Annotated in this window: 92 protein-coding genes and 1 riboswitch (1 of these 93 running past the window's edge); of the genes, 74 read left to right on the top strand and 18 right to left on the bottom strand. The window is 47.1% G+C overall.

The genetic code is table 11. The features are described 5' to 3' along the window. The 17 genes from AC0MA3_RS22115 to AC0MA3_RS22035 form a co-directional block, all read left to right on the top strand. Window positions 1–1,226, top strand: part of the annotated coding region (locus AC0MA3_RS22115; protein WP_474657805.1) for a helicase-related protein (this coding region is incomplete at its 5' end). 67 nt of the annotated region lie to the left of the window's left edge; 1,226 of its 1,293 annotated nt are in view. 215 nt (window positions 1,227–1,441) lie between these two features. Further along, window positions 1,442–2,101 carry a ComF family protein gene (locus AC0MA3_RS22110; protein WP_474657804.1) on the top strand — a complete coding sequence of 220 codons (660 nt, stop codon included), beginning with the start codon at window positions 1,442–1,444 and terminating at the stop codon, window positions 2,099–2,101. A 109-nt stretch (window positions 2,102–2,210) separates the two neighbouring features. Further along, window positions 2,211–2,618, top strand: coding sequence for a flagellar protein (locus AC0MA3_RS22105; RefSeq protein WP_379157225.1), 408 nt, complete (start codon window positions 2,211–2,213; stop codon window positions 2,616–2,618). A 122-nt stretch (window positions 2,619–2,740) separates the two neighbouring features. Then, a complete protein-coding gene (gene flgM / locus AC0MA3_RS22100; RefSeq protein ID WP_474657803.1) occupies window positions 2,741–3,037 on the top strand; it encodes a flagellar biosynthesis anti-sigma factor FlgM in 297 nt (98 codons plus the stop codon). Continuing rightward, window positions 3,034–3,531 (top strand): flagellar protein FlgN, encoded by a 498-nt coding sequence (locus AC0MA3_RS22095; RefSeq protein ID WP_474657802.1) that lies wholly within the window; start codon window positions 3,034–3,036, stop codon window positions 3,529–3,531. Before flgM ends, AC0MA3_RS22095 begins: the two co-directional genes overlap by 4 nt. Window positions 3,532–3,567: 36 nt before the next feature. Next, a complete protein-coding gene (gene flgK, locus AC0MA3_RS22090) occupies window positions 3,568–5,130 on the top strand; it encodes a flagellar hook-associated protein FlgK (RefSeq protein ID WP_474657801.1) in 1,563 nt (520 codons plus the stop codon). Between the two features lie 14 nt (window positions 5,131–5,144). Beyond that, complete coding sequence (gene flgL, locus AC0MA3_RS22085) at window positions 5,145–6,041, top strand: flagellar hook-associated protein FlgL (protein WP_474657800.1); 897 nt, start codon at window positions 5,145–5,147, stop codon at window positions 6,039–6,041. A gap of 21 nt (window positions 6,042–6,062) precedes the next feature. Next, window positions 6,063–6,629, top strand: coding sequence for a DUF6470 family protein (locus AC0MA3_RS22080; RefSeq protein WP_474657799.1), 567 nt, complete (start codon window positions 6,063–6,065; stop codon window positions 6,627–6,629). Between the two features lie 50 nt (window positions 6,630–6,679). Further along, window positions 6,680–7,102: a flagellar assembly protein FliW gene (locus tag AC0MA3_RS22075; protein WP_474657798.1), complete on the top strand. Its 423-nt coding sequence runs from the start codon at window positions 6,680–6,682 to the stop codon at window positions 7,100–7,102. After that, on the top strand, window positions 7,103–7,324 hold the full coding sequence (csrA, locus tag AC0MA3_RS22070; protein ID WP_474657797.1) for a carbon storage regulator CsrA: 222 nt from the start codon (window positions 7,103–7,105) through the stop codon (window positions 7,322–7,324). A 113-nt stretch (window positions 7,325–7,437) separates the two neighbouring features. Next, the gene (locus tag AC0MA3_RS22065) at window positions 7,438–8,244 is read left to right on the top strand and encodes a flagellin N-terminal helical domain-containing protein (RefSeq protein WP_474657796.1); all 807 of its coding nucleotides are present in this window, start codon (window positions 7,438–7,440) and stop codon (window positions 8,242–8,244) included. Window positions 8,245–8,307: 63 nt separating this feature from the next. Continuing rightward, window positions 8,308–9,378 (top strand): tetratricopeptide repeat-containing glycosyltransferase family 2 protein, encoded by a 1,071-nt coding sequence (locus AC0MA3_RS22060; protein WP_474657795.1) that lies wholly within the window; start codon window positions 8,308–8,310, stop codon window positions 9,376–9,378. A 48-nt stretch (window positions 9,379–9,426) separates the two neighbouring features. Continuing rightward, window positions 9,427–11,223 carry a flagellar filament capping protein FliD gene (gene fliD / locus AC0MA3_RS22055; RefSeq protein ID WP_474657794.1) on the top strand — a complete coding sequence of 599 codons (1,797 nt, stop codon included), beginning with the start codon at window positions 9,427–9,429 and terminating at the stop codon, window positions 11,221–11,223. 17 nt (window positions 11,224–11,240) lie between these two features. Then, window positions 11,241–11,591, top strand: a complete 351-nt coding sequence (locus AC0MA3_RS22050) for a flagellar protein FlaG (protein ID WP_474657793.1) — start codon at window positions 11,241–11,243, stop codon at window positions 11,589–11,591. Between the two features lie 8 nt (window positions 11,592–11,599). Next, window positions 11,600–11,980 (top strand): flagellar export chaperone FliS, encoded by a 381-nt coding sequence (gene fliS, locus AC0MA3_RS22045; protein WP_474657792.1) that lies wholly within the window; start codon window positions 11,600–11,602, stop codon window positions 11,978–11,980. Beyond that, window positions 11,977–12,342: a hypothetical protein gene (locus tag AC0MA3_RS22040; RefSeq protein ID WP_474657791.1), complete on the top strand. Its 366-nt coding sequence runs from the start codon at window positions 11,977–11,979 to the stop codon at window positions 12,340–12,342. Before fliS ends, AC0MA3_RS22040 begins: the two co-directional genes overlap by 4 nt. Window positions 12,343–12,384: 42 nt before the next feature. Next, the gene (locus AC0MA3_RS22035; protein WP_474657790.1) at window positions 12,385–15,285 is read left to right on the top strand and encodes an IPT/TIG domain-containing protein; all 2,901 of its coding nucleotides are present in this window, start codon (window positions 12,385–12,387) and stop codon (window positions 15,283–15,285) included. 182 nt (window positions 15,286–15,467) lie between these two features. Here the strand turns inward: AC0MA3_RS22035 and AC0MA3_RS22030 are convergent, their stop codons facing one another. After that, the gene (locus AC0MA3_RS22030; protein ID WP_474657789.1) at window positions 15,468–17,369 is read right to left on the bottom strand and encodes a glycosyltransferase; all 1,902 of its coding nucleotides are present in this window, start codon (window positions 17,367–17,369) and stop codon (window positions 15,468–15,470) included. Window positions 17,370–17,495: 126 nt separating this feature from the next. Between AC0MA3_RS22030 and AC0MA3_RS22025 the strand changes: the two genes are divergently transcribed. The 14 genes from AC0MA3_RS22025 (at window position 17,496) to argH (ending at window position 35,900) form a co-directional block, all read left to right on the top strand. Next, complete coding sequence (locus tag AC0MA3_RS22025; RefSeq protein ID WP_474657788.1) at window positions 17,496–18,533, top strand: class I SAM-dependent methyltransferase; 1,038 nt, start codon at window positions 17,496–17,498, stop codon at window positions 18,531–18,533. 451 nt (window positions 18,534–18,984) lie between these two features. Next, window positions 18,985–19,182 carry a cold shock domain-containing protein gene (locus tag AC0MA3_RS22020; protein ID WP_019915069.1) on the top strand — a complete coding sequence of 66 codons (198 nt, stop codon included), beginning with the start codon at window positions 18,985–18,987 and terminating at the stop codon, window positions 19,180–19,182. Window positions 19,183–19,519: 337 nt separating this feature from the next. Next, window positions 19,520–20,905: an S-layer homology domain-containing protein gene (locus tag AC0MA3_RS22015; RefSeq protein WP_474657787.1), complete on the top strand. Its 1,386-nt coding sequence runs from the start codon at window positions 19,520–19,522 to the stop codon at window positions 20,903–20,905. Window positions 20,906–21,135: 230 nt separating this feature from the next. Further along, entirely contained in the window at window positions 21,136–21,687 is a 552-nt protein-coding gene (gene hpf / locus AC0MA3_RS22010) for a ribosome hibernation-promoting factor, HPF/YfiA family (protein WP_074087283.1), read from the top strand. Window positions 21,688–22,005: 318 nt separating this feature from the next. Continuing rightward, window positions 22,006–24,513: a preprotein translocase subunit SecA gene (gene secA / locus AC0MA3_RS22005; RefSeq protein WP_474657786.1), complete on the top strand. Its 2,508-nt coding sequence runs from the start codon at window positions 22,006–22,008 to the stop codon at window positions 24,511–24,513. A gap of 510 nt (window positions 24,514–25,023) precedes the next feature. Then, window positions 25,024–26,137 (top strand): peptide chain release factor 2 gene (gene prfB, locus AC0MA3_RS22000; protein ID WP_474657785.1). Its coding sequence is split into 2 segments (ribosomal slippage): window positions 25,024–25,095 and window positions 25,097–26,137, totalling 1,113 coding nucleotides; the frame shifts between segments, so codons are not numbered across the junction. A gap of 105 nt (window positions 26,138–26,242) precedes the next feature. Further along, entirely contained in the window at window positions 26,243–27,136 is an 894-nt protein-coding gene (locus tag AC0MA3_RS21995) for a YitT family protein (RefSeq protein WP_474657784.1), read from the top strand. 151 nt (window positions 27,137–27,287) lie between these two features. After that, entirely contained in the window at window positions 27,288–28,343 is a 1,056-nt protein-coding gene (gene argC, locus AC0MA3_RS21990; protein ID WP_474657783.1) for an N-acetyl-gamma-glutamyl-phosphate reductase, read from the top strand. A gap of 21 nt (window positions 28,344–28,364) precedes the next feature. After that, entirely contained in the window at window positions 28,365–29,597 is a 1,233-nt protein-coding gene (argJ, locus tag AC0MA3_RS21985; RefSeq protein ID WP_474657782.1) for a bifunctional ornithine acetyltransferase/N-acetylglutamate synthase, read from the top strand. A 40-nt stretch (window positions 29,598–29,637) separates the two neighbouring features. After that, window positions 29,638–30,456, top strand: a complete 819-nt coding sequence (gene argB, locus AC0MA3_RS21980) for an acetylglutamate kinase (protein ID WP_474657781.1) — start codon at window positions 29,638–29,640, stop codon at window positions 30,454–30,456. 57 nt (window positions 30,457–30,513) lie between these two features. Beyond that, window positions 30,514–31,800 (top strand): aspartate aminotransferase family protein, encoded by a 1,287-nt coding sequence (locus AC0MA3_RS21975; RefSeq protein ID WP_474657780.1) that lies wholly within the window; start codon window positions 30,514–30,516, stop codon window positions 31,798–31,800. Then, a complete protein-coding gene (gene argF / locus AC0MA3_RS21970; RefSeq protein ID WP_474657779.1) occupies window positions 31,797–32,765 on the top strand; it encodes an ornithine carbamoyltransferase in 969 nt (322 codons plus the stop codon). The genes AC0MA3_RS21975 and argF overlap by 4 nt, the downstream gene beginning before the upstream one ends. 374 nt (window positions 32,766–33,139) lie before the next feature. Further along, entirely contained in the window at window positions 33,140–34,375 is a 1,236-nt protein-coding gene (locus AC0MA3_RS21965) for an argininosuccinate synthase (RefSeq protein ID WP_379157328.1), read from the top strand. A 109-nt stretch (window positions 34,376–34,484) separates the two neighbouring features. Continuing rightward, window positions 34,485–35,900: an argininosuccinate lyase gene (gene argH, locus AC0MA3_RS21960; RefSeq protein WP_379157331.1), complete on the top strand. Its 1,416-nt coding sequence runs from the start codon at window positions 34,485–34,487 to the stop codon at window positions 35,898–35,900. A 189-nt stretch (window positions 35,901–36,089) separates the two neighbouring features. Here the strand turns inward: argH and AC0MA3_RS21955 are convergent, their stop codons facing one another. Next, window positions 36,090–36,875 carry an alpha/beta hydrolase gene (locus AC0MA3_RS21955; RefSeq protein ID WP_474657778.1) on the bottom strand — a complete coding sequence of 262 codons (786 nt, stop codon included), beginning with the start codon at window positions 36,873–36,875 and terminating at the stop codon, window positions 36,090–36,092. Window positions 36,876–37,103: 228 nt separating this feature from the next. On the opposite strand from AC0MA3_RS21955, the gene AC0MA3_RS21950 reads away from it, so the two are divergent. Beyond that, window positions 37,104–37,706, top strand: coding sequence for a DL-endopeptidase inhibitor IseA family protein (locus AC0MA3_RS21950; protein WP_474657777.1), 603 nt, complete (start codon window positions 37,104–37,106; stop codon window positions 37,704–37,706). 157 nt (window positions 37,707–37,863) lie between these two features. Here AC0MA3_RS21950 and AC0MA3_RS21945 read toward each other — a convergent pair whose 3' ends face one another. Beyond that, entirely contained in the window at window positions 37,864–39,288 is a 1,425-nt protein-coding gene (locus AC0MA3_RS21945) for a VanW family protein (protein WP_474657776.1), read from the bottom strand. A gap of 288 nt (window positions 39,289–39,576) precedes the next feature. On the opposite strand from AC0MA3_RS21945, the gene ftsE reads away from it, so the two are divergent. The 5 genes from ftsE to AC0MA3_RS21920 all read left to right on the top strand — a co-directional run bounded on the left by ftsE (window position 39,577) and on the right by AC0MA3_RS21920 (window position 45,668). Beyond that, window positions 39,577–40,263, top strand: a complete 687-nt coding sequence (gene ftsE, locus AC0MA3_RS21940) for a cell division ATP-binding protein FtsE (protein WP_474657809.1) — start codon at window positions 39,577–39,579, stop codon at window positions 40,261–40,263. Further along, entirely contained in the window at window positions 40,253–41,167 is a 915-nt protein-coding gene (gene ftsX / locus AC0MA3_RS21935; protein ID WP_379157343.1) for a permease-like cell division protein FtsX, read from the top strand. Before ftsE ends, ftsX begins: the two co-directional genes overlap by 11 nt. A gap of 63 nt (window positions 41,168–41,230) precedes the next feature. Further along, window positions 41,231–42,544, top strand: a complete 1,314-nt coding sequence (locus AC0MA3_RS21930) for a murein hydrolase activator EnvC family protein (protein ID WP_379157346.1) — start codon at window positions 41,231–41,233, stop codon at window positions 42,542–42,544. Between the two features lie 233 nt (window positions 42,545–42,777). After that, the gene (locus AC0MA3_RS21925) at window positions 42,778–44,247 is read left to right on the top strand and encodes a S41 family peptidase (protein WP_474657808.1); all 1,470 of its coding nucleotides are present in this window, start codon (window positions 42,778–42,780) and stop codon (window positions 44,245–44,247) included. 101 nt (window positions 44,248–44,348) lie between these two features. Continuing rightward, window positions 44,349–45,668: a PDZ domain-containing protein gene (locus AC0MA3_RS21920; protein WP_474657775.1), complete on the top strand. Its 1,320-nt coding sequence runs from the start codon at window positions 44,349–44,351 to the stop codon at window positions 45,666–45,668. Between the two features lie 113 nt (window positions 45,669–45,781). On the opposite strand, the gene AC0MA3_RS21915 is transcribed toward AC0MA3_RS21920, so the two are convergent. Both AC0MA3_RS21915 and AC0MA3_RS21910 read right to left on the bottom strand, forming a co-directional pair. Beyond that, entirely contained in the window at window positions 45,782–46,438 is a 657-nt protein-coding gene (locus AC0MA3_RS21915) for a response regulator transcription factor (protein WP_474657774.1), read from the bottom strand. Between the two features lie 72 nt (window positions 46,439–46,510). Further along, a complete protein-coding gene (locus AC0MA3_RS21910; protein ID WP_474657773.1) occupies window positions 46,511–47,671 on the bottom strand; it encodes a sensor histidine kinase in 1,161 nt (386 codons plus the stop codon). Window positions 47,672–47,940: 269 nt separating this feature from the next. Here AC0MA3_RS21910 and AC0MA3_RS21905 point away from each other — a divergent pair, with 269 nt between their 5' ends. The 5 genes from AC0MA3_RS21905 (at window position 47,941) to AC0MA3_RS21885 (ending at window position 55,103) form a co-directional block, all read left to right on the top strand. Continuing rightward, window positions 47,941–48,876, top strand: a complete 936-nt coding sequence (locus AC0MA3_RS21905) for an ABC transporter ATP-binding protein (protein ID WP_474657772.1) — start codon at window positions 47,941–47,943, stop codon at window positions 48,874–48,876. Window positions 48,877–48,895: 19 nt separating this feature from the next. Then, a complete protein-coding gene (locus AC0MA3_RS21900; protein WP_474657771.1) occupies window positions 48,896–50,071 on the top strand; it encodes an ABC transporter permease in 1,176 nt (391 codons plus the stop codon). After that, entirely contained in the window at window positions 50,064–51,224 is a 1,161-nt protein-coding gene (locus AC0MA3_RS21895; RefSeq protein WP_474657770.1) for an ABC transporter permease, read from the top strand. The genes AC0MA3_RS21900 and AC0MA3_RS21895 overlap by 8 nt, the downstream gene beginning before the upstream one ends. Window positions 51,225–51,542: 318 nt before the next feature. Next, window positions 51,543–51,866 carry an L-rhamnose mutarotase gene (locus tag AC0MA3_RS21890; RefSeq protein WP_474657769.1) on the top strand — a complete coding sequence of 108 codons (324 nt, stop codon included), beginning with the start codon at window positions 51,543–51,545 and terminating at the stop codon, window positions 51,864–51,866. A 234-nt stretch (window positions 51,867–52,100) separates the two neighbouring features. Then, complete coding sequence (locus AC0MA3_RS21885; protein WP_474657768.1) at window positions 52,101–55,103, top strand: efflux RND transporter permease subunit; 3,003 nt, start codon at window positions 52,101–52,103, stop codon at window positions 55,101–55,103. A 172-nt stretch (window positions 55,104–55,275) separates the two neighbouring features. Here the strand turns inward: AC0MA3_RS21885 and AC0MA3_RS21880 are convergent, their stop codons facing one another. Genes AC0MA3_RS21880 through AC0MA3_RS21870 form a run of 3 tightly spaced genes read right to left on the bottom strand, consistent with a single transcriptional unit; the run spans window position 55,276 to window position 57,933 of the window. Next, window positions 55,276–56,073 (bottom strand): ABC transporter permease, encoded by a 798-nt coding sequence (locus AC0MA3_RS21880; RefSeq protein WP_474657767.1) that lies wholly within the window; start codon window positions 56,071–56,073, stop codon window positions 55,276–55,278. Between the two features lie 18 nt (window positions 56,074–56,091). After that, window positions 56,092–56,898: an ABC transporter permease gene (locus AC0MA3_RS21875; RefSeq protein ID WP_474657766.1), complete on the bottom strand. Its 807-nt coding sequence runs from the start codon at window positions 56,896–56,898 to the stop codon at window positions 56,092–56,094. 18 nt (window positions 56,899–56,916) lie between these two features. Beyond that, the gene (locus AC0MA3_RS21870; protein ID WP_474657765.1) at window positions 56,917–57,933 is read right to left on the bottom strand and encodes an ABC transporter ATP-binding protein; all 1,017 of its coding nucleotides are present in this window, start codon (window positions 57,931–57,933) and stop codon (window positions 56,917–56,919) included. A 433-nt stretch (window positions 57,934–58,366) separates the two neighbouring features. Here AC0MA3_RS21870 and AC0MA3_RS21865 point away from each other — a divergent pair, with 433 nt between their 5' ends. Then, window positions 58,367–59,170, top strand: a complete 804-nt coding sequence (locus tag AC0MA3_RS21865; RefSeq protein ID WP_474657764.1) for a helix-turn-helix transcriptional regulator — start codon at window positions 58,367–58,369, stop codon at window positions 59,168–59,170. A 90-nt stretch (window positions 59,171–59,260) separates the two neighbouring features. Here the strand turns inward: AC0MA3_RS21865 and gcvPB are convergent, their stop codons facing one another. From gcvPB to gcvT, 3 genes are read right to left on the bottom strand one after another with little or no spacing between them, the layout of a single operon-like run. Then, window positions 59,261–60,721 (bottom strand): aminomethyl-transferring glycine dehydrogenase subunit GcvPB, encoded by a 1,461-nt coding sequence (gcvPB, locus tag AC0MA3_RS21860; protein ID WP_474657763.1) that lies wholly within the window; start codon window positions 60,719–60,721, stop codon window positions 59,261–59,263. Beyond that, window positions 60,718–62,070 (bottom strand): aminomethyl-transferring glycine dehydrogenase subunit GcvPA, encoded by a 1,353-nt coding sequence (gene gcvPA, locus AC0MA3_RS21855; protein ID WP_474657762.1) that lies wholly within the window; start codon window positions 62,068–62,070, stop codon window positions 60,718–60,720. The genes gcvPB and gcvPA overlap by 4 nt, the downstream gene beginning before the upstream one ends. Further along, complete coding sequence (gene gcvT, locus AC0MA3_RS21850; protein ID WP_474657761.1) at window positions 62,067–63,191, bottom strand: glycine cleavage system aminomethyltransferase GcvT; 1,125 nt, start codon at window positions 63,189–63,191, stop codon at window positions 62,067–62,069. Before gcvT ends, gcvPA begins: the two co-directional genes overlap by 4 nt. Before the next feature lie 184 nt (window positions 63,192–63,375). Beyond that, window positions 63,376–63,471: riboswitch (glycine riboswitch) on the bottom strand. Window positions 63,472–63,655: 184 nt separating this feature from the next. On the opposite strand from gcvT, the gene gcvH reads away from it, so the two are divergent. Further along, on the top strand, window positions 63,656–64,048 hold the full coding sequence (gcvH, locus tag AC0MA3_RS21845; protein ID WP_379157393.1) for a glycine cleavage system protein GcvH: 393 nt from the start codon (window positions 63,656–63,658) through the stop codon (window positions 64,046–64,048). Window positions 64,049–64,155: 107 nt separating this feature from the next. Here the strand turns inward: gcvH and AC0MA3_RS21840 are convergent, their stop codons facing one another. Then, a complete protein-coding gene (locus AC0MA3_RS21840) occupies window positions 64,156–65,004 on the bottom strand; it encodes a flagellar motor protein MotB (protein WP_379157396.1) in 849 nt (282 codons plus the stop codon). Continuing rightward, window positions 65,001–65,786 carry a flagellar motor protein gene (locus AC0MA3_RS21835; RefSeq protein WP_379157399.1) on the bottom strand — a complete coding sequence of 262 codons (786 nt, stop codon included), beginning with the start codon at window positions 65,784–65,786 and terminating at the stop codon, window positions 65,001–65,003. Before AC0MA3_RS21835 ends, AC0MA3_RS21840 begins: the two co-directional genes overlap by 4 nt. A 180-nt stretch (window positions 65,787–65,966) precedes the next feature. Here AC0MA3_RS21835 and uvrB point away from each other — a divergent pair, with 180 nt between their 5' ends. Both uvrB and uvrA read left to right on the top strand, forming a co-directional pair. Further along, window positions 65,967–67,958: an excinuclease ABC subunit UvrB gene (gene uvrB, locus AC0MA3_RS21830; RefSeq protein ID WP_474657760.1), complete on the top strand. Its 1,992-nt coding sequence runs from the start codon at window positions 65,967–65,969 to the stop codon at window positions 67,956–67,958. A gap of 371 nt (window positions 67,959–68,329) precedes the next feature. Further along, window positions 68,330–71,203: an excinuclease ABC subunit UvrA gene (gene uvrA, locus AC0MA3_RS21825; RefSeq protein WP_474657759.1), complete on the top strand. Its 2,874-nt coding sequence runs from the start codon at window positions 68,330–68,332 to the stop codon at window positions 71,201–71,203. Between the two features lie 166 nt (window positions 71,204–71,369). Here the strand turns inward: uvrA and AC0MA3_RS21820 are convergent, their stop codons facing one another. After that, the gene (locus AC0MA3_RS21820; protein WP_474657758.1) at window positions 71,370–73,019 is read right to left on the bottom strand and encodes a nitrite/sulfite reductase; all 1,650 of its coding nucleotides are present in this window, start codon (window positions 73,017–73,019) and stop codon (window positions 71,370–71,372) included. A gap of 436 nt (window positions 73,020–73,455) precedes the next feature. On the opposite strand from AC0MA3_RS21820, the gene AC0MA3_RS21815 reads away from it, so the two are divergent. The 6 genes from AC0MA3_RS21815 to galU all read left to right on the top strand — a co-directional run bounded on the left by AC0MA3_RS21815 (window position 73,456) and on the right by galU (window position 81,972). Further along, window positions 73,456–73,665: a hypothetical protein gene (locus tag AC0MA3_RS21815; RefSeq protein WP_379157412.1), complete on the top strand. Its 210-nt coding sequence runs from the start codon at window positions 73,456–73,458 to the stop codon at window positions 73,663–73,665. Window positions 73,666–73,812: 147 nt separating this feature from the next. Continuing rightward, entirely contained in the window at window positions 73,813–74,973 is a 1,161-nt protein-coding gene (locus AC0MA3_RS21810) for a S1C family serine protease (RefSeq protein ID WP_474657757.1), read from the top strand. Next, window positions 74,951–76,873, top strand: coding sequence for a stalk domain-containing protein (locus AC0MA3_RS21805; RefSeq protein ID WP_474657756.1), 1,923 nt, complete (start codon window positions 74,951–74,953; stop codon window positions 76,871–76,873). Before AC0MA3_RS21810 ends, AC0MA3_RS21805 begins: the two co-directional genes overlap by 23 nt. A gap of 358 nt (window positions 76,874–77,231) precedes the next feature. Further along, the gene (locus AC0MA3_RS21800) at window positions 77,232–77,903 is read left to right on the top strand and encodes a PDDEXK family nuclease (RefSeq protein ID WP_474657755.1); all 672 of its coding nucleotides are present in this window, start codon (window positions 77,232–77,234) and stop codon (window positions 77,901–77,903) included. 486 nt (window positions 77,904–78,389) lie between these two features. Beyond that, window positions 78,390–80,909 carry a U32 family peptidase gene (locus tag AC0MA3_RS21795; RefSeq protein WP_474657754.1) on the top strand — a complete coding sequence of 840 codons (2,520 nt, stop codon included), beginning with the start codon at window positions 78,390–78,392 and terminating at the stop codon, window positions 80,907–80,909. Between the two features lie 175 nt (window positions 80,910–81,084). Then, the gene (gene galU / locus AC0MA3_RS21790; RefSeq protein WP_474657753.1) at window positions 81,085–81,972 is read left to right on the top strand and encodes a UTP--glucose-1-phosphate uridylyltransferase GalU; all 888 of its coding nucleotides are present in this window, start codon (window positions 81,085–81,087) and stop codon (window positions 81,970–81,972) included. A 272-nt stretch (window positions 81,973–82,244) separates the two neighbouring features. On the opposite strand, the gene AC0MA3_RS21785 is transcribed toward galU, so the two are convergent. Together AC0MA3_RS21785 and AC0MA3_RS21780 are read right to left on the bottom strand one after the other, a co-directional pair. After that, a complete protein-coding gene (locus tag AC0MA3_RS21785; RefSeq protein WP_474657752.1) occupies window positions 82,245–83,345 on the bottom strand; it encodes an acyltransferase family protein in 1,101 nt (366 codons plus the stop codon). Between the two features lie 506 nt (window positions 83,346–83,851). After that, the gene (locus AC0MA3_RS21780; protein ID WP_474657751.1) at window positions 83,852–86,599 is read right to left on the bottom strand and encodes an O-antigen ligase family protein; all 2,748 of its coding nucleotides are present in this window, start codon (window positions 86,597–86,599) and stop codon (window positions 83,852–83,854) included. Window positions 86,600–86,771: 172 nt separating this feature from the next. Here AC0MA3_RS21780 and AC0MA3_RS21775 point away from each other — a divergent pair, with 172 nt between their 5' ends. The 22 genes from AC0MA3_RS21775 (at window position 86,772) to ligA (ending at window position 111,989) form a co-directional block, all read left to right on the top strand. After that, window positions 86,772–87,569 (top strand): ABC transporter permease, encoded by a 798-nt coding sequence (locus AC0MA3_RS21775; RefSeq protein WP_474657750.1) that lies wholly within the window; start codon window positions 86,772–86,774, stop codon window positions 87,567–87,569. Beyond that, window positions 87,559–88,827, top strand: a complete 1,269-nt coding sequence (locus AC0MA3_RS21770) for an ArnT family glycosyltransferase (RefSeq protein ID WP_474657749.1) — start codon at window positions 87,559–87,561, stop codon at window positions 88,825–88,827. The genes AC0MA3_RS21775 and AC0MA3_RS21770 overlap by 11 nt, the downstream gene beginning before the upstream one ends. Then, window positions 88,824–89,321, top strand: a complete 498-nt coding sequence (locus AC0MA3_RS21765; RefSeq protein ID WP_474657748.1) for a hypothetical protein — start codon at window positions 88,824–88,826, stop codon at window positions 89,319–89,321. The genes AC0MA3_RS21770 and AC0MA3_RS21765 overlap by 4 nt, the downstream gene beginning before the upstream one ends. A gap of 23 nt (window positions 89,322–89,344) precedes the next feature. Further along, a complete protein-coding gene (locus tag AC0MA3_RS21760) occupies window positions 89,345–90,985 on the top strand; it encodes a glycosyltransferase family 2 protein (RefSeq protein ID WP_474657747.1) in 1,641 nt (546 codons plus the stop codon). Window positions 90,986–91,009: 24 nt separating this feature from the next. Then, a complete protein-coding gene (locus tag AC0MA3_RS21755) occupies window positions 91,010–93,340 on the top strand; it encodes a glycosyltransferase (protein WP_474657746.1) in 2,331 nt (776 codons plus the stop codon). Window positions 93,341–93,349: 9 nt separating this feature from the next. Next, window positions 93,350–94,552: an ABC transporter ATP-binding protein gene (locus AC0MA3_RS21750; protein WP_474657745.1), complete on the top strand. Its 1,203-nt coding sequence runs from the start codon at window positions 93,350–93,352 to the stop codon at window positions 94,550–94,552. A gap of 1 nt (window position 94,553) precedes the next feature. Then, window positions 94,554–95,672, top strand: a complete 1,119-nt coding sequence (locus AC0MA3_RS21745; protein ID WP_474657744.1) for a class I SAM-dependent methyltransferase — start codon at window positions 94,554–94,556, stop codon at window positions 95,670–95,672. After that, window positions 95,672–96,934: a glycosyltransferase family 4 protein gene (locus AC0MA3_RS21740; protein ID WP_474657743.1), complete on the top strand. Its 1,263-nt coding sequence runs from the start codon at window positions 95,672–95,674 to the stop codon at window positions 96,932–96,934. Before AC0MA3_RS21745 ends, AC0MA3_RS21740 begins: the two co-directional genes overlap by 1 nt. Before the next feature lie 15 nt (window positions 96,935–96,949). Then, window positions 96,950–97,651, top strand: coding sequence for a glycosyltransferase family 2 protein (locus AC0MA3_RS21735; protein ID WP_474657742.1), 702 nt, complete (start codon window positions 96,950–96,952; stop codon window positions 97,649–97,651). 2 nt (window positions 97,652–97,653) lie between these two features. After that, window positions 97,654–98,031 carry a DUF2304 domain-containing protein gene (locus AC0MA3_RS21730; protein ID WP_474657741.1) on the top strand — a complete coding sequence of 126 codons (378 nt, stop codon included), beginning with the start codon at window positions 97,654–97,656 and terminating at the stop codon, window positions 98,029–98,031. Window positions 98,032–98,127: 96 nt separating this feature from the next. After that, window positions 98,128–98,559, top strand: a complete 432-nt coding sequence (locus AC0MA3_RS21725) for a GtrA family protein (RefSeq protein ID WP_474657740.1) — start codon at window positions 98,128–98,130, stop codon at window positions 98,557–98,559. After that, entirely contained in the window at window positions 98,556–99,299 is a 744-nt protein-coding gene (locus AC0MA3_RS21720; RefSeq protein WP_474657739.1) for a sugar phosphate nucleotidyltransferase, read from the top strand. Before AC0MA3_RS21725 ends, AC0MA3_RS21720 begins: the two co-directional genes overlap by 4 nt. Before the next feature lie 20 nt (window positions 99,300–99,319). Next, entirely contained in the window at window positions 99,320–99,868 is a 549-nt protein-coding gene (gene rfbC / locus AC0MA3_RS21715; RefSeq protein WP_474657738.1) for a dTDP-4-dehydrorhamnose 3,5-epimerase, read from the top strand. A gap of 76 nt (window positions 99,869–99,944) precedes the next feature. Continuing rightward, window positions 99,945–100,967 (top strand): dTDP-glucose 4,6-dehydratase, encoded by a 1,023-nt coding sequence (rfbB, locus tag AC0MA3_RS21710; protein ID WP_474657737.1) that lies wholly within the window; start codon window positions 99,945–99,947, stop codon window positions 100,965–100,967. An 8-nt stretch (window positions 100,968–100,975) separates the two neighbouring features. Beyond that, complete coding sequence (gene rfbD / locus AC0MA3_RS21705) at window positions 100,976–101,836, top strand: dTDP-4-dehydrorhamnose reductase (RefSeq protein WP_474657807.1); 861 nt, start codon at window positions 100,976–100,978, stop codon at window positions 101,834–101,836. Window positions 101,837–102,036: 200 nt separating this feature from the next. After that, on the top strand, window positions 102,037–103,089 hold the full coding sequence (locus tag AC0MA3_RS21700) for a glycosyltransferase family 2 protein (protein ID WP_474657736.1): 1,053 nt from the start codon (window positions 102,037–102,039) through the stop codon (window positions 103,087–103,089). Between the two features lie 232 nt (window positions 103,090–103,321). Next, window positions 103,322–104,221: a glycosyltransferase family 2 protein gene (locus AC0MA3_RS21695; protein ID WP_474657806.1), complete on the top strand. Its 900-nt coding sequence runs from the start codon at window positions 103,322–103,324 to the stop codon at window positions 104,219–104,221. Beyond that, window positions 104,218–105,618: an undecaprenyl-phosphate glucose phosphotransferase gene (locus AC0MA3_RS21690; protein ID WP_474657735.1), complete on the top strand. Its 1,401-nt coding sequence runs from the start codon at window positions 104,218–104,220 to the stop codon at window positions 105,616–105,618. Before AC0MA3_RS21695 ends, AC0MA3_RS21690 begins: the two co-directional genes overlap by 4 nt. 114 nt (window positions 105,619–105,732) lie before the next feature. Beyond that, on the top strand, window positions 105,733–106,599 hold the full coding sequence (locus tag AC0MA3_RS21685; protein ID WP_474657734.1) for a phosphatidylinositol-specific phospholipase C/glycerophosphodiester phosphodiesterase family protein: 867 nt from the start codon (window positions 105,733–105,735) through the stop codon (window positions 106,597–106,599). 177 nt (window positions 106,600–106,776) lie between these two features. Beyond that, window positions 106,777–107,499, top strand: a complete 723-nt coding sequence (gene pcrB, locus AC0MA3_RS21680) for a heptaprenylglyceryl phosphate synthase (protein ID WP_474657733.1) — start codon at window positions 106,777–106,779, stop codon at window positions 107,497–107,499. Between the two features lie 56 nt (window positions 107,500–107,555). After that, the gene (gene pcrA / locus AC0MA3_RS21675; RefSeq protein WP_474657732.1) at window positions 107,556–109,901 is read left to right on the top strand and encodes a DNA helicase PcrA; all 2,346 of its coding nucleotides are present in this window, start codon (window positions 107,556–107,558) and stop codon (window positions 109,899–109,901) included. Between the two features lie 75 nt (window positions 109,902–109,976). Continuing rightward, window positions 109,977–111,989: an NAD-dependent DNA ligase LigA gene (gene ligA / locus AC0MA3_RS21670; RefSeq protein WP_474657731.1), complete on the top strand. Its 2,013-nt coding sequence runs from the start codon at window positions 109,977–109,979 to the stop codon at window positions 111,987–111,989. A 231-nt stretch (window positions 111,990–112,220) separates the two neighbouring features. Here the strand turns inward: ligA and AC0MA3_RS21665 are convergent, their stop codons facing one another. Then, entirely contained in the window at window positions 112,221–113,495 is a 1,275-nt protein-coding gene (locus AC0MA3_RS21665) for a molybdopterin-dependent oxidoreductase (RefSeq protein ID WP_474657730.1), read from the bottom strand. 149 nt (window positions 113,496–113,644) lie between these two features. After that, window positions 113,645–114,898, bottom strand: coding sequence for an MFS transporter (locus tag AC0MA3_RS21660; protein ID WP_474657729.1), 1,254 nt, complete (start codon window positions 114,896–114,898; stop codon window positions 113,645–113,647). Between the last annotated feature and the right edge of the window lie 445 nt (window positions 114,899–115,343).

Raw genomic sequence — 115,343 nt, 5'->3', positions numbered from 1 at the left:
TTGCGGGCTGCGCCTATTGCGAGGCCTGCCTCGCACTCGGGCGCAGCCGGGCTTGCGCGCTGCTGCTGCGCAGCGCAGCGCTTCCGGCCGTGCGGGGCACGGCCGGTTTTGACCCCACCGTGGCGGCACGCCGGTGGGAGCTTAGCGCAGCGCAGGCGGGAGCTGCCGGCGCTGCGCTGGAGTTCCTGGCGGAGCCGCGCAAGCGCTCCGCCGGGAGAGGCCCAGAGCGGTTCCTGCTCTGGGCCGTCACGGGAGCGGGGAAAACGGAGATCACGTTCCCGCTCCTGGAGGCGGTGCTCGCCGCCGGCGGCTGCGCGCTCGTCGCGACGCCGCGGCGCGACGTCGTACTCGAGCTGGCACCGCGGCTTGCCAAGGCTTTCCCGGCGGAGACACTCGCCGTGCTGTACGGCGGCAGCGCAGACCGCTGGATCCGTGGCCGGCTGACTCTGGCCACTACCCATCAGCTGCTGCGCTTTAACCAGAGCTTTGATCTCGTCATCATCGACGAGCTCGATGCCTATCCCTATCATAATAATGCTATGCTGTCCTTTGGAGCAGAATCCGCATGCAGGCCGGGAGGACGCTTTATCTTTTTGTCAGCTACGCCCCCAGTGGCAATGCAGCGGGAGATTCGTGCCGGCCGTTTGTCGCATGCCAAAGTGCCGGCACGCTATCATGGCCATCCGCTCCCGGTTCCCCATCGGATAGAGATCAGACAGGTGGAGGTTTATCTTCGTCGGCAATCCCTGCCGGCATCCTTTGTCCGTTCTCTGGAGGAATCCGCTCAGCGAGGCGCACAAATATTTGTGTTTGTCTCACGGATTCGTTATATTGAACCCCTTGTAGCTTTGCTGCGGTTGCGGTTCCCTGCACTGCCGATTCAAGGGACTTCTTCTCAAGATAAAGACCGTGCTGACAAAGTGCTTGCTTTTCGATCAGGGGATGTAAGGCTGCTGGTTACGACAACCATTCTTGAGCGCGGGGTTACGGTACCCAAAAGCGATGTGTATATATTGGACGCAGACTGCAGTTTATTTGATGAGACTTCTCTGGTACAGATGGCGGGACGTGCTGGCCGATCCGTTGAAGATCCCTCCGGCAAGGTTTTATTTGCCTCTCCCTACTGGACCCGGTCTCAACGCTCGGCAATCCGGCAAATTCAGCGGATGAATAAGCTCGCTTATAAAAAGGGATATCTGCACAGCATACAAGGAGTAAAGCTATGACATCATCCTGGGGAAAATTGTTACACCCGCTGGGACAATTGTTGTCTCCTTTGTCCAAGGTATGTCTGACGTGCGGAAGAACGATCCAAGCGCATAACCCCAGTTATCCGGAATTGTGTGTTGTTTGCTGTGCATCGATTCCCTGGATAACACACCTGCGGTGCAGGATATGCGGCCGTTATGTAGGATGTCCAGATTGCACTAGAGACCAAGGGATGACCCGGAATTATGTTATGAATCGAAGTGCTGTTGCGTACAATGGGCAAATGCGCGAATGGCTAGCCCAGTATAAATTCCGGGGGAATGAAGCCTATAGGCAGCTGCTGGCTCGTATGGCAGGTTGGGCCGCAAAAGCTATGGAGAGCGAACTGAGCAGTCAGAGGATCGATGCCCCTGCACGGAACTTTCACTTTGACGCAGTGACTTATGTACCGGCAAGTTCGGACAGAATGATGGAACGCGGTTTTAATCAGGCGGAGCAGCTTGCCTTAGGGGTGGGGGCGGCTTGCGGGATCCCGGTAATTTCATTACTGGAACGTATTTGTCATACCGAGAAACAAAGTCTGAAGTCCCGCCGGGAGCGCATCCGGGATTTGCAGGGTGTATACGGGACATTGCCGGATTCTTCTGAGAGACTTATAACAGCTATCGGGAATGTGGAGAAGAAGCATGTATTCAAGCCGCCATATTTTAAGATGAACCTGCGAAGAGAAACTTCCGGCATGGATCTTCTATCCCCACTGAGAATTATTATAGTGGACGATGTCTATACCACAGGAAGTACAGTAAATGCTTGCTCCAAGTTGATTCATGACATTTGCACAAGGATAGGGCGGCCGGTTGAGGTTTATATTATAACTTGGGCGAGATCCTGATTAATTTCTTTTGCAAGGTGTATATAAAAGATATGGACGAGCCCCCTTGAATGATGTAATCTAACTATAAAATGATGTTAGTTGAAGGGACGAGTTAAAGAGTATGGGTATGAATCTTGGAAATTGCTCGCTCTGTGGAAAGCTATTTACCAATAATTTTAGAGATATTTGTCCTTCCTGCGCTAAACTTATTGATCTCGACTATGATAAATGCGTTAAATATTTACGCGAGATGAGAACAGCTTCCATTCAGGACGTACACGAGGCCACTGAGGTGTCTATCAGCCGGATTACTAAATTCATTAAAGAAGGGCGCATTTCGGTTGCCAACAATCCTAATATCATGTATCCATGCGAGGTTTGCGGGATACTCATCCGGGAAAATAATATGTGCGACTCCTGCCGCAGCCGCCTTACCCGTGAGATATCTGAAGCTGGTAAAGATAAGTCGCAATACAATCAGAATAATAAAAAAAATGGGGGCGCCTACAGCGCTGTTGACAAATTCCGCGATTAATTCCCCGCTTAAGTGACATAATATTCTTTATAAACCTATAGTATGCTATTCATAATATTTTATTTTACGCCGATAAACTTAGTAAAGATTATCGGCTTTTTTATTCTAGTGAGGTGATTAATTTGAAAATTAATGAGACTGGACGAATAGGCGGAGTGAATCCGTACCAACGAAACATGGACACACGGGATAACCAGGTGGATAAAAAGAAGTCTCAAAAAGATCAAGTGTCTATTTCAAATGAGGCACTGGAGATGTTGGAAGCACAGGTACGCAGCGTTACTCCTGAACGTGCTCAGAAGATCGAAGACCTTAAGCAACGAGTGGCCTCTGGTACTTATCATATTGAAGCAGGGAAAATTGCTGAGAAACTCCTTCCTTATTTTAAAGGAAATGAGAAACAAGGTGATACTAAGTGAACATATGTTCGGTTATCACAACAATGGAACGGTTAATCGAACTTCATGAGTCCTTAATTAACACTGCAAATGAAAAAAAAAGAGCCATTGTAGATAATAACATTCAACTGCTAACAAATTTAATGACACAAGAAAATCGCTTGCTAAAGCAAATTGCAACAACCGAAGAAAAAAGGCTGGAAAACGTGGATGCTTTTTTGAAAGAAAAGGGCATACGTTCACAATTAAATCTAACGATCACTGAATTGAGCCGGCTTGTATTTGACACGGAGAATAAGCAAAAGCTACTGGATACAAAAGATCGTTTAATTCATAACATTAACTCTCTAAAAAAAGAAAATCAAACAGTAGAACAGCTACTTGAGCAATCATTAGAGTTTATTGATTTTTCATTAAATATTATTGTGGGTGTTGATGATGATTTGATTTATCAGAATCCACTACAACCGGCAGTGGGGTATAAGAAAAATAATTTTTTTGATTCCAAAATATAGATGGATTTATTGATAGAGAGTTAAGGAGGGACATTAATGACGTCTACGTTCCATGGCATAGAAACAGCCAAGCGAAGTTTGTTTACACAAATGGCAGCGATGAACACTACAGGACATAATATAGCAAATGCAAGTACTGAGGGGTATTCACGCCAGACAGTAGGTATGGCGGCTACAAGACCACTAGAGGCGCCGGGATTATATAAGTCTACCAACCCTGGTCAATTAGGGACTGGAGTTGAAGTTACATATATTAAAAGGGTTCGGGACGCCTTCCTGGATGATCAGTACTGGGATGTGAATCGTTCGCTTGGTGAGTGGGAGACGCAAGCCAATACATTGTCAAAGATTGAGAAAATCTTTAATGAACCTTCCGATTCAGGGTTAACTACGGTAATCGATAATTTCTGGAAATCCTGGTCTGAAATGAGTAAAGATCCTGAGAATGTGACTTCAAGAAAGATTGTTAAAGAAAATGCTTTAGCTTTAGTGGATGCATTTAATGAGACAAGCAAGAAATTAACCGATATGCAAGATGATTTAACTTCAAGTCTGTCTGTTAATGCACAGAATATTAATACATTAACAAGTCAGGTTGCTGATCTTAACGCACAGATTTCTAAGATCGAGGTTTTTAAAGACAATGCAAATGACTTGCGGGATCAACGCGACCTAATAATCGATCAGTTATCCAAACTTGGGAACGTCACCGTAGCAGAAGAGGCTACAGGATATCGGGTGACTGTTGGTGGTGTGGAATTGGTGAATGGAGATGCTTCAGTAGTTACAACTGCAGCCACTTGGGAAACGGCATACTCATCTAACACTTTGACGAGTGGCGAGATGTTTGGTATAGCCAAATCAAGAGACGTCATTGTAAGTGACTACATTGATCAGCTCAATCAACTTGCTAATACAATGGCTAATGGTGAAGTACAAGTAACGATTCCGGCAGGTTCTGTACTACCCGAGGGGACTGTCTTGGATGGTGTTACGTATACCGGGGCAAGTAGAACTTTGACTTCGGATTTGACAGCAACGGTTAAAGGGATCAATGGGCTGCATAAATTAGGTTATGTGCTAACCACACCATTGACTAATGGTGTAGAAATTTTCAATTCAAGTGGAGGACCATTAACTGCAAGTTCTTTTCAGTTAAATCCAATTATTGAAAATAATCCGAATCAGATCGCTTCTTCCATTCGTGTGACAACAAACGCATCGAATGTTGAGGAAGTTGTAAAAGGGAATAATACACTTGCCTTGCTTATGTCACAATTAAGAGAGGGTTCCTTTAAATTCAACCCAATTGCAAGTAATAATGGAATCACCAACGGAACAATAAATGACTATTATCGTTCTATGATGGGGCAATTAGGGGTAGAGAGTAGAGAAGCAATGCGTCAGCAAGAGAACAACCAATTGCTTGTTGATCAAGTAGAATCCAGAAGGCAGTCCGTAAGCGGGGTGTCGTTAGATGAGGAAATGGCGAATTTAATCAAGTTTCAGCATGCCTATTCTGCTGCTTCGCGTGTAATGACGACAATGGATCAGAATTTGGACAAAATTATTAATAGTATGGGTGTTGTAGGTAGATAGAGGAGGTATAGGTAATGGCGTTACGTGTTACACCTGGAATGATGAATTTACAGATGATGAGAAATATTAATAATAACCTTGTCAGTATGGATTCGAAACAGAATATGCTTTCTACAGGGATGAAGCTCAATAAACCATCTGATGATCCGGTAGGCATTACCTACTCACTAAGATATCGTAGTGAATTATCCATAAATGACCAATATCAAAAGAATGCAGATGCAGCAACATCCTGGCTGGATTATAGTGATACAGTTTTGGGACAGGTCAATGATCTTGCTCAACGGGCAAATGAATTGACCGTTCAAGGGGTTAATGGTTCTAATCCTCAAGAAGCCATGGATGCAGTCAGTATTGAAATAAAGCAAATTTATGAGCAGCTTGTTACATTGGGAAACAGCAAGTTTAATGATAAATATATATTTAACGGTCAATTAACAGACAAAGTTCCATATGATGCTTCAATAGCTGGAACACAAGGGACAGATACTCTCGGTATAACGTATAAATTTACCGAAGGAGCATCTTTGTCAATAAATGTTACTGGACAAGATGTATTTGGTAAACCTACAGATTCAGATAATATGTTTGCAATCTTAAATAGAGTTCAAGCAGCATTAAGTACAGGGAACAAAGCAGCAGCTCAAGGAGAACTTGAACTCCTCAAGAATCGTGTTTCCAAAATAAATGAGGCCCGCTCTGAGATAGGGGCGAAGACGAACAGAGTAGAACTTATAACTACTCGCTTGGGTGATCTGGAAATGAATTTAACGGGCATGCAGTCTAAGACAGAAGATGCTGATATGGCCGATACCATTATGAAGTTAAAACAAGATGAAAGTGTGTACCAAGCTTCTTTGGCAACAAGTGCAAAAATTATGCAAGTAAGTCTTTTAGATTATTTGCGTTAATTTAGTAAAAGGGGGAGGCAGATGAATCTACAACGACTTTCTATTCGTCAAACCTATGCTTCCACAGCCATTGAGACCAAGCAAGCTCAACTAAGTATAGAATCTCCTCAGGGGGAACTTGAAATTGAGAGTACCCCTGCTACGATGGAGGTCAACACCAATCCTTCAGAGCTAGCAGTGGATAGTTCAAGAGCGTGGATGGCGCTTGGCAAGGGGAGTAATCTGGAGTGGAACCGTATGGTTTTCAGTCAGATGGAACAAACTTTTCTTCTTAATGTCTCCCGAATTGTTGATGAAGGTAATCAATTGGCTAAGTTCACCAGACAAGGGAGTTCTATTGCTGACATGGTGGTACAACGTATTCAAGAAAAATCAAATATTGAGTATGTTGGAGAATCATCCTTCATGAATGTAGATCTTAACTATGCTCCTGCTGATATGACTGTGGACTGGAACAAGCATGAGACTAGAATACAATATACTCCACATCGCCCGGAAATCTCGTACCAAAAGGGCGAAATAGACATTTACCTTAAAAATAAAAATTCTATACAAATGTGGGTTAGTAATTATGATGTATACGGTTAGAATAAGACTATAGCTGAAAAGCTGTAGTCTTTTTAATAGGAGGCTGGCAAATGTTTAATAATTTTAATAATATGGTAGTATCTTTCCGGGGAAGCATATTGGGTTTTGAAGAACTAGACAGGTTTGTAGTAGAAACAATTGAGGGGACTCCATTTGCGTATTTAAAGAGCTTGGAGGATCCCAAAATATCATTTTTAACAACTTCACCATTTCAATGGCGTCAGGACTATACACTTCAGTTAGAGGAACCCACTAAAAAGAAGTTACTCTTAGAGAATCCGGAAGATGTATTAGTGCTGTGTATAGTCACAATAAATAAATCTCTCGAGTCGTCCACTATTAATCTAATTGGTCCATTAATAGTCAATGTAAAAGAATTTGTTGGAATGCAGCATGTGTTTCACGAAAAAGGGCAATATACAACCAAAAGCCCATTAATAATAACTGCATCTAAGGAAGAGGGGGTGGAGTGAATGCTTGTGCTTTCTAGGAAGAGAGGGCAGTCAATTCTACTCAATAATGACATAGAAATATATATTTCTTTAATTGAAGGAGATAGTGTCAAAATAGGTATTAGAGCTCCTGAAGATGTTATTATCCTGAGAAAAGAGCTTGTAGAAGAGATCCAAGCGAACAATCGGGAAGCTGCAGTCGTCCCTCTTGATGCAAACACAATAAAAAAATTAAAAATATAATTTTTTTTTGGATAAGTATAAACTTCGCTCTTAAACATCCGATATATATATTGTAAGGCCAAAGGCCTACTTCACAAGGATGTGAAATTTAAAAACTCAAGGAGGAACAAACAATGATTATTAATCACAATCTCAACGCAATGAACTCTCACCGGAACTTGACATTCAACAACATTCAACAAGGTAAATCCAGTGAGAAACTATCTTCCGGTTACCGTATCAACCGTGCCGCTGATGATGCAGCCGGTCTTTCAATCTCTGAGAAAATGCGTTCCCAAATCAAAGGTATGAACCAAGGTATGCGCAACACACAAGACGGTATCTCCATGGTGCAAGCGGCTGAAGGCGCAATGAACGAAGTTTCTGACATGCTAACTCGCATGAAAGAATTGACAGTTCAAGGTTCCAATGCTACGTACAATGCTACTGACCTGACAGCAATGGATAATGAATTCCAAAAGCTTGCTACAGCCATTAGCGACATCGCAACAAACTTTGATTTCAATGGCGTTAAGGTTCTGGATGGTACTGCTACTGCTGTATCGATTCAAACTTCAGGCGGACAAGCTGACCAAGTTGTTGTTGATTTCACTGATGCGAACCTTAGCACGCTGACGTTTGTTGGTATTACTTCTACTGCTGGAGCCTTAACGGAAAGTAAGACAGTAGATGACGCAATCGAAACAGTTAACAAAGGCCGTTCGACACTTGGTGCATATCAAAACCAACTCGAGCATGTGTTCAACAATGTTGGCGTTAATGCAGAGAACCTTCAAGCTGCAGAATCACGTATCCGTGATACGGATATGGCAAAAGAGATGATGAGTTACACTAAATCTAACATTCTGCAACAAGCTGCTACAGCTATGTTGGCTCAAGCTAACCAAGCTCCACAAGGCGTACTACAACTGTTGCGTTAATTTTACCGGAAGTAGAGGCCCACTATTATGGTGGGTCTCTTTTCTATAAGGAGAGTCTTTGCCATGAAGATTTCTGTATGTATGATAGTCAAGAATGAAGAAGATCAATTAGCTAAATCTTTATCCAGTATTCCTTCTGCGTACGAGATTATCATGGTTGATACAGGGTCAACAGATAAAACGATAGATATAGCTAATCGATTTAATGTGAAAATATACCACTATAAATGGGCCGATAGTTTCGCAGATGCACGGAATGAAGCTATCAGTAGAGCAACAGGAGACTATATCCTAATATTAGATGCTGATGAAGAACTAACTTCAACGATAGAGGGATCTGTTAATGATTTCATTAATGACTACCCAGATCAAGCGGGAGCAGTGAAAATTGAAAATATTATGGATGAGGAGATTTCCATAAGCAGAATGATTCGTTTCTTCCCTAACCAACGAGGATATCATTTCGTAGGGAATGTGCATGAACGATTGTGCAGGGATAACGAAGAGCTTGGCGTGCTGAAATGCCCAATTACGATACGACATTATGGATATCAGGAAGAGCTTTATCAGAGAAAAGAAAAATATGAACGTTACGTTCATTTATATACACAAATGTTGAGAAATAACCCTCAAGATGGATACATGCTCTATCAACTAGGTAAACTCTACTACTCACAAAAGAAATATATCGATGCTTTTAATGCCTTTGAAAAGTGCCTCTCTCTTCAACAGTTTGAGTGGTTGTATTTCCCACCTATGATCATTCAGTTAGGGTATACACTTAAAGAATTAGGACAGTTCAATGTGGCTTTGGAATTATTAGAACAATTCCTACCGTTATACCCGAAATTTCCGGATTTACCATTTGTACTTGGGTTGATCTCCATAGAGTGTGGGAATTTTTTTAACATAGAGAAATATTTTAAATTGGCATTGGAAATCGGTGAAACAGATCATTATTCAACTATAGTAGGGAATGGAAGTTTTCGGGTTGCACATAATTTAGCTGTTTTTTACGAAGTAACAGGGCAGTTAGAACTAGCAAAAGCAAACTATGAGATCGCAGCGCAATATGGATTTCAGCCTTCCATAGCACGCTTGAAAGTAATTTTGCGGAATGCTAAACAAATGTAGGCTTTTGTTCGATATATAATGTAAATAGTAGTCTAGGGGGATGAATGCATGCCGATGAGAATAACGGGAATGTCATCTGGAATGGATATTGATTCAATCATAAAGGACTTAATGAAAGCTGAGAGAGTCCCTCAAACAAAATTGAAACAGAAGAAAGACTTATTGAATTTTCAAACTGATTTATTGCGTGAAGTAAACACCAAGTTGTCAGCATTACGTGAATCATTGAATGCGATTAAGTATAGTTCAAGTCTTACTGGTACCAAAGCAACATCATCTTCAAGTGAGATTACGGCAACGGTAAATTCAACTACTTCAAAAAGTTCGTATTCGCTTGAAGTAATGCAGCTTGCTACTAGTGCATCCAATTCAGGAACCGGCGGGGTTACAAACTTAGGTCTAGTTGGAGGAAATGACTATACGACTTCTACTATTACACAAGGTGTGAATGATAGCCTGATTGTTACAGTAGATAAACAAGCTAAAATGATAACACTAAAGCCAGGTACTTACACGATTGATGAAATGAAGAGCCAATTTCAAACTTCTCTTGACACAGCATTTGGTACAAATAAAGTTACAGTGAGTGTTAATGGAGGAAGTAAAATTCAACTTGATCCTGTGGCTGCTCTCAAACCACAAGTAATAGTCAATGAAGGAAATGGAGCAATGGCCGCATTAGGATTTACAGAAGGACAATCATATCGGTTGAATACAAATATGAAACTTAGTGATCTTGTTGCTTCTAACAAGCTTAATAGTGGTACTACTATGGCTATCCCTGGAGAATTCAAGGTTAACGGTGTATCAATAACTTACGATGCAAATTCGACATTACAGTCTATCATGAATAAAGTTAATAGTTCGTCAGCTAATGTGAATATGAGTTATGACACTATTAATGATAGCTTTGTATTTAAGAGTCGAGCCCTTGGAGCAACTTCTGAAGTGAAACTTGAAAATGTTACGGGCAATTTTATTGATGCTATAGGTTTGTCTCCATCCACAGTTAATGGACTTGATGCGGAAATTACAATTGATGGATTGGCTCAAACTAAATCATCTAATAATTTCACTTATGATGGAGTGGCTTATCAACTAAATAAAACTACTACAGCTCCAGTTACAGTTGCAATAGCCGCAGATGCTAGCGCGGTAGTTGATAAAGTGAAAAAGTTTATTACTGCATATAACGACATGATAGAATTAGTCAATGTTCGTCTTGGGGAAACGAAAGAACGAGGATATAGCCCGCTTACTGAGGATGAAAAAAGTGCCATGAGCGAAGCTGATGTGAAAACATGGGAATCCAAAGTGAAATTAGGCTTACTTCATAATTCTTCAATATTAAAGGAAGCGAAGGGTTCTTTAAGGGAGCTTTTAAGCAAGACAGTCGATGGAATAGCAGATGAATTCAACACGTTATCTGAGGTTGGCATTACGACTGTTCCTTATATTAAGGGAGATATCAAGAATGCAGGTAAAATAATCCTTGATGAAACCAAATTGCAAAATGCAATTGCTAAAGATCCAAATGCGGTTAGCGCACTATTCACAAATAATCCTGGGTTTGAGAGCCAAGAGGGTATTGCAGTAACAATGTATAATAGAGTTGATAGTATCCTGAGTACTTTAATTAAAGAGGCTGGCCGTTCAGGAAGCTCAACAAGTGACATAACTACAAAACTTGGAAAACAGATTTATCAGCTTGACGATAAAATTGTAGCGATGAATTCCTTATTGAATAAGAAGGAAGATAATTATTACAAACGCTTTTCAGCAATGGAAAAAGCGATTTCAAATGCTAATTCGCAATCTGCATGGTTATCGTCACAAATGGGTTAAATTTAGGAGGAGCGACAATGGAAATTCAACCAAAGTTGCAGATGGTTCAGTCACAAGTTAGAGCGGAAAAACCCGTTGTTTTGGTAAGTGGTGAATATGAGGCATTGGTAGAGAAGAGCAAAGGTGGAATATTGACAGTAAGTGAAAAAGCAATAGTGAACTCAGTGGAAAAGGCTAATAAGGCAGTAGAGGGATCTGCACATGAGTTTAGATACAAACTGCATGAAGCAACTAATACCTTCATTGTTCAAATACTAACACGCGATACACACGAGGTTATCCATGAAATTCCTTCCGAGAAATTTATTGATTTGGTAGAAAAGTTAAAAGAATTAACCATCGGAGCTATAATCGATGAGAAGAGGTGACAAGTAGTATGGTACTACAAGCGCAAGACCATTATATGAATGCTCAAATTAAGACGGCATCACCAGGAGAGCTAACCTTAATGCTATATAATGGCTGCCTACGGTTTATGAAGCAGGCTATAGGATGTATTGAGAAACGCGACATTGAAGGCAAACATATTTCTTTACTTAAAGCCCAGAATATCATTGAAGAACTTCGTGTCACATTGGATATGAAGTATGAAATATCTCATAATTTGAATAATTTGTACACATATATTTACTCTATGCTGACAGAGGCGAATATTAAGCAAAACAAAGACAAGATTATGGAATGCATTAATCTCATAGCTGAATTACGTGATACTTGGGGTGAAGCACTAAAGACTGTTAAGAGAAGTACAGTATGAGTCACACTATTATTGAATACCTGAATGAATTGGTGGAGGTTTCCGAGCGGATAGTGAACCTTGATTTAGTAGTTGATGTGAACGATACAATACTTTTGGATTTGCAATCACAACAACAAACTATCCGAAATTCAATAGATGCAGTTCGTAAAGAGAAGTTAAGCATTGTTTATAGTGATCAAGAGATACAGTGCTTAAAAAAATGTGAAGAGTTAGAGGTCCTTATCTCTCAAAAACTAACTAATACTCGAAATGCGATAAATACTCAATTATATGAGATTTCAGCAGGAAGACGTTCACAAAGCATCTATAATTCTGATATAGTCCATCGAACGGGATATTTCATTGATAGCCAAAGATAATTTACAAACGTGAGTTCGATTCTATTTATGGAGGAATACAAGATGAAGATAACAAAAAAATGGATTGCCTTATTACTGTCGTCTATCCTTGCACTTAGTGGACTTTTGACGTCTGCACCAGCAGCTAATGCTGCCGTAAATGATTATGTTACCGTATCCAAAACTGTAAATCCAAGTACAATTACCACAATAGATGAAGCAGAGGTTGCTTTGAATATTACAGGAACGCCACCAGTAAACGTCATAGTACCTAATGATGTTGTACTAATTATCGATAAGTCAGGCAGTATGCTTCCTTCCTATAACAATGGGGAAGACAAAATGACTAATGCAAAAGATGCAGCAAAGGGTTTTATCGATTTAATGGACATGACTAAGCACAGAGTAGCAGTAGTTGATTTCTCCTCGACTACTTCGATCGGGACTTTTCCGTTTTCAACAGATAAGGAAGCAACGAAGAACTACATAAGTGGGATTACAGCCAATGGTTCGACCGCAACGGGTGATGCTGTTGAAACAGCAATGAATCTTTTGGCTGATCACCGCCCTGAAGCTCAGCCAGTTATTATTCTTATGACAGATGGAGCGGCAACACAACCTACCAATGATCCCTTTGGTTACGCTAAGGCGAAAGCTCAGTTAGCAAAAGATGCAGGTATTATCTTTTATACCATTGCTCTACTGCAAACAACAGAGAATCCAGATACAAGCGCACCTAACATTTTGATGAAAGAAATGGCAACCACTGCCAATCACCATCATTTTGTACTTGGGTCTATTGGATTAAGCGAAATCTATGCTGCAATTGTTAAAGAAATTGGTATGGCAAGCGCCTATAATGTGACGGTAACAGATGTTGTGGATCCTAACTTTGAAATAGTACCAGGTTCATATGACAGCAACATTCCAAAACCAACTGTTACTGGCAATACACTAACGTGGACTTTCAATGAGTTGAAAAATAGTATATTAACATTTACTTATAAAATTCGTCCTATAAGTAAGACTAAGACAGGTCTATTACCGATCTCGACAGCATCTTCCCTAATTACCTATAGCGACTACGCTGGAGCAGCTCGAAGCAAAGCAATCCCAAGTGCTAATCTTACGGTTAAGCTTCCCGCACCGCAGATCACTTCAATTGTGCAACCTGTGGGACATCCCAATGGGGGAGAAACAGTTACAATTGAAGGAAAATATTTTGTTCCCGGTGCTTCTGTGTTATTCGGAACTACACTTGCAACAAACGTTGTAGTTGTGAGCGACACTCAAATTACAGTTACTGCCCCAAAAGGAGCGCAAGGTGTAGTAGACGTAACGGTGAAGAATCCTGATACTCAAAAAGCAGTGGATCAGTACCAATACAAGACAGATCCGATCGTAACGTCAATTACACCTAGCAATGGACCGCTTGAAGGAGGAGGCACTGTTACTATTCTAGGGAACTATTTAATGAAAGGCCTGGGCGTTAAGTTTGCTGATCAACCTTCAGTGGTCTCAACGTACACTAATGTAAGTTATATTAAAGTAACCGTACCTAAAGGATTGTTACCGGGCCCTGTGGATGTTACCTTAACAAATCCGGATGGAACAAGCGTTGTTATCCCAGCTGGATATACTTATGATAAGCCAATTTCAACAGACCCCGAAATTACAGCGATAACCCCTAACACGAGTCTAGTAACGGGTGGTATCATCTCTTATGTAGACGGTAAAAACTTTAAAACAGGTATGAAAGTGCTAATTGGTGGTAAAGATGCGGCAACCACATTTGTATCTTCTACTCGGTTTAAAATAACTATCCCTGTTGGCGACACAGCGGGTCAAGTGGATGTATCAGTCGTAGCTCTCGATGGTAAAATTTATACTCTGACAAATGGATATACATATACAGCAATAGTATATCCTACACCTTCAATTACTTCGATAACACCAAACACAGGGTTGATTGCTGGTGGAGACATTGTATATATTGATGGAAGCAATTTTGTAAATGGCACATCTAAAGTATTTATTGGCACCAAAGAAGCTCCGACTACTTTTGTTAGTAGCACCAGACTTAAAGTAACAATTCCGTCAGGAGATGCCACAGGCAAAGTGGATGTCAAAGTTGTGAACAGTACCAATGAAGCACTCTTGGCACAAGGATATGAGTATACCCTACCAGTTATAATGCCTATTACAATTACGACTATTACTCCAAATATGGGGTTAATGTCGGGTGGATCGATTATCTATATTGATGGTACGAATATGAAGTCTGGTGCAATGGTGTCATTCGGGTCAACAACTGTGTCCAGCACATATGTAAGCTCGACTCGTATTAAGGTGACAGTTCCTGCCGCAGTGGTAGCAGGCAAGGTGGACGTTACGGTGACTAATCCGGATGGTGGGTCGGGAACTCTTGCTCAAGGATTTGAATATACAATTGTTACACCAACAATTACAAGCGTATCCCCGAACCATGCTAACAAATTGGGTGGAGATATCGTCTATGTCGACGGCACGTACTTTGACAACACAGCTACAGTCACTGTGAATAACGTGAGCGCTGGAGTAATCTTTGTAAGCAACACTCGCCTTAAAGTTACGATTCCTGCAAGTCCTACTATTGGTATTGTATCGCTTGTCCTTACGTTAGCCAATGGACAATCAGCATCCATTCCTTTTACTTATGATAATGGTATCTTGTTGCCAGCGCCAACACTAACTGGCATGACATCAACCATTGGCTCGGCAGGGAACATTATCTACATTGATGGCACGAATTTTAAAAATAAGCCTACTGTATTCTTTGGAAGTACCCAAGTTGTTACAGTGACTTACGTTAGTGCGACTCGTGTGAAAGTAACTGTACCTACCGGAACGTCTGGTCCTGTTAACGTAAAAGTTATTAATCCGGACGGTCAAGAAAGTAATACACTCGTATATACTTATAATTAAAAGGTTTTATCAAGCTAAGATAAAGATAAAAGTAGTAAAGAGATGGTTCCAGTTAGTGGGACCATCTCTTTTATGACTCCTGGTATTACTCTGGTTATAGTAATGAAGTAGTTCTCCTGCAAAAAAACGGCTGATCAGAGGCTTTCACCCCTTGACCAACCGATGTAAATATATTTTTGGATTTAGTTTATTGTGAGAAACTCAAGATTAGGGTATTGGGTATAATAATCTTTGAGCAGATCCGTGTAATCATCTGAGGAGAAATATTCTTTTATTCTTCCCAACAGATCTATTGAAATTTTTTTCTGAAGTGATGCTGTAAAGAACTTAAAGCCGTCTCTTAATTCACCCATGTTTATATACCACTGTCCAATGATCTTAAGTCCTTCAGCCTCAAGTAAATGATTTTCTAGAAGAAAGCTGAATAATTCAAGGGCTTCGTCCATTCGTCCTATTTGATAAAACATTTCGGCAAGCAGGTTGAGAGTTCGAACGTTCGCCATACGTTGTAATAGAGTAAGATAAAGATCTTTATAATTATATTTCCACATGAGTAATAAAGTCTGTGCGAGCATTTGTTCATGACCTTCCAGCACTTCATAGTCCAAACTCTGATCTTGGAGTGCAATTAATGCCTGCTGGGCAAGTTTTTGACAAGGAACTAGATCGCTCTCTGCTAAGGTAGTTAAGCTCGTATTATTGAAAATAATCGCTGCCATAAGCGCGATGTAAGAAGGGAGGGTTTCACCCATTCCTTCTATTGAAACCACAAGCTTCTTGTATAATAAATCCATTAAAAGGATATCCTGATCCCCTAATTTAATGCCGATTTTATCAATAGAATCTTGGTAGTGAGAGATTAAATTCATATTCCCCGTATATAGTGCAAACTTAAACAACAAGACAGGATTCATAGAAACGTTCAACGGGTATATCATTTCTAAAATTTGTTTTACCTGATCGACAGATTCAACGATCAGCAAATGCTCGATCAATTGCTGAAGAACTTGATAATTTTTAGGCTGCAAATGCAACGTTTTTACCCAACATTGAACAGCGCTTGTTAAATCCCCTTTTTTTCTATATATGGCACCAAGTATTTGATAAGGGATGATTTTTCCGTACGCAGGTTGGACAATCCAATATGGAACATTTTTCTGTTCAGCTTCATCTGCGACTTGAATACACTTCTCAAATTCGTGAATAGCTGCATTCCAAAACCCTAGAGAATCCAATAGAATTCCATTTAAACAGTAGTAATCTGTATGATGAGGCATTAAATTTATACCGTTGTGGATATGCTTGTAAGCTAAATGATGCAGATCTTGCTGTATTTCTACAGTAATGAGTCTATCCAGTAAATTGTGGTACCAAGAATCCTTTGGCATAACTGTTTCATAGGATATTTGATAAGAGTCAAGTGCTAAGCTCGCCTCTCCTGTATTTGAGTATTCATTGCCAAGAATAAAATGGTAATAAGATTTGTTATGGTTATTGGCGTTCATTTTTTCCAATATAGACATATTTCGCTGTGACTTATTCTTTTGTTGAACGATTTCTTGTATATAACCGGAATGGAATAATGTGAATGAAAGAGATGTATAAAGAATATCTCCTTTGGTAGACAATAACTGCTCATGGAGCGGTTGTGAATAATGAATATTAGAATGGTTTTTGAAAAGTCGGGCTCCAGTTGACTCTATCATCTTTGTTTCGTCATAACCGTTCCCCGTAAAATTCATTATTTTAACAATAAAAGCATTTGGCTTTTTAATACTGTAACTTTCAAGATATTTCCGCAGTTGTTTGTGTCCTGTATTTTGTACATATTCATCTGCGTCTAATACAAGAATCCATTCCCCTGTTGCATAACGTAACGATTCATTACGGGCTGCAGAGAAATCATTATTCCATTCGAAATCATAAACATGATCTGTATATTGACGAGCAATTAGTTTGGTACTGTCTTCCGAACCTGTATCGACAATTATAATCTCATCAACTAAATTCTTCACACTTTCTAGGCAACGAGAGAGCAACTTTTCTTCATTTTTTACGATCATGCATAATGAAATTAGTTTCATGAATCCTCCAAGGTAGTCTATATATTAGTACTTTCACTTTATTATATCGGTTTGTTCGTAAATATCCGATATAATAAATGAATTAACTAAAATTATTGAAAGAATATAGGGGGGATTTACTCTAAAATGCGACAACCAAAAGATCAAACAAATTTGTTATTTAAAGAAGCTGAGAACTTACTGAACACAGAAGATGAGAAGGCTCTTTTATTATACAAGAGAATGCTAAGTGAGAATTCCGGCTATTCTGCACTTGCTGCTTTCAGAATTGGTGAAATTAGTAATCGTTTAGGTGATCCAATAAGCTCGTTTGAATATCATGAACTTGCCTATAAGTTAACCCCAGAATTTTCAAGGTTTCTTGTGAAAGAAGATCACCCTTCTTTTTATTACAAATATGTAAAACCTAGCGAGATAATTATAGATCATTGCCCCCTATGTGGTATGAAGGGTTCACCGTATTCTTGCTATAACACAACGACATCACTGGACTTTATTCATGGGTTTAATCCTGTTCGGTTATGGATGTGTTGTGACGAATGTCACCATTTGTTTGCTAATAATTACTCCGATAGGCTTGGTGAACTGCTAACCAATTCCGCTTTCGATTTTAATTTGGATCCCAAAACTCATCTTTTTTCAAAACTCAGTCCTATATTAATGCAAATTAGTCAAATAGCTTCAGGGTCCAGGCTGCTGGAGGTGGGAGTAGGGGCAGGGGAATTCTCTGCGGTTGCCAAGGAGTTTCAGTTTGATGTGACAGGATTAGATATCCGACCTAAATATGCAGAAGCTGTCTCCAGAATGTTAGATATTCCAGTTCATGTAGAGGATTTTCAAAAATTTAATTCAAATGAGAAATTTAATGTGGTTATCATGGGGGATGTTATTGAACATATGAATGATCCAATCAGTGCATTGCGTAAAGCTTACTCTCTTCTTCAAGACCATGGTGTACTCTGGATATCTACTCCTAACTTTGAGAGTGCCTTTTCAATGGTAACGAAAGATAAGGATCCTATGTGGCGCATCGTAGAACACTTGAATTATTTCTCCTATCGCTCCCTTAGCAAATGGTTGGATATTATAGGATTTGAGGTTGTTAATTATAGTGTATCAGGACATTACAATGGATCTATGGAAATAATATCCGTTAAAAAATAACAATACACCTGGTTTAAGAAGACTTTGATAATTGAGGGAATCATATCCATTGAAATCCAGTCGCTAATTTTCTGAACTGAAAAGTGAATAGCTTTTCTAGAATAACGATAGAATCTTGCCGATTTCATTGAGATCTAGTCACATCCTGTCGAATGCCTCCTGCGCAAAAGCTAGCAATGAGTCGAATGATGGGACAGTATACTTTTAATCGATTTACTATAAATTAATACTAGCGTTTCAACGATAGTGGCAGATGGGTATTAATACTCGTCTGCCGCTTTTCTGATTTTTATTACTGTAAATCTGCTTGTGAATGGGTCAATTAATGTATGGTAAAATATTGAAAGAAAACATTTACTATTCCAATTGACAATGAAGAAGCAGCGGTGGTATAGTCGATTTGTGGGCATGACTCACACATTCATTTGATGACGAAGGGAATGTTTAGTCAATGGAAGGTAAAGTAAAATGGTTTAACGCAGAAAAAGGTTATGGCTTTATCGAAACTGCCGATGGTGGCGATGTATTCGTACACTTCTCCGCAATTCAAACGGACGGTTTTAAGACTTTGGATGAAGGTCAATCCGTAGAATTCGATATCGTTGAAGGCGCACGCGGACCACAAGCGGCTAACGTCATCAAATTATAATCATCCGGCGCAGCCGACCTACATATATGGTAGATGGTTAGCAATTGAGATAACGCTAGCATGGACTCTGGGATTTTTCCCAGGGTCTTTTTTATTGCCTTTTATGTAAATATTTTAGAAAACGTTAACATTATACAATTTCTGGGTAATGGGAGATGTTGGGCTTTCTATCTTGCCTCGACGTATATTTTTTAGGCTTAGGTTTATGGACCTCTTGGACAAGACGGGGGTTCAGGAGGAATGACGTAAGCCTTTGCCCATCAAACACTCAGGAGGATGAAAAGTAGAATTAAAAAAGACGTGGCGAGGATTAATAACAGGAATACTGGGTGCGAGCATGCTGTTTGGATCTCTTGGCAGTGTCTCAGCTGCTCCAGCACCTAAGGACATTCAAGGGCACTGGGCGCAGGCACAACTGCAGGATTGGTTGAATAAAGGATATTTGGGTGGTTATCCAGATGGTACGGTGAAGCCTAACAAGGCGATAACGCGCGGTGAATATGTAGCACTGATTAATCGCCTGTTCGGGTTCAAGGATACGGGATCGATCAGCTTCACCGATGTGAAAAGCACAAACTGGGTATACTCTGAAGTGGCAAAAGCCGTGAAGGCTGGATATATCGGCGGTTATGAGAATAATACTTTCCGCGCAACCCATGCATTGACCAGACAAGAGGCAGCTGTCATTGCCGCTAAAGTGCTTAGTCTGAATACTAATTCAACTTCCACAACATTTAAAGACAATGCTCAAATTGCCGCGTGGGCAAAAGGCGCAGTGGCAGCAGCAGCAGGTAAAAAGATTATCAACGGATACCCGGATGGAACTTTTGGCCCTAGGAGATCGCTGACCCGGGCGGAGGCTGTAGGAATTATCAGTAATTCGGTTGTATATAAACCGTCGAATTCTGGCGCTACAGTGCCCCCAACCCCGACCCCGACGACAACTCATACCGGTAGTGCATCTCCAATGCCTACACCAACACCAACCCCTATTATAAGTGGAGGTAGCGGTGGTGGAGGCGGAGGCATTATTACGACTCCGACGGTGAGTGGTTTGACCTATGGACATGTAGGTTCAGTCACAGCGGATGTGTATCTCACCCCTTCGGTAACCGGCGCTGTGTATTATGTAGTTGCCCCTTATAGCAGCAGTGCAGTGTTGCCAAGTGCAGCACAAGTAAAGGCAGGGTTGACTAGTACTGGCGCCGCGGGTGTGAACTATGGAGTGAAAGCCACTTCAGCCAGAACCACTACTGCATTCTCCCTTTATGACCTGTCTGCTAATACGGAGTACGCAGCCTATATTGCAGTTACGGATACTGCGGGGAATTGGTCAGCGGTATCGACACTTCGCTTGACCACTTCTTCAAGCAGTACTACCTCGGTTACACGGGTTGAACCAGGGCACATGGGAACAGTAACAGCGGATGTTTATGTAACTTACGGGCAGACAGGCGGTCCTTCGGCTCCGGTAAGATATGTTGTATTGCCGCCTTCCGCCGCTGATCCCACTGCTGTACAAATCGCTGCCGGAAAGGATAGCTCGGGTGCGCAGCTTAGTGCTCCTTGGACGGGCTGGATCACTCCAGCACCAGCACCAGGGGTAAGACAGACGCTAAGCTTGACCGGACTGTCAGCAGGTACTAGTTATAAGGTTTACTTCATTACAGGTTCCGGCAGTACCTGGTCACCGGTTGAAATACTGCGTATCCAGACGAAGTAACGGAAGAAAATCTTCGGTTGGTTAGGTTAATTATCACCGAAACAGTAAGACTAACAGTGGTTATGCGTGGTCCAGCCGGGGCGGCTTGAGTTGCTCAGGCTGGGCTTTTCTTTGTCTATCCGAAACCTGTAACATCTTTTGTTAGCAGGATGTAAACACTGTAATGATTTGTTTTTTACTTAGCTCTGACAATTTGGTATAATGGCAATGTAAACAAAGGAGGAGTGCCCATGCAATTCAGCATTCGAGGTCAACAAATTGAAGTGACCGACGCTTTGAGAGACTATGTTGATAAGAAGCTCAGCAGACTTGAGAAGTACTTCGATGCACCCCCTACCTCAGAAGGATATGTGACGCTAGGCGTTGTTCGCGGCCTTCATACGGTGGAAGTAACGATCCCGCTGGCAGGTGTAACGCTCCGTGCGGAAGACCGCAGCGATGATATGTACGCATCCATCGATGCTGTAGTGGACAAGCTGGAACGCCAGATCCGCAAACACAAGACCAAGCTCAATCGTAAGTTCCGCCAGGAAGGAAGCCTGAAAACGCTCTTTGTGGAAGGAGCACCAAGCAGCATCGCTGTAGAGGAACAGGATTACGATGATTTGGAGGTTGTGCGGAACAAGCGCTTCACCTTGAAGCCTATGGATGTGGAAGAAGCGATCCTGCAAATGAACATGGTTGGACACAATTTCTTCGTGTTCTCCAATATCGACACTTCTGAAGTTAGCGTTGTTTACAAACGCAATGACGGCAAATATGGTCTGATCGAACAAGACTAGGTTTGGGTGTGCGACGAGCCGGACCTCGACTTCTCGGGAAGAGATTTGCTTCAGACTGACAAAAAAATTAACCGAGCCCCTATTCGCCCGTGGCGAATAGGGCTCTTGTGCGTATATACATGTGTTTATGACAAAATCTCGGCATTTTAAAGGTAATGAGATAACTTGCAAAATAAGGTTGCGGCAGCTTGTATTGCGGCTTCTCTTACAAACTGTTACAATTTATGAAGCAGCGGAATCGAAATCATATATGGCCCTTTCATTATTATTGAGGATGGGCTCGGTTCCACCATCTGTGTTGCATGAAAGGGGTTAACCATGCTAGGACTTGTAAAAAAAATATTCGGTGACACCAATGAACGTGACGTCAAACGTCTCATGAAGACGGTCGATGTAATTAATGGATTGGAGCCCGATTTCGTATCACTTTCGGATGAAGAACTGAAAGCCAAAACCAATGAATTCCGTGCCCGGATTGAGAAGGGCGAAACTTTGGAAGAAATTCTTCCCGAGGCATTTGCAACCGTACGCGAAGCTTCCAAACGGACGCTGGGCATGCGGCATTTTGACGTTCAATTGGTTGGAGGCATGGCGCTGCATGAAGGCCGTATCTCTGAGATGAAGACGGGTGAAGGCAAGACGCTGGTAGGTACACTGCCGGTCTACCTGAACGCTTTGCTTGGCAAAGGCGTACATGTGGTAACAGTCAATGACTATCTGGCTCAGCGTGACAGTGCACAGATGGGACAAATTTATAACTTCCTGGGCATGACGGTTGGGGTGAACCTGAACGGCATGGACCATGCTGATAAGCAAGAAGCATATGCCTGCGATATTACGTATGGCACGAACAATGAGTTCGGTTTTGACTACCTGCGCGATAACATGGTGCTCTATAAGGAGCAAATGGTTCAGCGCCCGCTCTATTTCTGTATTATTGATGAAGTGGATTCCATTCTGATTGATGAAGCGCGGACACCGCTTATTATCTCTGGACAAGCTGAGAAGTCCACAGAGCTGTATTATGCGGCAGACCGTTTCGTAAAGAGACTCACTGCAGAAGAGGATTATACAGTTGATATTAAAGTGAAATCCGTTGCTTTGACTGAAAAAGGTGTAGCTACGGCAGAACGTGCCTTTGGAGTGGAAAATCTGTATGACCATGCCAATGTCACTCTGAATCATCATATTGTACAAGCGCTCAAGGCGAATGTAATTATGCGCCGTGACGTTGACTATGTTGTGAATGAAGACGAGGTTGTAATTGTCGATGAATTCACCGGCCGGTTGATGGCGGGACGCCGTTACAGTGACGGATTGCATCAGGCTATCGAAGCCAAAGAAGAAATTCAGGTGCAGAATGAGAGCATGACCCTGGCCACGATTACCTTCCAGAACTATTTCCGGATGTACCGTAAGCTGGGCGGCATGACGGGTACCGCAAAGACCGAAGAAGAAGAGTTCAAGAAGATCTATGGTCTGGAAGTTCTGCAGGTACCAACGAATAAACCGAACCAGCGTGTGGATATGCCGGACGTTGTATACAAAAGCGAAAACGGCAAGTTTAACGCAGTGGTCGCAGAAATTGTGGAGCGGCACAAAAAGAATCAACCCGTGCTGGTAGGTACGGTATCTATTGAAAACTCAGAACGTGTATCTGAAATGCTGAAACGTAAAGGTGTCAGACACCAGGTGCTGAATGCCAAGCATCATGCGGCGGAAGCAGAAATCATCTCTCATGCTGGTCAGCCGGGAACTGTAACGATTGCTACGAATATGGCGGGACGCGGTACGGATATCGTACTCGGAGATGGAGTTACAGATCTCGGGGGTCTGCATATTATTGGTACAGAACGCCATGAATCACGCCGGATCGACAATCAGCTGCGCGGCCGCGCGGGGCGTCAAGGGGACCCTGGTTCCACTCAGTTCTACCTGTCGCTCGGAGACGAACTGATGAAGCGTTTTGGTGCGGACAACGTGCTGAACATGATGGACCGTCTTGGTTTTGAAGAGGATCAGCCGATTGAGAGCCGGATGATCACGCGTGCTGTAGAATCGGCCCAAAAACGTGTCGAAGGTAACAACTTCGATATTCGTAAAGTCGTGCTTCAATATGATGATGTCATGAATCAGCAGCGTGAGATTATCTATAAACAGCGCCGCGAGATTCTGGAGTCTGATAATATCAAAGATGTCGTCGTTGAAATGATCAAGCCGGTTATTGACCGTATTGTTCATGCTCACTGCAGTGACGATATTCCTGAGAACTGGGAGCTGCAAGAGGTTGCTGATTATGTGAACAGCAAGCTTTTGGAAGAAGGCGAACTGACACGGGACGACCTGTGGGGCAAGGAAGTTGATGAGATCATCGAATTCATCTTTGGCCGTGTGCTGGAGAAATATGCTGCCCGTGAAGAGCGCCTTGGCGCTGAGCTGGTACGTGAATTTGAGAAGGTTATCGTTCTCCGTTCGGTTGACAGCAAGTGGATGGATCATATTGACGCCATGGATCAGCTTCGTCAAGGGATTCACTTGCGCGCGTATGGCGGTACTGACCCGCTTCGCGAATATCAATTTGAAGGCTTTGAAATGTTCAATGCCATGACTGCCACCATCCAGGAAGAAGTTGCGACCTACATTATGAAGGCGCACATTGAAACCAATCAGGAACGGCAATCTGTAGTGGAAGAGAACAAAATCTCCACCAATGGTGAGCCTGCCGAGAAGCAGCCTGTGCATGTTGAAGCCGCCATCGGCCGCAATGATCCATGCCCTTGCGGCAGCGGCAAGAAATACAAGAACTGTCATGGACAGAACGCTTAAGTACAGCGGCCTAATACATTTTGGCATTGCATTCTTAGTAAACTAGTGAGCAGACATTAATCTGCAAAAGCTGTTTACAGCAGCACTGTACTTCACGTCATGCTCCACAGTTCAAGGGTTATAATGACAATAAAAGCGGCTGGGCCCGGGGGACTCCCCGTTTGCGGCCCGGCCGCTTTTTTGGATATGAAGACTCGGGTGAATGATGATGTAGAGAAGGTTTGGAACTGATAATCTGAGATGCAGGTGAAAGTAACGGAGGGGAAGTTTGGAACTGTAGGAGCGATAGCGATCGCCTTTAGAATTGGATTTCTACCGCAGCCAGCGGTTTGAATAAGGAAATCCAATTATAACAGCGACCGGAAGTCCAAACATTCCCCGCAGTTATGGTCTCCACCGATCTAGTGATCTTAAGTTCGAAGATTCTTGGAATGACATATATTCACCCTGTTATGTCCAAACAGCCGTCCCGACGCAATGATTCTATTTTGAAAGGTGAAGTGATCACACATGATTGATCCTAATGTTAAGCAGGACCTGCGTGAAATAGGCAAGAAATTAACAGACCTTAGGGGGTCTCTTTGACTTAGATCTGAAGCAGGAGATGATATCCAACTTCGAAGAAAAGATGGCAGCACCCGGGTTCTGGGATGATCCAGAGAAAGCGCAAGGGGTTATCGCCGAGATGAACGCGGTGAAGTCATCCGTGGATCAGTACGAGAAGCTGCAGCAGGAATATGATGATGCAGCTATGATGGCGGAGCTGGCGGATGAAGAAGGCGATGAAGCGCTGGCGTCAGAAGTTGCCGGTACTATTCGCAGTGTTGCCGGCAAGGTCGATGAATTTGAGCTGCAACTGCTGCTTAATCAACCGTATGACAAGCTCAATGCGATACTGGAACTGCATCCCGGTGCTGGAGGCACAGAGTCTCAGGACTGGGGGCAGATGCTGCTGCGCATGTATACCCGTTGGGCCGAGAAGCGCGGCTTCAAGGTAGAGGTACTGGATTATTTGCCTGGCGATGAAGCAGGGATTAAGAGTGTTACGCTTTTGATCAAAGGCTACAATGTCTATGGCTATCTGAAAGCGGAAAAAGGAGTACACCGGCTGGTGCGCATTTCTCCGTTCGATGCCTCAGGTAGACGCCACACCTCATTTGTATCTTGTGATGTGGTGCCCGAGATTGCAGATGATGTAGAGGTGGATATCCGTACAGAGGATCTGAAGATCGATACGTACCGGGCCAGCGGCGCGGGCGGCCAGCATATCAATACGACGGATTCTGCGGTGCGTATTACTCACTTGCCTACCGGCGTAGTGGTAACTTGCCAGAATGAACGCTCACAGATCAAGAACCGGGAACAGGCGATGAAAATGCTGCGTTCCAAGCTGTATGAGCGCAAGCTGCAGGAACAGCAGCAGCATCTCGATGAGATCCGCGGCGAGCAATCGGATATTGCCTGGGGAAGCCAGATCCGCTCCTATGTATTCCATCCCTATAGTATGGTAAAGGATCACCGTACTTCCGTGGAAACCGGAAATGTTGGTGCGGTGATGGACGGCGATTTGGACGCTTTTATTGATGGATATTTGCGCAGCCAGATTAAAACAGAAGCAGAATAAAGTTATAATGATAATTCCTACGCGTCTTCGGAGGTGTAGGAATTTTTTTGATAAGTTTAAGATGTATAATGGCTTCAAGTATAAAGTTAAGGAGAATTATTCTGTATGCAAAAAATCAATTCGCGCAACAAACCTCCGCTGATTCCGCTGAACGGGCCCTTGCGCCATACGGTGGATATTGTGCTGATCCTGGTGGGCTCGCTGATTACGGGTCTTGCTTTTAATCTTTTTTTTCTGCCGAACCAAATCGCTTCCGGAGGGGTATCGGGGTTGTCTGTACTCGCGGAGGCCTGGCTGGGAGCTGAACCTGCCTTCACCCAGTGGGCGCTGAACATTCCGCTGTTTATTCTCGGGGTAATATTCCTGGGCAAACACTATGGAATCCGCTCGCTGCTGGGCAGCTTTGTGCTACCGCTGTTTATCTTTTTGACCAAAAACGGGCCGGTTCCGACGACAAATCCGCTGCTTGCTTCTATTTATGGCGGGATTGGGGTGGGGCTGGGTCTTGGGCTGGTATTCCGCGGGCGGGGCTCTACGGGAGGCTTGACCATTTTGGCGCAGATTATCCAGAAGATTACGGGATTCAGCTTCTCGCTGTCTGTGGTGCTGCTGGATGGCACGGTGATTACACTGGCTGCTTTTGTACTGGGCATGGAACAGGCAATGTATGCGCTGATTGGTCTGTTTGTAACGGGCCGGGTGATCAACGCACTGGAGGTGGGCTTCCGCACAACCAAGGTGGCGTATATCATTTCTGATCAGACAGATGAGATCTCACAGGCGATCTTGAATGATCTGGACCGTGGTCTAACCAAGCTGAATGCGCAAGGCGGCTATACAGGTGATAACCGCATCGTACTTATGGTCGTTGTGGGCCAAAATGAGATTACCCGTCTGAAGGCGATTGTGCGTTCCGTTGATCCGGGGGCGTTTGTCATTATTACAGAGGCTCATGAAGTGCTGGGCGAAGGGTTCAAAAGAGAAGTGCAGTCTCCTTAAGGGGGCTGCGCTCTTTTTTTTAGGGGAATACAAGTGTATTGTGCTTTAATAAACTTGACGTTACATGTTGTATTTATATTAATTCGGTCGTATAATAATACATATTTCCAAGGACGGTATTCATGATATTCATAACAGTCAGGAAGCGGGGATGACAGTGACAGGCAAGCTTAGGGCGGCAATTGTTGGATCAACGGGTTATGGGGGCGTGGAGCTGATCAGGCTGCTGCAGAGCCACCCTGATATAGAGATTACTTCAGTGATTTCTTCTTCAAGCGCAGGTATGCCTATTGAGGAAGGGTTTCCGCATTTAACAGGGATTGTTCAGCGTAATCTGGATGGAGTGGATGCGGCGGAGATTGCCGGCAGGGCGGATGTGGTATTTACGGCAACGCCGTCTGGAGTGAGTGCGAAGCTGGTGCCACAGCTGCTGGAGGCAGGTCTGAAGGTCGTTGATCTGTCCGGTGACTTCCGGCTGAAGGACGGTGCCGAGTATGAACAGTGGTATAAGCATCCGGCTCCGCCCGAAGCATATCTGCAGCAGGCTGTATACGGATTATGCGAGGTATTTGGAGATCGTGCGGCTGGAGTGGATTTTGTCTCCAATCCGGGCTGTTATCCGACAGCAACACTACTGGGACTGATTCCGGCACTGCAAGCAGGATGGATCCAACACGACAGCATCATTATTGATGCGAAATCGGGGGTTTCCGGGGCAGGCCGGGGTACGAGTCTGATGGTTCATTATGCCGAGATCAACGAGAACTTCAAAGCCTATAAGGTAAATAAGCATCAGCATATCCCCGAGATTGAACAGGCCCTGACCGAAATTGCCGGAGAAAAAGTGACGGTAACGTTCACCACACATCTGGTGCCGATGACCCGCGGGATTATGAGCACCATGTACGCCGGGATGAACGGTGAGTATAGCGAACAGGATTTTGTGGACTTATATCGTAAATATTATGCAGGGCGGCCGTATGTACGGGTTCGTGATGCGGGTGTGTTGCCAGCAACCAAAGAGGTCAGCGGCTCCAATTATTGTGATATTGGTTTTGCTACAGATGCCCGTACAGGTCGGGTGACCATTGTATCCGTTATTGACAATATCGTTAAGGGCGCAGCAGGGCAAGCGATTCAGAACTTGAATTTGATGATGGGATGGGAGGAAACCCGCGGTCTGGGCTACACACCTGTGTATCCTTAAGGTTCGGCGGTCAACAATACAATGAGTGAAAAGCAAGGTTTTACCGTCTTGGAAGGCGGAAGTGTTACAACCCCAAAGGGATTCAAGGCTGGAGGGCTGCACTGCGGTCTGAAGAAAACCGAGCGCAACGACCTGGCAGCCATTCTATGCGAGGTTCCGGCGACAGCGGCTGCTGTGTATACAACAAATGTATTCCAGGCTGCTCCGCTTAAGGTGACACGGGAGAGTCTGGTGAATGGTATACTTCAGGCGGTCATCGTGAACAGCGGGAATGCGAATGCCTGCACTGGCGATCAGGGTGAAGCCGATGCCTATGAAATGCGTGCTGCCGCTGCCCGCTGCTTGGGTGTTAATGAACAGGATGTTGCGGTCGCTTCTACCGGTGTGATCGGTGAGCTGCTAAAGATGGATCGTGTGCGAAGCGGTATTGCCGGACTGCCTGAGAAGCTGGATGGAGGAGCCGCCGGAGCGGAAGAGTTCTGCCAGGCAATACTCACCACAGATTTGGTCAAAAAAGAATGCTGCGTGAAAGTAATGGTCGGCGGTGAGGAAGTCACGATTGCCGGAGCAGCCAAGGGTTCGGGAATGATTCATCCCAATATGGCAACCATGCTGGGCTTTATGACCACGGATGCTGTAATTGACGGTGAGGCTCTGCTCGGTCTGCTGCGCACTGCGACGAATACGACTTTTAATATGATTACGGTAGATGGAGATACCAGTACTAACGATATGCTGGTTACGATGGCAAGCGGGCTTGCGGGGAATGAGAAGCTGTCACGTCTGCATGCGGACTGGGAAGATTTTGCCGCGGCATTTATACATGTCTGTAAGAGTCTGGCCATGGCGATAGCCCGTGACGGCGAAGGGGCGACGAAGCTCATAGAGGTTCAGATCAGCGGTGCGGTGCATGATGAGGCTGCGGCTGCAATTGCCAAGACGGTTGTCGGTTCAAGTCTCGTGAAATCGGCGATTTTTGGTGCGGATGCCAACTGGGGGAGAGTAATTGCCGCAGTAGGGCGTGCAGGAGTGCCGGTATCACCGGAGCAGGTGGATATTTCACTTGGCGGAATTGAGGTGCTCAAGCAGTCACGGCCGGTGGCTTTTGATGAAGAGAAGGCCCTGCATTATCTGCAAAAAAGCGATACCGTGCTGATCACCGTAGCATTGTCTGACGGAGACGGCAAGGCTACAGCCTGGGGCTGCGACCTGACGTATGACTATGTGCGCATTAATGCCGCATACCGTACCTGATTCACGGCTGCATTCGGTTAACTGGGAGGATTTTGGTATTATGACATTAGAACCTGTTGAGCATCAAAAGGCTGGCGGACTGTTCGTCATGAAATGTGGCGGCAGTACGCTGGCGGCGCTTCCGGATTCGTTCTTTGATGATTTGCGGGAGCTGCAGGAGAGCGGTGCCCAGCCCGTCATTGTGCATGGTGGAGGGCCAGCGATTTCCGGCAATCTGGAGAAGCTAGGCATTGAGAGCAGCTTCGTGAACGGCCTGCGGGTGACGACCGAGGAAGTGCTGGATGTAGTGGAGATGACATTGGCCGGCAGTATCAACAAGGCCATTGTCCGAAGAATACAGGGCAGCGGTGGTCAGGCGCTCGGTCTATCTGGTGTGGATGGACGACTGATCACCGCAAGGCCGGTCGCGAACAGTAATGAAGTGGGACTGGTTGGTGAAGTGACAGAGGTCAACGCTGAGATTGTACGGGGTATTCTGTCGATGGGCTATATTCCTGTAATTGCGCCGGTTGGTGTAGATGCTGGAGGCCAGCGTTACAATATTAATGCGGATACGGCGGCAGGGGCGGTGGCATCTTTTATTGGGTCGCCCCAGATGATCGTTGTTACAGATGTGCCTGGCATAATGCGTACATTGGATGGCCACAAAACCGTGCTCCCCTCAGTGACGGTGGGGCAGATTGAAGATTTGATCGAAAGCGGCGAAATTTATGGCGGGATGATTCCCAAAGTGCGCGCGGCAATCGATTGTATTCAGGGCAGTGTGTCCGAAGTAGTGATTGTTGACGGCAAAGAGCCGCGGGTGCTCAGCCGGGTGCTGCAGGGAGAAGAACTGGGAACACGGATTATCCGTTCATAACTAATAACAAGCGCTGACGGGAATACCGGAAGCAGCATGGTGGGAGAGTGACTAAGAATGAGTGAGCTTACGCAAGCGGAAAAAGATTCTTTGACAGGGGCGCCGCAGGACCGTTCAGCAGAGACGGAGGTTCAGGAGGCTGCTCCTGCCAAGCTGAGTGCGGTATTCCCGTCCTACGCCAGATACGACATTAGTCTCGTCAAAGGCAAGGGCAGCTGGGTGTGGGACGATCAGGGCAACAAATATCTCGATTTCATGTGCGGCCTTGCTGTAACAAGTCTGGGCCATGCACCGGAGAAGGTTGGCGCTAAGCTGAAAGCTCAGATTGATACACTCTGGCATGTCTCTAATCTGTTCCATATTCCGGGCCAGGACCGGGTAGCGACGCTGCTGACGGCTAACAGCTGTGCGGATCAGGTGTTCTTTTGTAACAGCGGAGCGGAAGCGAATGAAGCGGCGATCAAGCTGGCACGCCGGTATCACCAGAAAGTGAAGGGAACGGGCCGCTATGAAGTGATTACGTTCGAGCAGTCCTTCCATGGACGTACCTTGGCAACGCTGACGGCTACCGGACAGCAAAAGGTAAAAGAAGGCTTCCTGCCACTCCCGGCAGGCTTCAAGACCGTACCTCTGCATGATCTTCCAGCGCTGAAGGCGGCCATCTCCGAGAATACCGCAGCGATTATGCTGGAAATGATTCTAGCTGAAGGCGGCGTGCTCGAAGTGCAGCAGGAGTTCCTGGATGGGGTTGTAGAACTGTGCAAGGAGCACGGATTGCTGCTGATCGTGGATGAGGTGCAGACTGGTATGGGACGTACAGGCAAGCTGTTTGCACATCAACACTACGGCATTGAGCCGGATATTTTCACTCTGGCCAAAGGAGTCGCCAGCGGCTTCCCTGCAGGTGTTATGCTCGGCAAAGGCTATTTGCGTGAAGCATTCAGTCCAGGCAGTCATGCGACTACCTTCGGCGGAACGCCACTGGCGGCAGCAGTAATGGAAGCGACGATCGAAACGATGCTTGAAGATAATCTGTCACAGCGTGCCGCCGAGATGGGTGAGTACCTGAGAGAGCTGCTTAGAGAGAAATTGGCAGATACACCATTTGTGCAGGAGATCCGCGGTAAAGGACTGCTCATCGGCATCGAATGTGCTGCACCGGTAGGAGATATAGTGCTGGCAGGACAGAAACGCGGGCTGCTGTTCGTACAGGCCGGACCGAATGTCATTCGGCTTCTGCCTAACCTGTATGTAAGCACCGATGAGATCCGCCAGGCGGTGGACATCCTTTCAGAACTGATTCATACTTATGTTAACAATGGAAAATGGGAGGCAGGTTCATGAGCCAGGGAGTACACAGCGATACCGGGAAGCTAGCGCAGCAGCTTAAAGGCCGCGATTTGCTGGAGCTGAACGACTATAGCCCGGAGGAAATCACGTATTTGATTGATTTGGCAATCGAGCTCAAGCGCAAGCAGAAGAGCGGTGAGGTCTATCAGCCGCTGAAGGGCAAGACGATTGGGCTTATTTTTGAAAAATCCTCGACCCGCACGCGCGTGTCGTTCGAAGTAGGCATGTATCAGCTTGGTGGTCATGCGCTGTTCCTCAGCAAAAATGATATCCAGCTCGGACGCGGAGAAACTGTGGGGGATACGGCACAGGTGATGTCACGTTATCTGGATGGCATTATGATCCGTACCTTCGGTCATGACAAAGTAGAAGATCTCGCCCGTTATGCTTCGGTGCCAGTTATCAATGGGCTTAGCGATCTGGCACATCCGTGTCAGGTGCTGGCCGATTATCAGACCGTCTACGAGCACAAGGGCAAGCTGAAGGGCTTGAAGCTGGCTTATATCGGTGATGGCAACAACATGGCGCATTCTCTGCTGATCGGCGGTGCCAAGCTGGGTGTGCATGTCTCCATTGCCGGACCGGAAGGCTACGAGCCGGATGCAGCTGTAGTTGCGGAGGCGCGCGAGATTGCCAAAGAAACCGGCTCTGTGATTGTGGTTACCCGCAGCCCGCAGGAAGCTGTACAAGACGCCGATGTGATCTATACAGATGTATGGGCGAGCATGGGCTTCGAAGCGGAGCAGCTTGCGCGTGAGGCGGCTTTTAAGGACTATCAGGTGAACGAGGAACTGGTCAAAGGTGCGAAGAGCGACTATCTGTTCCTGCACTGCCTGCCGGCCCACCGTGAGGAAGAGGTCAGCACGGGCGTAATCGACGGTCCGAACTCCGTAATCTTCGACCAGGCTGAGAACCGTCTGCATGCGCAGAAAGCGCTGATGGCTGCATTGATGGGCTGAGTAGTGACTCTCCGGGCTACACTAAAGCTCAGAGTAAGCAGTAATATGCAGTGAATCAAGATTGATTATACAAATCAGGCAAGGGTCTTGCTTGGTCTTATGCTATATAAAACATAATATAGGTTGAACTTAGCATTGAGGGTTGGAATTCTGGTGCCTAGCAACGGAGTGAAAGTTTGGAACTGTAGGAGCGAATGCGTCCGCCTTTATAATCGGATTTCCCCCACAGCCTGCGGGCTTGAAATTACAGAAATCCGATTATAACAGCGGCCGAAAGTCCAAACATTTCACGCAGTTGCGTCCAGACACCAGAGGCTCTATACGCCTGGTGAAGTTCATCCTATACCCCCCACACGAAAGGAAGTTGCAACCCCATGCCCAAAGAAAAAATTGTGCTCGCCTATTCCGGCGGGCTGGATACCTCAGTCATTCTGAAATGGCTGAAGGAAACATATGACGCCGAGATCATTGCCTTTACAGCCGATATCGGCCAGAAAGAAGAGCTGGAGGGTCTGGAGGAAAAAGCCCTCGCTACCGGCGCTTCCAAGGTCTACATCGATGATCTGCGCGACGAGTTCGCAAGTGATTTCATCTACCCGATGTTCCAATCGGGCGCTTTGTATGAAGGTCAATACTTGCTTGGCACCAGCATCGCCCGTCCGCTGATTGCCAAGCGTATGGTCGACATCGCCATCGCCGAAGGCGCGACGGCTATTGCCCATGGCGCAACGGGCAAAGGGAATGACCAGGTGCGCTTCGAGCTGAACGCGGCAGCCTTGTCGCCAAGCATCAAGGTGATTGCACCGTGGCGGCTTGAAGAATTCCGCAACCAGTTCCCGGGCCGTGCGGAAATGATCGCTTATGCGGAGGCCAATGGCATTCCGGTCCAGGCTTCGGCGGCTAAGCCGTATTCCATGGACCGCAATCTGCTGCACATCAGCTATGAGAGCGGCGTGCTGGAAGATCCGTGGTTCGATCCAAGCGCACCGGAGAACAAAGAAATGTTCCTACTCAGCAACGCACCGGAGGATGCTCCGGATCAGGCGGAATACCTGGAGCTGGACTTCCTTAAGGGCGATTGTATCGCACTGAATGGTGAGGCTATGACACCGCTGCAAGTGATGGAGAAGCTGAACGAGCTGGGCGGCAAGCATGGCATAGGACGCGTAGATATGGTGGAGAACCGGTTTGTCGGCATGAAGAGCCGCGGCGTATACGAGACTCCGGGCGGAACGATCCTGTTCACAGCCCACCGTAAGATGGAGTCCATCACGATGGATCGTGAAGTGATGAATCTGCGTGACAGCCTGATTACCAAATACAGCACCCTCGTGTACAACGGTTTCTGGTTTGCACCTGAACGTCTTGCGCTGCAAGCACTGGTCAAAGAAAGCCAGAAGAACGTTACAGGCACCGTGCGCGTCAAGCTGTACAAAGGCAATGTCATCGGAGCCGGCGTGAAGTCTCCGGTCAGCCTGTACAATCCGGACATCGCAACGATGGAAGCTGATCCGACACAGGCTTATGATCAAGGAGATGCTACAGGCTTTATCCGCCTGAATGCCCTGCGTCTTAAGGTTTCGGCGGGCGTGGCGGAATCAAACCAATAGTTAAACGTTAGGCATATAGATAAGGCATACTTAAGCAGACAGCCGAAGGCCGTTCCTCCCGTCAGGACAGGAGCGGCCCTTCTAACGTCAATAGAGGAGGATACAACAGGTGAGCAAGCTGTGGGGCGGACGGTTTACCAAAGGAACGAACAAGCTGGTGGAGGAATATACAGCCTCTATCGGATTCGATAAGTTACTTGCTGAAGAAGATGTGCAGGGCAGTCTGGCTCATGTCACGATGCTGGGCAAATGCGGTATCCTGCCGCTGGACGATGTAGAAACGATCAAACAGGGATTAAACAAGGTACTGCAAAAAGTACGCGCCGGAGAGATTGCCTTTTCCGTAGCGGATGAAGACATCCATATGAATATCGAGAAGAATCTGATCGAGGAGATCGGCCCTGTCGGCGGCAAGCTGCACACCGGACGCAGCCGCAACGACCAGGTGGCTACGGATATGCATCTATATCTGCGTAACCGTGTAGTGGAACTGGTGGCCCTGCTGCATGAGCTGCAGGAAGCGCTGATCGGGCAAGCCAAGGACAATGTGGAGACCATTGTTCCAGGGTACACACATCTGCAGCGTGCCCAGCCGATCCTGTTCGCCCATCATCTGATGGCATATGTGTCCATGTTCCGCCGCGATGCGGAGCGTCTGATGGACAGCTACAAACGGATCAATGTGCTTCCGCTGGGAGCAGGGGCGCTTGCGGGAACCACATTCCCGATTGACCGTCATTTTGTGGCCGAACAACTCGGGTTTGACAGTGTCTATGAGAACAGCCTGGATGCCGTCAGTGATCGTGACTTCATCGTTGAGTTCCTGGCCAATGCTGCGCTCGTGATGACTCACCTTTCCCGGCTCAGTGAAGAGCTGGTGCTATGGAGCAGTACGGAATTTAGCTTCGTAGAGCTGGATGATGCCTTCTGCACAGGAAGCAGCATTATGCCGCAGAAGAAAAACCCGGATGTACCAGAGCTGGTACGCGGCAAAACCGGCCGTGTATACGGCAATCTCATCGGCTTGCTGACTGTACTCAAGTCCTTGCCGCTGGCTTACAATAAAGATATGCAGGAAGACAAAGAGGGTATGTTCGATACCGTGGCTACCCTGACCGGTGCCTTGCAGCTGTTTGCACCCATGATCTCCACCATGAAGGTGAACAAAGGCCGGATGCGTGAAGCCGTCAACACAGACTTCTCCAATGCAACCGATATCGCCGACTTTCTGGTGGGCAAAGGTCTGCCTTTCCGCCAGGCGCACGAGGTTATTGGCAAGACGGTGCTGTATTGCATTAACGAAGGCAAATTCCTGCTGGATCTGACACTGGAAGAGTTCACTCAATTCTCCCCGCTGTTCGATGAGCAGATCTACGCGGTGCTGCAGCCGGAGGCTGTTGTGAACGCTCGTAACGTCTATGGCGGTACGGCTACTGTACAAGTCAAAGCAGCGATTGAACGGGCAGAGGCAGGCTTGAACGATGCCAGTGAGTGGATAGCCCAGCATGTGAATACTATAGGGTAAGAAGAGGCCGGTTGGCTGAAAATAGATTGCCGGAATCCAAAAAAAGAACTGTCTTTCTACCACATCACTGGATATGGGGAGGACAGTTCTTTTGCTATATAAGCTCACCTAAAAAATATCGCAAGCTGACTGATGAATTTAGACTTGAATCCAAGTGGGATTATCCGTATGGGTGCCATAGGTTTTGAGTTATTTACCGAGAGGCAACCAGGCCAGCACGTCACGGATTTTGGCATCCCAATAACCCCATTCGTGTTCGCCAGTGCCTTCTTCATAGGTTAGAGACAGTGAGGTTTTGGCGCAAGCCTTGCGGAAGCTCTGGTTGTCTGTATACAGGAAATCCTCCGTGCCGCAACATTGGTAGAGCATTGGTTTGGGCCCTTTGGAACGGTCTGCCTCTTTCAACAGCCAGAGCAGATCATCCGGAGTGTTTTCAATACTCTTATCGCCAAAAATCCGCACGTACTCTTCGCTCTTCTTGGTGGAGTCCTCCCAGTTCATGAAATGATGCGCCATATCGAGCGCCCCTGACAGGCTTGCCGCCGCTGCAAAAGTTTCAGGCTTACGCAGTCCCAGCTTCATCGCGCCATACCCGCCCATCGACAATCCTGCCACAAAGGTGTCCTCACGTCTCGGTGACAGCGGGAAAAAGGATCGGGCAAGCGCCGGCAATTCTTCGCTGATAAAGGTCCAGTACCGCCCTCCCTCAGCCATATCCGTATAAAAGCTCCGGTGTACCTGCGGCATTACCACCGCTATCCCCATCTCAGCGACATAACGCTCAATGGAGGTGCGGCGCAGCCAAATCGAGTCGTCATCCGACAGCCCGTGCAGTAAATAGAGGGTAGGGTGAAGTTTGCCGTTCGTTACATTAGTCATGCCGATCTGTGTAGTGGTCTGCTGAGGCAAAATCACTGTCATCGAGGTACTCAGTCCCAGTACATCCGAATAAAACCTGCATTCCATCAAAGCCATATAATTATCTCCTTTCCATTCTGCCCAAATGATAGCACAGCAGAAATTAGATATAAATTGTAGAAAGCTCTAGAATTATTACACAGTGCCCCGTCAGGACAATAACAGACAGCTGTTTGGATCCCATAGTGAATTGGGTATTTTTAGCTTACAGGCTATCGCAAGTTATATAGTACTTTGAGTCGGTAACTTGTTCACAATCCAAACACTATACGAGGAGGAATTACTATGAACAAAAAAGTACTGCTTAGCACATTAGCTCTTTCCCTAGGTCTAGTATCGGCGCAGAGTGGGGCATTCGCGGCTTCGTCAACATTCGGAATCGAAGGCGTGAAGTCCGTGGCGGTGTCCGCACCCGGCAAGGAAGGTCCGGCAACGATCAATAATCTGACGGTGAAGAGTATTATTCCACTCCTGGTCCATGCGAAAGCGATATATACATATACCAATCTTGGGGGTGCGACGTATCAGCCGGAGATATTTCAGTATAAGGGGACGGAGTACCGCTACCTCTCCAGTGACTTGGGGACCAAGCAGAAGCTAATGAATTACGTCAAAAAGGCGTACACTCACAATGCTGCAGCGTTTTATGTGCAGACGCAGTTTTTGGAGCAGAACGGTAGAATGGCGCAGGTGAATGTCGATGTGGGCAATTCGCTTGATTATAGTAAGGCGACAGCCCGCATGCTCTCTAAGAATGCTCAAACTGCCGTTTTTGAACTGAGTGTACCCTCCATTGGAGGAACTGGCTCTACGGAAGGCGTAGTGGTGAAGCTGAAGAAAGTGAACGGGTATTGGAGAATTGACATGTCTCCGGATAGCCTGTTCTAAGATGAACAGAGGCTAGCAGAAGGAAGACCATAACTGAAGCTTTATGCCAAAAAGACGGCGGACTGAGAATGTCCTAGCCGTTTTTTTTTGATGTGGATAGGGGGGCGGACAGACAGGTGGCGGTCTTTAATAAGACCTTGGCTCCATCGTATGCCACTCACCCGTGCACTCCATCCTCTATGAGTGGCTGCTTGCTGGAGTCTGGCTGGATCGATTTGCCCATGCCGCCCCGGTTGATGGCGATGATACGTTTCTGGGCGTAGTAGGTATCCCGGGAGAGAAGTTTTTTCTCTACGGCTTTACCATCCACGAGACGGGTAATATGGGTTTCGACGATATAGCCGGTTTTCCCGTTCCGGAGAATCCGGGTACCGCCGCGCGGAAGTGAAGGGTCACTCACATATTTGTCGGCAGGTGAAAGAACCTCTACGGTCCGGGACTGGACAAGAAAGGTTACGTTCTTAGGGAACGTACCGAACAGCTTCACAGTTAAGGTGCGTCCATGGACAGCGGCATGGATAATTAGGTATTTGCCGGTGTTGTTGCGGAAGCGGAAATTGATGTTGCCTTCGGAGAAGGTGGCATCCTGTCCTTTCGGAAGGTAGCCCACCGGCAGGGAATGATTGCGCCGCTCCACAATTTCGAGACCTGAACGAAGTGCTGCGTTATACAGGGTGCTGGATACCTGGCATATGCCCCCGCCCGTACCGGGCTCAAGCCTCCCGTTAATAATAACGGGTGCTTCGCGGAAGCCGGTATCTGCCTGGGCTTTCTGAATGGCTTTCTCGTAGTCAAAGACAGCTCCAGGCGGCAAAACGGTGCCGTTAACGGCCTGAGCGGCAGCCTCGACATTGAAGGTGCGTCCCGGGCCGCTTGCGCCGAGGGAGGTGCTGAACTGCGATATTTTCCGCTCAATACCCTGCTCCTTCAGTGCCTTCAGGGTGACCTCCGGCAGCCGTATACTGAGCGGAACTTCAAGCTGTATCGGTCGTCCTTTAAGGCTGTCGGCACTACGGAGGGACACTGGTGCAGCCGCCTGCAGCATAAGCTCCAGCGTATGCCAATCCACTGCATAGGTAGTTTTTTCGGGCGTATAGACCACTTGGTCATCTGCGGTGATGCGACGTTCAGCATTCACGGGAACCCCGAAGGTTTCTTTTTCCCACGCCGGACTTAGACTTGTCTGAAGTTCAGTTAGTTCCAGATGAACCCCAAGCTCCCAGCTTCGCGGAAAGCTCCAGCGGGAGTGTACCCGTTCCAGGAGTCCTCCCTCGGTGAGCGTGTCCAGTCCATGGAGAAATGCCTCTGCCTCATACGTCATCCCAGCCTGCTGAAGCGTAACCGGCAGTTCGGTATTAGGCTCTGCCTTCAGCACCAGGGGGAGCGTCTCGAGTGCTTGCAGTCTGGCTGCAAGTCCGGTGCGTACCTCTGTAATATCCATACCTCCCACGTCCCAGCCGGCTAGAACAGTCTTTGGGGGCACTTTGACTGAGCTTCCATATAAATAAAGTCCTCCGGCAATAAGCGAGCCGGCCAGGAGCAGGCCAATCACCGCAATGAGGGCGGCATGGATCTTTTTCATGAATATTCTCCTTTTGCTGGGCGGATTTGCGCTAACGAAGACGCAGGCCAGGGGCAACAGACTTAAGGAACAGCTTCTACAGCCGATATAAATTAATAGATAGAGCAGCATTGGTTAGATTTGTAGATGGTTATGGATGCCTTTTATGTATATGTGCGATATCCGAAAAACTTTCGGGTACTCAAGCAGTTACGAATTTGTTACAATAGAGACGCCTGCGGTATTCATGCAGTTTATGGAAGCTTCTGTAGTTTGCAGCGGAATATGTCAGAATCGGGAAGTGATGAAGTGATCGAAATGCAGGATGTGTGGAAGACCTATCCGAATGGAACCCATGCGCTTCAAGGCGTATCCGTCAAGATCGACCGCAATGAGTTCGTATACGTCGTCGGGCCGTCTGGTGCCGGCAAGTCAACGTTTATGAAATTAATTTATAGAGAAGAAATGCCGACCAAAGGACAGATCTCGGTAGGCGGGTTTAATATAGGCAAGCTGAAGCCGCGCAAAATCCCCTATGTCCGCCGGAATATCGGGGTGGTCTTCCAGGACTTCCGTCTGCTGCCAAGACTGACGGCCTATGAGAATGTTGCATTTGCGATGGAGGTTATTGAGGCTCCGAAGAAGGTTATCAAAAAACGTGTCCCTGAAGTGCTCGAATTAGTCGGCCTGCGCAGCAAAGCGAACCGTGAGCCCTCGCAGCTGTCAGGCGGGGAACAGCAGCGGATTGCCATTGCCCGGGCGATTGTCAATAACCCATCTGTCATTATTGCGGACGAGCCTACAGGTAACCTGGACCCAGAGACTTCATGGGGAATCATGCAGCTGCTGGATGAGATTAATTTTCGCGGAACAACCATAGTTATGGCGACACACAACAGAGATATTGTCAACAAAATGCGCAAGCGTGTACTGGCCATCGAGAACGGTAATATCGTCAGAGACCAAGTGAGAGGGGAATATGGTTATGAGTTTTAAAACCTTCTTGCGGCATGTGCGGGAAGGCTTCAAAAACGTATTCCGCAACGGCTGGATGTCGGTGGCTTCCATCACCTCCATTGTCGTCTCCCTATTCGTGCTTGGTGTCTTCATATTGCTGGTGCTTAATGTCAACGCGGTCGCCAACAAGGCGGACAGCCAGGTGCAGATCAATGTGCATCTCACCCTGAATACCGATCAAAAGATGCGTGAAACGCTGGAAAATGAAATCGGCAGCATGCCGGAGGTCAGCAAGGTGGAGTTCGTCTCCAAGGAGCAGGGGCTGAAGGAATTCCGTGAGGATATGGGGCCGGATGCCGCCGAGTTATTGGAAGGCTTTGATGAAGACAACAATCCGCTACCGGATAAGCTGCTCGTGGAGGTTATCCAGCCGACGACAGTTCCGTTTGTAGCGGAGAAGATAGAAGCGCTTAACAAAACCCATGAAGAAAAGCCGATTTATAAGGTGAATTATGGTAAGGGCTCAGTCGAAACGCTTTTTAAAGTGACAAAAGCGGTACGCAATATCGGGTTTATTTTTGTAGCAGGCCTGGCAATTATGTCGATGTTCCTAATCTCCAACACCATTCGGGTAACCATTCTTGCCCGCCGCAAGGAGATTGGAATTATGAAGCTGGTGGGAGCCACGAATTATTTTATCCGCTGGCCGTTCTTTATTGAAGGAGCACTCATTGGATTGATAGGTTCGCTAATTACGTCCGGAGCGCTTTATGTAGGCTATAGCAGTCTCGTGGCTTCCGTGCAGGGAGATCCCATGCTGGGGCTGCAGCTGATCCGGTTCGAAGATATATGGGTTCTGCTCTGCGGGCTGCTTGTCGGCCTGGGAGTGCTGATCGGTGTATGGGGAAGTACCGTATCGATCCGCAAGTTCCTGAAAGTATAATGTCTGGTTCAATCTCAAGGCGAAAGCTGAATATCATACAAGACAAAGGACGGGGAGTGCGAGTTGAAGAAGATTGCCGCCGGATTGACCGCAGTGTTGCTGGCTGTCACACTATTCCAACCCTCTGACGGATATGCCAAAAAGACCACGGTTGCAGAAATTGACAAACAGCTGAAGCAACTGCAGCAAGAGGTGCAAGATGCCAAGGCCGCGCAGGATAAGGCGGCTTCACGCAACCAGGAAGCCAAACATTATCTGAATAAGACGAATCTTAATCTCCAGTATGTTCTGGATCAAATTGATCAGGTTAAAGGCCAAATGAAGGATATTTCCGGTAAAATCACCAGTACAGAGGAGTCGCTTACCGTGACGGCAAACGAACTGGATGAGGCGGAAGCACGCGTGGCATCCCGTGAAAAGCTGCTGGAATCGCGGGTTCGTCTGATGTATACCGACGGTGCGGTCTCTTATTTGGATGTGCTGCTCTCTTCGACAAGTTTCTCGGATTTCGTAGACCGGGCCGATTCCCTCAAAATGATTGTGGATCAGGATCAGGACCTCCTGGTGCAGCACAAGCTGGACAAGCAGATGGTTGTTGCCAAGAAACAGGAGCTCGAAGGGCAATATGCACAAGCTAAGCAGCTGTACACGGATCTGGAGTCCCAGCGCACTGTGCTGAAGGAGAAGGAAGCGGAGAAGCAGGAGCTTATCGCCTACTATGACAAGGAAATTCAGGAGTCGGACGGTCTCACAGAAGAGCAGGATGCCAAGCTGGTGCAGCTGGCCAGTGAGCGTTCGCTGCTTGAGAATAAGAAGGACCAGATCAAAGCTGAAGAAGCTGCACGCAAAGCAGCGGCTGCCAAAGCTGAAGCTGCGCGCAGAGCTGCAGCAGCCGCTGCAGCAGCTGCTGCCCGGGCTTCCAGCAGCAGTTCAAGCTCAAGCTCCGACAGCAGCGGGAGTTCCTCTGAATATGCCGGTGGTGGAGGGCCATTCCTGCTTCCTGTAGGATCGGCACGGATTTCTTCACCTTATGGAGTCCGCACACATCCCGTGACGGGTGAAGTAGGCAAGATGCATACAGGTACGGACTTTGCTGTTCCGCAAGGGACGGACATTCATGCTGCCGATTCCGGTACGGTTATTGTAGCTGAATGGTGGAGTGGCTATGGATATACTGTAGTGATCGACCATGGCGGCGGGGTATGGACGCTTTACGGTCATATCCGCGAGGGTGGCATCAAGGTTAGTGTTGGTGACCGGGTATCACGCGGTCAGACCATTGCTGAATCAGGCGCAACCGGCCGTGTCACTGGCCCGCATCTGCACTTTGAAGTGCGGATTGACGGCAAACCGGTTGATCCGATGCCTTATCTATAGGGCTGCTAGAAGAATGAGATAAGATGAACTTGCAAACCCATAGGGGACAACAGCGGCCGGATGTCCATACATTTTCCAGAGTTAGGACTATCCCCAAATATGAAAATTTAAAGTTCAGCTTCATAATAAATATTAATTAACTTTGCGGCATATACTGGAAGAGATACCGTTCTTTGCAGAACGGCTGTGTCTTGGGCTTCATAAGATGGACAAGAAGGGACGGTGTGAACATCATGTTGAAGAAAAGCACTGCGGCGTTTATGATTGTCGCCGCCCTGCTGTGCGGCAGCCTGCTAACCTTGGGTGTCACCGGCTATGCGGATATATTCGGACATGCTGCGGGTGAAAGTGCGGCAGCAGCGGTCGTGCGGTCTGGTGGCCTGCAGGAGAACGAGTCGCAGAAGCTTGGGACCGCGCTAAGCCTTATAGAAGGGAACTACTACCAGGAGATAGACCGGACGAAGCTGATCGACGGTGCCGTCAATGGAATGATGGAGGCACTGGGCGACCCGTATTCGAACTATATGGGCAAGGAAACTGCTGAGAAGTTCGAGGAGAGCATAGAAGGCTCATTCTCGGGTATCGGAGCGGAGGTCTCCTCGGATAACGGCAAAGTCGTCATCGTCTCTCCTATTAAGGGATCTCCCGCTGACAAAGCCGGACTCCAGGCCAAAGACGTGATCCTGTCAGTCAACGGGGAGACGCTTGAAGGCATGGAGTTGAATGCTGCGGTAGCTAAAATCCGCGGGCCTAAGGGGAGTAAGGCTACCCTAAAGATTCAGCGCACCGGATCTGCAGCGCCGCTTGAATTCGTGTTAACACGCGATGATGTCAAGCTGGAGACGGTATACGCCAAGCTTGGTAAGGATGGCGTAGGCGTCATTGAGGTGACCCAGTTCTCCCTGAATACCGCTGATCGGTTCAAGGAAGAGCTTGGGAAGCTGGAGAAGCAGGGCATGAAGGGACTCGTTATTGATGTCCGCAATGATCCGGGCGGTGTACTGCCGGTAGTCATTGAGATGGCAGAGCAATTCGTTCCAAAGGGCAAGGCCATTGTTCAGGTGGAACAGAAAGACAAGCCCGCTGAAGTTAGCAAGTCTACGGGCTCTAGCAAAGATTATCCGGTTGTCGTACTGATGAACAAAGGCAGCGCAAGCGCCTCAGAGATTCTGGCGGGAGCCCTGCAGCAATCGGCAGGAGCCAAGCTGATCGGAGAAAATTCCTTCGGCAAAGGCACGGTCCAGACCAGCTTCGACAAGCAGCTGGGTGACGGCAGTCTGCTGAAGATTACCATTGCCAAATGGCTGACGCCAAACGGCACATGGATTCACGGCAAGGGCATCAAACCGGATATTGCGGTAGCCCAGCCGGATTACTTCTCGGTAGCGCCAATTAACAAAAGTGTCACCCTGCAATACAACATGAACAGCACGGATGTCAAAAGCGCGCAGACGATGCTGGATGGTCTCGGCTATAAGCCGGGGCGCAAGGACGGGTATTTCGATGCCGCGACGAAGGATGCGGTTAAGAAATTCCAGAGTGCGTCCAAGCTGAAGGTGACCGGCAGCATTGATGCCAAAACCGCCGAAACGCTGGAACTTGCGTTAATCAAGGTGATTCAGAACCCGGTGAATGACAATCAGCTGAACAAGGGAATTGCTGAGGTTCAGAAGGAAATTCAGGCGTCGCCGTCGAAAAAGTAGGAAGGCTGATTTCAGCCTTCTTTTTTTAAATGTTTTAGTATACTGTGTGCTATGAGCTGCAGATCATGACCACCCGGACGTAAAGGAGTGTGACGAACGGTTTGAATGAAATGCCGGAATTGCTTACAAGCTGGGGGACAGCAGTAATACATCTGCTGATTCAGCCCTATTACTATATTGCAATACTATTTATTGCTGTTTATTACCGCAGACAGATAGCGCTGGAGCGGAAGTTAATCCATGTGAAGCTGCACAGCTGGGGCCAGGAGACCTGGCGCACGGTTTGGAGTGGCCTGGTTATGGGGTTCGTCGTTTCTCTTGCAGCGGTGGCTCTGGGGATTTCGCTTACGGGTACAGCGGTGGCCTGCATTTGGGTCGTCAGTCTGGTGCTTATGCTCTTTCGTGTCAGATATTTGTGTTTTGCCTATTCCATAGGTGTGCTAGGAATCATTCAATTTGTCCTATCCTTCTTCCCTGGGATACTGCAGAGCGGATCTGCGGGTACCATTGCTAGTGTGCTGCGTGAGATGGATATACCCGCACTGCTGGTGCTGGCCGCACTGCTGCATCTTGCCGAAGCGCTGCTGGCGCGGTGGCAAGGCGCAAGGCTGGCTACGCCGCTCTTTCTCAAAGGCAAGCGCGGCAAGGTGGTTGGCGGCTACCAGCTGCAGGCTTTCTGGCCGCTGCCGCTATTCCTGCTAATGCCTTCTGGCGCAGGAATCGGGGATCTGCCCTGGCACCCGCTGCTGGGCGGCGGGCTGGGCCTGGTGTCCCTGCCGGTCATCATCGGCTTCAGCGAGATGACCCAGGGCATGCTGCCCGGGCGTAAGAGCGCCCGCACAGCAGGACGGCTGCTGCTGTACAGCATCGTCCTGCTGGCCCTAAGCGGGCTTGCCGCCTGGTGGAGCCCGCTGACCGTGCTCGCGGCGCTCGCAGCGGTACTGCTGCACGAAGCTCTGGGCGGGTACAGCGCTCTGGAGGAGCGCAGTCTAAGCCCTGTCTTCGTGCATCCGGCAGCCGGCCGCAAGGTGCTGGCCGTACTGCCGGACAGCCCCGCGCAGGAGCTGGGCATCCTGCCGGGCGAGATCCTGCTGAAGGTCAACGGGGTCCTGTTGACCGATGCCGCGCAGCTGCATGAGGCGCTGCGCATGAATCCCGCGTTCTGCAAGCTGGAGGTGCAGAACCGCGAAGGCGAGAGCAAATACCTCCAGCGCGCGATTTATGATGGCGACCATCATCAGCTCGGCATCATACTGGTGCCCGAGCCGGACGCTTCGGTCACCGCAGAGGCCAAGCCTTCCAGCATCTTCAGCATCCTTACGATGAAGACTGGGGGAGGCCGCCGGAGCCAGCCGCCTGCAAGGCTGGGACGTGCCAAGGGTGCTTCTGCGGAGCAGAAGCAGGAATCCGCCGGAGTGTAGCTCGTACAGTCTCAATATCCATCGAACCAAGCCAAAGGCCTGTGTCCCCTGATAAACAGGGAGCACAGGCCTTTTTTGATAGAAATGTATATGTCCCACACCATCAATCATTCTTAGCTTTCCCGCTGATTCTTCCAATAATAGATGGCGATTTGTGTCCGGTCGCGCAGTCCGAGCTTGCTTAGAATATCGGTGATGTAATTTTTGATCGTCCCCTCGCTTAAAAAAAGTTCCGCTGCGATCTCCTTGTTGGTATGACCTTCTGCGATTGAGGACACCACTGCCAGCTCGGCCTTGGTCAGTCCGTACGATTCCAGCGCCCGGGACGGGGCATCTTTCGGACGCGCAGCCGGCTGCAGAAAACCCGTCAGTTTGCGGGCAATGTCGGGATGAATGAGGAGATTGCCTTCGTGGACGGTTTTGATCCCCTGGATGATCCGGTCCGGCGGAATATTCTTCAGTAAATACCCGCTCGCTCCGTTTCGCAGCGCTTCGATGATGTATTCATCGTCGTCGAAGGTCGTTAGCATTAGCACGGAGGTACCGGGGTGGGATGCTTTGATTAACTTCGTCCCCTCGACACCATCGCAGCCCGGCATCCGGATATCCATCAGCACCACATCGGTGTGAGGCAGCTGCTCCAGTAAAGATAGAGCTTCATGGCCATTGCCGGCAGCACCAATTACCTCAATGTCCGGGTCGAGAGCAACGAGCACTTTGAGGCTTTCACGGATAAATGAATCGTCGTCTACTATGACTACTTTTATCATAAGAGATCTGTCTCCTTTAGGCTGAATGATCAATATAGCAAGAATTGTGGAAAGAAAAGTGTATGTAAGATATTATTCGGGCTGCCTGTGAATTGGAATCGTGGTGATCAGAGTAAACTCTGGTTCGAGCTGAAGTGTAAGCGTCCCGCGTACCAGGCGGGTCCGCTCGATCATTCCCTGCAGGCCCATCCCGCCCGTTCCGCCACCGCCTCTGAGTTTGGTTAGAGGGTTTTCTTGCGGGCGTTCTCCGTTGTTGCCCACTGCCATCACCACTTCGTGCCGGCTGAACGATATTCTAATCCATACTGCAGTGGCTCGACCATGGCGTAGAGCATTGGTAAGAGCCTCCTGGGCATTTTTGTAGAGTGTAACCTGAATACTGGGATATAGCGGATAGGGCATACCTTGTACCTGGTAGGAGGTTTCAATACCCGTATGACGGCCAAGCTCCTCCAGCAGCCGGTCCAGCGCGTAAGCCCCCTCCAGCTGGGAGCCATAATGAATCCGCCGGACAGCAGCACGCATATCGTCCATACTTGCCGATAGCTGGTCCCGGATCTGAATCATCATATCCATCCCCGTCTCTGTAGAATGCGGCAAGGTGTGGATGGCTGCCTCGGACATCATTTTGACCCGGATCAGACGGTGGCCGATGTCGTCGTGCAGCTGACGCGCGATCCGTACCCGTTCTTCCGCTTGTGCGGTCACTTCGATCTGGGCGTTGAACTGCAGCAGCCGGCTGCGGGCTTCTTCCAGCTGGAAATGCTGTTTGCGCAGCTCATCATAGAGGAATAAGGTCTCGTCGCGCCCCCTCCCGGATTTCAACAAGAGCCTGTTCAACATAGCGGTCAGCAGAAAGGTAAGGTTCGTGTAGGCCAACACCCGGGGATCGGAGCCGCTGAGAGCTATATTTAGGGCTGCCAGATGAAGAGCGAAGAAGACAAGTACTACTGGTCTACGCTCCAGCCGGGAGTAATAGAGTAGCGTTGAAATGGCCGGGAAAATCATCAGTCCTCCGTAATGCCGGCATAGCCAGGCTGTATAGAGCAGTTCAACACCCCCGCTTAATGTGCCAAGCAGACGCGGGAACCGTTTGCCCAGAGTCGCGATTAACAGGAGCAGCAGGAAATGAAAGGTGAACAGCTCATAGTCGGCATAATCATAGAGATATATAGCAAGCAGGGCAGGGATGATAATAAGCGCGTAGCGCAGGACATTCATTTCTTTGTTCAAAGGGAGGTCATCCTTTATGGGTTGGTCTATTTATTTTACCATAAGAATCCACTGGTTCAGGAGATGACTTAAGTCACCTCCAAAGAATGACCTTTCGTACCTTCGGCCGCATTCTTCTTGCGCTACAATGAATACATATAGAACGTGAACTTGAGAATGTTAGGCTCATCATTGCGGAAAGTCTTGTTATACATGGCGTTCCGCAATGATCGTTATCCATTCTCAAGTTCATCTTATATAGAAGCATTCAGGAAAAGGAGAGATGAACCATGGCCTTTGTGGTACTAAACGATGTGGTGAAACGGTATGATCAAAAATTAACGGTGGATTACGTGAACTTCAGCATACAGGAAGGTGAAATCTTCGGCCTCCTCGGACCGAACGGTGCAGGGAAAAGCACCACGATCAGCATGATCTGCGGTTTGCTGAAGGCAGATAGCGGCGATATCATGATTGACGGGTTGTCCGTGATGAACAGACCCCTGGAGGTCAAAAAGCGTATCGGACTCGTCCCCCAGGATCTCGCTTTATATGAAAATATGACAGCGGCGGAAAATGTGAGCTTTTTCGGCAAGCTCTACGGCCTTCGCGGCAAGCTGCTCAAGGAACGGGTGGAGGAGGCGCTGGCTTTTACCGGTCTTAGTGACAGGGCGAAGGATAAGCCGTCAACCTTCTCCGGCGGTATGAAGAGAAGGCTGAATATCGCTTGTGCGATTATGCACCGCCCGAAACTGATCATTATGGATGAGCCGACGGTAGGCATCGATCCCCAGTCGCGCAATCATATCCTCGAATCTGTCAAAGCGCTGAACAAGCTTGGCTCAACGGTTATCTATACGAGCCATTATATGGAGGAGGTAGCCGCCATTTGTGACCGGGTAGCGATTATGGATCAAGGCCACATCATTGCCTGTGGAACGGAGCGCGAGCTGCGGGAACGGGTAGCCCATGAAGAAAAAATTGTCGTGAAGGCCTCGCGGATCACTCCTGCCCTGATCCAGGAGCTTGGACAGCATCCGGGGATAAGCCGCGTTGAACACATCGAAGATACGGTAGAGTTGTATTTGCCTTCGTCGCAAAGTCATTTGCAGGATATTCTATTTATCTTTGCGAAGCATGAAGGGAATATAGCCTCCCTGAATATTGAAGAGCCGGATCTGGAGACCCTGTTTCTCAACCTGACCGGACGGACCCTGCGCGATTAGAGAAAGGAGGAAGGCTTACATGAACACATGGACCATTATGATCTATGAGCTGCGCAGACTATCCCGCTCCCGCTCAATGCTGTTGAATATGTTTTTGCTGCCCCTGGTGCTGATCTTTCTTCTGGGCGCTTCACTATCCGGGGTGGTTGGTGTCAAAGGCGCGGCTAATATAGAACCTGTGACTGTGGCGGTAGTTCATTCTTCAGGTGAAAAGGCAGGGTCATCAGCCATGATTGCCACCTTTTTGGAATCGCCTGAAGTTCAGAAGGTTATCATCCCGCAAGAAGCAGAGAGCCGTCAGGCGGCAGAGAGCGGACTGCGCACCGGGAAATACGGATATGCTGTAATCATTCCGGACGGCTTCGACAGTGAAGTACAGAGCGGCAAAAAGGCGCAGCTGGAATTCATTCTTGGCAAGAACCGTACAGACAATATGGTGGCGGGAACGGCTTTTGATAATTTCCTGAGCACGATGAATTATAAGCAGGCGGTGGTGGCGACACTGGGGCCTGAGGCGCTGACGGTGTCAGCTTCCTCGACGGGAGCGGGGAACCATGAAGCAGTCAAGCTGGGTGATCTGAATAATGGGGGCAGAACCTATACGGCTTCCCAATTCTATGCGGCATCCATGCTGATGATGTTTCTGCTCTACAGCGGAATCACCGTGACCAGTTCGCTGTTTAGTGAAAAGGATAACCATACGCTCTATCGCATCAACTCCATGCCGGTCAAAGGCTCACAGCTGTTTATCGGAAAAATTCTCGGAGTAGGCCTCGTATCCATTGTTCAATGCCTGGCGATTATCCTGCTCAGCCATTGGCTGTTCGGCGTGTACTGGGGCAATCGTCCGGGTCTGCTGATGTTGTTCTGTCTGCTGATGATTATCGCTTCAATGACGTTGTCCATTGTGGTCTGCATGTTCAGTAAAACCGCGGCAAGTGCGAGCAGTATCATTAGTGTCATCACAGTAAGTATGACTTTCCTGAGTGGGGGGATGGCCCCGCTACCCGATGCCTGGGTGAATACCATCGGTGCGGTTACGATTAATCATTGGGTGCTGCAGGCGGTAATCCGGATGATGCTGCATTCAGAGCTGTCACAGATTTTGCCGAATCTGCTTATTATCTCCGTGATCTGTCTCGTGATGTTCAGTGCAGCCATTCTCTCATACCGGAAGGTGGGTTACCATGAATAAAATAATGACAATCGCCTGGAACATGGTCAAACGGACCATCGGCTCCCGCAAGGGGTTCCTTATGTACATCCTGCTTCCGAGTATTGTGGTCGCTGCTATTATATCGGTTACCGGAGGCATGGAAGACAGTTCGGCTACGGTGTTGTATACCAATATGGATACAGGTGCAGCAGGGCAGCATCTGCTTGCCGAACTGGAGAAGACGGGGGATTACAAGCTTGTTCCGCGAAGTGATGAGGCGACCCTCAAAGAAGGCGTTATCGGGCAGGAGGGTGGTGTGGGATTATGGATTCCGGCAGAGTATACCGCACAGCTTGCACATGGGGAGCAGCCGCAGCTGAATATCTATGAGCTTCGGACGACAGAAACCTCCATCATGTTCAAAATGAAAGTGAATACTATCGCCAAGGAAATGCTGGAAACTGTACAGGCGGTACATGCGGTCAGCGGAGGAACGGGGGATGCTGAAGTCGGTTTTGGCACGATTCTGAAGCAGGCCGGGCAGCATAATGTGGGAAGTACGCGTACAGATTATGACCTGTATCCGCGGGAAACACTCGGAGTCATTACAGGTATGACGTTAATGTTCCTCATGGGCTTGGTGACAAGCACGGTATCCATGATTATGGATGACCGCAGGGGGCGGACGATGATGCGGATGTTCAGTGCTCCGGTCCGTTCTTATGAGATTGCACTGGGGAATTTCCTGGGCAGCTTTCTGGTGGGGGTCATCCAGATTGCGGTTGTGCTGGTCCTCGGTAAATGGGTGCTGCGCTATGACTATGAAGTACCGGCATATCTCTATTTCCTGGTGCTTGCCGCATTTATGCTTGTGTCCATGGGTATTGCCAGCACAGTAGCGGGACTGGTCCGCAATCCGCGTAACGCAGGCATGCTGAACGCGCTTATTCTTACACCGACCTGCATGCTGGGCGGCTGCTTCTGGCCCCTCTCGGTGATGCCGGATTATATGCAAAAAGCAGCTAATTTCATGCCGCAGAAATGGGCGATCCAGGCAGTGGATATCGCCGCAACCGGCGGCGGCTGGAGTGAGCTGTGGCTACCTTTTGCCATCCTGGGCCTTATGGCTGCGGTTCTGCTGGCGATTGGATCGGCCATACTCCGTCCGAGCGAGACGGGAATCAGTGCTTAAGCCTGCACTATAAGTTCAACGTTCATAGATCAGTCTGCTATATCCGGCCATTCACCGGAGAGCGGGCTGATCTTTTTGTCACTATATAAGATGAACTTGAGAATGGATAACGATCATTGCGGAACGCCATGAATAACAAGACTTTCCGCAATGATGAGCCTAACATTCTCAAGTTCACGTTCTATAGAAATGTATTGCATAAAACCATTGTAAGCGTTACCATATATTTGGTAGTGGCATCAGTATATTTTATTTAAATCAAGAGAAGCTTCCGGAGCAAGTCTTGTACGTTCACCAAATGTGTAGGAGGATGAGAACATGGGCAGTAACAAATTGGCCTGGACCTGGCGGGTGAAGGAGGAGAGCCTGGAGGAGTATGTGCAGATGCACCTGAACCCCTGGCCGGAAATCCTGGAGGAGCATTCCAAAGCCGGAATTACGAATTATTCGATTTTCCAGAATGGCAATCAGTTTTTCTATTGCTTTGAGTGCGATGATCCGGAAGCGGCTTTTGCCTACATAGCCCAGAGTGATGCCTGCAACAGATGGAACGCCATTACGTCGAAGATGGTCGAAGGCTCCTTTGATTTCAATGAGGAAACCCCGATGGTTCCGCTGCGTGAAGTCTTTTACATGGAATAAGGCTACTTTGTCTGTATATTAACAATAGGTTCTAAATAGGCTCTCCTTCTTAGGAAGGAGGGCTTTTTTGTCTGTCTCTGGGAGGGGAAGAACCCCGACTTAAGACCGAGGACGAAACCCATCGCCGGGAGGTTTTGGAGCCAGCCGCCAGGCTCTACAATGATTAAAGACAGCAATACATAAGAATCAGGCACACAGAAACATATCATACAGAAGTGGAAGGGGAAAAGAGAAATGACATGGTTAACAAAATGGTCGTTCGGCAATAAGGGGGCAGTGGGCCTTCTGGTTGTCATGGCACTGGTGGTGGGGATCCTTAGCTATACTTCGCTGCCTATGGAGTTTATGCCGGAGGCCGATAATCCTCAGGTTACAGTTACGGTGCTCGGCCCGGGTCAGGATGCGCATTCCATGGAGGCAAATGTGACGAAGCCGATTGAGGCGGCAACCTCAGTGGTGAAGGGCAAAACCGAGCAGATGTCTACTTCCGGTGATGGTTATGCGAAGGTGGATATTTATTTTGACGGCAAAACCAATATGAAGGATGCAGCCCAGGAGGTTGAAAAGGCTGTCGGTGCACTGCACTTCCCGGAAGGGGTCATGGACCCGTTCATTGTACAGCTGAACACCTCAATGATTCCGATCTCCGAGCTTACGATGTCCTTCGACGAAGGGATAACCAAGGACAATCTGAAGCTTGCGGAAGATAAGATCATCCCCGAGCTGCAAAAAATTGATGGGGTAGCGAATGTAGCTCTATACGGCAAAACGGCTCCGCAGGTTAATGTGAAGCTGGATCCGCAGGCAATGGCCGCAAAGGGCGTGGCTACAGCCCAGGTGCTGGGACTACTTCAGGGACGGAGCGTATCGGCTTCGATCGGAGAGCAGACCCTTGGCGGACAGACAGGCAACGTGAATGTGGTGTCTTCCATAGACAGTATCGATACACTGAAAAAGCTGCCCGTTGTGCCCGGTGTAACACTGCAGGATATAGCTGCGGTTCAAGCGGTGACTGACCAGGAAAGTGTCAGCCGCTCGAACGGGAAGGATGTATTGTTCGCCATCATTACCAAGGAAGCCAACGCTAATGCGGTCGATGTGGGTGATAAGGTGCGCGAGGTTGCGAAAGACCTGACCCAATCAAACAAAAATGCTGACGTTTCCGTTATTTTCAGCACCGCGGATATGGTTGTCACCTCCGTCAACAGCATGATGCGTGAAGTGCTGCTCGGTGCATTATTTGCGACGATTGTCATTCTGATCTTCCTGCGCAATGTGCGCGCTACCTTGATCACGGCGGTATCCATTCCGTTGTCGCTGGCGGTTACCTTATACTTGCTGGATGTTTCCGGCATTACTTTGAATATTGTGACACTGGGTGGTGTGGCTGTCGCAGTCGGGCGGCTGGTGGATGACAGTATTGTCGTTATTGAGAATATTCACCGCAGGATGCAGAAAGAGCCGTTCTCCATGGACATGATTATCAGCGCTACCCGCGAGGTCGCAAGGGCAATCACTACATCGACTATAGCTACAGTTGCCGTGTTCCTGCCTATGGGTCTGTTGAACGGAACCCTGCAAGCCTTCCTGCTTCCGTTTGCTCTAACGGTAACCTACTCCCTGCTTACTTCACTGGTTGTGGCGCTGACCGTAGTCCCTCTGTTAAGCTCTTGGCTGCTGCGCAGTTCTTCCTTGAAGGAGCATAAGCCGTCCAAAGGCTTCGGCCGTTTTCTGGAATGGAATTTGCGTCATAAGTGGATTACTCTGACACTCGGTCTGGTGCTGTTGGTGGGTTCTGTTGCTGCTTATGTTACCATGCCCAAGGGAGCGCTGGATGCATCCGATGCCAGCAATGTAACCATACAGTTAGTCTATCCGAATGACGTTCCAGTGAAGGAAGTGCTGGAGAAGGGCAAACAGCTGGAAGCTGAACTGATGAAGCAGCCGCAGGCAGAGACTGTGATCATGATGACCGGCAACAGCGCAGATTCGGCGCAATGGGGTGAAGTGACTTCACTGACCCAGGTCGATTACACCGTCATGATGAAGAAGGATGCTGATGCACAGGTGTTCCTGGACCATATCCGCGGCCTGCAGGATTCCTATGCGGGAGCAACCCTGACTGCAAATGAGTCCAGCATGATGGGCGGCGGCTCGACCAGTGAGTATGTGGATATCGTTGGGGAGGATCTGGAATCCATTAATTCCGTTGCGAAGTCTGTAGCTGCCAAAGTGAAAACAGTAGATGGTGTACAAAAGGTCACCAGCAACATGGAGGATACCAAGCCGGTGTTCGCGTTCAAGGTGAACCCGACTGCTGCAAATGCTCAGGAAATTTCCATGCAGCTGGCGGCGATGCTGAATCCGGTACCGATGGGGCAGATGGAACTGGATGGTTCTCCAGCCGGAGTGGTATTGGAGCCTGTACTGCAGCCGAAATCGCAGCAGGATCTGCAAGATATTACGATCATGACTGCCGGAGGGCCACAGCCGCTCTCGAAGTTAGCTACCCTTGAGGTCACCGATCAGCCAGCCATGCTCTACCATAAAGACGGCAAGCCTTATGTGCGCATTACAGCTGAGGTAGATCCGAAGAAAGTATCCACCATCGGAGCAGATATCAAAAAACAAACAGACAGTATTACACTCCCCGAAGGCGTAACGCTGTTCGCAGGCGGTGCTTCGGCGGATCAGGCTGGAGATTTCAATGACCTTGGCATGACAGCCCTGATCTCGATTGGTCTGGTGTATCTGATCATGGTATTGACATTCAAGACCCTGCGCGCACCACTGGCTATTATGTTCTCCCTGCCGCTTGCGGCCATCGGTGCAGTGATCGCGTTGATCATATCCGGTGTGACTCCTGACTTCACCGCCTTGTTCGGTGCTTTGATGCTGATAGGTATCGTCGTCACGAATGCGATTGTACTGATCGACCGGATTAAGCAGAATGAAGAGCATATGACTGTGCGCGATGCCATCATTGAAGCAGCCGGAACACGGATGCGTCCGATTCTAATGACAGCTATTGCAACGGTATGTGCCATGCTTCCACTGCTGTTCGGTCATACCGAGCAGGGCAGCATCGTCTCACAGAGTCTGGCTATCGTGGTGATCGGCGGCTTGATTGCGGCAACTCTGCTGACACTGGTGGTGGTACCGGCCATCTACGAGCTGCTGTACTTCCGCAAATCAGCCAAGGAACGGAAGAAGCAAAAGGCTGCTGCGGCAGCATAAGAAAGACTGGCAGGTTTAGCAAGTACGGTCTGACGAAAAAAGAAGTGATTAAAAAGAGCAGTGCGGAATTTCCGCACTGCTCTTTGGCATACTTTCGCAAGGGCGATTAGGGTTGAGGCGAGCAGAGAAGCAGGCGGGCAACCGGAGTTATGGCCCTTCGTTGAGGTCCCCCCTAGTTACCCGTGCTCTCATACTTCGAAAGACCGTACCGGAAGATGCCGTAAGCTGCTGCCGCACTGCCCGCTGCCACAACGGGAGCGAGCATCCACCATCCGGTCCACCCGCTTTTGCCGAAAATGTAAGTTGCCGGATAGAAGCTGATGAAGGCATACGGCAAAACGGTGGAAATAAACACCCGTACCGCCTGCGGAAACAGTGTGACCGGGTACTTTGCCAGATCGGCCAAATTGTGCACCATCAAGGGAAAGGCGTTCCCGGCATTGCGAATCCAGAAGGCCGCTGAATTTCCAGCCAGATTAATCGATATGCGGATAATAACCGCCGTAATGAGCAGTAGAATAACGATTACCACTTTGGCCAAGCTCCACTGGATATGGCTGTGAACCAGCGATTTCCAGATAATCACTCCGCCGATGAGCAGATTGCCCAGGCCGTTGATACCAATCCCTGTACAGAACACCTGAAGCACAACCGGAACCGGACGAAGAAGATAACGGTCCAGTTCGCCTTGATTGACCAATCTTCCCAGCCGCCAGGTTCCTTCAAAGAACAAAGAGCCGATGCCTTCCGTCAGGAAGATCATCGCATACATGAAGGTCACCTCCCAGAACTGCCAGCCGTTAATATCGGGAATCCGGTCATAGATCACCCAGAGGAACACAAACCCCAGCACCTGTGTCAGAGCGGCGGAACACATTAAGATGTAGAAGTCCTTATTGTATTCCAGGATCGCTTTTAGCTGCTGCATATAGAGCCTTTTATATAGATAGAACATCCGCGACAACGTCATTAACTTTCCTCCTCCCGCCTAACCTCCATGAATAGTCACCTGGCGGACCGCCCAGTTCCACATGAACTTCCCGGCGATCCAGAGCGCCGCTCCCCAGAAGCATTGAATGCCGATCAGCTTCAGACTCTCCAAAGTTCCGGCCTGCTCCAGAAAAATCATGGTTGGCGTGTGGATGATACTCTGAAACGGCAGCAGCAATGCTGTCCTTTCCAGCCAACCGGGGAAGAAGGCCAAAGGCACCAGAGCTCCGGACAGCAGATTGGTAAGGGCAATCCGGGTCCAGACAATACCCATGGAGCCGGTGGACCAGAAGCACAGCAGTGCTGCCAGATACACCACGCCGAATTTCACCGCAATGGCCCCCAGCAGACTGAGCGCGAACAGCACATAGACGAGCGCAGAATGGGGAAGGGCCAGACCGGAAATGAAGAAGGAGAAGATCACTAGGATAATCGTGCTTATGCCGCCTTCCAGCAGGCTGGTGCCCAGCGTTTCGGAGAAACGGGCCGTCTGAAAATCAATAGGCTTCAGCAAGTCTACGGCAACGCTGCCATCAAGGATTTTTCCGGAAATCGCGGTTTCGGAATACCAGGACAGCACAGAGTTGGCCAGGAAAGTGACTAGCAGATAGGTTTTCATCTGGTCCCACGTATATCCGCCCACGACCTCGCGGCCCCCATAAATACCTGACCACAAAAAATAAACCGCCAGCAGATTGATCGCATTGGACAAAAAAGTGACGACGTAGGAGAACCGGTAGGATAGAACATTTTGCAAGGAACGGTTGGCGATACTGCGGTATTTCTTGAGCTTGACTACTGGCATGGCTGCCGTCACACCTCCTCATTTCCCATCTTGATTAAGGTCCAGGTTCCCGTCGTACACCGCTTTTATCACCTGCTCAATATTGGCATCCTCCATGCGGAAGTCAATCACTTCGCCGTACTTCATCACCCGGCTGACCACGTCACTGGCTGTATATTCATTGCGGTCGAAGGAGACGGAGAATTCATGTTTATTTTGAAGGTCTAGCTTCATTCCGGGAGTATGAGACAGCAGCGTGTACAGCTCCGGCATCGGTGCGCCCACTTGGAAGAAGATCACCCGGTTTCTCGCAAAACGGGATTTAACCTCACTTAGACTCCCGTCATAGATAATAGAGCCGTGGTCGATGATAATCAGCCGCTTGCACAGATCCTCTATGTCGCCGAGGTCGTGGGTGGTGAGCATGACGGTGGTATGCTGCTCCTGGTTGATCTTTTTGATGAACTCGCGGATTTTTTGCTTCACGGAGACGTCCAGTCCAATTGTGGGTTCATCCAGATAAAGAATCGGCGGATTATGTAATAAGGCGGCGGCCAGGTCCGCACGCATGCGTTGACCCAGGGAGAGCTTGCGCGCGGACAGATGGATGAATTCATCCATGCCCAGCAGCTCCGTGAACTGATCCAGATTGGCCTTATAGACAGGCTCCGGGACCTGATAGATATCCTTCAGCAGCGAAAAAGATTCCACAATCGGAATATCCCACCACAGCTGCGTGCGTTGTCCGAACACGGCTCCGATCTGCGCGGCGTTCTCCATTCTTTTCTTATACGGATTGATACCGTTTACAGAAATGCTTCCTGCAGAGGGCATGAGGATGCCGGTCAGCATTTTGATCGTGGTGGATTTGCCTGCACCGTTCGGACCCACATAGGCTACAGTCTCACCGGCTTCAATGCTCAGGTCCAGCGGCTGCACCGCAATCATCTCGATATGCTTCGGGATGAAGAGGTGCTTGACGGCTCCCGCCAGGCCGGGCTCTTTCACCGCTTGCATGAACGATTTGGACAGCCCGCGGGCTTCAATAATACTCAAGAATAGACCCCCTTTACTCCTAATTTCCAAAGACGTATAAACAAATATAGCACCGGATTAATGTCGAAAACTATCGATTTAAGTCGGATACATAAATAAACATACAAGAATATGACGAATGATGAGAAAACAGCTATGCGCAGGCTGGATTACAACCTGGGTTATGCACAAGGAAGAAAGGGTATTTTTCAACGGTTTTTCGTAAGAATAGCCCCTGTAAATTGTCTCTTAATTACTCTATGATAGATTTACTGCTATATTAGTAGAACATGAGATATTACATTCCAGCTAAAAGAATTTCTTCCCCGAACCTCAGAGAGTTTATAGTATAGATAGGAAATATTGCCATAACAAATATAGATGTAATATTATTAGTGAATATATTCACAATTCTTCCGAATCCATTAACCATAACAACCAGGAGGTGTTTGTGTTGACTACCTTGAATTCCAGAATAAAAATGTGGTGTTCGCCGGATGATCTTCCAGCAGCTCAAGCTGCGTCTTTTCTCCCCGGTCATTCATCCAATACATATAGTGCGTTGCACCCGCCGGTGGTCTCTTGCGTGAAAGAGAACAAAGCGGTATACAGTGAAGCCATGGTATCTTCCATGCGGGCGGAGATGGTGGCGATCAGCCAGTTCATTCCCATTCCTTATGTCGTGTTTCTGGCAGATGAAGAGGGTTGGATTCTCGATCTGATCTGCTCCTCGCGGAGCCTTCAGGAGAACATGGACCATGCGGGGCTGGGTGCAGGCATTAATCTTTCCAAACGGTATTCGGGCCTGAATGCTGTCTCACTGGCTATGGAGATGAACCTTATTGGGGTAGTACGGGGAATGGAGCATACAGATGCTTCTTTTCAGAGCTGGAATTGTGTATGTGCGCCCTTAAGTCTGGACGGTGGTACCCTTGGCTATGTGGATATTTCTTTTGACTCCAAGCAGCCGATAGATTTTGCGATTCCGTTCGTGCAGCAATTGGCAGATAATGTGGCGTATAAACGGATGGTTAACAATGCTAGTTTGCAAAAGTTCCGACTCGACATGGTGCTTAGCAAGTATAAGCTGACGGCGAGAGAGAAGGAGGTAGCTGCACTGTGGCTAACGGACAAAAGTGCACTGCATATCTCGAGCGCGCTGGGGATCAGTGAGGGCTCTGTGCGGAATGTAGTGAAGAGTATTTATATCAAAATGAATGTAAATGACCGCTCCCACTTTGCCAAAAAACTTATCTGAACAGCAAAGCGGCTAACCCGCGAAGCCAGGAATGACTTCGGGATTAGCCGCTTTGCGTTATGGTAAACTGCAATTCATTAAGAAAAATGGTTACCCGCAAGAACAGTTCAGTACCGGCTTCCGCGCGGCTTGCGTCTCGTCCAGACGGCTGATCTCCGTAGTATGCGGAGCATTGATCACGATCTCCGGCGTTTCCTGGGCTTCCTTGACGATCTGGATCATTGTATCGATGAACCCGTCGAGCGTTTCCTTGCTCTCGGTTTCGGTGGGCTCGATCATCATGCATTCCTCTACCGTCAGCGGGAAGTATACGGTTGGCGGATGGTAGCCGAAGTCGAGCAGCCGCTTAGCTACATCCAGTGTGCGTACACCGTACTGCTTAAGATTTCTGCCGGACATGACGAATTCATGCTTGCAGATGCCTGGATAAGGGATTTCAAAATACGGTGCGAGCCGGTGCATCATATAGTTGGCGTTCAGCACAGCGTTCTCGGAGAGCTCGCGCAGGCCGTCCGGTCCGTAGGTACGGATATAGGCGTAGGCTCGGACCAGGATACCAAAGTTGCCATAAAAGGCTTTGACGCGTCCGATCGATTCCGGACCACCGTAGTTCAGCGAGTAGCTACTGTCTTGCGTTTGAACTACTGTCGGCTGTGGCAGGAACGGGATCAGCTTCGCTTTTACACCGACCGGTCCGGCTCCCGGACCGCCGCCGCCGTGCGGGGTGCTCATCGTTTTGTGCAAATTCAGGTGCACCACATCGAAGCCCATATCGCCGGGGCGGGTAATGCCCATAATCGCATTAGAGTTGGCTCCGTCGTAATAGAGCAGGCCGCCTGCTTCGTGTACGATCTGGGCGATTTCGACGATTTGCGTCTCGAACAATCCGAGCGTGCTCGGATTGGTAAGCATCAGAGCAGCGGTGTCGCTGCCGACAGCCGCTTTCAGGGCTTCCAGGTCAACCATCCCTTTGTCGTTGGAGGGGATGGTTACCGTTACCAGACCAGCCGCAGAGGCGCTGGCCGGATTGGTACCGTGCGAGGAATCGGGCACGATGACCTTGGAGCGGGTCTCGCCGCGGCTCTCATGGTAAGCGCGAATCATCATCAGGCCGGTCCATTCCCCGTGGGCACCGGCGGCTGGCTGCAGAGATACGGCATCCATGCCGGTCAGGGCAGCCAGATCCTTTTGCAGAGTATACATCAGTTCAAGTGCGCCTTGAATGCTCTCTTCCGGCTGGTAAGGGTGAATCTTGGCCAGGCCCGGGAAGCGGGCGACATCTTCATTAATCTTCGGGTTGTATTTCATTGTGCAGGAGCCGAGTGGATAGAAGCCGTTGTCTACACCGAAGTTGCGGCGGGACAGTGCGGTATAGTGGCGAATCACATCCACCTCTGATACTTCCGGCAAGACTACCGGCTCGCTTCTAAGGAGTCCGGCGGGAATCAGGGCATCGATGCTCTCTTCCTGCGGAACATCGCACACGGGCAGGGAATAAGCCGAGCGGCCGGGACGGCTAAGCTCGAAGATCAGACTTTGTTCCGGTTTCATATACAGCCCTCCAATGCGCTTGCGAATTGGTCAATTTCTGTTTTGCTTCTTTTCTCGGTGACGGCAACCAGCATATGACCGGCCAATTCAGGATAATCCCGGCCCAGATCATAACCTCCGAGATAGCCTTCCTTCAGCAGCTTGGAGTTAATCTCGCTGACGTTGCTTCCCTCAGGGAGCTTCAGGACAAATTCATTGAAGAAGGGTGCGCTGAATGCAGGAGCAGCACCAGTCCGTTCACCGAGCTTGCCGGCTGCGTAATGGCTCTTGCGGATGTTCAGTTCTCCAACCTCACGCATGCCCTCTTTGCCCATAACGGATAGGTAGACAGAGGCACATAACGCGAGCAGTGCCTGGTTGGAACAGATGTTGGATGTCGCTTTTTCGCGACGGATATGCTGCTCGCGGGCCTGCAGGGTCAGTACGAAACCGCGTTTGCCGTTACGGTCAACGGTCTGGCCGACAATCCGGCCCGGCATGCGGCGCATAAGAGGCTCGGCTACGGCGAAGAAGCCGCAGGTAGGTCCGCCAAGTGAAGCCGGAATGCCTAGCGGCTGGGCATCACCGACTACAATGTCGGCGCCAAGCTTACCTGGCGTTTCGAGAATACCGAGGGCCAGCGGATTGGCGCTGACGACGAGCAGGCCTTTCACTGCATGGATCAGCGGCTCAATGGCGCTGAGATCTTCAATGGCGCCGAAGAAGTTCGGCGACTGTACCAGTACGGCAGCCGTGTCGCCGTCAATCGCGGTAGCAAGCTTGGCCTGATCCGTTACTCCGTCCTTGTAGTCAATCTCTACAACATCCAGGCCCCATGCACCCGCAGAGGTACGCAGCACCTGGCGTGCCTCAGGGTGAACAGTGCGGGAGACAATCAACTTTTTGCGTTTTGTCGCACCGGCTGCAAGCACAGCAGCTTCCGAGAAGGCGGTCGCACCGTCGTACATGCTGGCATTTGCTACTTTCATGCCGGTCAGCTCACAGATATAGGACTGGAACTCGAAGATTGCCTGCAGCTCGCCTTGGCTGATCTCCGGCTGGTAAGGGGTGTAGGCGGTATAAAACTCCGAGCGGGAAATCACATGGTTAATAACAACGGGGATATGGTGGTCATACAGCCCTGCACCGAGGAAGCTGGCATGGGTGTCGAAGCTGGCATTGCGGTCGGACAGCTCTTTCATATGGCGGAGCAGCGCGTATTCATCAAGCGCTTCAGACATCGGCATCGTTCCCTGATAACGGACAGCTTGAGGGATGTCGGCGAACAGTTCCTCCACGGACTGAATCCCGACAGCCTCCATCATCTCCTTGCGGTCTTGCTCGGTCATCGGCAGATAACGGTGCTTCATTGCGGCTTCACTCCTTGGCTCTTTTTATAGAATGGCGCTTTGACCACGGCCGCCTTAAGCTGCTTGCCGCGAATCTCCACGTAAACCTCTGTTCCAATCTCTGTATAGGCAGCGTCCAGCAGGGCCAGACCCAAATTGCGTTTCAGCGTTGGGGACTGTGTGCCTGTAGTGACCTCCCCGATCTTCACACCCTCCGCATAGACCGGATAATGTGAGCGTGGAATGCCCCGGTCAATCATCTCTAGTCCCACGAGGCGGCGGGGTAGCCCGGCTTCCTTCTGCTTCACCAGTGCGTCCTTGCCGATGAAGCCGGCTTTATCCAGCTTCACGAAGAACTGTACGCCTGCTTCGAGCGGTGTAATGTCCGCCGACAGCTCTTGGCCGTACAGCGGCAGCTTGGCTTCGAACCGAAGCGTATCGCGTGCCCCGAGTCCGGCGGGAGTCAGACCGTGCGGTGCACCGGCCGCAAGCAAGCCGTTCCAGAGCGCAGCTGCTGTGTCCAGCGGGGCGTATAGTTCAAATCCGTCCTCCCCGGTATATCCGGTCCGTGAGAGCAGAACCTCTACGCCGCAGACCACAGCGCGCTCGATGAAATGGAAAGGCGCAAGCTCTGCAATGGGAGCAGAAGTTACTACGGCCAGAATCGTCTCCGCCAAGGGGCCCTGCAGTGCGAGGAGTAGCGTATCGTCAGATACGTTCTTCAGCGTTACACCGCTGAATTCATCGGTGAGATGCTCCTGCAGCCATTGGAAGTCTTTGTCGATATTGGAGGCATTGACGACCAGCATGTAATGTTCTTCGCCGAGGCGGTAGACCAGCAGATCATCAACCACACCGCCGCTTGGATAGAGCATCAGGGTGTACTGCGCGCCGCCATCCTGAAGACGGCTGACATCATTGGTGGTCATCTGCTGCAGAAAGGCTTCCGAGCCGCTGCCGCTGACCATGAATTCGCCCATGTGCGATACATCGAACAATCCGGCCTTCTGGCGGACCGCCTCATGCTCCTTCACGATTCCCGTGAACTGCACCGGCAGCTCCCAGCCGCCGAAATCAATACATCTGGACTCCGCATAAGCGGCGTAAAGGTCGTAAAAAGGTGTTCTCTTCAAAGCTTCCATCTGCTCACTCCCTTGTCTTTATTACATGCGAAAAAGGACAGGCAAAAGACGAATATGCACAATCCGCATATAAGTCTTCCGCTCTGTCCCTTGTACCTGAGAGTTACCCTGCTGTAAGCCGCGCAGGTTTCCCCGTTGGTGATCCGAATCCTGCCAGGCAGGTTCGAATAGCTCTCCAGAGATGCGTCCGGCAAAGGTCCTTTTGCCTGAGAGATTCACCCTTCCGGGCTTACTCCTTCGGCGCTGTCTTCTCGCAGACAGTCTCTCCCTATGCCTTCATTCGCAAACCGTATTGTTTTCTACTGACTCCATTAAACCGGGTATACAACTCCGCTGTCAACATAAAAACGTCAAAAAGATGACAAATTTTATTTTCCTGTCAGCTATATTGACATTGCGCAGCGCAATCACTTAGTCTATAACTAATTTTACAACTCCAAATTTGGAAAAGAGGCGGCTTAAGAATGAGTGAAGTGCTAGACGACCTGTTGTATAGCGAAGAACATGAATGGGCACAGCAGGGTGAAGGGCGCATAGTACGTGTCGGAATTACGGATCATGCCCAGCATTTACTTGGCGATATCGTATTTGTAGAGTTTCCTGAGGTGGGGGCAGCCATCTCGGCTGGCGACAGCGTGGGCAGCATCGAATCCGTCAAGACGGTATCGGAGCTCTATTCTCCGGTATCAGGGACAGTGACCAAGATCAACGACGCACTGGAAGCCAGTCCGGAGCTGATTAATGATCAGCCTTACAGCGGCGGATGGATTTTTGAGCTGGAAATCACCGGTGAGTTCGCAGAAGCAGCGTCGGGACTGCTGGATGCGGCAGCGTATGGCAAATTGATTGAAGAATAGGATATCCTTCGAACTCTAGTTTCGGCGTATAAAATAAAGACAGACTCTCACATCACATTTTGTACCACTAATGTGTGAGGTCTGTCTTTTTGTGGTCTAATTGTGCGCTACTCCCCTTCCTGAAGCTGCCGCAGTACCGTAATCTCTACGCGCCGGTTTTTCTGCCGTCCTTCTGCAGTAGAATTGCTCACAGCAGGGCGGGTATCAGCATATCCGGCATATTGAAACGTATTCGGATTCAACCCCTCTTTATCCAAAAAGAAGCGCAGCACCGAGAGAGCACGGGCGCCGGACAGTTCCCAGTTGTCGTTATAACGGGAGCCGGCAGACACTGGTGTATTATCGGTATGGCCCTCGATGCTGATGGTTGCTCCAATTCCGCGGAATAGTCCAGACAGCTGCCGCAGCGCGGGGAGCGCGGGTGCTTTGAGCTCGGCCTGTCCGACGTCGAACAGGTAACGGTCACTGAGCGTAATCGCAATGCCTTGCGGTTTATCCGCCACAAAGATCTGGTCTCCCAGATTGTTGTCGTTGACATATTTGGTGATGACGCCCATTAGCGCAGCCAATTTGGCTTCCTGTTCACGGAAGGACTGCTCACGAGCCGAAGGCTCTGTGCTGTCAGGGGATGGGCTGGCCGCATTGTCCTGATTGAGACCGGCTCCATCCTTGCCATTCTCCTCCCCATTCTGACCTTTCCCCGTCCCTTCCGATTGCAGTCCCTTTTGACCATCCAGCACGCCGCTTCCACCATCCAATACCGGATTTCCGCTTCTGAAAGTGTCCGTTAAAGAGCTGGTGACGATGTTGAATTTATGTGTATCCAGACTGCTCATGGCATACAGAACCACGAAGAAAATAAGTAGCAGTGTAATCAGATCGGCATAGGTAATCATCCACCGGTCGCCGTTTTCTCTTCCTCCTGTTCGTGGCTGCCTACGGTTTCTCTGTCTCATGAGGGACCTCTGGTAGTCTCGATACGACGTTCCCTGGTGGAACGGTTCAAGAAGGAACTTAGCTTTTTACGGACAAGCTGGGGATGATCCCCGTTCTGAAGGGCAAGAATGCCTACCATAAGCATTTCCATAGTGCCCAGTTCACTTTGGCTGCGGGATTTGATTTTGGAGGCAATGGGTAAAAATATTAGATTAGCGCTGGCCACACCATATAGAGTTGCTGTAAAAGCAACTGCGATGGAAGCTCCCAGGTTGGAGGGATCGGTTAGACTGCTGAGTACGCGGATCAGACCCATAACCGTGCCGATGATGCCCATAGTGGGAGCATAGCCTCCTGCGGCTTCGAAGATTTTGGCATAGCCCTCGTATTTGAGCTCTTTAGCGTCCATCTCGAGCTCCAGAATCTGCCGGACCTGCTCGGGGTCTGTTCCATCAACAATGAGCATAAGTCCTTCACTGGTAAAAGGGTCGGGATGCTCTTCGGCTTTTTTCTCCAGGGCCAGCACACCGCCGCGTCTTAAGACTGCAGCCATAGCAATCAGCTCTTCTGCCTGTTCTTCTGAAGTATCCTTATGTCTGCCAAAAGCTACCCGTACCGCCGCTGGCACGGAACGCAACCTGGACGCTGTGAAGCTGATTAGCACGGCGGCAAGCGTGCCTCCGAATACGATAAGTGCAGCATTCAGCTGAAGCAGGCCGGACAGGCTTCCGCCTTCCCAGAAAAAACCGCCTATCATTGCGGCCAGACCAGCCAGCAGTCCGATAATTGAAGTAATATCCATGTGTTCAAGCTCCTTAAAGTTCTATATATTATGGTTTGCATGAATCTGGGCAACACTGTATAATAAACGGGAACAAGTATTCTTATCTTCCATATATTTCAGTAGGTATGGAGTGAGAATCATCAGGGCCACAATAATAATATATTCATATATTTTAGACGATAGAGGGGAGACGGGCAAATGAATGATATTGTCGTCAGTACGCAGACTTTTCAGTTGGAGTCCGAGTATACACCCCAGGGCGATCAGCCTCATGCCATACAAGAATTAGTAGACGGCATCCGGCAGGGCAAGAAGCACCAGACGCTGCTGGGAGCGACCGGTACAGGGAAGACCTTTACCATCGCACAAATGATTTCCAAGCTGAACCGGCCAACGCTGGTTATTGCGCATAACAAGACGCTGGCTGCGCAGCTGGCGAGTGAGTTCAAAGAGTTTTTCCCAAGCAATTCGGTAGACTACTTCGTCAGTTACTACGATTATTATCAACCAGAGGCGTACATTCCCTCCTCCGACACCTACATCGAGAAAGATTCCAGCATAAATGAAGAAATTGATAAGCTGCGCCACTCCGCGACCAGTTCCTTATTCGAACGGCGTGATGTCATTATTGTAGCCAGTGTTTCCTGTATTTACGGTCTCGGTTCACCGCAGGAATACGGAAGTCTGCTGCTGTCGCTGCGCGTGGGTATGGAGAAGCCGCGGAATCAGATCCTGAGCAGGCTTGTGGATATCCAATATCAGCGCAACGACATTAATTTTGTACGGGGCACTTTTCGCGTACGCGGTGATGTGGTAGAGATCTTCCCGGCCTCACAGGGTGAGCATGCCATCCGCGTAGAACTGTTCGGCGATGAGATCGAACGGATAACTGAAATTGATGTATTGACCGGAGAATTAATCGGCGAACGCGATCATGTGGCAATTTTCCCGGCATCCCACTTTGTTACCCAGGAAGAAACCATGCGTGTGGCCCTGGTGAATATTGAGCGTGAACTGGAAGAACGGCTGGCTGTACTCCGGGACGCTGGCAAGCTGCTGGAAGCCCAGCGGCTGGAGCAACGGACCCGTTATGATATTGAGATGATGAAGGAAGTCGGTTTCTGTTCCGGGATTGAGAACTACTCCGGACCACTCACCTTCCGTGAGCCGGGAGCAACCCCCTACACACTTATGGACTATTTCCCTGAGGATATGCTGATTGTAATCGATGAGTCTCATGTAACACTGCCGCAGATCCGGGCGATGTACAACGGCGACAGGGCGCGCAAGACAGTTCTCGTAGAACATGGCTTCCGTCTACCATCTGCGCTGGATAACCGGCCGCTGCAGTTTGAGGAATTCGAAGACAAGGTGAAGCAGATCGTCTATGTGTCCGCCACACCGGGACCTTATGAAATGGAACACTGCGAGACTATGGTTCAGCAGATCATTCGTCCTACCGGCCTTTTGGATCCGATTATCGAGGTTCGTCCGACAGAGGGACAGATCGATGATCTGATCAGCGAAATCCGGGACCGTGTAGAGCGTGACGAGCGTGTGCTCGTTACGACTTTGACCAAGAAAATGTCTGAAGACCTGACAGATTATTTCAAGGAAATTGGTATAAAGGTCCGCTACATGCACTCTGACATCAAGACGCTGGAGCGTATGGCGATTCTGCGTGACCTCCGGTTAGGGACCTTCCATGTTCTCGTAGGGATCAATCTACTACGGGAAGGCTTGGATTTGCCGGAGGTATCCCTGGTCACAATTCTTGATGCCGACAAGGAGGGCTTCCTGCGTTCCGAGCGTTCACTCATTCAGACCATCGGCCGTGCGGCCCGTAACTCCAATGGCCGTGTAATCATGTACGGTGACCGTATCACAGATTCGATGGAAAAAGCTATGACCGAAACCCAGCGCCGCCGGGAAACGCAGATTGCCTACAATGAAAAGCATGGAATTACACCCACTACGATCAACAAGAAGGTCAGTGATATCATCGAGGCAACCAAGGTTGCCGAGTCCAAGGCTGATTATCTCAACGGTGTGGGCGGGAAGATGAACAAGAAGGAGCGCCAGAGCCTGATGCAGCATCTGGAGGCAGAGATGAAGGATGCCGCCAAGAATCTTCAATTCGAGCGTGCCGCAGAGCTGCGAGACGCACTTCTGGAGCTGCGTGCAGAGTAACACAAAGCCTTTCGCACATGTGATACACACAGTAAAGTACAGGAACGGCGCTATCTAAGGCCGTTTCTTTTGGATAAATGTCCATTCGCCTTTGCGCATCCCGAAGGGACAGCCACAGTCTGTAGTTAGCGCATCCCGAAGGGACAGCGGGTTTCGCTGGAGCGCCTACATTCCAGCGGTCCCGAAGGGACAAGCGCTCATCATCCCGCATGAACTAAGTTCATCCCCCCTCACTCCTTCGCCAGCAGGCTTGCGGGTGTCCAGAGGGTGCAACCCTTGGGGCCCTCCCTTGGCTAAGGGAGGGTTTGGGAGGGATCGAAAATATTTTGAAATAGCTTTGAAATAGCTTTGATATTTAGGAGGTTATACCGTTGGCGAACGAAAATATTGTAATTAAAGGTGCGCGAGCGCACAATCTCAAGAACATTGACGTAACGATTCCGCGTGACCGCTTCGTCGTGCTGACGGGACTTAGCGGCTCCGGCAAATCGTCGCTTGCGTTTGATACGATCTATGCGGAAGGGCAACGCCGTTATGTGGAATCCCTGTCAGCTTATGCCCGGCAATTCCTGGGCCAGATGGAGAAGCCGGATGTAGATTCCATTGAGGGGTTATCCCCGGCGATTTCCATTGACCAGAAGACAACAAGCCGCAATCCGCGTTCAACCGTAGGTACGGTTACGGAGATTTATGATTATCTGCGGCTGCTATTCGCCCGGGTAGGACATCCGCATTGTCCGGATCATGGCATCGAGATTACTTCCCAGACCGTCGAGCAGATGGTAGACCGGATTATGCAGTTTCCCGAGAAGACCCGGCTGCAGATTCTGGCACCAGTCATCTCCGGACGCAAAGGTGAACATAAGGGATTGTTCAGTGATATCTCGAAGCAGGGCTTTGTCCGGGTGCGCGTGAACGGTGAACTTCGAGAAGTGACTGAGGATATCGTACTTGAGAAGAATAAGAAGCATACGATTGAGGTCGTGGTGGACCGGATCGTCATCAAGGATGATGTCACTACCCGGCTGACGGATTCCCTGGAGACCGCGCTGAAGCTGTCCGGCGGGCAAATTCTGGTGGATATTATCGGACAGGAGGAACTGTTGTTCAGTTCAAGCTTTGCCTGTCCGGTCTGCGGGTTCAGCATCGAGGAGCTTGCGCCGCGGATGTTCTCTTTCAACAGCCCTTTTGGAGCTTGCACGGAATGTGACGGGCTAGGCATGAAAATGGTGGTTGATCCGGATCTTCTGATTCCCGATCCAGAGAAAAGCATTGAAGAAGGCGCCTTTCTAGCTTGGACAGGCAGCACATCGAACTACTATCCGCAGTTTCTGAAATCGGTCTGCGAGCATTTCAAAATTCCGCAGAATGTGCCGGTGAGCAGTCTGTCACCAGAGCATATGGAGAAGCTGCTGAATGGAACGGGAAGCGAGAAGATCCGCTTCCGTTATGAGAATGACTTTGGCCAGCGGAAGGATGCGCTTGTCGCTTTTGAAGGAATTATTCCCAATCTGGAACGCCGGTACCGGGAGACAGCCTCCGATGGTATTCGTGAGTTCATTGAAGGCTTCATGAGTGCCAAACCTTGCCATGTGTGCAAAGGCAAAAGATTGAAGAAGGAGATTCTCGCCGTAACGGTCAATGACCGTAATGTTGCGGATGTGACCGATTTGTCTATCGGGGACTGCCTCGAATTTTTCGAAAACCTTGTGCTCAGTGAGAAGGAGACAGCCATTGCCAATCTGATTCTCAAAGAAATCAGCAGCCGTCTAGGTTTCCTGGTCAACGTAGGTTTGAATTATTTGACGCTCAGCCGTGCAGCAGGCTCACTCTCCGGTGGTGAAGCGCAGCGGATCAGACTGGCGACCCAGATCGGCTCCAGTCTGATGGGCGTGCTGTATATTCTCGATGAACCGAGTATTGGTCTGCATCAGAGGGATAATGACCGCCTGATCTCGACGCTTGGGCATATGCGCGATTTGGGCAATACCCTGATTGTGGTCGAACATGATGAAGATACGATGATGGCTGCCGACTATATTATCGACATTGGACCAGGTGCGGGGATTCATGGCGGACAGGTTATGTCCCAAGGTACGCCTCAGGAGATCATGAATGATCCGAATTCCTTGACCGGGGAGTACTTAAGCGGACGCAAGTTCATTCCGGTTACCTCCAACCGGCGCGCTACGGATGACCGCTGGATTGAAATCCGCGGGGCCAAGGAGAACAACCTGAAGAATGTGAACGTCAAAATTCCTCTGGGAGTTTTCACGGCCGTAACCGGGGTGTCGGGCTCCGGCAAGTCTTCGCTGATTAATGAAATTCTCTATAAGAGTCTGGCGCGTCAGTTGAATAAGGCGGTCAAGGTACGGCCAGGTCAGCACAAAGAAATCCGCGGCCTCGAAAACCTGGACAAAGTTATTGAAATTGATCAATCGCCAATCGGACGGACACCGCGTTCCAATCCGGCTACCTATACAGGCGTCTTCGATGATATTCGTGATTTGTTCTCCAAGACGAATGAAGCCAAGGTGCGCGGATTCCAGAAGGGCAGATTTAGCTTCAATGTCAAAGGCGGCCGTTGTGAGGCTTGCCGTGGCGATGGCATTATCAAGATTGAGATGCACTTCCTGCCCGATGTCTATGTTCCCTGCGAAATATGCAAAGGCAAACGCTACAACCGCGAGACGCTGGAAGTGAAATACAAAGGCAAGAGCATCTCCGATGTACTGGAGATGACTGTGGAAGATGCAACAGAATTCTTTAAGAACATCCCGAAGATTCATCGTAAAATGCAGACTCTGCTCGATGTTGGACTAGGGTACATCAATATTGGCCAGCCGGGAACCACCTTGTCCGGCGGTGAGGCGCAGCGCGTGAAGCTGGCGTCCGAGCTGTACCGCCGCAGTACGGGCAAGACCTTGTACATTCTGGATGAACCTACAACGGGGCTGCACGTAGATGACATAGGCCGTCTGCTTGAAGTGCTGCACCGTCTGGTGGATTCCGGCGAATCCGTACTCGTCATTGAGCATAACCTCGATGTAATTAAGACCGCCGACTATATCATTGATATGGGACCGGAAGGCGGCAGTGGCGGGGGGACTGTTCTTGCTACTGGGACACCAGAGAAGATTATCAAGGTGGAGGAATCCTACACCGGCAAATACCTGAAGCCAGTATTGCTCCGTGACACCGAGCGCACCAAAGCTCTGGAGCTGCAGACTTCGGATACCGTATAACCGGGGAGGATGCGAAGTAAGGCTGGAACGATTCTGGCTTGTAGCCAACAACAAGAAAGGGCCGTGGCACTGCACCACGGCCCTTTTCCATATCGGCAGACTACTTAAGGAATCTTGTGAAGTATTGACTGCTGATCCCTTGGAACTCGATATATTTCACAAGACATTACTCCTCGGACATCATCACAGCCTCGGCTTCCAGAATGGCGGTAAGCTGTTCTTGAAGTGCAGGCACGCCTACGCGTCCTGTGAACGCATGGAAATTCTCCTGCTCTTGCCGCTCTTCAGTGTAGAAGGAGATGAGCTGTTCCAGAACGGGCCCTACCCGGTCAGCCTTTACGCGGCCTTTCAACGGGCGGGCGAATTCAGCAGCAGGTCCTATGTCACCGCAGCCAAGCGTTCCGCCAACAGCGATGTCGAATGCTTCGGTCATACCGTCCGGTGTCTTCATCAGCGTGCCCTGCAGGCCGATATCGGCCACCTGCTTTTGTCCGCAGGCATTGGGGCAGCCGATAAAGTGAATGCGCAGCTTCTCTTCCAGTTGGATATGCTCATCTAGATAGGCTGCGACCCCGACAGCACGCTGTTTGGTCTCCACAAGTGCAAGGTTGCAGAATTCATTGCCTGTGCAGGCGACAGTGCGGCTGATGAAGTTTTTGGCTGATGGCGACAGCCGCTGCAATACTGGTGCTTCCAGAAGAGCGCTGAGTTTCTCGTTCGGAACTCCGCTGATGATGATATTTTGTGACATCGTGGTGCGGAGTTTGCCTTCGCCGTACTGATCGGCTAGCTCGGCCAGCTGTTCTAGCTCATCGCTGTTCATTCGTCCGACGGGAATATTGAGTCCAACATAACTAAGACCTTCCTGAACCTGCGGGTGAACTCCATCAAAATATGCAGCTTGCCAGCCCAGCGTCTGATCCTCGCCGCGCGTAGGCAGCTCGCCTACGACTTCTATCAGTTTTTCCTTGAATTTCTCCGCGCCCCAGTCGGCGACAAGGAATTTCAGGCGGGCATGATGACGTTTCTCCCGGTAACCGTAGTCCCGGAACAGCGTAACCACACCGGCGGCTACCTTCAGCGCCTCTTCAGGTTTTACGAAGATATCAAGCTTCTGGGCCAGATGGGGTTTGGCCGATAGCCCGCCGCCTACCATCACATGGAACCCCGGCGTTTCAACGCCATCGATTACTTTTACGGCGGGGGTGTAGGCCAAATCGTTAATTTCGGCCTGCGCGTTATTATATGGGTTGGCAGACACAGAGAGTTTGAATTTGCGTGGCAAGTTGGAGAAGTCACGGTTCAGCATGAAAAAATCATTCAGTTGCTCCACAATATCCGTTGTATCAAAAAGCTCATCCTTGTCGATCCCTGCCAGCGGGTTGCCGACAATCGTGCGCGGACAGTCGCCGCAAGCTTCGAAGGAGTACAGGCCGGCAGCTTCGAGACGCTGGAAGATATCCGGCAGCTGCTCAACGGTAAGCCAGTGGAACTGTACCGCTTGACGTGTAGTCACATCCACCAGGTTCCGCCCGTACAGTCTGCCGATTTCAGCGATTGCTCTGGCTTGGCGAGTGGTCATAATACCGGTGTTGATCCGTACACGCATCATGAAATGGCCGTCACGCGGCTTTTGCTGATATACTCCGGCCCATTTGAATAAGTCCATATCATCGGCCGGGATAGAGTTGTAGCCCTCCAGAGCATATTTTTCAATAATAGTGCGGATTACATCGAGCCCGTCCTTCTGCAATTTGACGAATTCGAACTTATTCAGTTTATCGGGTGCAGCACTCCATAACGGTTCGTAAGCCATATCTATACATCCTTTCTGCGTATGTATCTGTTCCATCCGAAAGTCTTAAGATGATAAGCCTGATGGTAACATGGTCGGCAGTCCTCCGGCAGTGAGGGTTGTAGCACTTCGGTATAACAATTTTTTATAAAAAAATAAGGACTTGCTAATAGGCCAAGTAGGCATACGCAAGGCATGTCCGTCGTAAGATTCAAACAGGGGTATATCCGTTGAATGAATAGATAGATGATGAGTTCTTTGACAAAGCGTGCACATAGGCGGATTCGATGATTCAAATCGCTGATGTGCTGTATATTTTTCACGACAAAAAAGTTTTTGTGGCAATTACATAATTTTTTAAGTATTTTCTATTGCGCCACTGAAATGGTAGCGATAACATAGAAGGAGATATGGAATAGATGAACTAGCTTGACAATACTCTTGGGGAGGTAATGCCATGCTGCTTGCTGAAGCTGCCGCGCAAGGACCGTCTAAATTTCATACCTTTGATGTATTTATGATTTTATTCACCGTTCTGATCTTAATCGGAGTGATCCGGCTGCTCCGGGCACCTCAGAAGAACAAATTCGCCATTGCCTTTGGAGTGGTGAGTCTGCTGGTATTCCTGGTTTCAGACTACGCAATGGTGTTGAATTGGATGAGTTAGGTACACTAGTTACAATTGCAGAGTATTCTATTATAGAAAGACACCTTTAACCGCCTTTGGCGCTGAAGGCGTCTTTTTATCATTTACTTACAGAGAATCTTGTAGATCCAAGCAATTCATAGATATAGAGAGGGCCGGTGAAGATGAATGTGGTGGGGGAAACGAAAGAATATAAAGCGTCTTAGCCTGCTGTTGTGTGGAATACTGCTGTCTGGTACGGGAAGCGGTGCTTATTCTGCCATGGCAGCGGCAGTTCCAGATAGTGATCCGGCTGCAGCCATGGTTCTCCAGAATGGGGCATACATACAAGTTGCCACTGCAGCAGCCAGCAACAAGAATGCGGAGACGGCCGTTGATGCGGTACCGCAGATTATTAAGGAGGTATCTCCCTCTGTGGTGGGCATTATCGGTAAATATACCGGTGACCGCATGAGCGGACCGGATGACCGGTACAATCTGACCCATGGCTCGGGAATTATCGTCAAAGCGGATGGCTGGATTATAACCAATGCTCATGTGGTACAGGACTTGCAGAACGCGGTAGTGGTGACATCAGATGCCAAAAGTTACAGCATCAAGGCCTCCTATATTGATGAAGTCAGTGACCTGGCGCTAATCAAAATTAATGCCAAGTTCCTGAAGCCTGCCAGATTTGCCAGCGCATCGAACAAGATCCAGGTGGGGGAAAAGGTAATTGCCATCGGGACACCCATTTCCTTTTCGCTGCGGAATTCGGCTACAGTTGGGGTAGTGAGCGGTCTGAACCGGGCCGTGGATGCCGCCTATCGGCTGATCCAAAGTGATACGGCCATTAACCCCGGGAACAGCGGAGGTCCCCTGGTCAGCATGAAAGGGGAGGTGCTGGGGGTGAACAGCCTGAAGTATGCTGCGGTTGGTGTGGAAAATATGGGTTTTTCCATTCCAGCGGATACCGTGCAGTACATCATGAACCAGTTGTTCAAATACGGTGAGGTCAGACGCCCCAGCCTCGGTCTGGAGCTCGAGGAGAGCTGGTCGGCAATTGTGGGGCTGCCTGCTCAGGACCCGTTGACTGTAACGAAGGTTGTATCTGCAGAAGCAGTACAGGCCGGGATTGCTGCCGGGGATGTGCTCTATGCGATTGACGGACACCGTGTAGCTTCACTGGTGGATATTAATGAGTGGTTCAAAAACTATAAACCGGGGGCAGTAGTGAAGCTCCTGATGCAAAGTGACGGGGACATTGTGACCCGCAAGCTGGCGCTTAGTCAAGGTGATCCGCTGAGCGGCGGAAAGGAGGCGGAGGATGATGACAATCATGAGAATTAGGCGGAATGGGCTCTGCATGTTGCTGGCAGTGTTAGTACTGTTGGCAGGTCTGCCACTCCAGGAAGCGCAGGCATCAGAGCAGAAATTGCTGAAGCTGAATCTCAAGGTAGGCAGTACTACTGCAAGCATAAACGGTGAGAAGGTTGCCATTCAAAAGCCCATAGAGGATAACGGAACAGTGCTCGTACCGCTGGGCGTATTCAAAAAAGCCTTCGGCAGCACCGTATCTCTTGGAGCGGACAATGTGATTAAGGTGATGTACGGGCCTCATACGGGAGCCATGACCATTGGCAGCACCACCGCCTGGAAGGACGGGGTTAAGATTATGCTTCCTGCTCCTCCGCGTATGGTATCGGGAACGCTGCTGGTTCCGCTGCGTTTTGTGGCTGGAATACTGGGAGCGCGTGTTTCTCCAGGAAGCGGCGGCGGACTCCAGATTACGCTGTTGCCCCCTGAGGGTGAAGAAGTAGACCAAGACAGTAGCGGAATTGACAGTGATGTCGGCAAAACTCGGATAGGCAACAGTTACTATGGGTGGAGCATGAACTATCCATCCGGACTAATTGTCGGTGACAGCGGCGGTAATGAAAGTGTAGCCACTTTTACCAATACAGAGAACCAGTATTATCTGGAGGTTCATGTGTCGCCATTGGAAACCGCTGCAGATCCGGATGAATTGCTGGAGAGACTTGTTCGTGAGGCGGAAGAAGGCGGCGAGACCATTCTGGACCGGGTCATTGTTCCGAATGCGGAGGTTCCCTATGCCCGGATTGTCAGCAAGGATACCAGCGGAGCCTTATGGGAAGGCCGTCAATACTACAGTAACGGAAAAGTATACGAGCTCTACCTGACTGACGATAATGCAGGCAATTATAAGGATCTGAATCCATACGCTTCGCTGCTCAACTCCTTTATCCCTTCCTTTAACGCCAGTGACAAAAGTATTCGAGACCTCTCAACGGTCAAGAACGGATTGCGCGAAGGATACAACGACGATTACGGCATATCGCTACAAGTTCCGGCAGGCTGGAATACGGATGATCAGCATCTGTACTATGAGAGTAACAAGGGAAGCCATCTGCTTGTAAAAGTTTCCTCAGCCCCAGCCGGGTCTACGCTGGAAACCTGGAGCCAAGATCTGGATTCGCAGATTCGCGACACCTATGTGCAAGGAGCATATACCATACAGAAGGATACCCAGGCTGTGGTTTCCGGTGAACCTGTGCTCGTGAAGGAGACAGCGCTGAATTCTGGCAACGGCTGGAGTACAAAATATCAAATCCTTTTGCAAAAATCGGGCTACCGCTACTACATCGAATATGTGGTGGCGTCCGGGCAAGAGGAGGACAAGGCGCGATTCAAGACGATTCTAAGCTCAATAGATATTGATTATTCCAGAATCAAGGAGAACTTCGGCAGGCTGGAGACCGATGATTATAAGGCGCTCCGCAGCCAGGCTGTAACCAGAAGCTCCAAAACCTACGGCTACAGCATAGATATTCCACGCCTGTGGGTACCTTATCAGGATGTATTTGAGAGTCAGGGCGTAGAGTACCGGTTCACCGGCGGGCGCTTTCAGATCAATGCCAGCCCGGAGGGTTCAGTGGAGTATGCGGTAAGTCTTCTTCAAAGCTACTACAAGAACAGCAAAAATGATCCCAAAGGTCCACAGCTAATCAGCGTAGAGGAGATTACCTTTGCAGGTGTCCCAGCCACGCTGCTGACCGTCCACCAGACGAAGGGCGGTATCCCTGGACAAACGAAGCAATTGGTTTTTGGTAAAGATGATCTGGTCTACACCCTCACCATAATCGTGAATGACGCTAACTCGACAGCTACCCAGCAAGCTGCCTTCGAGACGACGCTGAAGTCCTTCCGCCTGACGGAAGGTGGGGAGTAGGGAAGGCGTCAGGGAGAATAGCAAGCTTAAGCGGAGGGATATACAGTCCGCATAAAATTTGGCTGTGAAATGTTGGTGGCCCTTGATCCTGCCAGCGAATCCCTCCAAATCTATGCTCCGATCCAGATTAGAGCCCCAGCTGCATGTGCTACTCCTGAGCTGGACTCCTAAGCTAGGCCGCCTGTGCTGGACCTCTGAGGCTGAACCCCCCGGGGCTGGATTCCTGAGCTGGGCTGCTTCTCCTAACTGTTGCTGCCCTTCTCTGAGCAGATGTATAATAAGGTCAGACGAAGAACGTCCCATTGCCTTTTTGGCAGCTTGGGGCGTTCTTTTTTTTGGCGAAAGAGGTGGAGGGGCAATGGTTGGAGGTTTTGAAAAAGAGCATGAAGCGTTAGTGGAGCGCCATTTAAGTGTGCGAACAGGGGAGCGGCGAGGGAGGCTGGCCAGGGGACATCAGTATGCGGAAAAGCTGCTGCTGCAAAATGTCTGGTGGCCGTTGTTCGGCAACCTGGATCATTTGCATCCAGAGTATGAAGTGTATGATTGGAACCGTAAATCACAATTCCTGGATTTCGCATTCATTCCGCCTTACGGGAAATTCGGACTGGAATGTGACGGATATCAGAGCCACGTGAAAGACATGGACAGAGAGAAGTTCAGTTATTCTTTAAACCGTGATACCTTTCTGACAGGCATGGGCTGGAAAACCATTCATTTTTCATTCGAGGATGTACAAAAACGTCCGGAAGTCTGCCGTATGCTGCTGCAAATGGTCATCGGTCCAACATTAATAAGAAACTCACCAGCACCTTCAATTTCACCTCAGGAAAGAGATGTATTAAGAATGGCCTGGTGCACAGGAACGGGGGTTCGTCCAAAAGATATCATGGTCCAGTATAATGTTAACTTTCGAACAGCGCGGAAATGGCTGCAAGGCCTGGTCGAAAAAGGAATGCTGCGCCCTATGCATAAAAATGCGTATATCTGCTATTACGAGCCGGTTGAGGGTTTTCCAGAGGTGTGGTCGTAGAGAGACACGTAGGGGATACTCAGAGAGCCCTCGCAGAAAGTAACTTATTTGAAAGTCTCTAGCAGAGAGTCCCTCGTTGAGGGTCCCGTAGAGAGCCCACGCAGAGAGATCGCTGAGAATGTTGTATGTTTTACAACTTTGTTTGCTGGATTAGCTTGTATTAAGTAGATTGTTGCACAGAATACAAGTTATTCTCTCCTTAGCCATGCCTAAGCTGGATAAATGCTGCCTTTCATACAACATTACTTAACTTAAGCCCCGAATTCAGCGGAAATATTGTATTTTGTACAACACGAGATCCGGTGGAGTGCACGATACAACGGTTTTGTTGATCCGGAAGGCAAATTTTCAAATTTGCAAGATACTTTACACTGGAATTCATATAATTCTTGGCAAATCAATGGCGTACTGATGTGATATTTGATACAATAGATAGGTTAAAAAGCTTTAAATGACCCGCCGGCAAGGCGGTTTGGGAGGATATAAATGAACGAGCAAGGAATACGCAGAGAAGACGTGGAGCTGTTGGCTCCGGCGGGTGACTGGGACTGCATGCGTGCTGCGGTGGCGAACGGGGCAGACGCTGTCTTTTTTGGCGTAGAAAAGTTTAATGCACGGGCGAGAGCGAACAACTTCCGCATGGAAGAACTGCCGGAGATTATGGCATTTCTGCACAGCTATGGGGTGAAGGGGTTCCTGACCTTTAATATACTGGTATTTGAAAATGAGCTGCCTGACGCTAAGGAACTGATCGACGCCTGTGTGGATGCGGGTGTGGACGCGGTGATCGTGCAGGATTTGGGATTGGTCCAAATGATCCGCGAAATCTCACCGGACTTCCCGATCCACGGTTCTACACAAATGACGATTACTTCACCGGAAGCGGTGGAATTCACCAAACCTTGGGGGTTGGAGCGTGTAGTGCTCGGCCGCGAGAATAACCTGAAACAAATCCGTACGATCGGGGAGCAGGCCCGTCTGCCGATGGAGGTTTTTGTGCATGGGGCGCTGTGCGTCTCCTATTCCGGCCAGTGTCTGACATCCGAAATGTGGGGCGGACGCTCCGCCAACCGCGGGGAATGCGCACAGGCCTGCCGTCTGCCGTATGACCTGATGGTGGATGGCGAGATTAAGCCGATGGGCGATGTGACCTATCTGCTGTCACCTAAGGATCTGGCGGCGATTGATCTGATGCCCGAGCTGATCGAGGCAGGAGTAACCTCCTTCAAGATCGAAGGACGACTCAAAAGTCCGGAATATGTCTCGAATGTGGTGAGCAAATATCGTAAAGCGATTGACCGTTATTTTGAAGGGAATTGGTCACCCACTTCCAAGGAGGATATCCGCGAGCTGCAGCAAAGCTTCTCCCGCGGCTTCACACATGGCTTCCTGGAAGGCACCAATAATAAAAAGCTTGTAGACGGTACCTTCCCGAAAAGCCGTGGCGTCTATATGGGGACCGTCGAACAGATTCTGCGCGATGGTGTAGTATGCCGAATTCATGCACCACTTAAGCGTGGGGATGGCATCGTGTTTGACGCTGGCGATCCGACGAAGAAAGAAGAAGGCGGACGCGTCTACGATCTGCGCCGCAAAGGTGTCAAGCTGGAAGGCGAAGCTGGAGAAGGCTGGATTATCGATATTGTCCCTGGACGGAATGACGTAGATCTGCGCCGCCTGCATGTCGGCGACCGCATCTGGAAGACGAATGACCCTGCGCTGGACAAGGCGCTGCGTCAGTCTTACGAAACCGAGAAGCCGTACCGGGTCTTCCCGGTGCATGTGAAGGTGGAAGGCCGCGTAGGCGAACCGCTTGCCACTTGGTGGACCGACGTTCAGAAGAACGTGACGGTTCGCGTGGATTCGGAGCTTCTGCTGGAGGCCGCGCAGAAGCGTCCGATGGATGCCGCCCTGCTGGAAGAGCAATTCGGCCGCCTGGGCGGGACCGTATTCCAGCTGGAGGCCATGGAGTCGCATCTGGAAGGCGACGTGATCGTGCCTATGCGCGAGCTCAACAGCATCCGCCGCCAGGCGGTGGAGCTGCTTGCGGGCGAGCGCCCCAAACCTCCCGTCTACGTGAAACGGGAGGTAGAGGTCTACGGCGGCGCTTCCCGCAGGGGCGCCGCAGGTCCGCACGGTGAAGCGGAGCTCACCGTGCTGTGCCGCAGCCTGCCGCAGGTACAGGCTGCCCTCGACGCCGGCGTTAAGAACATCTACGCCGATTTCGAATTCATCAAGCAGTTCCCGGCAGCGGTAGACGCTGTACGGGCTGCAGGGGCCAGCATAGCGCTTGCCACACCGCGCATTCATATGCCCGGCGAGAATGGCTACCATGCCAACATCCTGCGACTGCAGCCGGATGCTGTCCTGGTGCGCAATACCGGGGCGCTCTATTATTACCTGAAGCGCCGCATGGAAGAGCCGGATGCCATACATCCGCGCCTGATCGGCGACTTCTCCCTGAATATCGCCAATCACAAAGCGGTAGACCTGTTCCTGAACGCAGGCTGTGACACAATAACACCGTCCTACGACCTGAACATCCAGCAGATGGTTGATCTGCTGGAACACAGCGATACCTCACGTATTGAGGTCGTGATCCATCAGCATTTGCCGATGTTCCATACCGAGCACTGCGTCTACTGCACCTTCATGAGCGAAGGCACAGACTACACGAACTGCGGTCGTCCCTGCGAGGAGCAACGTGCTTCCCTTCAGGACCGTATCGGCATGGCTCACCCTGTCCGTGTAGACGAGGGGTGCCGCAATACCGTCTATAACGCAGTGGAACAGTCGGGTGCGGAATACCTGAACAATTTCCGTGAGCTCGGTGTGAACTCCTTCCGTGTCGAGTTTCTGGAAGAGACACCTGAGCAGGTCGCGGAAGTCCTCAGCCTCTACAGCCGTGCGCTGCGCGGAGAGATCTCCGGCACACAGGTATGGAAAAGCCTGAAGGCTACGAATCAGCTCGGGGTTACCCGCGGACAACTGGTTAACGCAAAGTAAACCGATACTAATATTACATCACGCCAACAAAGCCAGTGACTGAAGAGTCTTGTTAGACAAGCTCTTAGTGCACTGGCTTTTTTTCGAAAAATAGGCTTGGGTTCTCCAGTGATCATCCTGCCAGAACTCACCCAAAACTGCTATAATTAAATCAAATATGCGAAGGAGCCCTGCCATGAAGATCCGCAAAGCCATTATTCCCGCAGCCGGTCTCGGCACCCGCTTTTTGCCTGCGACCAAAGCCATGCCCAAAGAAATGCTGCCGATTGTAGACAAACCAACGATCCAATATATTGTTGAAGAGGCTGTCGCTTCCGGCATTGAGGATATCATTATTGTAACGGGCAAAGGCAAACGTGCGATTGAAGACCATTTCGACAACTCGTTTGAGCTGGAATTCAATCTGGCCGAGAAGCAGAAGTGGGAGCTGCTGGAGTCTGTACGCAAATCCTCCGAAATGGCCGACATCCACTACATCCGTCAAAAGGAACCAAGGGGCCTCGGCCATGCCATCTGGTGTGCCCGCAAATTCATCGGCGATGAGCCGTTTGCCGTTCTACTCGGGGATGATATTGTAGAGGCTGATAAACCTTGTCTAAAGCAAATGATCGAAATTTACGAACAATACAAATCCTCCATCGTAGGCGTTCAGCCTGTGCCATGGGAAGAGGTTTCCCGTTACGGTCTGGTGGATGGTACGGAATTGGCGGATAGAGTCTACAAAGCCAATCGTTTGGTGGAGAAGCCCAAGAGAGAGGATGCTCCGTCCAACCTCGCCATCCTGGGGCGGTATATCCTGACTCCGCGTATCTTTGACATGCTCGGCGAGCAGCAGGTAGGTGTAGGCGGGGAAATCCAGCTGACTGATGCCATCTCCCACTTGAGCGAAGTGGAGCGCATCATTGCTTATGATTTCGAAGGCAAACGCCATGACGTCGGCGAGAAAATGGGCTTTATCCAGACCACGATTCACTATGCGCTACAGAATAGTGAGCTCAAGGAAGGGCTGCTTGAGTACCTCAAATTGGTTATTGATAGTGAGGCGCAGAAGGCGGCGAAGTAATAGGCTCTTAAAGCCTTTTTCTCCAAAACACGACAATCATCATCCTCATAGTATTGTTGTACAAATCAAAGAGCGCCACGCTGAATTCACTCAGTGTGGCGCTCTTTGATTTATTTGGTCTACTATATCTTTACTAGAAACTGAAATTAACCTTAGTTTATGGTAAGTATACTAAAGATATGATTTAAAATACGCGATTGTTGCTAGGGTTAAGGAGTCTTGGGCGGCAGAATTTTACTAGGTAAATAGCTATAGAATTAATTATGCATAATTTATGATGTTTTTGCATTATCGCTTATAGAAAAAGGTTCTTTACTTCTTCGCTGAGTTAACACTTTTCCTAGATATATCGATGGAACTTCAATAAAATAATGCATACCTGTCGCCAACAACAAGGAGATGAAGACAGCTACTATAGACAAGGTAATTGTTGACATGCTCTCGTAATATTTTAGAAGCATGAACAAAACTATAATGTGACTCAGATATAGGCTATATGAAATCTTGCCAATAAAATGGATTGGTTTGAACAATAAGAAACTAGAAAAACATTTAAAGCTTAATGCAGCAACAATGATCAGGGATACGCCTACGGCAGAGATCCAATCACCAACAAATTCTGAAAGTGGTTGAGTTTGATTAGCAAGATTAATATATAAAATAATTCCAGTTATTAATACAGAAAATTTCTCAAGTACACCGAGGCTCTCAAAAAATCCGCATAATTCTTGTCTATATCTTGCTAATAAGGCTCCTAACATAAACATTGAGGTGTAATGAAGGGTAGAGTAGAAGTTAATTAAATAAAGTTGAGTATTAAAATAAGGGTGATGTAGGTAAAGGTAACCCGCAATACTTGTGAAAATAATACAAACACTAAGTATAGTTGTCCAATGTGACCTACGGAAAAAGAAGATCATCAAAATCGGAAATATAATTGAGATTCGCATTTCATGTGTAAGTGACCATACAACACCCATAAATGCGTCATAATTATAATTACCAATGAACAAGATATGTCCAATAACGTCATCACTCTTTACGTTTCCTTTATATACAAGCCATATAGCCAGAAATACAGCCACTAAGTAAGGAATGTAAATACGTGTAATACGTTTAGTAATGAACTTTAGGTAATTAAAGGGCTTTTTTGAGTAGAACTGCAAGGAAAGGACAAAACCACTTAGTATAAAAAAGAAAATGACGGCCTCATGAGCAGAAAAGAAAACTTTGAAAGGTGTGTAATCAATACAATATTTGAACCTACTCTCTAAGAAACCTGGTTTGTTTCGATAGAATAATGTAATAATATGAGCAAATAACACGGTTAAAGCAGCCAGACCACGTAAAGAATCTAATTCTTTATATCTCATTAGTTACCGCCTTCTGTGATAATTTAATTTCCCAATAACAAAGTATACAAAGCGAACCTAATACGGTCAAGGACTTCTCAGTTTGCGTGATACAATAGATTTATTAAACAGATATGCCACTACCATACTGCGCAACAAAAGACACGTCATAATAAGACGTGTCTTTGTCTTTCGGGTTTCTGAAGATTTTCTGAGAAAATTTTTGGATTGATAAATAAACATTCCACCAGTGATGTACTATATATAAGCCTGTATATCTCATCTTGCTTCCCATGCGCAATTTGAAGGGCATGGAACCGAATAGTATTACAGTAATTAGATCAATATATGAATTTTCGAAATCATGTGCCTTTGAAACAACCTTCAGGCTATTGTCTAATAAGCTAGTTATTTATGCGATAAAAATGGGGAAATACAAAGCAATTGGCTTAGTCTCCAATATAGCTTTGTATTTATCATCATTCCATCTCGTAATCAATTTGTCTCTTTTTTATTACAAGAGAATTTTAGTACTGCGTATTTGCAATGGTCTCGATCTGAACTGCTTCTGCAGGATCTGCTGCAATCAGCTTGTTATAGATCGTTTGATCCTGTTCAAGGTTAGCCTTCTTCAGGGCTGCCAAGTACCAACGGGCAATCTCACGGTTAGTGGCATCGCTGTAATCATTGGTGAGGCCAAGCTTCAGGGTTTCAGAGGCTACCTGGAACTGTCCACCCATCAGTTGAATTCTGCCTGCATTCAGTGCAATTGCCGGAGTCACTCCAAGTGATTGATGTTGCAGATCTTCAAGCAGCTGGTTATAAGCATTAAGTCCGACATTTAGGAACGTTACTTTACTGGCAGCATCTTGCTGTGTAAAGGCCTGTTGAGCCAACTCATAAGAGCGGGAAATGAGCGAAGTGTACCAGCTTGTATCCCAGAGGGTGCCGCTACCCATGACATCCGCGTAATTATCGCCTAACCCAAGCTTCAGGGTTGCCGCCGCTTCCTCAGTTTGTCCTGCGATCTGCAGCATTTTGCCGGCATTCAGAGCAATCGTTGGTGTTACTGAGAACGGACGACCTTGCATCTGCTCAGGAGGCAGAGTTTTCAGATGCTCTACACCATCAGTTACATGTTTATAGGCATCCAGACCTGTAGTAAGGTATTCCTTCGTTTTCCCTCCGTCTTTTTTGACATTTGCAGCACTTGCCAGCACCTGAGAACGGCTGATCAGAGCATCGTACCAATCAATGTCCCAATTGAACTTATCTGCATTATCCCGATAGACAGCTAAGGCGAGATCAGATTGTCCCTTCAGGTCGTAATAACTAGCAAGCTGCTGTAATAGCTGTTTATTATAAGGTTCGTCCTTGAGGGCGCGATTGAGAACATCGAACGACTCGCTTAAGTACTTTTCATCTTTGGTCTGATTGAACACCTGCTGATCCATAGAGGAGAGGTATGCTGCTGCCTCCGGATGGTATGGGCGATCCTTGAGTGCAGCAACTAATGGAGCTTTCAGTTCCTCATAGGATTGGCTGACACCAATCAACTGTTTGGCCTTCAATGCGGAACTGCTGGAACTGATTGAACTGATCGACAAGAATATCATGAAGACCGTACCGATCGTCAGTACCGCAAGATATCCATAACGCAGGCCTGTTTTATTCCAATTCCGGCTCAGTGGTTTGCTGTCCATGGCAACGCCCATCCCCGACAGACCTATAAAGATGAGAATTCCCATAAAAGCATAGCTGAGGTTGAAGTCCAGCAGACTGTGCAGAAGAATTGACAAGGCTAAGATATAGAAAAAGAATCCATTCTCAAATTCATTTTTGTCGCGTCTCAGATAAGCACGGATATATTTGTAGAAGATATAACCGATGAAGCCCATGAACACTATGAATCCGACAATACCAACCTCAATTAAATATTGCAGGAAGAAGTTATGCACCTGTCGGCTTACATATGGGTTGTTCTGATAATGTTCATACAGCGACGCCCAGCCCCCGCCACCGGTGCCAAGAATAGGGTAGTCTTTGATGACCTTTACGGCATCTTTATAAAAAGTAATACGTTCCAGTACACTATGCTGCTTGAAGTTTATGTTCTCCAGCCGAGTTTCCATATTAGAAGGCAGAATGCTGCGAGCGCTTGTTCCAATCAATAGGAAGGCAACAACAGCAACCAGGACAACGGAGAGGAGCGGTAGCCACAGCCCCACAAGTGTGCGTGATTCCCAGCCACTGAGCTTATTCTGTAGCCATGGAGCCATATAACGCTGAATTACCCAACTAAGAGCAGCGACAACTGCAGAAGCGCCAATCAGATAGCCCCAGCCTTTGAGAGCCGCAGCAGAAGTGAAGGTAGTATTCAGTTCTGTTCCTAGATTGGTCATTGGGCTGGCAATAGCAACTGAAGCAAGGCCCGCAATAACAAGATGAATAATCCAGAGAATCTGCTTCGAAGGCTTCAATGACAGAAGCAGAAGGATAAAGACTACAGGCAGCATGACCAGACCACCGCGAGACAAGGTCAACAACAAAGATACAATGATAGGTACGAGCATAAATGCATGGGTCAATGTCCCGTACCATTTCTTGGAGCGAACCAGGGCGAAGACAGCCACGAACAGAAATGCCATTAGAAAGGCTGCATATGTATTCGCATATTGGAAGATGGAGGTCAGTCGCAGGCCATTAGAATCGGTCATGACGGCGTCCATATATTTACCGCTGCGTACAGTATTAGAGAACCAACCAACCAGCCCTCCGGCGAATTTCCAGTTCCCCAGCCAGTTCAGCAATCCGAAACCTACTATAAAATAAGCGATGGCCAGTACAGCATTTTGAATGACAACATTTAGTTGCTTTTGCTTGAGCAGATATAACGCTATAATGAATACTGCAATATACATACTCTGAATAAAGAGAATGTTCATCGCCATATAATGCGAAGCAGCAACAAATAGCGACAGAGCGTAAGTTACAGGCAGCAGTATCGAAGCTACAACTACAAGGTCCCGCTGATCCTCGAGCTTGAACTTTTTGTAGTACAAGCCCACCCAGACTAGCAGCATAAGGCCGCTTAGCAGCGCAGACACGTATATCGGTCTCTCAAAATCTATTTGCTGCCCGTTAAACAATCCTACTTGAAATGGGGTCCACACCAAAAATAGAATGAAAGCAACCACCAATGCCCACACCGGGCTGGATATCTTTTCAACATTTCTCGACTGCACTGCGTTTTTACCGTATACTGGTTTCGACACGTTATAATCTCCTTTTCCTGTAGGTACGTGGATATTTTAACATAATTAAAATGTGTAATGATAGCACTTATTCGAAGGGATATAGAACATAAATTACTATATGGGGAAGGTCGGTTATTCAATAACTAAGTGCGAGAAAGAAGAAAAAACTAAAATGAATGGAGTTCTTTAGATGTTTCGAAATGTTTTGAGTTCGCTCAGAGAAAATAAGTATCTTATAAAAAATATGATTGTAAGAGATATTAAGCAAAGATATACTGGTTCAGCTCTAGGATTAATCTGGTTTTTCATTCAACCTTTGGCTACAATACTTATATATACCTTTGTGTTCTCTTTCGTCTTAAAGTCAAAATTAGGACCTGAATATGGAGGTCTTAGTTTTTCAATCTGGTTAATTTGTGGTTTGATCCCATGGATGTATTTTAATGAAGTAATAGTTAGAGGAACCAACTCTTTGATAGATAATGCTTCATTAATTAAAAAAACTATCTTTAATACTAAATGGACGGTTTTTTCTTATCTATTGTCAGGCATGTTTTCATTTTTTGTTTTTTTGTTCATTGTCTTTATATTATTTTTCTTCTTTGATGTCGCTTTAACGTGGAAGTTGCTTTTGCTTCCGATATATATCATTATTTTTAGTACTTTTATGTATGGAATTGCATTATTGCTATCGGCATTGAATGTGTACCTAAGAGATATAAATCAATTTTTATCAGTTTTCTTAAATGTTTGGTTTTACCTTACTCCGATTGTATATCCAATCACTATAATTCCAGATAAGTATAGATTCTTTCTTGAAATCAACCCCCTCTACCATTTTATCCAAGGGTTTAGGAATATTATGCTTTCTACAGGTGATTTCAATATTTCATCGTTTTGTTACATTACTTTCTTTGCTGTTCTGAGCCTGGCATTAGGATTAAAGGTCTTCAATAAATTAAAGGATGGTTTTGCTGATGTTCTTTAAGTATAAAATCAATACTAAGTTCGTATTATTCTCTATAGTACTATTGGCTATAGCTGTAAGAGTAATATATTTTCTATCCCAGCCTTTCCCCCTTACTCCAGATAAATTATTGAATTATTATCCTGATGAGAATGTGTATTATACAAATTATTTATTAATAACTGAAAAGGGCTTTTTCAGAGCTCTGCTTGATGAACAATCATTGTGGGCTGCTCCCCTTAATTCTATGTATATCTTCATATTAGCTGGGGTAACTAGTAAGCCCATCTTATTTATTAGATTGACTAACATTCTTGTAACCTCTATAAGTATTGTTTATCTGTATAAGATAGCTGTAAGGGTTTTTAACGTTAAGGTAGCTTTATTGTCATCATTGTTTATGGCACTGTATTACCCCTTGATTGAGATTTCTCCTACACTTTTAACGGAGCCTCTATATATTCTATTTATATTAATGAGTGGTTACTATGTGTTGCTTGCTTATGAAAATAGAAATTATCGTTACTTTATTTTATCTGGATTAATCATGGGCTTTGCGACCTTAACACGTTCTACCTATTTATTGGCTCCTTTCTTTTTGGGCTTTTTTATTTTAGTGCATTTCAGGAAACATCATAAGATGCTAAAAGGGCTTTCTATAATGTTAATTTCTTTTTTGATTATAGTGGGTCCGTTCTTTCTGAAAAATTGGATTGCATTCGATAGATTAACACTGAATAACGGATCTGGTGCTGTTTTATTTCTTGGTTCTAGAATGGACACTGAGGGGGATGAACCGCCTTATCGGGGGAAAAATTATGATACTTTTGAAATAACAAAGCCCTACACACACCTTCAATCGGAGGGGGACGATAAGTTAAAAGAAGTGGCTATTAACAATATTAAATCTCATTTTCCTGACTATATGTACTGGAATGTGAAAAAAATTGGTAGGCTGCTTGTGGGTAATATTTTTTATTGGTTTTATCCCTACCAGGATGTAGTGGGTTATTATCATAATGTAGGTCTAATTAAAACATTACTGAAATTATCAAACATGCTAGTAGTGATATCTATCGTTATATTTGGTTGGTACGAAATTATTAGATCAATAATTAGGAAAGGATTTAAAAATCCAATTGCCTTGATAGTCATCTATCACACAATAATCATGCTCCCTTTTCTAACCAATCACAGATATGGTGTTCCGATTATCTGCCTTATATCAATGTTCGGTTTTTCCTATTTTTTCAAAAAAGAAAAAGGTGAATTGAATTGAAACTGAAAAAAACTACAATAACACTAACATTAATTGTTCTTGCTGTATTTATATTCAATACTGGAGTTAGCAAATATATCTTCAGTTGGTACAGTTTCCAACAAAACGACTACAACAAACAGCAATTAGATATGAGGAATGCTGATATTCTCAATGCTGTCGACTTTACTGTGGATAAAAACCTGATGGATGGAGTGGGTCAGTCTGATGACCCCTCGTTGACTTTTAATTTTGATAAAGGGGAATATATCAAATCCTTAAGTTTGAATATTACTGTTACAGCGGATGATGTGCTTCAGATGTTTTTCATCAACCAGGACGGACCAGGATTTAATGAGATTAATTCGCTAAAAATTAATATTATACCAGGTGAAAACATTGTGGAGTTGAAGATTCCGATCTCCTATGCTGCCAAATTAATGAAATCAATTCGTATTGATCCTATTCAAACAAATAGTCATTTTACAATTAAGGATGTATATATTAACAAATAAACAGTTTAACGGGAGTAGCTGTGATGAGACTAATGTATCGTTATATTAAAATATTGAAAAATAGAATTCTGAGGAGAAAAGAGCTTGAAAATAACATAGATAGTATTGAAATTTATTCGAGATGGTTACAAGTAAATAAATCGAATAGCAAAGAACAAAATTTTTCATATGAACCGAAAATTTCAATTTTAATGCCAGTTTATAATGTAGAGTTGCAGTGGCTTCAAAAAGCGGTGGAATCAGTTGAGAAACAGATCTATACGAACTGGGAACTCTGTATCGTTGACGACTGTTCCACTAATGCAGAGTTATCTAAATACTTATTACAGAAACAAAATAATAATATTAAAGTGAAAATACTAAAGAAAAACTCTCATATTTCAAAAGCTTCAAATGAGGCTGTTAATTTAGCAAATGGTGAATTTATTGCGCTCTTAGACCACGATGATGAATTAACTGAGGATGCTTTATTGGAAGTAGTGAAAAGATTGAATGAGAATCCTGACTTGGATTTAATATATTCAGATGAAGATAAAAAAATGATGAGCGGAGAAAGGATTTACCCAGCTTTTAAAAACAACTGGAACTCCGAACTGTTATTTTCATTTATGTACGTCGGTCATTTAGGGGTTTATCGAAAAAGTATTGTTGATGAAATTGGAGGCTTCCGCGAAGGTTTTGAGGGTGCTCAGGATTATGATTTAATACTTCGATTTACTGAGAAAACTAATAAAATATCTCATATCCCCAAGATCCTTTATCATTGGAGAATGATTCCAGGGTCTACGGCGGTTGAAGTCAACAGTAAGAGCTATGCATACGATAGAGGCAGGATCGCTTTACAACAATCATTAATACGTAGGGGTTATAACTGTGTTGGTGTGGAAGAGGATCGCTTAATTCGAGGGAATTATCATCCAATATTTAATCATGTTGCTTTCAGAGATACAATAATTGTATTTCTACTGGCAGAGTCTAATAATGAGAGATTAATAAAAGATAAACTAAAACTTATAAAAAGACAGACCTCTTCATATAATGCGCAGATTGTTCTTTTGTCTAATACACAAATTCAATTGGAGGAGGATATACCTTTATTGGTGTATTCCGACAATAATTACTTTATAGAAATGCATAAGTATCTTGAAATGCATGACTCATTTAAACAGATGCTCTTTATAAAAGACACGATCTCAATAGATCAGCCGGAATGGCTCGAGAGAATGTTAGGGTACTCCCAACGTAAGGATGTCGGCTGTGTATCAGGTAAGGTTATTTCTTCTAGTGGGAAAATACAATATGCGGGTGCACATATACAAGAAGGCAAGAAATGTTACCCTAACCACAACGATGAATCAAATGATGTCGGATATTTAGGCAGAGTTAGAAGAGTTCAGTATACTACTTTTGCGTACAATGCGTGTTTTACTCTCAAAACTGTATTATTTAACAATTATATGGGGAGTACTCGTGATAGTTATGATTTCAATAGTTTAAATATAGAATTAGGAAACTCTGGTTCATTCAATATATATAATCCATATATAGAGTTTGTTACTTCTGAAGGTAATCCAGCTGAGGAACCTTTGCAATCAAAAGCGACTGACAAATATCTAAATCCCCATTTGAAAATCGTAGATGGAAAACTTGAAATCAAACTATAAATGAGATTAGAGAGCGGTGTGAAGATGCAAGAGCAAGAAAAAGTTATTGATATTATCATTCCTGTTTATAACGCTTATGAAGATTTGGTTCAATGTGTAAGTTCAATTCAAAATAATTTTGCGGGAAGTAAATATCGACTCATACTAATTAATGATGCTAGTCCAGATCCGCGGATTACTCCTTATATTAATAAAATAGCCCTGGAAGATGACCGAGTTATATCTTTGATTAATGAAATAAATCTGGGTTTTGTTAAGACTGTTAATAAAGGAATGTCCCTCTCTACAAATGATGTTGTACTCTTAAATAGTGATACCATAGTAACTAGAGGTTGGTTATCGAAGCTTACTTTTTGTGCGAATTCTTCGGAATTGATTGCGACTGTTACGCCGTTTACCAATAATGGGACGATATGTTCAGTGCCGAATTTTGGTCAAGATAATGAAATCCCTGAAGGTTTTACAATTGATAGTTTTGCAGCGATGATTGAAGATATTTCACTTAGAAAATACCCAGTTATTCCCACTGCAGTGGGTTTTTGCATGTATATTAAAAGAGAGGCCCTTGAGAAAGTAGGGCTTTTTGATGATGAATCCTATTCCAAAGGGTACGGTGAGGAAAATGATTTCTGTTGCCGAGTAACTGAATACGGGTATTATAACGTTTTGGATGATGCAACTTTTGTATATCATAAAGGTTCTATGTCATTTAAAGATGATAAAGAGGGTTTAATTGTACGTAACTCTGAGGTTCTAAGAGCAAAGTTCCCTTATTATTTTGATCGCGTCAACAGTTTCTTAGCATCGAATTTAGTCTTCCCTTTGATAGAGAATATAAAAAAACAACTGGCCACTTACTCAAAGACACCAAAAAAGAAAGTTCTATTTCTTACTCATAATACAGTCGATGAGGATTGGTTATTTAAACGTGGTGGTACAGAGTATCATGTATATGATCTCATCCAGGGAATAGAGGATATTGAATTTTATACACTTACGACAAGTGGTACACGGGTTTTATTGAAGAAATTCAATAACGGATCTTCTGTAAACTTTAACTTTTTTATCGATAGTCCGTTAGAGGCGCATACCTTCTACCAGGAGAAATATAGAGAGGTATTGGAAACGATAGTCCAAGGTTTCGCTATAGATCTTATTCATATTCACCACTTGCAGAGACATACCTTCGATATATTTAATGTAGCTAGACGATTCGGTGTGCCTTTGTTTTACACGGTTCATGATTATCACTTTATATGCCCTTCAATTCTTCTTTTAGATTACCAAGGAGATTATTGTTACGATAGTATCAGTTTGGAGAAATGTAGCAAATGTCTCTATCATAAAATGGGCTACGGGACGCCTTTCAGGGAACAATGGCATAGCGAAGTTGAAAAGAATTTGCAGAAAATAGACCTGATTATATTCCCATCAGCGTCTCCATTAGAGTATTTTGAAAGAGAATTTAAAGTAAAGGAACTTGGTATACCTTATAAAATTATTGAGCATGGTATTTCTGAAATAAGACCTAATGACAAGCATATTGTTGATAATTATCCTGAAGAGAAAAGAATCTTTAATATTGCCTTTGTTGGTAATTTTGCGAAGCATAAAGGCAGCGAAATAATCAGTGATTTAATCCGGAAAAGGGAAAAGTCTTTTGCAATAAACTGGTACTTAATAGGTGAGATACACGACAGAGTATTAGAAGAATTGACCAATGACCAGGTTTATAAAATTGGTGAGTATAAAAGAGAAAACTTGTCAGTATTACTTAAGGAATTAAAAATCGACTTAGTGTGTTTGCTATCAACTGTACCTGAGACCTTTTCGTATACACTATCTGAATCTTGGTCTGCAGGCATACCTGTTCTAGTTAATAATCGTGGCGCATTAGGAATGCGGGTGGTTCATAATGAAACAGGTTGGATTGTTAATAACTTATCCAGTTCAGCAATTTATGAGGAAATAAAAAAAATATATAGCAGCCCTGAGATATATGAAGTTGTTAAGGGGAATATAAGCCGAGGAGACTTGCAGTCAAATAATACTGTTCAAATGGCGGCCCAATACAGAAGTGTATATTTGGAATATATAAATGATAGTATACACAATTTCGAATTATCAATAATTGAAAAGTCGAAATTAAATGAAATCAAACACAGGGGCTTAACGCTGATCAACAATTCAAATGAACACATGGAGAGAGAATTGCAAGTGAGAGATCAGCAAATCCAAGCTATCTACAATACACTTGGATGGAGATTTTTGAACTACCTAAGAAAAAATCCGGTTGTCGGCCGCAGTGGGAAGAAAATCCTTGTGAACTTACTGAAATTAAAAAACAGAAAATAAGGTGTGTTTATGAACAATTATACGGTTGAAATAAAAAATGTGAGTAAACAGTTCAAAACCTATAACAATCCTATTAATAGGTTGAAAGAAATATTCTACGACAATAGAGAGTTCTCTGAAAATTACACTGCGTTGAAGCAAATAGATTTGAAGATACCTAAGGGGCAGACAATAGGTTTAATTGGAGAAAATGGAAGTGGAAAGAGTACGCTTTTACAACTTATATGTGGTATTTTGAAACCAACCAATGGTGAGGTTTCTGTAAATGGGAAAATATCCGCCTTACTTGAATTAGGCGCAGGTTTTAATCCGGAGTTTACCGGGAAAGAGAATGTTTATATGAATGGTGCCATACAAGGTTTTACTAAAGAAGAAATGGACGTTAGGATGCCTGCAATTGAAAGCTTTGCTGAAATTGGAGATTTCATTCATAAGCCTGTTAAAACCTATTCTTCAGGTATGTATGTAAGGTTGGCCTTTGCTTCAGCAATAAATGTAGATCCAGATATACTTATTGTTGATGAAGCCCTTGCAGTTGGCGATTTGTATTTTCAGCTGAAGTGTATTGAGAAAATTAAAGATTTCAAAAAAAATGGGAAGACTATAATATATGTTTCGCATGATACTTATTCTGTGAAAAATATCTGTGACTACGTAGTGTGGATAGATAAAGGAGTAATTAGAGAACAGGGAGATCCTATACAAATAGTTCCTCACTTTGAAGATTACATGAAGCTGAAAAAAGATGTGGTTACAAGTACAAAGCATATGAAAGAAGAATCAAGCTCTGATGATTTAGTATTAAATATTTTGCATGCTGATTTCTTTGAATATAAAACCGATCACAGAAAACAGCAGTTTGAAATTAATGAAGGAATGACGGCCGTTATACATTATGAACTTTTGAAACCTATTGATGAAATTGTAGCGGGAGTTGCTATTTTCGGCCCAGATGGATCAAGTGTATGTGGATTAAATACCAAGCTGGATGAAAAAGTTATTAGGCCTAAGTTAGGGAGAAATAGTATCATGCTGCATTATGACCAATTAAATCTTTTTCCTGGAACCTATAATATTCATGTCGGTTTTTTTGAGAAAGAAGCAATCGGAAGGCTAGACTATAAGGCTGGCATAGGCTCCTTTAACATTATTAGTAGTCGCTACAAAGGAGAAGGGATTGTTTTACTAAATCATACATGGGAAGTGGAATGAAATGTCGAAGTATAACTATGAGGTAGATCTTTCAGTAGATAACTCTGCTTCTCAAATAATTAATCTTATAAGTGATGCTTCTAAAGTGTTAGAGTTTGGTTGTGCGTCTGGTTATATGACAAAAATATTAAAAGAAGTAAAGGGTTGTGTTGTAGATTGTGTTGAAATAAATGCACAAGACGCGGAAATAGCAAAAGCATACTGTGACAAGATGCTAGTCGGGGATTTAGAATTAATTGATTTTAATATTCTCAATGGTTGGGGAAAGTACGATTACATTATTTTTGCAGATGTTCTAGAACATTTGAAAAATCCAGAAAAAGTTTTGGAGAAGTGTAAAATGTTGCTAAAGGAAAATGGCGAAATACTCTCGTCTATTCCAAATGTTGCGCACGCATCCATAGTATTTAATTTACTGGACGGTAAATTTCAATACCAGAGAATTGGACTTTTAGATAATACGCATTTGAAACTCTATACCAAAAAGACGATTATTAGTTTATTTGAAGAGTCGGGTTACATGGCACATGTTGTCGGTAAAACTGAAATTTATCCTCAATTTTCAGAATTTGCAATCGACATCTCGAAGTATCCCCAAGATATTGTAGATTATATATATAATAATAATATGGAGGCAAATACCTACCAGTTTATTGTTAGCGCAAAGGTTTGCTCCGAGGTTAACTTATTAAAAGAATTCGTTGCTGAAAAAAGTAGGATGGAAGAAGAAATTTTAGAACTTAAAAAAACAATCAATCATCAACAAGAAACTTTAACAATGCAGATTGACTATAGCCGCGGTATCGAGGAAATAGTAGGAACTAAAGATAATGATTATAAGAAATTAGAGGAAAACTACTTGGCTTTAAAAGATCGGTTTGAAAACCTAGAAATTATGATTAGCGAAATAAATGAAAAAAATAAGGTTATTACGGATAAATTGGAACTATATAAAGTAGAAGTTTTACAAAAAGAAGAAAAAATTGTAGAAGATCAAGTTACTATCGAAAAGAAACAATCAAGAATTGAAGAATTGAATCACTCCTACGAAATATTGAAAAAAGAATTGGAAGTTGTTAAAGCTCGGAAATGGTACGAAATATTAATGGGAAAAAAATAATGAAAAATATATTAATTATTTCTCCTGCAGCCATAAGGGAAAATATGTCCGGTCCCTCGATTAGATACTGGGAAATATCTAAACAATTATCATTGTATAATAATGTGATTCTGCTAGTGCCCAATGATGATGCTTTAGTAAATCATGAAATTACCATAAAAAAACTCACTGTAATGAACTTACTTAAAAGCTTGAAAAGTTGTGATGTAGTTTTATTACAAGGTTTGACGCTTTGGAAATACCCATTCATAAAATACTTTGATAAAGCAATAGGTATTGACCTATATGACCCTTTTCACTTAGAAAATCTTGAGGGATTAGATAGTAGTTTATTAAGCAAAATTAAATACCGTACAACAGTAAAGGTTATAAAGGAACAATTGCAAAGAGGCGATTTCTTTTATTGTGCTTCGGAAAAGCAAAAAGATTTTTGGTTAGGAATGTTGTCTGATCAAAAAATCGATCCTACTTTATACTCCAAGATAAGGAAAAACATCTCAAACTTAATTGGAGTAGTTCCCTTTGGTATTCCCGATAATCCTCCAAAGAAGAGGAGTCAAGTACTAAAGGGAAAGTATCCGAATATTAAAACATCTGATAAAGTTATTATTTGGGGAGGGGGGATTTGGGATTGGTTAGATCCAGAAACTTTAATTAAAGCGATGGCAATAGTAAAGGCAAGCCGTTTAGACATTAAGTGTTTCTTTATGGGCGTGAATCCGCCTGTTGGAAAAGAACCTGGTAAATTAAAAAAACTTCGGATGATGTGTGAAGAACTAAAAATAGAAGATATTGTTTATTTTAATGATTGGGTAGCATATGAAAATAGAAGTGATTACTTATTAGAGGCTGATATAGGTATATCTCTTCATGAAAATCATTTTGAAACAAGGTTTTCTTATCGAACCAGATTATTGGATTACATTTGGTGCGGGTTGCCAATAATATCCTCAGAAGGGGATGTATTTTCTGATATTATTGAGAAGAATAATCTTGGATCAATAGTTAAGGCTAAAAATGATACTGAAGTTGCAGAACAGATTATAGCAATTCTTGAAAAGGATAAATCAATCTTCTACAAAGATCATAATCATTCGAAATTCTTGTGGTCTAGTGCCGTTAAAGACTTGGTTACTTTTTGCATGAATCCCCAAAGGATTTCTCCTCGATTTAAACTTTTCAATGAAATAAAATGGTACTTCTGGAGAATGATATATTTAATCAGTAGAATATATGAAACAAAAATAACTAACAAAAGGTAAAGAAGGAGGTTAAAAGTGAGAATTTTAGGTATTATTCCTTGCTATAATGAAGAAGATAATATTGAAAAGTTGATTAACGAACTAGCTGAGTATGCTGATTTTTTAGATTTTATAGTTATTAATGACCATTCAAGTGATTTGACGCAGGTGATCTGTGAACGTAATAGAGTGGAAATTATTAATCTTCCTTGTAATTTGGGAATAGGTGGCGCAGTGCAAACTGGATATATTCATGCAAACAAACATGATTATGATATTGCTATTCAGATTGATGGAGATGGACAACACGATCCCAAGTTCATAAAAAGTTTAATTGAACCCTTGATACACGGGAAGTGCGATTTTGTGATTGGTTCAAGGTTTCTGGAAAAAGAAGGATTTCAATCATCTTTCAGTAGAAGGGTGGGAATAGTTTACTTTGCAAGTTTATTAAGTCTATTAACAAAGCAAAAAGTGAGTGATCCGACCTCTGGTTTCAGAGCATGTAACAAAAGTATTATTAAGCTTTTTTCAGAAAATTACCCCACAGATTATCCTGAGCCTGAATCAATAATGGCATTAAGTAGAAATGGATATAAAATTATGGAAATTCCTGTTCAAATGAGGGAGAGAATCGGCGGGGTCTCCTCTATTAAGGCCCTTAAGTCTGTCTACTATATGATAAAAGTAACTATTGCAATTGTTATTGATTTTTCGCGAAAAAGACAAATGAATTAAGGATGATACAAATGTTTCCCTTCAAGCTTCAGATTTTTTTAATAATGCTGACGGTACTTTTTTTGTTTCTGCTAATAAATATGATTAAAAAGTATGAACTTCAATTAAAGTATGCCTTATTATGGATTTCTATGGTAGTTGTTATGTTGATTGTGGCTTTAATACCAAAAATAGCCTTTTATTTCACTCATCTATTCGGCTTCCAAGAACCTTCTAATTTCGTTTTTCTTTTAGGTATATTATGTAGTTTAGTAATAATTTTCAGTCTTAGCATATCGCTATCTAATTTATCCCATAAGTTAAGGCAATTAACTCAAGAAGTGGGTATGATGAAAAGAGATATCATAAAATTAGTAGAAACTAAACAGAGCCGGGAATAATATTTGAGTAGAGTTACTTTGAAAGACGAAAGGACCCTGTATGATTCGGAAAACAAATACCTCAAACAAAGTGAATCAAATGGTGAGACATAAACGATGATGAAAATGGCATTTAATCGCTTTTTTTCTAACCAACTTATTAGTTATGTATTTGTTGGGGGTATTGGAACATTAGCGCATACGGGGACTTTATGGCTATTGACTGAATTGGCAGATTTAAATCCATTGTTATCATCAACATGTGGTTTCTTCTTGTCTTTGATTATTTCTTATTATTTAAACAGTATTTTAACCTTCAAACAAAAATTCCACATACAATTTTTTTTGAAATATCTTATTGTTTCTTTAATAGGTTTACTTGTTAACCTATCAATCCTCTATATAGTCCAAAATATATTGAATTTAAATTACATGATAGGTCAGTTGATAGCAATAATTGTAGTTCCTATATTGAATTTCGCTCTAAATAAATATTGGGCATTTACTTCAAAAGCAGAAGTGAATGGTGATTCTGGAGGGGTATTATGAAAGGCATAATTCTTGCAGGAGGTACAGGCTCGCGACTGTACCCATTAACCAAAGTAACTAATAAGCACCTTTTACCAGTAGGGAAATATCCAATGATCTTCCACTCTGTGTACAAACTTAAACAGGCTGATGTGAAAGATATTCTTATCGTCACTGGTAAGGAACACATGGGAGATGTTGTGAATTTATTAGGAAGCGGAAGAGAAATGGGTGTGTGTTTCACTTATAAGGTACAAGATGAAGCAGGTGGAATTGCCCAAGCTCTTGATTTAGCTGAACAATTCGTCGGACAAGACCAAATGGTTGTTATTCTGGGCGATAATGTGTTTGAGGATGATATTGCTCCTTATGTGCATAATTTCCGTGAACAAAAAACTGGAGCTAAAATTCTGATTCAGGAAGTTGCTGATCCGAAACGTTTTGGTGTACCAGAACTGCAAGGTGACCGTATTCTTTCCATTGAAGAGAAACCACAGAACCCTAGATCAAATTTTGCAGTAACAGGAATATATATGTTTGATAGTGAAGTATTCAATATTATCAAGACAATCACACCTTCAGCTCGTGGAGAACTAGAGATTACAGATGTGAACAATGCATATATTAATCGTGGAGAGTTAACATTCGATGTTCTCCAGGGTTGGTGGACGGATGCGGGTACACACGCCTCTTTAGCTAAAGCGCACAACTTGGCACAAGATATTGTATTTGGTGAGGAATTTGGGAAATTGAAACTTTAGTTATGGAGGTGCTGTTTTAAATGAAGGTTACATCCTTAAAGTTGCAGGGTTCATCCATCCTTGAACCGGTGGTCCATGGCGACAACCGGGGCTTTTTCATGGAGAGCTATAATGAAGAAATCATGCATAAAGCAGGCGTGAACTTTAATTTTATCCAAGACAATCAATCCCTCTCGGTAGAGGTTGGTGTTCTACGGGGGCTGCATTACCAGTTGAATCCGAAGGCACAGACAAAGCTGATTCGTGTGCTCACCGGGGCTATTTATGATGTGATCGTAGATATCCGCCGTAACTCGCCTACATTTGGCCAATGGGTCGGGGTTATCCTTAGTGAATATAATAAACGCCAGCTGCTGGTGCCCAAGGGCTTCGCTCATGGCTTCTGCACACTTGTGCCGAACACCCAAGTCTTATACAAAGTGGACGAATATTATTCCCCTGAGAATGACCGCGGCATATTATGGAGTGATCCGGCGCTTGGCATTGATTGGCCTACGTCTGCTCCTGTGTTGTCGGATAAAGACCAGCGTCATCCGTTATTGAAGGATGCGGAGTTAAACTTTGATTAATACTTATTGCGAATAATCGCTTCCGTCCGGAAACGGTTCATACATTATCACTTCTAGGAAAAAGGTGGGTACACAAATGAAACTGCTTGTTACCGGCGGAGCCGGATTCATCGGCAGCAACTTCGTAATATACATGCTGCAGCAGCACCCGAATTACAAAATCATCAATGTTGACGCTTTGACATACGCTGGCAATCTGGAGAATTTGAAATCCGTGGAAGGCCATCCGAACTATACGTTTGTTAAGGCGGATATTACTGATGTGGCGGCGATGGATTCGCTGATTAGCCAAGGCGTTGACGTTGTGGTCAACTTTGCGGCGGAGTCACATGTGGACCGGAGTATTCTGGAACCGGAAGTATTTGTGAAGACGAATGTACTGGGTACGCAAGTGCTTTTGGACGCGGCTAAAAAGTACAGTATTACGAAGTTCGTTCAGGTATCTACGGATGAGGTATACGGATCGCTTGGAGCTACCGGGTTATTTACGGAAGAGACTCCACTAACTCCAAACAGCCCTTACTCGGCAAGTAAAGCGGGCGGGGATTTATTGGTACGTGCTTACCATGAGACATTTGGACTGCCGGTAAATATCACCCGCTGCTCCAACAACTATGGTCCCTACCAATTCCCTGAAAAGCTCATTCCGCTCATGATTTCACGAGCACTTGCGGATCAGGCGTTGCCGGTCTATGGCGATGGAATGAATATTCGTGACTGGCTGTATGTTGAGGATCATTGCAGTGCCATCGATCTGGTCATTCATGAAGGTGTTAATGGTGAAGTATATAATATTGGCGGGAACAATGAGCGTACGAATGTGCATATTGTAAACACAGTGCTGCAAGAGCTGGGCAAACCAGATTCACTGATCACGTATGTTCAAGACCGTCCTGGCCATGACCGCCGCTACGGCATCGATCCTACCAAAATCACAAGAGATCTGGGCTGGAAGCCTAAGCATACTTTTGAGACGGGGATTAAGGAAACGATACAGTGGTATCTGAATAACCAGGAATGGTGGACCCGTATCCAATCGGGGGAATACCAGAAATATGCCGCGCTCCAGTACGGCAGCCGTCTGGGGGATTCTCTGTAATGCCTAAGATGAAGGTGCTTGTAACAGGCTCAGCCGGGCAATTGGGTCAGGATTTGGTACTGTTGCTGCAGGCACAAGGTCATGAGGTGCTGGGTTGTGACCGCCAGGAGATGGATATTACCGATCTGGATCAATGTGTGGAGATCATTGGTGAATTCAAGCCGGATGCTGTGATTCATTGTGCCGCTCATACTGCAGTAGATGTCGCAGAGACTGACATCGATGCTGCTTATCTGATTAATGCGACAGGAAGCCGGAACGTAGCACTTGCTGCGGAGAAGGTGGGAGCGAAGATGGTATGCATCAGCACGGATTATGTTTTTGATGGTACGGGAACACGGCCATACCATGAATATGATAATACCAATCCTAACACTATCTATGGTAAATCGAAGCGGGCTGGAGAAATCCTCGTGCAGTCCTTATCCACGAAGTTCTTCATCGTGCGTACTTCCTGGGTGTATGGCAAGTATGCCAATAACTTTGTGAAAACCATGCTTAAGCTGGGGCAGGAAAAACCACTAATTCAGGTAGTGGATGATCAAGTGGGCTCGCCTACCTATACGGTGGATCTGGCCAAGTTTTTGCTGGAGCTTATACAAACGGAAAAGTATGGTATCTACCATGCCTCAAATAGTGAGTTCTGTACCTGGTATGAGTTCACACAGGCGATCTTCGCTGAGGCGGAGGATATCCTGGGGTTGAAATTTACTGCAAAGCTGGAACCCTGCACAACAGAGCAGTTCCCACGTCCGGCGCCGCGTCCCGCGTATTCGGTGATGGAGCATCTATCCATTCGCACGAACGGGTTCAAGGATATACGGCCATGGCGTGAAGGGCTAAGGGACTTTTTGCTTGAGCTGAAATAAAGGAATGCTTAATAACATGATAATAGATTAACTAAATGAGAACTCCTGACCGCGCCTGGCGGTTGGGAGTTTTTTTATGAAGTAGACCACTACAAGCACACATAGCCGCCCCATCTTGTTTTCGGTATAATGGAATGAAGCTGCTTTAGCTTTGGCTCAGCATGCTTACCTGCTACATATACCAGAATCCGAGGGCTCTTATGAATAACCAAATAAATAATATCAATCATACGATCAATAACAAAACCGTCAGCATACATATTGTTACCTACAACAGCGCGGAGGATATTAAGGATTGTCTGACAGCAGTCATGGCACAGGACTATCCTATTGAACAGATCGTGGTAGTGGATAATGCTTCAGCAGACGCTTGTAAGGATAAGGTGAAAGAGTTCAGTCGTAGAATCCAAGCGAAGGCCTATTTAGCCCAACCGGAGAAAGTAGGGGCGGAGGGTGCTTTAAAAGGGGAGGCAAGAGTTCCTTCTCTAATTATCTTGGAAAACCACACTAACACCGGCTTCGCCCCCGCCCATAACCAGGCCATTGCTGCCACGAATACAGACTATGTTCTGGTTCTGAATCCGGATCTGACGCTTGCGCCGGATTATGTATCCAGACTCATCAAGCAGATGGAAGCCAACTCGCAGATCGGCAGCGCTACCGGTAAGCTGTTGTTAAAAGCGGATGACTCTCTTGTAGATAGCACGGGACTGCGGATGAACAGGGCGCGGCGTGCCTTTGATCGTGGCGCGGGAGAGCCTGCTGCGAGCTGGCCGGCATCCGGGTTAGTATTTGGGGTGTCTGGTGCGGCGGCCATGTACTCCCGGCGGATGATTGAGGATATCAGTATAGACGGAGAGTTTTTTGATGCAGATTTCTTTGCTTATAAGGAAGATGTGGATGTAGCCTGGAGGGCTGGACTCTTCGGCTGGTTAGCCTATTATGATGCTGGAGCGATTGGTCATCACGAACGGGGCTGGAAAACTTCTGGTCGTGACAGCAAACCAATGTTCATCCGGAGAATTTCCTATATTAACCGCTACAAAATGATCTATAAAAACGAACCTGCCCGCAAGCTAATTTCAACATTCCTCTATGCTTTGCCTTACGAGCTTGCGGCACACGGGTATATGCTGATAAAGGAACCGAAGTTAATCAAAGCCTGGGGCTCCTTTTTTACACAATGGAAGAACCTCAAGCACAAACGCAAGTACATTCAGGACAAAGTTACGAGATTGAGAAGTGAGAGATAAGAAGTGAGAAGCGAGAAATTTAATAGAAGTGCTGCAGCAACTCCTAATATCTCCCGCAGTCTCTTCTGCTTATGTGGATAAATTTGTTAAAACCTCCCGGGTCGTCTACGCCTATCAGAGAGGTTTTGTGTTATAATGGTTGTCGATAGATTACTATATTTGTCAGGAGCGTACCGCATTGAGTGTAGATGTCAGTATCATTGTCCTAAATTACAATACATGCCGCCTGACGATGGATTGTCTGAGGTCGGTATATGATTCGGTAACTAATTTTTTCTATGAAATCATTCTAATAGACAATAACTCCCGGGATGACTCGGTAGAGCGGATCAGCCGGGAATTTCCTGGTGTGATGTTAATCGCTAACAGTGAGAATGTCGGATTTGCCCGTGCTAATAATCAGGGAATGGAAGTGGCTTCAGGCCGGTATGTGCTGCTGCTGAATTCGGATACGGTCGTGCGGAAGGATACCCTGCAGACGATGATCTCCTTTATGGACAGCCGGCCGGATCTTGGAGCTTCGGGCTGTAAAGTAATTTTGCCGGATGGTTCACTGGACAAGGCCTGTAAGCGGGGATTTCCGACTCCTTCTGCTTCTTTCTATTATGCTTTTGGCTTCAGTAAGCTCTTCCCGGACAAGCCGAGATTCAATGGCTATCAACTAGGTTATCTGGATCCCGATCAGGATTATCCTGTAGATTGTCTCGTCGGGGCGTTTATGCTGCTGCGGCGGAAGACGATAGATCAGGTCGGCGGCTTGGATGAAGACTTTTTTATGTACGGTGAGGATTTGGATTGGTGTTTCCGGATCAAAGAGGCCGGATGGGGGATTTATTATTATCCGCAGACCTCCATTGTACATCTCAAGGGCGGCAGTGCACGGCGCAGACCGTTCAAGATCGTGTACGAGTTCCATCGGGCAATGATTTTATTTCACCGCAAGCATTATAGCAAGCGGTACAACAGTATGATAAATGGAGCGGTCTATGCCGGAGTGGGTGTGAAGTTCTTGCTTTCACTGGTACGCAATGCGCTGATCCGTCCCCAGGCCGTGCCTTCGCCGGCGCAGAGCCTTACAGTCTCCGGGGAGTCCGGTTCAAGAACGGAATCGAATGCTGAGGTGAGATTATGATTCGCCGTAATCAGAGGTTTTTGACACAGCTGTATATGGTAGCCGATTTTCTGGTCATTCAACTGTCCTTTCTAGTGGCTTGGTGGCTTAAATTCAGAAGTGGTCTACTCGAATCCTACAATACACTGCCTGTGGAATCCTATGCTTATTGGAGCGTTATTTACGGCGCAATCTCTGTATTAATTGGAATTGTGCTCGCACTGTATTTACCGAAGCGCAAGAAACGCTTCATCGACGAGTTCATTAAGATTTTCCAGGTGCATATCATGGCCATCTTTATGCTGCTCGGCTTAATGTTCTTTCTGAAGGAAATTGACGTATCCCGGCAATACCTTGCGATCTATATGGGTTTAAATGTCCTGTCCATCATGCTGTACCGTTATGTGCTCAAGAAAATGCTGAAGTCCCTCCGCGAAAAAGGCTTCAACCGTCAATTCGTCCTGATTCTGGGGGCCGGTACTTTGGGTAAAAGATTCTACAACAACTTGGTGCAGTACCCGGAGCTCGGGTATGAGACCATTGGCTTTCTGGATGATTACCACACATGGGATGGCATTGAAGGGGAACGCTACAAGCCGATTTTGGGAACAGTGGATGAATTGCCTGGGATGCTGGAAATGCTGCCGGTGGACGAAGTGATTCTTGCTCTGCCACTGGATGCCCATTCTAAATATCCGGCAATTATCGCCGCCTGCGAGAAGGCCGGAGTACGGACGCTGATTATTCCTGATTTCTTCGATTATTTGCCAGCCCGTCCGTACTTTGATAACTTTGCTGGAATGCCGATGATTAATGTGCGTGACATTCCGCTGGATATGACCGGCAACAAGCTGGCCAAACGCGCCTTTGATATCCTTTTCTCGCTGTTTGCCATTATTGTGATGTCCCCTGTGATGCTCATTGTGGCTCTCGGTGTGCGGCTGACTTCCCCGGGGCCGGTGATTTTCAGACAGGAACGGGTAGGGCTGAACCGGCGCACTTTCATGATGTACAAGTTCCGCTCGATGAAGATGCAGCAGGATGGGGAGGAAGATACGGGCTGGAGTACTCCTGTTGATCCCCGCCGGACCCGGTTCGGGACCTTTATCCGGAAGACTAGCCTGGATGAGCTGCCACAATTTTTCAACGTGCTGTTTGGCCAGATGAGTGTGGTGGGACCGCGGCCGGAACGTCCTTTTTTCGTAGAGCAATTCCGCGGAGAAATCCCGAAGTATATGGTCAAGCATCATGTGCGTCCGGGAATTACCGGCTGGGCACAGAGTAACGGTCTCCGTGGGGATACCTCCATTGAGGAGCGGATCAAGCATGATATTTTCTATATCGAGAATTGGTCGCTGCTGTTCGATATCCGGATTATATGGAAGACCATTCGTAACGGATTCAAAAATGCTTACTGAACTTATTACATTCGAATAGTTATACCTGTTGAAACGGGTGCCCTCCTTGAAATTTGAGGAAGACACATCCGTTTCTTCTTTTTTAATCCTACTGTTGCAAAGGAAACCACATCTATGAAAAAAACAAAAGTCATTGCTACAGTCGTTATGATCTTTGCTTTGATCTCTATGTTAGTGATTACCCTCGGTGACCAAGAGAATAAGCCGTCAACCGGCTTCGCATCCCACCGGATCGTTGCCCATGCTATGGGGGGAATCAACGGACATGCGTATACCAACTCTTTTGAAGCCTTTGTAGCCAATTACGAGCAAGAAAGCCGGGTCTTCGAAGTGGATTTACTCCTTACCACTGACGATCAGCTAGTCGCCCGTCACGAGTGGACGAATAATATGAGCAAGCTGCTGGGTCAACAAACGGTACTGCCTGCTGCCAGACAAGGTGCTGTGCTGGATTATGCCCACTTTATGAACAGTCCCATTCTGAATATCTATTCTCCGCTGGATGTGGAGAGAATCCTTGATCTTATGCAGGCTTATCCGGATGCCTATATCGTTACAGATACGAAGGAGATTAAGCCGGAGCTGATAACTCAGCAGTTCAAGCTCATTACGGAGGCGGCAGAGCACCGTGATCCGAACCTTTTGGATCGGGTGGTTCCGCAGATCTACAGCCAGGACATGCTGGATGTGATTAACAAGGTGCATGTTTTCCCGGAGGTGCTGTATACCCTATACCAGTCACAGGACAGTGATGACCAAGTGATTGATTTTGTGAAAAAGAGCGGTGTGGATATCACCATGCCTGACACACGGGCCACTTATGGTTTTGTACAGAAGCTGAAAAAAGCCGGAGCCCGTATCTATGTGCACACTCTTAATGACGAAGCAGAGATTGTTAAATTGTCGCGCATGGGTGTGGACGGGTTCTATACAGACTTTGTTTCTGAGGAAGATTTGAGCCAGTTCAAAGGGCTGCGTTAAAGAGCGGAAAAAGGCGAAAAAATGTTCGCATTTTTCCGCTCTTTAAATTGACACCCCCCTTATTGCTGGCATAGACTAGAGGTACAGCTTTTGCGGGAGCGGAAGTGTTTTTGGCATGAATAAAAAGCATGTAAATCGTACCCAATCTAATCGGTTGAATAATGAGGATGGACGAAGATGAATGAAATAAGGCAAACGATTCGGCAGTGGAGGCATGTTTTTAAGCTGGATCCGGACCGGGAGCTCGGAGAGTCTGAACTTACTGCGGTTTGCTTATCGGGGACGGACGCGATACTGGTCGGTGGTTCTACCGGAGTGACTTATGAGAATACAGCTGAATTGCTGGCAAGAGTGCGTCAATTCGAACTTCCTTGTGCACTTGAGGTTTCAGACCTTGAGGCGGTTGTGCCGGGTTTTGATCTGTATCTGATTCCCATGGTGCTGAACAGCCCGCAACCAGACTGGATATTGGGTCATCACCGTCGGGCGATTGAGCGTTATGGAAGCTTGATTCCATGGGAGCATTTCCTTGCAGAAGGATATATTGTGCTGAACGGGGACTCTGCTGTGGCCCGTCTTACAGGTGCCGACTGCTCATTGAGCGGAGAAGGTGCCGCTGCTTATGCGCAGATTGCAGACAAGCTGATGAGCCTGCCCATTGTCTACCTGGAATATAGCGGTACCTTTGGCGATATGGAGACGGTACGGACCGTAAGAGAAACTGTTGAGTATAGTCAGTTATTTTATGGAGGCGGGATTACCTCTGATTCAGAAGCTGAGCAGGCTGCTGCCCTATGTGATACAGTAGTGGTCGGGAATATCATCTACCGGGATGTGCAGCAGGCGCTGCTTACCGTACAGGCGGTTAAGAGAACAACGCAGATGGACTTTACCCTATAAAAGAACGGCGATACCGTTCCTTTAATTCACGATATTCAGAAAGGAGCATGTCACACATGCAACTTGTTAACATACAGGATGCCGTTAGCCGGCTTAATCCTCCGCAGCGTCAGGCTGTAGAAACCACTGAAGGTCCCTTGCTGATTATGGCTGGAGCAGGAAGCGGGAAGACACGTGTGCTTACCCACCGCATTGCCTGGCTGATTGCGAACCGCAAAGCGCCGCCTTGGGCGATTCTGGCGATTACCTTTACCAATAAGGCCGCCCGGGAGATGCAGGAACGTGTCTCCAAGCTGGTAGGACCGGAAGGCCGGGATATTTGGGTCTCCACCTTTCACTCGATGAGTGTGCGGATTCTGCGCAAGGATATTGAGCGGATCGGGTTCACCTCCAACTTCTCCATTCTGGATTCTACTGACCAGTTATCCGTTATCCGTAACTGCATGAAGGATTTGAATATCGACACGAAGAAGTTTGAACCCAAGGCTGTCCAGTCGATGATCAGTACTGCCAAGAATGAACTCATTACGCCCGCACAATATGAACAGAAAATCGGCGATTATATGGAAGGTCTCGTGGCCAAAGTATATACCATGTACCAGAAGCGGCTGAGAGCCAACAACTCGCTGGACTTCGATGATCTGATCATGAAGACGATCGAATTGTTCAAGGAAGTGCCGGAGGTATTGGATTTCTACCAGAAGAAGTTCAAGTACATCCATGTCGACGAGTATCAGGATACGAACAGGGCGCAGTATATGCTCTGCCGGATGCTGGCGGACAGCCATCACCGTATTTGTGTTGTCGGCGACAGTGATCAGTCGATTTATCGCTGGCGCGGAGCGGATATATCGAATATTTTGAATTTTGAAGAGGACTATCCCGAAGCCAAGACGATTATGCTGGAGCAGAACTACCGCTCTACCTCGAACATTCTGAATGCAGCCAATGGCGTGATTGCGCTGAATACGGGACGGAAGCCCAAGAAGCTGTGGACGGATTCTGCGGAAGGCGAGAAGATCAAAGTGTTCCGCGGCGACTCTGAGCATGATGAAGGCTACTTTGTTACGGGTGAGATCAGCAAAAGTGTTAAGCAGGGCCAGGCCTACCAGAACCATGCCATCCTGTACCGGACGAATGCCCAATCGCGTGTAATAGAAGAAATTCTGATCAAATCGGATATCCCCTATCAGATTGTCGGCGGGATCAAGTTCTATGACCGCAAAGAAATCAAGGATCTGCTGGCGTATCTGCGTCTCTTGTCCAATCCCGATGACGATATCAGCTTAACGCGGATTATCAATGTTCCGAAGCGGGGGCTGGGAGATACGACAGTAGGCAAGCTGGCTGCATCCGCTGCGTCTCAAGGTGTATCGATCTTCCGTGCGCTGCAGACGGTGGATGACCTTGGCTTCGCCGGACGGACGCGCAATACTCTGGTGGAGTTCTACGATATGATCGAGGCGCTGCACCGTATGGTGGAATTCCTCTCAGTGACGGAACTTACGGAGAAGATTCTGGAGCTATCCCAGTACCGTCTGGAGCTGCAGAATGAGAACACCCTTGAATCCCGCTCCCGGCTGGAAAATATCGACGAATTCCTGTCAGTCACCATGGAATTCGAGAAGAACAATGAAGATAAGTCACTGGTCTCCTTCCTGACCGACTTGGCACTAATCGCAGACATTGACAGCGTGAACGATGATGAAGAGCGCAGTGACGCTGTTGTGCTGATGACCATGCACAGCGCTAAGGGGCTGGAGTTCCCGACTGTCTTCATTATCGGGATGGAAGAGGGCGTATTCCCGCACAGCCGGGCCTTCCAGGACAATGATGAATTGGAAGAAGAACGGCGTCTGGCGTACGTAGGGATCACCCGTGCGGAGAAGCAGCTGTTCCTCAGTTGCGCCCGGATGCGCACGCTGTTCGGGCGGACGACAGCGAATCCGCCGTCGCGCTTCCTGGAGGAGATTCCGGAGGAGCTGAAGGAAGATACCGGTGGGGCTTCGGACCGCTTCCGGCGCGGAGCGGAGGTTGGCGGTGCTTATGGCGGCCGCGGCTTCGGGGGTGGCAGCCGGGGGAACTTCGGCAGCCGCAGCGGCGCTGCCGGTAATGCGCCGGCAGGCGGCGGGAGCGCCGGCTTCGGCGGCAGCACTGCGTCCGCGGCGGCTAGTGCGAGCCGCGTGACCGTGACCACCGGAAGCGCGCAGCGCGCTCCGGGAGCATCGGCGCCCGGCGAATACAAGGCCGGCGACAAGGTCTCCCACGGCAAATGGGGCACCGGCACCGTTGTCTCCGTGAAGGGCAGCGGCAACGATACGGAGCTGCAGATTGCTTTTCCGGCGCCGGTGGGTGTGAAGCGTCTGCTGGCCGGCTTTGCGCCAATTACCAAAGTCGAATAATTCGCTTGCGATTAACGAATGCGTTTTTAGTCCACGCTAGCCGTAGGATACTATTTGATGGAGGGATGTTCCCCGATGGATGCTATGCACACTATGGAGGAGCTCGTAGCTGAGCTGAATCAATATAACTATCATTACTATACGCTGGATGCGCCGAAGGTCAGCGACAAAGAATATGATGCACTTTACGATAAGCTTGTAGCCCTGGAAGCAGAGAGCGGCATCGTGCTGCCTCATTCACCTACTCAGCGCGTAGGGGGAGAACTGCTCAAAGGGTTCACACCACACCGTCATCTGGCTCCGCTATGGAGTCTGGATAAAGCGCAGAATATTGAACAGCTTCGCAGCTGGAATACCCGGTTGCTGAAGCTGGTGAATGATTACAATACCAAGAATCCTGATCATCCTCTTCCGGCGCCCTGCTATGCGGTAGAACTGAAGTTTGACGGCTTAACGCTGAATCTGACCTATCGCGACGGAGTGCTTGTACAAGCGGCTACCCGCGGTAATGGGGTGACCGGGGAAGGCATCCTTGCCCAGGTAAAGACCATCAAATCAGTCCCATTAACGATTCCATTCCAGGAAGGTCTCATTGAAGTGCAGGGCGAAGGAATTATGAATCTATCTGTACTGGCTGACTATAATACTAGGGCGGCTGAACCGCTCAAGAATGCCCGTAACGGGGCAGCGGGAGCGCTGCGTAACCTCAACCCTAAGACGACCGCCGACCGCCGGCTGAACGCTTACTTCTATAATGTAGGTTATGCGGAGGGTGTACAGTTCACAGACCATCAGGAAATGATGGATTTTTTGAGGAATAACCGTTTTAAGGTCAATCCGTACCTTACCTACTTTGATAACTTTGACGAAGTTACCGAACAATTGGCAGAGATCGAGGAGAGCCGCTCGAGTCTGGACTATCTGATTGACGGCGCGGTTATCAAGGTAACTGACTTCCGTATCCGTGAGGTGTTAGGTTACACCGATAAGTTCCCGCGCTGGGCGGTGGCTTACAAGTTCGAGGCGGAAGAAACCACAACGATCCTGGAGTCGGTCAGCTGGAACGTGGGCCGCACTGGCAAAGTCACTCCTCTGGCACGCGTGGAAGCAGTGGAGCTGGCAGGAGTTACTGTCCAGAACTGTACCTTGAACAACGTTGGAGATATTGAACGCAAGAACCTCAAGCATGCTCTGGGGACACGTGTGTTCATCCGCCGTTCGAACGATGTCATTCCCGAAATTCTCGGCAAGGTGACAGAAGAGAGTGACGGGGGGGAGATTATATTCCCTGAGGATTGTCCGGCCTGCGGTTTCCCGCTTGAAATGCGCGGTGCCCACCTCTTCTGCAACAACAAGCTGAACTGTAAGCCGCAGATCATCGGGCGGATCACTCATTTTGCCTCACGGGATGCGATGGATATTGAGACCTTCAGCGATAAGACCGCCGGACAGCTGCATGAGGAACTGGATGTGCGGGAACCGGCAGATCTATATGAACTGACCTTCGAGCAGCTTGTGAAGCTGGAGCGTTTTGGAGAGAAGAAAGCCGATAATCTGCTTAAGGCGCTGGAAGAGAGCAAAGGGCGGGACCTTGCGTCATTCCTGTTTGCACTAGGTATTCCGAACACAGGCAAAGCAACCACCAAAATGCTGGCTGATCACTACCGAAGCCTGGAAGCAGTCATGAATGCTACCGCAGAGGAGTTGTCCGGGCTTCCTGACATTGGCGGCATTGTAGCCGAGAGCATCGTAAGCTTCTTCGCAGATCCATTTGTAGTAACCAGTATTAACCGTATGCTTACACTCGGTGTAGAAGCGAAGGCACCGGAAGCTCCACGCCAAGTGAATACCAATTCCTTCTTCAGCGGCAAAACAGTAGTGCTTACCGGTTCGCTGCAGAAGCTTACCCGTGAAGAAGCAGCAGAGCGGCTGGAGGCGCTTGGCGCCAAGGTGTCCGGCAGTGTCTCCAAAAAAACTGATCTCGTCATCGCCGGCGAAAAAGCAGGCAGTAAGCTGGCCAAGGCTCAGCAGCTGGGTATTCAAGTGATTGAGGATGAGGACGAGCTGCTTCGGCTATTGGAAGGCTAGGAAGAAGGCTGCGGCAAGTATGATTCTGATATCTTCATTGTCATAGATAACAAAACGCCCGTCCCCTGCAAATCAGGAGGACGGGCGTTTTGTTATAAGGAATTATAGTGGATCCTTGGAACTTATGAATCCAATTTGCTGTATTGGAGAAATCTTTGATCCACAAGGGTTTCTCAGATCAGTCGTCCATCATGCTTAAGTTCAGCTTATATAGCACAGTTACCTCTGTCCTTATACCCGTTTCGCGTTAGGCAGCCAGGCATCCTTATCATATCCACGTTGTTCCCAATAGCCAACATGGTCTTCTTCAATGAGTTCAATCCGGTTCAGCCACTTCACTGATTTGTAGGCATACATTTGTGGAGTCACCAGACGTACAGGGCCACCGAGCTGGTTCGGAATAGGTTTGCCGTCATGAAGCACAGCGACCATTACATCTTCCATACGCGCTTGAGCCAGAGTCAGTGAATCGGTGTAGACGCCATCACCGGAATAGAATTTCACAGTCGTTGCCATGTTCTTTACTCCGGCCATATCGAGCAGACTTGCGAGCGGGAGGCCTTCCCAGGTGTTTTTATAGACAGACCAGCCGGTGACACAGTGAAAATCGCTAACCTGAACCTCACGTTGAAGCTTGACGAACTCATCCCAATTCCAAGTGAACTTTTTGTCTACGAGACCGTCGATAGTAAAAGACCAATTGCCGTTATCAAAGGCAGGGATATCCGTTACAGTATATACACGGAAACTACCTTCTGCTCCGCCTCCAATGGGAGGTGAGGAATCCGCTAGAGGCACAGGATCAGGAACGAGGATATTAGCATTGCTTGCTGCATACTCGGCGGCTCCAGGAAGCTGCAACGATTTGCCAATCCAACGTACAAAGGTAGGCCCAAGCGTTACCGCAAGACCCGCTCCGACAGCCACTTTAATAAAACCACGCCGTGTATATACTGGCTGAGGTCCACCAGGAGCAGTAGGCTTCTGAGTAACTCTGATATCCAAGGGCTCACCTTCTGGTGCCACTTCCGGCACAATGGAGCGCTTCTTGGGCTCTTTCAGCCATTTGACCCTTGTAATGGAGTGGTAGATGATGACCGGAAGCCCTACCCATGTGAGCAGATCATGAATAAACAGCGCCGTATTGGCCGCTCTCGGACCGGCAATCCTGAACTGCCAGAGGACAATCCCGGATACAATCCAGCCGATCAGCATCACCATTACAAAGACCACATTGGACTTCTGCGAGTTCTTTCCCTTCAGTCTCTTCCAATGCTTGGCTGCAAGCAGCAAATAATAGAGGACCGGAACAAGCAGCATCAGCCCAAAAGCGATATGCGCCCATTTCAGCCACACCCGCCCCTCACCAAGCAGCTCCCGCCAGAAACCGCCAACCAGCAATAAACCGCTCACTGCCAGAATCAATACCAGCCATGCATTCCACATGTGAATGGAAACAAGCTTTTTGCCATACCCTTTGCGGAACCCTGCCAGTGCTTTTTTCAATGGTGTTCCTCCTCTAACCCGAGATCATTGGAATCATTCAACTTTTAACTAATTGTACCGCATAATGCTGTGAATGAATAATTCTCTTTGGGGCGTTCTCAACAGAGAAGAAGCATGGTTTCGTAAGATAGGTTTGAAAATGTTGTTAATTATTCTGCAGCCCATTCCTCCAGTTTTTGATCTCCGGGGAGCAGCAGAGCAAGGAGACCGAGTAGCGGCAGAAACCCGCAAGCTATGAATACAGACATGATGCCAATCCGGTCAATAAGCGCACCAATGACGACAGAACCAATACCGCCCAGTCCAAAAGCAAGTCCGGTAATCAGTCCGGAGACCGTCCCGATGTTTCCCGGATACAGCATTTGGGCATATATCACGGTCACTGAAAAGCTGGATAATAGGATGAAACCTGATATCACCAGCAGAACAAGCGCCCAGGTTTGACTCACAAAAGGAAGCGCCAGTGCAAAAGGGACGGTTCCCACCATAGAGATCAGGATCAGATTGCGCCGTCCGAAGCGGTCAGCAAGCGGTCCCCCGAAGAATGTGCCAACCGCACCAGCAGCTAAGTACATAAAAATGTAGATTTGGGCATCATCAATGGACATCCCATAATTCTTCATTAAGTAGAAGGCATAGTAACCGCCGATAGACGCACCGTACCAGGAACGGACAAATACCAGGAAGACCAGAATAATAGTGGCCGTCAAAATACTTTTGTTGCGTGCAGGATCAATGGCGCGTGAAGCAGACTTTTTACGGAAGGTATATCCTTCATTCAACATTTTCCGGTACCAGCTGGCTACATAGGTCTGAACAGCGATACCTGCAGCGGCAATAACGGTGAATCCAAGCGCTCCCATCTGTCCGAACGGGATGAATACCCACTTCATTAACAGCGGCCCCAGGGACTGTCCGGCATTGCCGCCAACCTGAAAGATGGATTGTGATAATCCCTTGCGCTGTCCCGCAGCCATATGAGCTACTCGCATGCCTTCCGGGTGAAATGCTGCGGAACCGAATCCGACGAGCATCACTGAGAATATCACCAATACATAATTACCGGCAAAAGCCAGCAGGAATACACCGGCGAAGGTGCAGCACATCCCTAGCGGAAGCAATATTGGACGTGGTTTACGGTCAGCGGCATAGCCGATAACGGGCTGAATCACAGAAGATGTGATATTGAGAGCAAAAGCGATCCATCCCACTTGAGCGTAAGAGAGCAACATATTGTCCTTAAGAATAGGGAACATTGCTGGAATAAGCGCTTGAATCGAGTCGTTAAATAAATGGACAAAGCTGACGGCCAATAAAATACGGTATATGGTAGTCTGTTGCAAATGGCGCTGCTTCGCTTCATTTATTACAGGCGGTGAGTCCTGTATGGATTTGTCGTTCATTGTTTCTCCTTTCCAGACGGATTATGAATGTTGGTATTGCAGATTTTAATTTAGCTTTATTGTAGCCATATATATTGCACTATGGAAATCAATTTGTGCCCTATACGTGCGAATTATGCGTTACTTCAATTATTAATAAAAAAAGCTTGCAAACATCAGATCGGCATGATATATTATCTCTTGTGCTTATGAGACATCGACGCTGAATGAACAAGCGAAGAAGAAATAAGTTGACAAGAAATAATGAAATATGATATGATCTAATTCCTGTGCTTGACATGAGGTGTTAAGATAACAGGAGCAAGTTCTTTGAAAACTGAACAAATGGAACGCGTTAATTTTTAAAAGATTCATTTAATGAATCGTCAGTTTCAAAATGAGCAATCGCTCTTTCTAAATACCAATTTGGAGAGTTTGATCCTGGCTCAGGACGAACGCTGGCGGC

This window comes from Paenibacillus sp. LS-5 (assembly GCF_056121505.1).
This window is presented reverse-complemented; position numbering and strand designations above follow the sequence as displayed.

Excerpts from the sequence above, each read along its gene's own strand:
- ligA (WP_474657731.1), top strand. The coding sequence starts at position 109,977 with ATGGATGCTATGCACACTATGGAGGAGCTCGTAGCTGAGCTGAATCAA.
- AC0MA3_RS21785 (WP_474657752.1), bottom strand. The coding sequence starts at position 83,345 with ATGAGATATAAAGAATTAGATTCTTTACGTGGTCTGGCTGCTTTAACC.
- gcvH (WP_379157393.1), top strand. The coding sequence starts at position 63,656 with ATGAGTGAAGTGCTAGACGACCTGTTGTATAGCGAAGAACATGAATGG.
- ftsX (WP_379157343.1), top strand. The coding sequence starts at position 40,253 with ATGAGTTTTAAAACCTTCTTGCGGCATGTGCGGGAAGGCTTCAAAAAC.
- AC0MA3_RS21950 (WP_474657777.1), top strand. The coding sequence starts at position 37,104 with ATGAACAAAAAAGTACTGCTTAGCACATTAGCTCTTTCCCTAGGTCTA.
- AC0MA3_RS21795 (WP_474657754.1), top strand. The coding sequence starts at position 78,390 with ATGAACGAGCAAGGAATACGCAGAGAAGACGTGGAGCTGTTGGCTCCG.
- AC0MA3_RS21740 (WP_474657743.1), top strand. The coding sequence starts at position 95,672 with ATGAAAAATATATTAATTATTTCTCCTGCAGCCATAAGGGAAAATATG.
- AC0MA3_RS21725 (WP_474657740.1), top strand. The coding sequence starts at position 98,128 with ATGATGAAAATGGCATTTAATCGCTTTTTTTCTAACCAACTTATTAGT.
- AC0MA3_RS21660 (WP_474657729.1), bottom strand. The coding sequence starts at position 114,898 with ATGAACGACAAATCCATACAGGACTCACCGCCTGTAATAAATGAAGCG.
- AC0MA3_RS22110 (WP_474657804.1), top strand. The coding sequence starts at position 1,442 with ATGACCCGGAATTATGTTATGAATCGAAGTGCTGTTGCGTACAATGGG.
- AC0MA3_RS22020 (WP_019915069.1), top strand. The coding sequence starts at position 18,985 with ATGGAAGGTAAAGTAAAATGGTTTAACGCAGAAAAAGGTTATGGCTTT.
- AC0MA3_RS21945 (WP_474657776.1), bottom strand. The coding sequence starts at position 39,288 with ATGAAAAAGATCCATGCCGCCCTCATTGCGGTGATTGGCCTGCTCCTG.
- argB (WP_474657781.1), top strand. The coding sequence starts at position 29,638 with ATGACATTAGAACCTGTTGAGCATCAAAAGGCTGGCGGACTGTTCGTC.
- AC0MA3_RS22080 (WP_474657799.1), top strand. The coding sequence starts at position 6,063 with ATGAATCTACAACGACTTTCTATTCGTCAAACCTATGCTTCCACAGCC.
- AC0MA3_RS21915 (WP_474657774.1), bottom strand. The coding sequence starts at position 46,438 with ATGATAAAAGTAGTCATAGTAGACGACGATTCATTTATCCGTGAAAGC.
- AC0MA3_RS22035 (WP_474657790.1), top strand. The coding sequence starts at position 12,385 with ATGAAGATAACAAAAAAATGGATTGCCTTATTACTGTCGTCTATCCTT.
- AC0MA3_RS21770 (WP_474657749.1), top strand. The coding sequence starts at position 87,559 with ATGTTCTTTAAGTATAAAATCAATACTAAGTTCGTATTATTCTCTATA.
- flgL (WP_474657800.1), top strand. The coding sequence starts at position 5,145 with ATGGCGTTACGTGTTACACCTGGAATGATGAATTTACAGATGATGAGA.
- AC0MA3_RS21925 (WP_474657808.1), top strand. The coding sequence starts at position 42,778 with ATGTTGAAGAAAAGCACTGCGGCGTTTATGATTGTCGCCGCCCTGCTG.
- rfbD (WP_474657807.1), top strand. The coding sequence starts at position 100,976 with ATGAAGGTGCTTGTAACAGGCTCAGCCGGGCAATTGGGTCAGGATTTG.
- AC0MA3_RS21880 (WP_474657767.1), bottom strand. The coding sequence starts at position 56,073 with ATGACGTTGTCGCGGATGTTCTATCTATATAAAAGGCTCTATATGCAG.
- csrA (WP_474657797.1), top strand. The coding sequence starts at position 7,103 with ATGCTTGTGCTTTCTAGGAAGAGAGGGCAGTCAATTCTACTCAATAAT.
- AC0MA3_RS21720 (WP_474657739.1), top strand. The coding sequence starts at position 98,556 with ATGAAAGGCATAATTCTTGCAGGAGGTACAGGCTCGCGACTGTACCCA.
- AC0MA3_RS22075 (WP_474657798.1), top strand. The coding sequence starts at position 6,680 with ATGTTTAATAATTTTAATAATATGGTAGTATCTTTCCGGGGAAGCATA.
- rfbB (WP_474657737.1), top strand. The coding sequence starts at position 99,945 with ATGAAACTGCTTGTTACCGGCGGAGCCGGATTCATCGGCAGCAACTTC.
- AC0MA3_RS21730 (WP_474657741.1), top strand. The coding sequence starts at position 97,654 with ATGATACAAATGTTTCCCTTCAAGCTTCAGATTTTTTTAATAATGCTG.
- fliD (WP_474657794.1), top strand. The coding sequence starts at position 9,427 with ATGCCGATGAGAATAACGGGAATGTCATCTGGAATGGATATTGATTCA.
- AC0MA3_RS22040 (WP_474657791.1), top strand. The coding sequence starts at position 11,977 with ATGAGTCACACTATTATTGAATACCTGAATGAATTGGTGGAGGTTTCC.
- AC0MA3_RS21695 (WP_474657806.1), top strand. The coding sequence starts at position 103,322 with ATGGATTGTCTGAGGTCGGTATATGATTCGGTAACTAATTTTTTCTAT.
- AC0MA3_RS21995 (WP_474657784.1), top strand. The coding sequence starts at position 26,243 with ATGCAAAAAATCAATTCGCGCAACAAACCTCCGCTGATTCCGCTGAAC.
- AC0MA3_RS21775 (WP_474657750.1), top strand. The coding sequence starts at position 86,772 with ATGTTTCGAAATGTTTTGAGTTCGCTCAGAGAAAATAAGTATCTTATA.
- AC0MA3_RS21700 (WP_474657736.1), top strand. The coding sequence starts at position 102,037 with ATGAATAACCAAATAAATAATATCAATCATACGATCAATAACAAAACC.
- AC0MA3_RS21885 (WP_474657768.1), top strand. The coding sequence starts at position 52,101 with ATGACATGGTTAACAAAATGGTCGTTCGGCAATAAGGGGGCAGTGGGC.
- AC0MA3_RS21900 (WP_474657771.1), top strand. The coding sequence starts at position 48,896 with ATGAACACATGGACCATTATGATCTATGAGCTGCGCAGACTATCCCGC.
- AC0MA3_RS22030 (WP_474657789.1), bottom strand. The coding sequence starts at position 17,369 with ATGAAACTAATTTCATTATGCATGATCGTAAAAAATGAAGAAAAGTTG.
- AC0MA3_RS21800 (WP_474657755.1), top strand. The coding sequence starts at position 77,232 with ATGGTTGGAGGTTTTGAAAAAGAGCATGAAGCGTTAGTGGAGCGCCAT.
- gcvT (WP_474657761.1), bottom strand. The coding sequence starts at position 63,191 with ATGGAAGCTTTGAAGAGAACACCTTTTTACGACCTTTACGCCGCTTAT.
- pcrB (WP_474657733.1), top strand. The coding sequence starts at position 106,777 with ATGAATGAAATAAGGCAAACGATTCGGCAGTGGAGGCATGTTTTTAAG.
- argF (WP_474657779.1), top strand. The coding sequence starts at position 31,797 with ATGAGCCAGGGAGTACACAGCGATACCGGGAAGCTAGCGCAGCAGCTT.
- AC0MA3_RS21750 (WP_474657745.1), top strand. The coding sequence starts at position 93,350 with ATGAACAATTATACGGTTGAAATAAAAAATGTGAGTAAACAGTTCAAA.
- AC0MA3_RS21685 (WP_474657734.1), top strand. The coding sequence starts at position 105,733 with ATGAAAAAAACAAAAGTCATTGCTACAGTCGTTATGATCTTTGCTTTG.
- secA (WP_474657786.1), top strand. The coding sequence starts at position 22,006 with ATGCTAGGACTTGTAAAAAAAATATTCGGTGACACCAATGAACGTGAC.
- AC0MA3_RS22050 (WP_474657793.1), top strand. The coding sequence starts at position 11,241 with ATGGAAATTCAACCAAAGTTGCAGATGGTTCAGTCACAAGTTAGAGCG.
- AC0MA3_RS22105 (WP_379157225.1), top strand. The coding sequence starts at position 2,211 with ATGAATCTTGGAAATTGCTCGCTCTGTGGAAAGCTATTTACCAATAAT.
- AC0MA3_RS21805 (WP_474657756.1), top strand. The coding sequence starts at position 74,951 with ATGATGACAATCATGAGAATTAGGCGGAATGGGCTCTGCATGTTGCTG.
- AC0MA3_RS21875 (WP_474657766.1), bottom strand. The coding sequence starts at position 56,898 with ATGCCAGTAGTCAAGCTCAAGAAATACCGCAGTATCGCCAACCGTTCC.
- AC0MA3_RS21835 (WP_379157399.1), bottom strand. The coding sequence starts at position 65,786 with ATGGATATTACTTCAATTATCGGACTGCTGGCTGGTCTGGCCGCAATG.
- gcvPA (WP_474657762.1), bottom strand. The coding sequence starts at position 62,070 with ATGAAGCACCGTTATCTGCCGATGACCGAGCAAGACCGCAAGGAGATG.
- pcrA (WP_474657732.1), top strand. The coding sequence starts at position 107,556 with ATGCAACTTGTTAACATACAGGATGCCGTTAGCCGGCTTAATCCTCCG.
- AC0MA3_RS21890 (WP_474657769.1), top strand. The coding sequence starts at position 51,543 with ATGGGCAGTAACAAATTGGCCTGGACCTGGCGGGTGAAGGAGGAGAGC.
- rfbC (WP_474657738.1), top strand. The coding sequence starts at position 99,320 with ATGAAGGTTACATCCTTAAAGTTGCAGGGTTCATCCATCCTTGAACCG.
- argC (WP_474657783.1), top strand. The coding sequence starts at position 27,288 with ATGACAGTGACAGGCAAGCTTAGGGCGGCAATTGTTGGATCAACGGGT.
- AC0MA3_RS21760 (WP_474657747.1), top strand. The coding sequence starts at position 89,345 with ATGAGACTAATGTATCGTTATATTAAAATATTGAAAAATAGAATTCTG.
- AC0MA3_RS21690 (WP_474657735.1), top strand. The coding sequence starts at position 104,218 with ATGATTCGCCGTAATCAGAGGTTTTTGACACAGCTGTATATGGTAGCC.
- AC0MA3_RS21955 (WP_474657778.1), bottom strand. The coding sequence starts at position 36,875 with ATGGCTTTGATGGAATGCAGGTTTTATTCGGATGTACTGGGACTGAGT.
- AC0MA3_RS21820 (WP_474657758.1), bottom strand. The coding sequence starts at position 73,019 with ATGGCTTACGAACCGTTATGGAGTGCTGCACCCGATAAACTGAATAAG.
- AC0MA3_RS21840 (WP_379157396.1), bottom strand. The coding sequence starts at position 65,004 with ATGAGACAGAGAAACCGTAGGCAGCCACGAACAGGAGGAAGAGAAAAC.
- gcvPB (WP_474657763.1), bottom strand. The coding sequence starts at position 60,721 with ATGAAACCGGAACAAAGTCTGATCTTCGAGCTTAGCCGTCCCGGCCGC.
- AC0MA3_RS21975 (WP_474657780.1), top strand. The coding sequence starts at position 30,514 with ATGAGTGAGCTTACGCAAGCGGAAAAAGATTCTTTGACAGGGGCGCCG.
- AC0MA3_RS21905 (WP_474657772.1), top strand. The coding sequence starts at position 47,941 with ATGGCCTTTGTGGTACTAAACGATGTGGTGAAACGGTATGATCAAAAA.
- hpf (WP_074087283.1), top strand. The coding sequence starts at position 21,136 with ATGCAATTCAGCATTCGAGGTCAACAAATTGAAGTGACCGACGCTTTG.
- AC0MA3_RS22015 (WP_474657787.1), top strand. The coding sequence starts at position 19,520 with ATGCTGTTTGGATCTCTTGGCAGTGTCTCAGCTGCTCCAGCACCTAAG.
- galU (WP_474657753.1), top strand. The coding sequence starts at position 81,085 with ATGAAGATCCGCAAAGCCATTATTCCCGCAGCCGGTCTCGGCACCCGC.
- AC0MA3_RS21815 (WP_379157412.1), top strand. The coding sequence starts at position 73,456 with ATGCTGCTTGCTGAAGCTGCCGCGCAAGGACCGTCTAAATTTCATACC.
- AC0MA3_RS21965 (WP_379157328.1), top strand. The coding sequence starts at position 33,140 with ATGCCCAAAGAAAAAATTGTGCTCGCCTATTCCGGCGGGCTGGATACC.
- AC0MA3_RS21755 (WP_474657746.1), top strand. The coding sequence starts at position 91,010 with ATGCAAGAGCAAGAAAAAGTTATTGATATTATCATTCCTGTTTATAAC.
- argJ (WP_474657782.1), top strand. The coding sequence starts at position 28,365 with ATGAGTGAAAAGCAAGGTTTTACCGTCTTGGAAGGCGGAAGTGTTACA.
- AC0MA3_RS21895 (WP_474657770.1), top strand. The coding sequence starts at position 50,064 with ATGAATAAAATAATGACAATCGCCTGGAACATGGTCAAACGGACCATC.
- AC0MA3_RS22025 (WP_474657788.1), top strand. The coding sequence starts at position 17,496 with ATGCGACAACCAAAAGATCAAACAAATTTGTTATTTAAAGAAGCTGAG.
- AC0MA3_RS21810 (WP_474657757.1), top strand. The coding sequence starts at position 73,813 with ATGTGGTGGGGGAAACGAAAGAATATAAAGCGTCTTAGCCTGCTGTTG.
- AC0MA3_RS22065 (WP_474657796.1), top strand. The coding sequence starts at position 7,438 with ATGATTATTAATCACAATCTCAACGCAATGAACTCTCACCGGAACTTG.
- fliS (WP_474657792.1), top strand. The coding sequence starts at position 11,600 with ATGGTACTACAAGCGCAAGACCATTATATGAATGCTCAAATTAAGACG.
- AC0MA3_RS22060 (WP_474657795.1), top strand. The coding sequence starts at position 8,308 with ATGAAGATTTCTGTATGTATGATAGTCAAGAATGAAGAAGATCAATTA.
- flgK (WP_474657801.1), top strand. The coding sequence starts at position 3,568 with ATGACGTCTACGTTCCATGGCATAGAAACAGCCAAGCGAAGTTTGTTT.
- AC0MA3_RS21745 (WP_474657744.1), top strand. The coding sequence starts at position 94,554 with ATGTCGAAGTATAACTATGAGGTAGATCTTTCAGTAGATAACTCTGCT.
- uvrB (WP_474657760.1), top strand. The coding sequence starts at position 65,967 with ATGAATGATATTGTCGTCAGTACGCAGACTTTTCAGTTGGAGTCCGAG.